Source organism: Cupriavidus sp. YAF13, from assembly GCF_052113425.1.
In the GTDB taxonomy this organism is placed as follows: domain Bacteria; phylum Pseudomonadota; class Gammaproteobacteria; order Burkholderiales; family Burkholderiaceae; genus Cupriavidus.
This window is the reverse complement of sequence record NZ_JBFRDD010000029.1, coordinates 1-112,936: the sequence shown is the minus strand read 5'-3', so window position 1 is coordinate 112,936 and position 112,936 is coordinate 1. Positions and strand designations below refer to the sequence as shown.

The window sequence follows — 112,936 nt, the reverse complement described above, 5'->3', positions numbered from 1 at the left end:
CCAGCGAAGTCCGCTTCTCGTAGGTGATCGGCATGCACTCCTTGCGGCCCAGCACGGTATCGATCATCTGGCGCTTGCCCACGTGGCGGGATCCGACGCTGATCGAGGCATATAGCGCCCGCATGCTTCCCACGACCTCGTCCGCGCCCACCGGATAGATCTGCAGCGAGACGCTGGATTCGAACGCCTCGCCGTCAAGGGTGCCGCCCTCGTGGATATCCATGCCCGCGTAGCTGAACACGCCCTGGCCCCTGAAGGCGGCTTCGCCGTACATGCGGGCATAGCGCCCTTGTGCATTGATGACGGCATGCTCGCTCTCGATACTGCTCTTGGCACTGTCGGAGCGGCGGTCGATATTGACCATGTGGACCTGGTCCATGATGACCGGCGGCCCCATCAGGGCAGACAGCGCCGACTTGGAGCGCACCTCGAGCTGCGCCCGGCATCCGGTCTGGTTCTTGGTCGCCCGGCGCAAGGTCATGGTGATCGACATGGGCATGGCCCCGTCGCCTTCCATCTGCACCCGCGAGCCGGAGCGGAACCATGGCGCGTCGCACAGCGGGGCAAGAGGCCGCGCCGGCGCCTCCTCGGGCGCGGCGGCGGCCACCGCCACCGTCTGAGCCTGCGCAAGGCTGCCCACGGCCAGCAGCATTGCGCTGGCAATGGAAGCAGCCCTAAGCCATTGCGCCTTTGTCCTCACATGAATCCTGTCTAGAATGATTTCACGCCCCCCGCTCGCTCCGACCAGGCGTCCCACGCGCAGGGCCAGCCAGCCGTTGTGGCTCGCGCTGGCTAGAAGCTAGCGCGTTTTTGCCCGCGCGTGTTGTCGATCTTAGCCGGTCGCCGTCGCTGCCGGCCCGTGCGGGCAGCTTGCCAGGGAGTTCCTATGCTTCAGTATTACGCCAAGCTATGGTGGGTCGTGGCCTTGCGCGGCATTCTCGCCGTTCTTTTCGGGTTTTGTGCTTTTTTCGCCCCCATTGCCACGCTGGCTGCGCTCGTGCTCCTGTTTGGCGCCTTTGCCGCCGCCGACGGCATTAGCGCGCTGCTGATGGCCATCTCGGGCAACCAGCGCGAGGCTAGCGACCGCGGCATCCTTGCACTGCAGGGCGTGCTTGGCCTGGGCGTGGGCCTGCTGACCTGGTTCAGTCCCGTGGTCACCGCGTTTTCCCTGCTGTTATATATCGCGGCCTGGACGCTTGCCACAGGGGTGCTGCAAATTGTCGCCGCGATCCGCCTGCGCAAGGACATTCCCAATGAATGGTCGCTGATCCTGGCCGGGCTGGCGAGCATCGTGCTCGCCTTCGTGCTGCTGTGGCACCCCCTTGCCGGTGCGCTGGCGGCGCTGTGGATGATCGGAGCCTGGGCGGTGGTTTGCGGCGTTCTGCTGATCGGCGTCTCGCTGCGCTTGCGCCGCGCCAGAAACATGCCGATTACTGCACTTTCCAGCTAAACCACGCGCGCAGCCCGGGCCGCCCCGCGTGCGCCGACCTCGCGCGCGACGGCGGGTTGCGGCGGTCGTGCTAACATTGCGCGCCGCGCCACTTGGCAACCACGGTTGGCCATGGGGTAACGGCTAGAAAGACTGACAAAGCAGAAGGCGCGTGGCAACGGGCACGATTGCCTACCTTCAATTTTTGTCTACCAAAGCCGTCGCTGCCGCGTTGTGATGTTTTCGCCGGGTGCCCGGGCAGCCCGAAACCGTCAAACAGCCTGGCCGCGCGCTGCGGCAACAGCCTGACGCCGCTTTTTTTCGCCTAGGCTGTATGACCAAGCTTTAATCATCATGCAAGTGGCCGCGGCATCGCGAGCCAATGCAATGAATGTGTGGCAGCAGGCGGGACAAGCCATCCGGTCGGCCCGCGCGCGGATCGCCACACCCCGCAAGCCCGAGAACCGGTCGTCATGTGCGCAAGCCATGGCGGTCACCCGATCCCTTTCCAGGAGACGTATGCGTAGTTCCGTGACCTCGCGAGACACCTCGCGAAGCACCGCACAAGGTGTTTCGCAATCTGCCGGCTTGCCCACGACCACCATCGTCCTGGTTTGCCTGTTTATTCTCCTGGTCTGGTTCGGCACGCTCGACGCTCGCCACCTGCTGCGCTCCGATGAAGGCCGCTATGCCGAGATCGCGCGCGAGATGTTCGCCAGCGGGGACTGGGTAACGATCCGCTACAACGCACTCAAGTACTTCGAGAAGCCGCCCTTCCATATGTGGGTGACGGCGCTGTCCTACACCGTATTCGGCGTAGGCGACTGGCAGGCCCGGCTATGCGTGGCGCTGTCCGGCATGGTCGGCCTCGTGGTCTCGATGCTCGCCGCCCACCGCTGGTATGGCTTCCGGGCCGCCTTCCTGACCGGGCTGGTGCTTGCCGCAGCGCCGATGTGGAGCGTGGCCTCGCACTTCAACTCGCTGGACATGACGCTGTCCGGCGCCATGGCCTGCGTGCTGGCCTTCATGCTGCTCGCGCAGCACCCGGCGGCTACGCCGGCCGCCCGGCGCTACTGGATGTGGGCCTGCTGGATAGCGATGGGCGTGGCGATTCTGACCAAGGGGCTGGTAGGCATTGCCCTGCCCGGCCTCGTGCTGGTCATCTACACCCTGATCTCGCGGGATTTCGGCCTGTGGCGCCGCCTGCACCTGATCACCGGCATCGCGCTGATGCTGATCGTCACGGTGCCCTGGTTCTGGCTGGTGTCGGAGCGCAACCCCGAATTCCTGAATTTCTTCTTTATCCACGAGCACTGGCAGCGCTATACCTCGACGGTACACTCGCGCAAGGGTCCGCTGTGGTACTTCGTGCCGTTGCTGGTGGCGGGCTTCATCCCCTGGCTGGGCCTGGCGCCGCGCATGTGGCAAGTGGTCCGTGGCGAAGGCGCGGCGGCACGCGTGGCGTCGGCACGGCCATTCCAGCCGGCGCTGTTGCTGGCCGTGTGGGCCATTGCCATCTTTGTCTTCTTCAGCCTGTCCGGCTCGAAGCTGCCCGGCTACATCGTGCCGATCTTCCCGGCGCTTGGCATGCTGGCAGCCGTGGCGCTGCAGCACATCGATGAGCGCAGCTGGAAGCGGCAGCTCAACGGCATGCTGGTCATTGCGGCAATCGGCTTGCTGGCCAGCCCGGTGGTGGCCACGCTGAATTCCGACAATACGCCCAACGAGCTGTACCGCTTGTTCGCGGTCTGGGTCGGCGCCGCCTTCGTGCTGATGCTCGGCGCCGTGTTCCTTGCGCGCAAGCTGCTGGCAAGCAAGGGCCTGATGGTCAGCATCACCGTTTACTCGCTCGGCTTGTTCACCAGCTTCACAGTGGCGCTGCTGGGCCACGAGGTCATGGGACGGCAGACTTCGGGCGTGGACATGGTGCCCGCCATCAACGCCGTGCTGACGGATGACATGCCGATTTACGGCGTGCGCATGCTGGACCACACGCTGCCGTACTACCTGCGCCGCACCACCATCATGGTGGAATGGCCGGACGAACTGGAGTTCGGCACCAAGCAGGAGCCGCAGAAATGGCTCCCCACGCTGGATGCCTTTATTGCAAAATGGCAGGATGGCCAGCACGCCGTTGGCATCATGTCGGCTGCCACCTACAAGCTGCTGCAAGAGAGCAAGGTGCCGATGTACAAGATCGGGCAGGACAAGCGCCGCGTCGCGGTCACCAACTTCCCGCCTCCCGGCCAGGCGCCGGCAGCCCCGCAGCAAGAACCGAACCGCGCGCCATGACGCTCTCTACCTTCGCTTTCATCTTCACCGGCGTGCTGCTCAATGCGTGCGCGCAGCTGCTGCTCAAAGCCGGCACCAACGCCGTGGGCGCCATCACCATCGAGCGCGCGACACTGTTTGCCACGGCGTTTCGCGTGCTGACGCAGTGGCCGGTGCTGGCTGGCCTGACGCTGTACGTAGTCAGCGTCGGCGTGTGGATCGTCGGGCTGTCGCGGGTCGACGTATCGATCGCTTACCCGATGCTGTCGCTCGGTTATGTGGTGAACGCCCTGGCAGCGTGGTGGCTGTTCGGTGAAATGATCGGCCCGCTGCGCGTTGCCGGCATTCTGCTGATCCTCGCCGGCGTGTTTCTCATCGCTCGTTCCTGATCACCGCACCTTCGCACCATCGCCACAAGAGCCTGATTGCCATGACCGCTTCCGCTGCGCAAGCCTTCCTGCCCTTCGTCAAGCCGAATATTGACGCCGCTGCCATCGCCGAGGTGGGCAAGGTGCTGGCCTCGGGCTGGATCACCTCCGGCCCCAAGATGCACGCCTTCGAGGCCGCCCTGTCCGAGCTGTTCGGGGGCCGCCCGGTGCGCACCTTCGCCAATGGCTCGGCGACGATGGAGATCGCGCTGCGCGTGGCCAATATCGGCCCCGGCGACGAAGTCATCACCACCCCGATTACCTGGGTTGCCACGGCTAATGTCGTGATCACGGTGGGCGCCAGGCCCATCTTCGTCGACATCGACCCGCGCACGCGCAATATCGATCTCGACGCCGTGGAAGCCGCTATCACGCCCCGTACCCGCGCCATCATGCCGGTCTACCTGTCGGGCCTGCCGGTGGATATGGACCGCCTCTACGCCATCGCGAAGAAGCACAACCTGCGCGTGATCGAGGATGCCGCGCAGGCCATCGACTCGCGCTGGCGCGGCCAGCGCATCGGTGCCTTCGGCGACCTGGTCAGCTTCAGCTTCCAGGCCAACAAGAACATCACCAGCGTCGAAGGCGGCTGCCTGGTGATGAACTCGCCCGAAGAAGCCGAACGTGCCGAACGCCTGCGCCTGCAAGGCGTGATTCGTACCGGCATGGACGGCATGGATGTGGAAGAGCCCGGCGGCAAATTCAACCTGACCGATGTCAACGCCGCCATCGGCCTGTCGCAACTGACGCAACTTGACGCCATCACGGCACGCCGTGCCGAACTGGCCGAGGCGTACTACCGCTGCGCCGCCGACAGCGGCCTGGCCGAACTCGGCATCGAGCTGCCGCTGCCGCGTGACGCAGAGCTGGCCACCACCAACTGGCATATGTTCCAGGTGGTGCTGCCGGCCGAACGCATCGAAGGCGGGCGCACCGCGGTGATGGAGGCCATGCGCGAGCAAGGCGTCGGCACCGGCGTGCATTATCCCGCCGTGCACCTGTTTTCTTATTACCGCTCCCTGGGCTGGCGCGAAGGCATGCTGCCGCACGCCGAGCGCATCGGAAGGGGCATCGTCACGCTGCCGATGTTCCCTGCCATGCAAGCCGCCGACGTGGAGCGGGTATGCGCAACTCTTAGTGAAACATGCAAACGCCTCTTCAAATGAGCCCTGTCGAAGTCTCCGTCGTCATTCCCGTCTATAACGAGGAAGATGGCCTGCAAGCCCTGTTCGACCGGCTCTACCCGGCGATGGACGGGCTCGGCTGCAACTACGAGATCATCTTCGTCAACGACGGCAGTCGCGACCGTTCGGCACAGATCCTGGCCAGCCAGTTTCACAAGCGCCCGGACACGACGCGCGTCGTGCTGTTCAACGGCAACTTTGGCCAGCATATGGCCATCCTGGCCGGCTTCGAGCACACCCGCGGCCAGATCGTGATCACGCTGGACGCCGACCTGCAAAACCCGCCGGAGGAAATCCCGCGGCTGGTGGCAACCATGCGCGAAGGCCATGACTACGTTGGCACCATCCGCCGCGAGCGCAACGACACGGCGTTCCGCCGCATTGCGTCCCGGGCCATGAACCAGCTGCGCGAGCGCATCACGCGCATCAAGATGACCGACCAGGGCTGCATGCTGCGCGCCTACGACCGCAATGTCGTCGACACCATCAATGCCTGCCGTGAGGTCAATACCTTCATCCCCGCGCTGGCCTATACCTTCTCCTCCAATCCGGTGGAGATCGTGGTCGAGCACGAAGAACGCCACGCCGGCGAATCCAAGTATTCGCTGTTCCAGCTCATCCGGCTGAACTTCGACCTGGTCACGGGCTTCTCCATCGTGCCGCTGCAGTGGTTCTCCGCCATCGGCACCTTGTTATCGCTGGCATCGGCGGGCCTGGTGGCGGTGCTGCTGGTTCGGCGCTTCGTGCTTGGCGCGGAAGTGCAGGGTGTGTTCACCCTGCTCGCCTTCAACTTCTTCCTGGTTGGCATCATGCTGTTCGGCATCGGCCTGCTGGGCGAGTACATTGGCCGCATCTACCAGGAAGTGCGCAACCGTCCGCGCTACCGCATCCAGGCGGTGCTTGAAGGCACGCCGGAACAGCAAAAAGCGATGGAGGTCCCGTGCGCGCAGTAGTCTTCGCTTATCACAACGTCGGCGACCGCTGCCTGCGCGTGCTGCACGCGCGTGGCGTGGAAGTGGCGCTGGTGGTGACGCACCGCGACCGCCCGGATGAGAACATCTGGTTCCGCCGCGTTGCCGATACCGCCGCCGAACTCGGCCTGCCTGTCACCTACGGCGAAGACCCCGCCGATCCGGCGCTGGCCGCCGCAGTGGCCGCGGCGCGCCCCGACGTGATCTTCTCTTTCTACTACCGCGCGATGATTCCCGCGGCAGTGCTGGCGCTGGCGCCGCAAGGCGCGTTCAATATGCACGGCTCGCTGCTGCCCAAGTATCGCGGCCGCGTGCCGGTGAACTGGGCGGTGCTGCACGGCGAGACAGAGACTGGCGCCACGCTGCATGCGATGGAAGCCAAGCCGGATGCCGGCTTCATCGTCGACCAGACGTCAGTGCCGATCCTGCCCGACGACACCGCCGGCGAGGTCTTCGAGAAAGTAACCGTGGCCGCCGAGCAAACGCTGTGGCGCGCCCTGCCCGCCATGATGGCCGGCAACATCACGCCGCTGCCCAACCGCCTGGCCGAAGGCAGCTACTTCTCCGGGCGCAAGCCGGAGGACGGCCGCATCGACTGGCAGCAGCCGGCCGCGCAGGTCTACAACCTGATCCGCGCCGTCGCACCGCCCTATCCCGGCGCCTTCACCGATGCCGGCTCGCGCCGCTTCGTGGTGGCGCAGGCGCGCCTGCCGCATGCCGGCAGCGCAGACGGAGCAGCCCAATTGCAGTCCACCAGCGCCGCCCGCCCGGGCTTGCACGTGATCGACGGGCAGATCGTCGGCGTGTGCGGCGATGGCGGCCTGATCCTTGTACGCGAACTGCTGGACGATGGCGCCCAACCCGCGCCCGTCTCGCCTGCCGCGCTTTCCACATTTCTTACCGCATTGTCCAAAGAGGAAAACCGATGAAAAAGGTCCTGATTCTTGGCGTCAACGGCTTCATCGGCCACCACCTGACGCGCCGCATTCTCGAAACCACGTCGTGGGAAGTCTACGGCATGGACATGTCCAGCGATCGCCTTGGCGACCTGATCGACCATCCGCGCATGCACTTCTTTGAAGGTGACATCACCATCAACAAGGAGTGGATCGAGTACAACATCCGCAAGTGCGACGTGGTGCTGCCGCTGGTGGCCATCGCCACGCCCGCTACCTACGTGCGCCAGCCGCTGCGCGTGTTCGAACTCGACTTCGAGGCCAACCTGCCGATCGTGCGCGCCGCCGTGAAGTACGGCAAGCACCTGGTGTTCCCGTCCACCTCCGAGGTGTACGGCATGTGCCATGACGACGAGTTCGATCCCGAAACGTCCGAGCTGATCTGCGGCCCGATCAACAAGCCGCGCTGGATCTATGCCTGCTCCAAGCAGCTGATGGACCGAGTGATCCACGCCTACGGCATGGAGCAAGGCCTGAACTACACCCTGTTCCGTCCGTTCAACTGGATCGGCGCCGGCCTGGACTCGATCTTCGAATCGAAGGAAGGTTCTTCGCGCGTGGTCACCCAGTTCCTCGGCCACATCGTGCGCGGCGAGCCGATCAAGCTGGTGGACGGCGGCGCGCAAAAGCGTGCCTTTGCCGACGTCACCGACGGCATCAGCGCACTGATGCGCATCATCGAGAACCCGAACGGCATCGCCACCGGCAAGATCTACAACATCGGCAACCCGCGCAACATCCACTCCGTGCGCGAGCTGGCCGAGATGATGCTGAAGATGGCCGGCGACTACGCCGAGTACGCGGAAGAAGCCAAGAAGACCCAGATCGTGGAAACCTCCTCGGGCGACTTCTACGGCAAGGGCTACCAGGACGTGCAAAACCGCGTGCCGAAGATCGACAACACCGTGGAAGAGCTCGGCTGGAAGCCCGAGGTCAGCATGGAAGACGCGCTGCGCGCCATCTTCGAGGCTTACCGCAGCAAGGTGATCGAGGCGCGCACCCTGGTCGATTCGGCCAACTGAGCGCACGCACCCGATGGCCCGTATCGCCCTGAAGGTCGACGTCGACACGCTGCGCGGCACCCGCGAAGGCGTGCCGGCGCTGCTCGCCATGCTGGCCCGCGTGCGGGCCGAGGCCACCTTTCTGTTCAGTCTCGGCCCCGACCATACCGGCTGGGCGCTGCGGCGCGTGTTCCGTCCCGGCTTCCTGAAGAAGGTGTCGCGTACCTCGGTGGTGTCGAACTATGGCTTGCGCACGCTGATGTACGGCGTGCTGCTGCCCGGTCCCGATATCGGCCGCAAGGGCGCGGCCGAGATGCGCGCGGCGCGTGCGGCAGGACACGAGTGCGGCATCCACACCTGGGATCACGTCTACTGGCAGGACAACGTGCGCGAGCGCGATGCGGCCTGGACCCGGCGCCAGATGCAGAGTGCGTTCGAGCGCTACGTCGAGATTTTCGGCGAAGCGCCGCCCACCCATGGCGCGGCCGGTTGGCAAATGAACGATGAGGCCTTCCGCCAGATCGACGACTGGGGCATGGTGTACGCGTCCGACGGACGCGGCACCGGTCCGTATATCCCCACGGTCAACGGTGTGGCATGCCGCCACGTGCAAATGCCAACCACGCTGCCGACGCTGGACGAACTGATCGGCGTGGGCGACCTGACGGAAGACAACGTCCACCAGGCCGTGCTGCGCCTGAGCGAAGATGGGCGCGACCACGTGTTCACCCTGCACACCGAACTCGAGGGCGGCAAGCTTGCGCCGGTGTTCAACCGCCTGCTGGATGGCTGGCGCGCGCAGGGGCATGAACTGGTGTCGATGGCCACGCTCTACCGGCATATCGATCGCAGCGCCCTGCCGCAACTGCCGGTGACGTGGGGCGCGATCGAGGGAAGAAGCGGCGAGCTGATCCTGCAGCCGTAGGCATCTGGCCGGCGTAAGCGTCGCTCAACCGCTGCATGGCACCGGCGTCGCAGACGTCGAGCCGGACCGCGGTGACATTGGGAATGCCMTCGAACGGCATTGCCGCGTTGTCGAAGGTCCTGGCGGACCCTCGACAACGTTCAGCTACGGTCCCTCCCCGCCAGCCTCAATCCGTTGAAAACCACTAGCAAGCTCGCCCCCATATCGGCGAACACCGCCATCCACATGGTGCCCAGGCCCATGACCGTGAGTGCCAGGAAAATTGCCTTGATGCCAAGCGCCAGGGCAATGTTCTGCTTCAGGATCGTCGAAGTCTGCCGCGACAGCCGGATAAAGGCGGGGATCTTGCGCAGGTCGTCATCCATCAGCGCCACGTCGGCGGTCTCGATCGCCGTATCGGTCCCGGCCGCGCCCATGGCGAAACCGATATCGGCACGGGCCAGCGCGGGCGCATCATTGACGCCGTCACCCACCATGCCCACCACGACGCGCTTGCTGCCATTGCCGCCACTGCTGCCACTGCGGCCATTACCCGGCGCCCCTTCTGCCCCCTTCACGCTCAGCGCAGCGATGGCGTCTGCCTTGTCCTGCGGCAACTGATTGCCGCGTGCCTCGTCGATCTGCACCTGCGCTGCGATCGCTTGCGCGGTATGCGGATTGTCGCCCGACAGCATCAGCGTCTTGACGCCCAGCGCGTGCAGCTCAGCCACCGCCTCGCGGCTGCTGTCCTTGACCGTGTCCGCCACGCCGAACAGCGCCTCGACGCCGTGATCCGCGCCCAGCAGCACAACCGTCTTCCCCTGCCGCTCCAGCGCTTCCAGCGTAGCTTCCAGTTCCGGCGAGCACAGCCCGCGGTCGTGGATCAGGCGATGGTTCCCCAGGTAATAGCTGCGCCCGTTCACGCTGCCGCTGACACCGTACCCGGGCAGCGCCGCAAAGTCCTGCACTTCCAGCGCAACGATGCCGTGCGCACGCGCGGCATTGGCCACGGCCATCGACACCGGATGGTCGGACCGGGCTGCCAGGCTGGCCGCCATCACGCGCGCCGCATCGCTAGCCGCCGCACCTGCCGCGGCGGTTGCGCCCAGGGGCTGGAAATCGGTCTGGGCCGGCTTGCCGTGGGTGATGGTGCCGGTCTTGTCCAGCGCCAGCCACTTCAGATCCTTGCCTTGCTCCAGGTAGACACCACCCTTGATCAGGATGCCGCGCCGCGCCGCGGCCGCAAGGCCGCTCACGATCGTTACCGGCGTGGAGATCACCAGCGCGCACGGGCAGGCAATCACCAGCAGCACCAGCGCCTTGTAGATCCATGCGCTCCAGTCGCCGTCGATCACCAGCGGCGGCACCACGGCCACCAGCACCGCGCCAAGGAAGACCAGCGGCGTGTAGATGCGGGCAAAGCGGTCGACAAAGCGCTGCGTGGGCGCGCGGCTGCCCTGCGCCGCCTCTACCGCGTGGATGATGCGCGCCAGCGTGGAGCCGCTGGCCGGCGCGGTGACTTCGTACTCCAGTTCGCCAGCCTGGTTGATGGTGCCGGCGAAAAGTGCATCGCCGACGGTCTTGTCGACTGGAACGCTCTCGCCAGTGATCGGTGCCTGGTCCAGCGTGGACTGGCCACGCAACACCCGCCCGTCGAGCGCCACGCGTTCGCCAGGGCGCAGGCGCACCAAGGCGCCGATGGCCACCGCGCTAGCCTCCACGGGCAGCCAGCTGCCGTCGGGCTGCCGCACCGTGGCCTGCTCCGGCGCCATTGCCATCAGGCCGCGCACGGCATTGCGGGCACGGTCCAGCGACGCCGCTTCGATGCGCTCGGCCAGCGCGAACAGCACCATCACCATGGCCGCCTCTGGCCACTGCCGGATGAGCATGGCGCCGGTGACAGCGATGCTCATCAATGCGTTGATGTTCAGGTTGCCATTGGACAGCGCAATCCAGCCCTTTTTGTAGACGCCCAGCCCGGCTATTGCCACAGCCGCCAACGCCAGCAGGGGCGCCAGCCAGTCCTGGCCGGGCACTTGCAGCCACTGCACAGCCTCCGCGCCGAGCGCTGCCACGCCAGCGAGCGCCAGCGGCCACCACGGCTTGGCGGCTTGCGCCGGCAGCGCCGCGGCTTGCTCCGACAGCGGCTCGGCCTTCATGCCGAGGCTCTCGATGGCCCGCACCACCGGCTCCAGGGAGTCCAGCGTATGGTGCACCGTCAGCACGCGCTGCATCAGGTTGAACTGCAGCGCGGCCACGCCGGCCATGCTGCCCAGCTTGTTGCGGATCAGGGTCTCTTCCGTGGGGCAATCCATCGCGTCGATGCGATAGCTGGCCTCGGCGGCGCCGGCAGGCACGGCCACGGCGATTGGAGGCGCCATGCTCGCGCTGCCACAGCAAGCGGCGCCGGCCGCCTGAGCGTGCTGGTGGCCGTGGCCGTGATCATCGCCGTGCTGGTGGCCGTGATCGTGGCCATGGTTGTGCTGGTGTGCTTGATCGTGCTTATGCGCGTGTTCGTGTGCATCAGAATGCTCATGACCGCAGCAAGATGGGTCACGGAGCGAAGCTTGGTCTGGCGTTGCGCTAGGCATGGCGGTTTTCCCTGCTTGTTTTTGCTTACCGTCCATTTAAGACCCTGAAGCGACTACAGGGTCAAGTGCTGTCCGCAACATTGGCCGGTGCGGGCGCCTAAGGTCACCATTGCGCCACGGTTTAAGCCATTGTCGCGCAAGGGTCATGCTTGCTGCCTATATAATCCGCCGCATGCGCCGTCTCCTGATCCTGCTTTTCGCCATCATGCTGCCCCTCCAGTTCGCCTGGGCCGGGGCTGCGGCGTATTGCAATCACGAGAGCACGCAGCAGGGCAACGGCACCGCCACGGCCAGCGCCAGCTGGCACTTCGGCCACCATAGCCACGCCCATCAGGGCAAGCTCAGCCAGCACGGCAGCAACGACAGCAACGACAGCAAGAACGGCGAGGACAACATCAAGCTGCCCGACCTGGACTGCGCCGTGTGCCACTTTGCCAGCGCTCAGCTGGTCTTGCCGGACATGGCCACGAGCGCCTCGCACCACGGCGTGGCCATCAGCTACCGGGCGCTAGCCGCGTCCTACCTGTCGGCGCCCGGCGCCACCCCCGACCGCCCGCAGTGGCCGCTCGCCGCCTAAACGGCGAGACGACTCCCTTTACCTCCAGACTCTCGTCTCGCCGAACTTCCCTGGCTTTTTTCCGGTGAAATTCGATGAGAACACTTGTGATGCCGCTCGGGCTGGCGGCAGCTTTGCTCAGCCCTGCCGCGTTCGCCCAGTACGCGGCGACGACCCCATTGCCCGCCGCGCAAGCGGCGCAACCGATCCCCGAGCCCGCCGGCACGCTCACGCTGGACGATGCGCTCGCGCTCGCGGCCGAACGCAGCTTCACGCTCTCGGCCGCCGGCCATGAGCTCGATGCCGCCGAAGGCGGCATCATGCAGGCCCGCACCATCCCCAACCCGGAAGTCGCGGTGCAATTCGAGGACAACCGCCGCGACACCCGCACCACCACGACCCAGGTCAACCTGCCAATCGAGCTTGGCGGCAAGCGCGCCGCGCGCATCGGCGCCGCGCAGAAGGCGCGTGAGCTCGCCCAATCGCAACTGGGCGCGACGCGCACCGACCTGCGCGCGGCCGTGGTTGGCGGCTTCTTCGCGGTGGTCATCGCGCAGGAGCGCGTCAAGCTGGCGCGTGGCTCGGCCGAGATCGCCGCCAAGGGCGCGCAGGCGGCAATCCGCCGCGTAGCCGCCGGCAAGATCGCGCCGCTCGAAGAGAGCAAGGCGCGCGTGGAGCAGGCCAATGCGGAACTCGAGGTCGCCGACGCCGAGGCGGCACTAGCAATGGCACGCCAGTCGCTGGCCGGCCTTTGGGGCAGCAGCGAAGCCCGCTTCCAGGAAGCCGCCGGCAACCTGGACACCCTGCCCGCGCGGCCTGACGGCGCCAGCCTCGCGCAAGCGCTGGACAGCGCGCCGGAACTGGCAAGCCAGCGGCTGGAACTGGAGCGCAGGCAGGCCATCATCGGCGTGGAGCGCAGCCGCCAGTATCCCGACCTGACCGTCAGCCTGGGCAGCAAGCGCGACAACGGCTCAGACCGCGGCACCATGCCCGTGCTGGGCGTGTCGCTGCCGCTGCCGCTGTTCGACCGCAACCAGGGCAATCTCTACGCCGCGCTGCGCCAGGCGGATAAAGCGGCCGACGAGTACCGCGCCACGCAGGTGCGCCTCGCCAATGCGCTGCAGCAGGCCACGCGGCAATTGAGCGTATCGCGGACCTCGGCCGACTCGCTCAAGGGCACCGTGCTACCGGCTGCCCAGCAGGCCTATGAGGCCGCCACGCGCGGCTTCGAAGCCGGCAAGTTCAACTTCCTCGACGTGCTCGATGCGCAGCGCACCTGGTTCCAGGCGCGCGTCCGCTATCTCGGCGTGGTCGCCAATGCCTACCAGGCAGCCACCACCATCGACCGCATTCTTGGCCGCTAGCGCCAAAGGAACCCCATCATGGCAATCAGCAACAAGCAGAAAACGAGCATCGCCATCATCCTGGCGGGCGGCGCCATCGCAGCCGCGGGACTGATCTTCGCCGGGCGCGGCAGCGCCGACGCCACGACCGAGGCTGCCCACGCAGCAGGCGCGCATAGCGAAGACGCGGCCCACGGCGACGGCGAGCATCACGGCAGCCCGGCCAGCGCGGCGCACGGCGACGCCGCCCGGCACACCGACGGGGAGCATCACGAAACGCAAGAGAAAGAAGGCCACATCGAGATGACCCCGGCGCAGGTCCAGGCGGCCGGGCTCACGCTGCGCACCGCAGGACCCGCGCACATCGAGGGCACGGCATCCTTCCCCGGCGAGATCCGCTTCAACGAGGACCGCACGGCCCACGTGGTGCCGCGCGTAGCCGGCGTGGTGGAAGCCGTGTCCGCCAACCTGGGGCAGCAGGTGAAGAAAGGCGATTTGCTGGCGGTGCTGGCCAGCACCGCGCTGTCCGACCAGCGCAGCGAACTGCTGGCCGCGCAAAAACGCCAGGAACTGGCCGAATCCACCTTCCAGCGCGAGAAGAAGCTGTGGGAGGACAAGATCTCCGCCGAGCAGGACTACCTGGCCGCGCGCGCCGCGCTGCAGGAAGCCCGCATCGCCACGCAGAACGCCACGCAGAAGCTGACCGCCATCGGCGCCAGCGGCAACGCAGGCAGCGCCAAGTCGCTCAACCGCTTCGAGCTGCGCGCGCCCTTCGACGGCACCGTGGTCGAGAAGCACCTGGCGTTGGGTGAAGCCGTGGCGGCCGACGCCAACGTGTTCGTCATCTCCGACCTCAGCACGGTATGGGCCGAGTTCGTGATCGCGCCCAAGGACCTGGATCGCGTGCGGGTTGGCGAGAAGGTGAAGATCGCCTCCACCGCCTTCGACGGCAAGGCCGAAGGCACGGTCTCGTATGTCGGCTCGCTGCTGGGCCAGCAAACGCGCACCGCCACCGCCCGCGTCACGCTGCCCAACCCCAAGGCGGCCTGGCGTCCCGGCCTGTTCGTCACCGTAGGCGTGACCGACTCCAGCGCCGAGGTCCCGGTGGCGATCGAGGCCGAAGCCCTGCAAAGCAATGGCGATCAGCAGGTGGTGTTCGCTGTCGTTCCGGGCGGCTTCCAGGCGCAGCCGGTCAAGACCGGCCGCAGCGACGGCAAGCTGGTGGAGATCACCGAAGGCCTGAAAGCCGGCATGCAATACGTGGCGGGCAACAGCTTCGTGATCAAGGCCGAGCTTGGCAAAGCCGGCGCCGAACATAGCCACTAAGCGGAGAATCCCTCATGTTTGAAAGACTGATCCGCTTTGCCATCGAGCAGCGGTGGCTGGTGCTGCTGGTGGTGGCCGCCATGGCGGCGCTCGGCATCTACAACTACAACCGGCTGCCCATCGACGCCGTGCCCGACATCACCAACGTGCAGGTGCAGGTCAACACCTCCGCGCCGGGCTACTCGCCGCTGGAAACCGAGCAGCGCGTCACCTACCCGATCGAGACCGCGATGTCCGGCCTGCCGGGCCTGGAGCAAACCCGCTCGCTGTCGCGCTATGGTTTGTCGCAGGTAACGGTGATCTTCAAGGACGGCACCGATATCTACTTCGCGCGCCAGCTGGTCAACCAGCGCATCCAGGAGGCCGCGCAGAACCTGCCCACAGGCGTTGCGCCACAGATGGGCCCGATCTCCACCGGGCTCGGCGAGATCTACCTGTGGACGGTGGAAGCCGAGGACGGCGCCAGGAAGGCGGATGGCACGCCCTACACGCCCACCGACCTGCGCGAGATCCAGGACTGGGTCATCAAGCCGCAGCTGCGCACGGTGCCCGGCGTCACCGAGATCAACTCCATCGGCGGCTTCGCCAAGGAGTACCTGGTGGCGCCCAGCCCGGAACGGATGGCCTCCTACGGCCTGAGCCTGCAGGACGTGGTGGTGGCGCTGGAGAAGAACAACGCCAACGTGGGCGCCGGCTATATCGAGCGGCGCGGCGAGCAATACCTGGTGCGCGCGCCGGGGCAGGTCAGGTCCGTCGACGATATCCGCGAGATCATCGTGGGTAGCGCGCAGGGCCAGCCCATCCGCATCCGCGACCTGGCGGACGTGGGCATCGGCCGCGAACTGCGTACCGGCGCGGCCACCGACAACGGGCGCGAAGTGGTGCTGGGCACCGTCTTCATGCTGATCGGCGAGAACAGCCGTGCCGTGTCGCAAGCGGTGGACCAGCGCATGGCCGCCATCAACCGCTCGCTGCCGGCCGGCGTCAAGGCCGTCACCGTGTATGACCGCACCGTGCTGGTGGACCGCGCCATCGCCACCGTCAAGAAGAACCTGGTCGAGGGCGCGATCCTGGTGATCGTGATCCTCTTCCTGTTCCTCGGCAACCTGCGCGCCGCCATCATCACCGCGCTGGTCATCCCGCTGTCCATGCTGTTTACGTTCACCGGCATGGTGACGTACAAGATCAGCGCCAACCTGATGAGCCTGGGCGCGCTGGACTTCGGCATCATCATCGACGGCGCGGTGGTGATCGTGGAGAACTGCGTGCGGCGCCTCGCCCATGCCCAGCAACAGCACGGCCGCCCGCTCACCCGCGGCGAGCGCTTCCACGAAGTTTTTGCGGCCTCGCGGGAAGCGCGCCGCCCGCTGATCTTCGGCCAGCTCATCATCATGATCGTGTACATCCCCATCTTTGCGCTGACCGGCGTGGAGGGCAAGATGTTCCACCCCATGGCAATGACCGTGGTGCTGGCGCTGTTCGGCGCAATGATCCTGTCGGTGACCTTCGTGCCGGCGGCCGTGGCGCTGTTCATCGGCGACAAGGTCGGCGAGAAGGAAAACCGCCTGATGCTGTGGGCCAAGCGCGCCTACGCGCCCATGCTCGGCAAGACCATCGCCAACACACCGGTGGTGCTGACCCTTGCCGCAGTCGCGGTGCTGTTGAGCGGCCTGGTGGCGACGCGGCTGGGCAGCGAGTTCATCCCCAACCTGAACGAAGGGGATTTCGCCGTGCAGGCGCTGCGCATTCCCGGCACCAGCCTCACCCAGTCGCTCGCCATGCAGCAGCAGATCGAGACGCGCCTCAAGGAGAAATTCCCCGAAATCGAGCGCGTCTTCGCCCGCACCGGCACCGCCGAGATCGCCTCGGACCCGATGCCGCCCAACGCCTCGGATGGCTACATCATGCTCAGGCCACGGACAAAGTGGCCCGACCCATCAAAAACGCGCGAGCAACTGCTGGCGGAGATGGAGGCCGAACTGGCAACCATCCCCGGCAACAAGTACGAGTTCTCGCAGCCGATCCAGCTGCGCTTCAACGAGCTGATCTCCGGGGTGCGCAGCGACGTGGCCGTCAAGATCTTCGGTGACGACAACGCCGTGCTGGAGGACACCGCGCAAAAGGTCGCCACCGTGCTGCGGGCCGTCCCCGGCGCAACCGAGGTCAAGGTCGAGCAGACCAGCGGCCTGCCGATGCTGACGGTAGACGTGGACCGCGCCCGCGCAGCCCGCTACGGCCTCAACATGATCGACGTGCAGGACACCGTGGCCATTGCCGTGGGCGGCAGGGACGCCGGCATCTTCTTCCAGGGCGACCGCCGCTTCAATATCGGCGTACGCCTGCCGGAAGGCATCCGTGGCGATGTGGAGGCGCTGCGCCGGCTGCCGATTCCCTTGCCGAAGGGAAGTACGGCAACCGCCAGCTATATCCCGCTGGGCGAAGTGGCCACGCTCACGCTGGCCCCCGGCCCCAACCAGGTCTCGCGCGAGAACGGCAAGCGCCGCATCGTGGTCAGCGCCAATGTGCGCGGGCGCGACGTGGGCACCTTCGTGCCCGAGGCGATGGCGTCGCTGGATCGTCAGGTCAAGATCCCGGCGGGCTACTGGGTCACCTGGGGTGGCACCTTCGAGCAATTGCAATCGGCCACCACGCGGCTGCAGATCGTGGTGCCGGTGGCACTGCTGATGGTGTTCGTGCTGCTGTTCGCCATGTTCGGCAACGCGCGCGATGGCCTGCTGGTCTTTACCGGCATCCCCTTTGCGCTCACTGGCGGCATCCTGGCGCTGTGGCTGCGGGGCATTCCGCTGTCGATCTCGGCGGCGGTGGGCTTTATCGCGTTGTCCGGCGTGGCGGTGCTCAACGGACTGGTGATGCTGTCCTTCATCCGCAGCCTGCGCGAAGAAGGCAAGCTGCTCGATGAAGCCATCCACACCGGCGCGCTGACCCGGCTGCGCCCGGTGCTGATGACCGCGCTGGTGGCATCGCTGGGCTTTATCCCGATGGCGATCGCCACCGGGACCGGGGCCGAGGTACAGCGTCCGCTGGCCACGGTGGTGATTGGGGGCATCCTGTCTTCCACCGCGCTGACCTTGCTGGTGCTGCCAGTGCTGTACCGGCTGGCGCATCGGCGCGACAAGGAGGAGGCTGGCGTTGAAGATGACGCAGGTAGCGGACGCCTGGCTGGCGGCTTGACGGTGCCACCGGCATTGCCCAACGGCTAACCCTGGCGACAGCAGGAGCGGCACGCCGCTCCTGCCATCAAGCACCGCTGCGCATCAGTGCAACCCGATGCCCGGCGGCGCCAGCACGATTTCCATCTTGCGGTTCATTGCACGCCCGGCCGCGGTGGCATTGTCGCCAAGCGACTGCACATCGCCACGGCCAGCGTGCGCGCCTCTGAAAATGCGATATGCGAGAGCCGGGGTTCGCGGGCCAACGGCGTGGCAAAATGAAAATCTGAATTTTCCGAATCCTGCCGGCGCTTGGAATCTATATTCTTTGCCGGGCACCGATTCTTGCCGAGCTTGCGACGCCAACGCGCTTGATGCGCAAGGGCTTGGTGCGCCGGCTTGAACCACCCGCGCTCATCGACCGCGGGCTTGGCCTGACAAGCGGATCATACAAATCGATTGCCAATCGTGCACGGTTCGGTAATATTCAAATTCCACACATTTTAGGAGATATTATGAATATCGATAAATTTGATTTGATTAAGTTCTCCTCAGAAGTCCGTGACTTACTGAAGAGTGAATTAGGAATCTCGGTAGGGAATATGGAAGTTGTTCCGTTCGGGGAGAAATTGTACAAACTGGTGCGATCCCATGCGTACAATGAAGGTGTACTAGATGCGCAGCGCTTGTTGGATCGAAAGCTGTCCGACATTTCGGAACAACTTGATTTGTTGTTACAGCATGAATAAAAGATATTTACTGAATCAAATAAGGGAGGTTTGGATTGATGCCTATCTAAACGGCGAGGTGGACTGGCTATCATATTTGGAGGCACCTACCTTTTTCATTAAAAGAGGTGACAAGCTTATCTCCAAATCCGAACAGGTATCATTTATCGAACGAAGTCGAGCCAAATATCCGACAAAGAAATCCAAAGGGGTAGAGTTTAGAGAATCAATTATCGATATTCAAGAGCGCAAGGGTTGGGCCACTGTCTTTGGCTCCGCCTCATTCAAGAGAAATGGAGAGATCGTTAGCCAATGTAATTTTTTTGAGCTGTGGCTAATTATCGATGAGCGGTGGCAGATCGCATCGTTGTGTATCGAAGATGCCGATCAGGCTGCGGAAGCGTACGGTTCTTAACCCCTGCTTGTCGAGTCTGCCGCGGACCGGGCATGTTGCATCGGAAACATCAGCTCCGCCACCGTCTCGCCGGCCCGGCTGCGCATGCTCACGCTGCCGCCATGCAGCCGCATGATCGTATCCACGATGGCCAGCCCTAGCCCGGTCGAGCCCGCCGAATTGCTGCGCGCGGGGTCGCCTCTGTAGAAACGCCCGAACACGTGCGGCAGCGCCTCGGCGGCAATGCCGGCGCCACCGTTGCTCACCTGGATCCGGGTAGCGGCGGCGTCCGCCACGACCCGGATGTCCACGGCGCTGCCGGCGGGCGCGTGGCGCAAGGCGTTGTCGACGAGGTTGGTCACCGCGCGCCGCAGCAGCGTCTGGTCAGCGCGCACGGCGCCCTGGCCGGCAAGTTGCACCTTGATGTCTCGGTCCGCCGCCACGGCCTCGTAGTACTCGGCAACCTTGTCCAGCTCCGCGCGCGCGTCCAGCTCTCGCACCTTCATGGCCACCTGGGCATGGTCCGCGCGTGCAAGGAACAGCATGTTCTCGATCATGCGGGCCAGCCGTTCGTATTCTTCCAGGTTGGATTCCAGCAGGCTCTCGTACTCCTGCACCGGGCGGCTATGGCCCAGCGTGACCTGGGTCTGGCCAATCAGGTTGCTGATGGGCGTGCGAAAATCGTGCGCCAGGTCGGCAGAGAATTCGGAGAGTCGATGAAAGCCGTCTTCCAGGCGTGCCAGCATGTCGTTCAGCGCGGCGACAAGCGCGCGCAGCTCGGTGGGCGCCTGGCCGGCATCGAGCCGCGTGGCGAGCCGGCTCATGGTAACGGCCGAAGCGTCCTGCGCCATGCGCCTGAGCGGGCGCAGGCCGCGCCTGGCCAGCAGGTATCCCAGCCCCGCAGCGACCGCCGCGCCGCATAGCGTTGCCCACAGCATCTGCGTCTGGTAGGCCTTCATCAGCGCCACGCGGTAGCCGGCATCACGCAGCACCACGATCTCGACCGCGCGCTCGGAATCCCCCAACTGCCCCAACGCGGAGATGCCGCGCGAGGCGACACCGTTGCGGGGATACCAGGTATGCAGTTGGGATTTGTCGGGTGGTGTGGCCGCGGGCAGCACTGGCAATGCCGGCACCGGCTCATGGCGCGGGTTCAGGGTGACCAGCGGCTCGCCGCCGCTGCCGCGCACCAGCAGGATCAATCCTTCATGGCCCAGCGCGAGATCGGCGAAGCGATGCGTGTCGGCGCGGATCTCTGCCTCCGAGCCCACTTCGCGCAGCAGATGGCGCACCAGCAGCACTTCGCTGACCAGTTCGCTCTCGTCGCGATCCTGCAACTGGGCAGCAAGCGCGCTTGCCAGGTAGGTGCCAACGGCCACCAGGATCGCCACGGTGGCGGCGCCGTAGGCCAGCGCCAGCCGTGCCGTAAGCGATGCCGGCAGGCGCAGTACGGCGCGGATCACGAGGCGGACCCTGACATGGCCCGGATCACCGGGCTTCCTCTTCCAGCACGTAGCCCATGCCCCGGCGCGTGTGGATCAGCTTGGCGGGAAAGGGGTCGTCGACCTTGGCGCGCAGCCGGCGGATGGAGACATCGACCACATTGGTATTGCTGTCGAAATTCATGTCCCAGACATGGGAGGCAATCAGCGAACGCGACAGTACTTCGCCGCTGCGGCGCGCCAGCAGTTGCAGCAGCGCGAACTCCTTGGAGGTCAGTTCCAGCTTCTGGCCGTTGCGCGTGACGCGGCGCTTGACGGTATCGATCTGCAGGTCCGCCACTTCGATCAGCTCGCTTTCGCGCAACGGGCCGCGCCGCAGGATGGTGCGGATGCGCATGACCAGCTCGGCGAAGGCGAAGGGCTTGACCATATAGTCATCGGCGCCCAACTCCAGGCCCTTGAGCCGGTCGGATAGCGCATCGCGCGCGGTGAGGAACAGGACCGGCGTATCGCGCTCGCGCCGCAGTTCCTGGAGCACCTGCCAGCCATCCATGCCAGGCAGCATCACATCCAGCACGATGAGGTCGTACTCCTGCCCGCGTGCGTGGGCCAGGCCGTCCACGCCATCGCGCGCCAGGTCCACCACGAAACCGGATTCGCTCAGGCCCTTGCGCAGGTAGTCGCCTGCCTTGGGTTCGTCTTCGACAATCAGTATGCGCATAGTTATTCACTCCGGGCCATCCACCGGCCCTGCAAGACCGACACGCTATACGAGGAAGCCCCGCCGCGGCCGAAGATGTCAGCATTGTCATGTTGGCGTCACGCTACCGCACCTTTCGATGCAGGTACAATGTCGGCTGCTGATTCCCCTGCCCCGATGAAACGCGTCCTTAGCTACTTCCTGTTGTGCCTTGCCATGATCGCGCTGCCCGCACAGGGTGTCGCGGCGGCGGTCATGATGGTCTGCAGCGCGGCGCAATCTGTGCAATCGGGGCATTCAGTGCAGGTGCCATCCGTCGTACTGCCGGCCGATTCGCCGGCCGTGGAATCGATGATGTTACGCCATGCGGCCATGAAGTCGCAGGCGGAAGCCGCGCTTGGCAGCCATGCCGGCGCACATTGCCATGACGCGGCGGACCCGGCCCAGCAGCGGGACGGGATGGCCAGTGTATCTGGCATGACCAGCATGACTGACCAGCCAGCCCATCAAGACCATCAGGATCACCACGCCAGCCATGGCGCCGGTGGCACCTGCAGCGCCTGCTCGGCCTGCGCGCTCGGGGCCGTCATGCCCACCATCCTGCCTGAGCTCGCCCTGGCCAGCCACGGCCATGCCGCACCGGTAGCCACGCTGGCCGCCTACGCCGGCTTCCTCCCCGCCCCCTCCGACCGCCCGCCCGCCGCGCGCTGCTGACACCCGAGGTGCGTCCAGCGCACGCTCGCCCGCCGTTCGTCTTACCCCGCGCCGTCCTTCGCGCATCCCACGAACACTGAGGTTGTCATGCATTTCGTCCGCATTCTTGCGGCGGCTTGTCTGGTGCTCGGGCCGACCTTGTCGTCGGCCCAGTCCAGCGCACCCGCTGCCGATCCACTCGATCCGCGCGCATCCGTGCCGCCGCTGCCGGCACCGAACGTGCTGGCCGGCTACGTGCCGTTCCAGGCGCAAGCCATCGCCCCGTGGCGCGAGTCCAACGCGCAGGTCACGCCGACGGCAGGCAAGGACGCAACGGGCGCCAATGCGCCCATGTCCATGCCCTCGCCGACACCGGCGGCCAAGCCCGCGGCCGCCGGCCACGGCCACCACCACTAAGGAGGCCGCATGTCTCACCCATTGCCAATCCGGCCGGGACTGGCCGCGGCGGCCTGTGCCCTGCTGCTGGCCGGCTGCGCCGGATTTACCGCCGATGGTGGCTTCGGCACCGCGTCCACCGCCGCGCGCGAGCGCCTCGGCAAGGATGCCATCTGGGTCCGCTCCGACCAGGACCGCGCCGCCGTCTACGAGCGCACCCAGGCCTTGCTGGCGCAGCCACTCGACGCCGACAGCGCCGTGCAGATCGCGCTGCTCAACAACGCTGGCCTGCAGGCAGCCTTTGCCGATCTGGGTATTTCCGAGGCTGAGTACGTCCAGGCAACGCGCCTGCCCAACCCGGGATTCTCCTTCAGCCGCAAGCGCCAGGGCGACGACCTCAAGATCGACCGCGCCATATCCGTCGGCCTGATGAACCTGCTGGTGCTGCCGCTGGCGGCCCGCATCGAGCAGGACCGCTTTACCCAAACCCGGCTCGCCGTGGCCGACACCTTGCTGCGGCAGGCGCTGGAAACGCGCAAGGCCTTTGTCAATGCCGTCGCCGCGGAACAAGCGGCGCGCTATGCCGAGCAGGTCAAGAACGCAGCCGAGACCGGCGCGCTGTTCGCCCGCGACCTGGCGCGCGCAGGCAACGTCAGCGCGCTCGATCACGCGCGCGAGCAGGCCTTTTACGCCGAGGCCGCAACCCAGCTGGCCCGCACCCGCCAACAGGCACTGGCCGCGCGCGAGCAGCTCACGCGCCGGCTTGGCTTGTGGGGCACCGGCGCGCAATACCGGCTCCCCGAACGCCTGCCGGACCTGCCGAAGGGGCGTCCCGCCATGGCGGACCTGGAGGGCTATGCCATTGCCAGCCGCCTCGATCTGCAAGCCGGCAAGCTGCAACTGGATAGCCTGGCGCGCTCGCTTGGACTGACCCGCGCTACGCGCTTTATCAGCGTGCTGGACGTGAGCTACCTGCACAACTCGGAAACCGGCAAGCCGCGCGAGACCGGCTACGGCATCGATATCGAGATCCCGCTGTTCGACTGGGGCGGCGCCCGCGTGGCGCGGGCCGAGGCGGTCTACATGCAGGCCGCCAGCCGGCTCGCCGAGAGTGCCATCAATGCCCGCTCGGAAGTGCGCGAGACCTACGCCGGCTACCAGGCGCGCTACGACATCGCCCGGCATTACCGCGACGAAGTCGTGCCGCTGCGCAAGCGCATCTCCGACGAAGGCATGCTGCGCTACAACGGCATGCTGGTCGGCGTGTTCGAGCTGCTGGCCGACGCGCGCGAGCAGGTCGGTGCCGTCAACGGCTATCTCGATGCGCTGCGCGAATACTGGGTGGCCGAAACCGAACTGCAGGGCGCGCTCGGCGGACGGCTGCCGGACGGCGGCGCATTGCCTCTGCCTGCATCCTCTTCCCAAGCCGCGCCCGCCTCGCCCAAAGGACAATGACCATGGTTACCCGAAGACAATTCCTGCATGGCTCCGGCGCCACCATGCTCGGCGCGGCGCTGGTGACGCGCGCCGGCGCCGCCGTGCTGCCCGAGGCCGCGCTGCAAGCCAGCCCCGCCACCCAGCCGCCGCTGGCGCCTGCCACTGGCCGCCCGTACAACCCGGTGGTGACGCTCAACGGCTGGACCCTGCCCTGGCGCATGCGCCAAGGCTGGAAAGAGTTCCACCTGGTGGCGGAGCCCGTCGAGCGCGAGTTCGCGCCCGGCATGAAGGCACACCTGTGGGGCTACAACGGCCAGAGCCCCGGCCCCACCATCGAGTGCGTGGAAGGCGACAAGGTGCGGATCTTCGTCACCAACAAGCTGCCGGAACACACCACCGTGCACTGGCACGGCATCATCCTGCCGGCTGGCATGGACGGCGTCGGCGGCCTTTCGCAGCCGCATATCCCGCCCGGCAAGACCTTTGTCTACGAGTTCGAGATGAAGCACGCCGGCACCTTCATGTACCACCCGCATTCCGACGAGATGGTGCAGATGGCGATGGGCATGATGGGGTTCCTCGTGGTGCATCCGAAAGACCCCGCGCAGATGCGGGTCGATCGCGATTTTGTGTTCCTGATCTCGGCCTACGACATCGACCCCGGCTCCTACACGCCGCGCGTGGCCGAGATGACGGATTTCAATATGTGGACGTGGAACAGCCGCGTGTTCCCGGGCATCGACAGCCTGCCGGTACGCCTGGGCGATCGCGTGCGGATCCGCTTTGGCAACCTGACCATGACCAACCATCCGATCCACCTGCACGGGCACCGCTTCGAGGTAAGCGGCACGGATGGTGGCTGGGTGCCCCCGTCCGCGCGCTGGCCGGAGGTGACCACCGACGTGGCGGTGGGACAGATGCGCGCCATCGAATTCATCGCCGACAACCCTGGCGACTGGGCTTTCCACTGCCACAAGTCCCACCACACCATGAACGCGATGGGCCATCAACTGCCGACCATGATCGGCGTCAAGCAAAAGGACCTGGCCAAGCGGATGAACGCGCTGGTGCCGGAGTACATGGCGATGGGCGAGGCGGGCATGGCGGACATGGGCGGCATGGAGATGCCATTGCCGGACAACACCTTGCCGATGATGACAGGACAGGGGCCATTCGGGCCCATCGAGATGGGCGGCATGTTCACGGTGCTCAAGGTGCGCGCCGGCCTTGGCCGCAACGACTACCGCGACCCCGGCTGGTATCGCCATCCCAAAGGGACTGTTGCCTTCGAATACGCCGGCGCGCCAGGCGCCGGCCAATGACCACACCAACCAGAAAAAGGAAAGACAACATGCGAAACAGGAAATCCCGCGCCGCTACCGCCTGGATGGCGGTGGCCAGTGCCGTTGCCCTAACCCTCCCGTTCGCCGGCGCCTTCGCCGCCGGCAACCACGGCGGCCATCATGCCAGCGAGGCAGCCGGCGCCACCAGCGCCATTGGCGAGCCTGGCAACGCGGCCAGCGTGAGCCGCACCATCCAGGTCAGCATGACCGACAACATGCGATTCACCCCGGCTGATATCCAGGTCAAAGCCGGCGAGACCGTCCGCTTCGTGGTGCGCAACGCCGGCGAGCTGCGGCATGAGATGGTGCTCGGCACCGAGGCCGACCTGAAGGCGCACTACGCCGAGATGCTGAAGATGCCGGAGATGGAACACGCCGACCCGAACGCGGTCACGCTCGAAGCCAGCCAGCGCGGCGAAATGGTGTGGCGCTTTACGCGCAGCGGCCGGGTGGACTTTGCCTGCCTGCAGCCCGGCCACTATGACGCCGGCATGCGCGGCAAAGTCAGCGTGCGCTAAGCGATTTAGCGACGCGGCGACACCGCCCCCTGTATTCAATACCAGCCAACCAGGAAGGAATGCAAATGAACCCCAGCAAGAACCTGCGCGCGTTGCTGCCGCTGCTGCCGCTACTGGCAGCCTTCGCCACCTTGCCGGCCCAGGCCGCCACCCATGCCGGCAATGCTCTCGCCCCGGCCAGCGCGGCGCAAGCCGAGGCTGTGCCAATGACCGATGGGGAAATCCGCAAGGTAGATGCCGCAGCCGGCAAGCTGACCATCAAACATGGCCCCATCGCCAACCTGGATATGGGCGCCATGACAATGATCTTCCGTGTGCAAGACCCGGCCCTGCTGGGTCAGGTCAAGGAAGGCGACCAGGTGAGATTCAGCGTGATCCGGGCCAACGGCGCGCTGACGATAACCGCGCTGGTGGTGCAGCCGCCGGAGAAGTGAGGGGATGTTGATCCGACGGTTATCCGACGGTTATCCGACCCGGAAGAAATCGACCGTCTGCCCCGCGTTGACCGCCCGCTGCAGCCACTCCGGACGCTCGCCGGTACCGTCCCAACTCTGGCCCATGGCGTTGCGATAAAGCGCCCGGGCTGGCTTTTCCGCCTCGGGGGCTGCTGCAGGCGCGGCAACCGGGGGCGCAACTGCCAGCGTGGCCCTTGGCACTGCCTGAGCCGGTGCCGGCGGCGCCGTGGGGGCAGCGAAACAGCCCGCTTCGAGTAAATCGTCGAGCGTGAGGCCGTGGCGGTCCATCTGCTCACGGACCCACGCCGCCGCGGCTAGTTTGGCTTCATCAGACTCTGACATGACTTTCGTAATTGACCTTGCCGGCGGACAAATGGCCGGCAAAGCGGAGGAAGGGGGGCAATCCAGCGGGTCAAGCCGCCTGTGAGGCACGATTTTACAGGGTCTTGCGTCTTTGCTGGCGCAGACATTTCCTAAGCGTTAATGCCAGTTGCCGCGCGGCGCCTGGCACGTCCACAGATCCCGCCAACGCACTGCAAGGTGCACACTCCGTCTCTCGGCGCCCGCCCACATGCCAAAGCAGCGGCGAAGCTAGGCCAGGCAGGCGGCATTGACGATGCCCGCCGCCAGCGATACCACCCCCATCAGCGCCCCCATGCCGCGATTATCCGCGGTGATTTCCTCGCTGACGCCGCGCAGCGCCCGTGCCACCAGCACATAGGCCAGCACCTGCACCACGAACGCACCAAAGCCCCACAGCACGAACATCGAGAAGGCGGCATTGTGCTGGATGCTGGCCGAGAGCGTCAGCGAAAACCCTAGCACCGCGCCGCCCAGCGACAAGGCCGCCGCCACATTGCCCTGGCGTATCAGCTCGAACTCGCGGTGCGGCGTGATCCGCGTGTAGACGAGCAGAAACAGCCCCAGCATGGCGAAGCTGGAGAGAATATAGATCAGGTAGGCATAGACCGGTTGTAGGGGCAATGTCATGTGGATTCCTGTGGATTCCTGGTTGGGTTGAACCGGATTTGGAGCGAATCTGAAAGGGTGCGATGCAGCCTTAACCACCGCCGGAGCGCCCGGACCCGCCAAAGCGACTGGTAAAGCCGCCGCGCGAGGACACTGCAGGCGCCCGGCTGACAGCGGCCGCGCGCATCGACATGCCGCCGCTCGCGCCACGCCCCAGACTGCCGCGGCTCAGCGTGGCCTCCTCGACCATCGTCGCATGCGGCGTGCCCGGCGCCTGGCTCACGCGGGTCAGGTTGCCGTTGCTGTCATAGACACCCATGGGCCGCGAGTTGCCGCTCGACATGTCGCGCCGGGTCTGCGTGCCGTCCGGGTGGTAGACCGTGCCGGACTCGGTGTAGTACGGCCCGTACCAGCGGGCCACGCCGCCGTGATACCCGCCATAGTAGCCACCGCCATGGCCACCGCTGCTCGTGCTGGCGCTGCTGCCATCGCTGCCGGCCGTATCCGCCAGGCTGGAGGCGTAGATGTTGTCGACCGGCACGCCTTCGCAATCCTCGGGCGCATTCCAGTCGGCCACGCAATCGGCTTGCGAGGCATAGCTGGCGCGCCGCACGGTCACGGCTTCGTCATCGCCATCGTCGCTGCATGAGCCGATCACCGCCACGCCAGCCGCCAGCGCGCAAGCGCCGATCAGCCACAGCGCCGGCGAGCGGGACTTGCGCCGGCCGCGGGCGGCGAGCGCGGGCTGGCCTGACCATGCGGACTGACTGGAGCCGCTTGCCCGCGGCTGGTAGGGGCTGTCGTACTTTGACGGCTGGCCGCCCTTCTTGCCTTTCTTCTTGGCCATTGCGCTGCGTTTCTCCTTTCTCCGGATCAGGCGTGCTGAAAATAATGCGGGACGAAGAAGCTGGTGTTCTTGGCGATCGGTCCCAGTTCCTCGCGCACGCACAGGCCGCTGGGCACGTCATCGACCAGCCATACGCCGAGCGTGGTGTAGCGATCGTCAAAGCGCTGCGCGGGCGCGTAAGCCTGATAGATAAAGCCTTCCTCGCCGTATTCGCCGGGATTCTCGAAACGCCCCTGTGGGGTCACCAGCGCCACGCTCTCGCCCTCGCGCGACAGGAACGGCTTCTTGGCGTAAGAGCGCCCGGCAAAGGTGGCTTCGCGAAACGAGGCCTCGAGCAGATTCGGATGGCCGGGGAACAGGTCCCACAGGATCGGCAGGATGGCCTTGTTGGCGAGCACGGCTTTCCAGGGTGGCTCCACCCATCGCACCGTGCTGCCCGCCAGCTCCGTGCGATAGTCGGAAGTGGCCATCCATTCCCACGGGTAGAGCYTGAAGACCAGCTCCATCGGCTGGTCGTCGCCATCGTAGAAGCCGCCGCGCCCATCGGAGCCAACCTGCTCCAGGTCGGCCAGCTTGACCGACCACCCTGCCTGCAGCGCCGTGTCCATCAGGTACTCGACATTGCAGACATCCTCCTGGCTGTCGAACATGCAGGCGAAATGCAGGACCTTGGCGTCGCGATAGTGGCGGCGCAGCCATCGCCAGCGCGACACCAGCGCTTCGTGCAGGCTGTTGAACTGATCGGCGTCCGGCCGCACCGCCTCCTTCCAGAACCATTGCGCCAGGCTCGATTCGATCAGCGAGGTGGGGGTATCAGCGTTGAACTCGTACATCTTGGGCACGCCAAGCGCATCCATGGTCATGTCGAAGCGGCCGAACAGCGTTGGCTCGTCGCGGTCCCAGGAGGTGCGGATCAGCTCGGCAAAATCCGGGGCAATGGCGAGCCGCGCAAACAGGTCGTGGTCGATCACGTGCTGCACGGCTTCCAGGCAGCGCTGGTTCAGATCGAGCGCGGCGGCATACAGCGCCTCGATCTCCTGCGCCTCGAACTCGTAGGCGACGTCTTCGCGCCAATAGAAGAACGTGTTGCGATCCACCTGGCGCGGCAGGTTTTGCTCGTCGAGCGAGTGGAAGTGAAAACCGATGCGCTCAAGCTGCTGCGGCCAGTCGGCACGCGGGGTCTGGGCAATGCGTTTCATGACAGGGCGATCTCCGCGGCACTCGGCGTTGGCGCCGGCGCGGATGCAGCAATGAGGAATTCGTCGAAGGCCAGCGAGCGACGACCCGGCCTGGGCGTCCAGTCGGTGAAGCGCGTGACGAGAGGCGCCCACCAGCCGGCTGCGTGCTCCAGCACCAAGTGGTGATCCATGGCATCGGACTCGGTCACGCCGCGCGCCGGATTGGCCTGCGCCCAGCGCATCGCGGCGACGATGCTGGAGGCCACCTGCAGGCTGGTGGCGGAGTTGTGCGGCGCCAGCGCACGTGCCCGGTGGATGTCGAGCTGCGAGCCGTGCCACACCGCGCCATGGCGCCCGCTCATCAGCAGCACGCCAAGCTCATCCACGCCATCGACGATCTCGTCCTTGAGGATGCGGTGGCTGGCAATGCGGCTGGCGTCGCGCTCGCCCAGCCACTGCATCGATGCCATCGTGGCGCAGGTGGGGCGGTAGGCGTAGTAGGCCGTGGGCCGGTAATGCGGCTCGCCGGGCGTGGCACAGCTAAGGTACTCGGTGATCGAGATCGATTCGTTGTGCGTGATCAGGTAGGCATCGAACGGACCGTGCAGCGCGGACCATGAGCGCACACGGGTGCGGTGCCCGGGCCGGTCCAGCACGATCGCCGCATCGCTGCCGTAGCCATGGCGCCGGCCACCGGCAGGCAGCGCGGGCTCGTGGCTGCCCCAGCCCAGTTCGGCGTCCTGCAGGCATTCCGTGATGAAGCCATCGGCCGACCAGGTATTGGCGAATTCGCCGTGCGCCGGATAGCCCGGCGCGCACTGGCTGTCGTGCTCCGCCACCTGGATCACGCGCACGTCGAGCCGGCGCGCGAGCCGGGCCCAGCCCGCCTGGTCCTGCGGTGGGGAGTCTGGCACGCCGGCGTGCCGCGCGAGTTTCAGCAAGGCGGCCTTGACCAGTAGCGAGACCAACCCGGGATTGGCGCCGTGGGCAACCAGCGCGGTGGACATCCGCTCGCGGCCGCGGGCAAACGCCAGCATCTCGCTGCGCAGGGCGTAGTTGTTCAGATGAGATGAGGCTACACCGTCTTCGTAGTCCCATGGCTCGATGCCGCTATCCAGGTAGAGCGCGTGGTGCGCCTGCGCCAGTGCGATCAGGTCGCGGCTGCACACGGCGGGCGCCAGGTTAAGCAGGCAGGTTTGCGCCCCCAGCAGCGGACTCAGCACCTGTGCAAAGTTGTCCGGCGCCACCGTGGCATGCAGCGGCGTGGCGCGGTATTGCCGGGCCAGCGCCAGGCGGTGGGCGTCCATGGCCCGGTCGACAACCGTAACCGCCGCTTCCGGGTGCGCCTGCGCCAGCAAAGGCAGGATGGCCTGGCCGATGCAGCCAAAACCGACAATGACGATATGCTCGATGCGCTTGCTAGACATGATGACAACGCGCCGGGCCAACGCGCGGGCTGGACCGGCAAAATTCAAGAAAAATAACGAGGAAGGCGATGGAGCCGCTCAGGGCACCCACCAGTACCGCGTGATGTGAAAGAAGATTGGCGCGGCGAACACCACCGAATCCAGCCGGTCCAGCATGCCGCCGTGGCCCTGGATCATCTGGCCCCAATCCTTGATATTGCGGTCGCGCTTGATGGCCGACATCACCAGCCCGCCCAGGAAACCCATCAAGGCAATCACCAGCGCGATCAGCCCCGCCTTCCAGGGCGAGCCATACGGCGTGATCCACCAAAGCGAGGCGCCCAGCGCGGTGGCGCTGGCCACGCCGCCGATAAAGCCTTCCACGGTCTTGGATGGCGACAGCAGCGGCGCGATCTTGGTCTTGCCTAGCAGCTTGCCCCACACGTACTGCAGCACGTCGCTGCCCTGCACCACGATCACCAGGAATGCGATCAGCAACAGGTTGCGATCCTCGAAGCCAGGAATCGGCAAGGTCAGCAACGCCGGCACATGCGACACGCAGAACACGCAGATCATCACCGCCCACTGCACCCCCGCGCAACGCTCGAGAAAGCGCGTGGTCTCCGCAGACAGCGCTGAGAGTATGGGCAGGATCAGGAAAGCGTAGACCGGGATGAAGATGGAAAACAGCCCGTACCAGCCGGTGTACACCAGCACGTATTGCAACGGCAGGAAGACAAAGAAGGCGGCGACGATGGCGCGATGGTCCCCCCGCCGCGTGGTGGTGATGGTGATGAACTCGCGCAAGGCGAAGAACGACAGCAGGTAGAACAGTACGATGATGGCGGTGCGCCCCATCGCGAACGCTACCCCTAGCACGCCGATCATCCACCACCATGCCGATACGCGCGCGGCAAGGTTGTCGATGACCGCGTGCGGGCCGCCCCGGGCCACGCGCCAGCGCAGCAGCGCGGTCACCGTGGAAGCCAGCACGAGTACGCCCAGCACGCCGCCGAACAGCAGCCAGGTCTCATGCATCATGGTCAGGTGAGGAAAGGTCATGGGTTCTTAGTCCAGCGCGGGCGCCAGTGTCAACAGGCCATCCCGGCAGCGCGCCAGGAAGTCATCCTTGGCTTCTTCCGCGCCCAGGGTCAGCGGCTTGCCGAAGGTCACGGTGCACAGCAGCGGCACCGGCACGATCTCGCCCTTGGGCATCACGCGGTTGAGGTTGTCGATCCACACGGGCACGAACTCGATCTGTCCGCAAACCTTCGCCAGGTGGTAGATGCCGCTCTTGAAGGGCAGGAGCCGTTCGTCGGTGGTATTGCGCGTGCCCTCGGGAAACAGGATCAGCGAATCGCCCTTGCGCACCGCCTGCTGCATCAGGGCCACGGGATCGCTGCCCGGCTCGGCGCGGGTGCGATCGATCAGCAGCGCGTTGAATACATCCTTGCCGATAAAGCGGCGCAACGCCGATTTGTTCCAGTAGTCCGCGCCGGCCACGGGCCGCGTTAGCGAGCGCAAGTCCGGTGGCAGGCAGCCCCAGATCAGCACGAAGTCGCCGTGGCTGCTGTGGTTGGCGAAATAGATACGCTGCGCCGCAGCGGGCATGCAGCCGTTCCAGCGCGCCTGCATGCCGGTCAGCAAGCGCGCGAACAGGATGATGGCGCGCGCCACCAGTTTGGAAATCCACATCGTGTGTTATCTCAGCAGCAGTAGCAGCAAGGCCACCAGCAATTGCAGGGCGGCGAGTCCCGCAGCCCAGTGGAGAAAGCGCAAGGCGCCGCGAGCGCGCTGCGCCAGGGATCGCCCGCCGGCCTCGGGAGCCGCCCATCCGAGCAGCACCAGCGCCTGGTCCAGCGAGGCCAGCGTCGAGACCGGATCGGCAATGCGCAAGGCGTCGGCAAGTGCCGCAAACAAGCGGCGGTCGATCGCCACGCGGATCAACAGCCACAGCTGGGCCGCGCCAAGCAGCGCCGCCACGATGCCAAGCACCAGATAGACCTGCCCCGCCGGCGACAAGGTACCGGCCAGCAGCAGGTTGATGAGTGCCAGCACCAGCCCGGCCCAGAGCACGCGGCCCGCGCCATCTAGGCCACCCACCGCGGCCTGCGCCATCCAGTGCCCGGCGGCGGCATCCAGGTGATGGTCGTCATGCATCGGAACCGACATGGCCTGCTCCCCCTGAAGCCTGTGCGGCCGCCTGCCGGCGGCGGATGAACTGCGACAGCGCCGCCACGCTATCCGGGCCCAGCACCACGGCCGGACGCCCCTTGCGCAGCAGGGCCAGCGCCTGCCCGGCGTCGCGCGCGCCGGCGTGGCCGGCGAGCCATGCGGCAGCCACCAGCGCGCTGCGCGAATAACCCAGCGCGCAGCACACAAGCACCTTGCGGCCATCGCGATGCCAGGCTTCAAGCACGGCCACCGCTTCGTCCAGCTGCGCCGGCGCGGGCACGGTCAGGTCCAGCACCGGCACGCAGCGGTACCAGGCGGCATTCGCCAGCCGCGGCAGCTCGGCGGTCAGGTCGAGCACGGCATCGGCCCCGAGGCGGCGCAGTTCGGCGCCGCCGGGGAAGCGGCCGACCCAGAGGCCGGGCACGATCTGGCTGGCGCCGGGCTGGCGGCGTGTCCACCAGCGTGAGTTGGCCAGCGCGCCCAGCAGGTAGGGCGCCAGCACCCAGCGCGCCGCCATCGGCATGGTGCCGTCGTGCCGCTTCTGGAACATGGCCGGAACGCCCCGCCGGTAGACCGCCGCGACGCAAGCCAGCGACAGGGCCAGCCAGCCCAGCAGCAACGCTGCGAGGGCCGAGGCGGGCAACAGCGCCAGCGCTAGCGCCCCAACGGCCAGTGCGCCCATGGCGTAACGCCCGGCCAGTTGCCGCGTGCGCACCCGGGCAGCGGGCACCGCATTGCCCTGCCCCGCCCCGAAGGGAAACAGGAAAACGCAGAACCAGCCCACCAGCCAGCCGGTGGGCACGTCGATGACATGGTGCTGGTAAGTGGTCAGCACCGACGCGCCGATCAGCGCAAACCAGCCGTGCAGCAGCCAGCGCCAGGCGCCGCGCGCGTGCATGGCATAGGCTACCCACAGGATCACCAGCAGGCTGATGTGTAGTGACGGCGCCTGGTTGAACGGCTTGTCGAAGCCGCCCAGCAGCGTGAAGAGGTGGCCGGGCACGCCGTCGGCCTGCGGGCGATCGAAGGCGAAACGCAGCGGAAAGGCAATGAAGCAGGCAACCGAGATCAGTTGCGCCGCCAGCAAGCGCTTGGCATGGACGAGCAGCTCGGCGCGCGCGCGCCAGAGGAAAAAGGACAGGCCGTAGAGCAGGTCGATCGACCAGTACGGCACGATGCTCCAGGGCACAAAGGGAATGTGCCGCTCCCATTCAAAGTAGAAGAACGGGACCTCGGCACGCTGGCTCGCCAGCCAGTTGGCCAGCCCATAGGACGAGAAAAACAAGGCGCCCATGCCGGCCAGCAGGACCAGGGCAAGGCCCCAGGGGCGAGCCTCGGCAACGCCCGGCTCCCCTGCGGCCATGTCTGCGGCCACGTGTGCGGCCCCGCCTTCGGCCTGCCGGCGCAGCATCACGCGACCCTGCGCGCCAGGCTGACCGTGAAGATGCCCCACGGGTCGATGCGCTGCGCGATCTTCTCGAAGCCGGCTTGCCGGACCAGCTCATCCATCTCCGCCTGCGAGCGGCGCCGCATCACCCAGGCCGAGCCTGCGCGATGGCTGGTGAGCGCACGCGCGATGAACTCGAGCTGCGGGTGCCAGGGCTGCCCGGTATAGACGAGGTAGCCGCCCGGCGCCACCGCCCGCGACAGGCCCCCAAGCGAACGAGACACCATGCCGTTGTCGCCGAACAGCTCATACAGGCCTGAGACGATAGCCAGCGTGGGGGCCGGATCGAGCGCGGCGAGATCGTCGCCGTCGAAGGCGTCGCCCTTCTCGAAGCGGGCAATGTCGGACAGGCCCTTGCTGCGGATCAGCGCGCGGCCCTGTTGCACGTTGATRTCGCTGTAGTCGCGCAGCAGGATGCTCTGCACCTGTTGCGCGGCTGCTCCGTTGATGCCCTTGGCTGCCAGCGCCTCCAGCACGTAGCGGCCATGGCCCGCGGCGATATCGACGATGCGCACCGGCACGCCGGCGGCGCGCAGGCTGCCGATGGCGACGCCAAGCAGTTCCTCGATGTTCACCTTGCGCTGGCGGATGCCCCGCCAGCCGATCGCGTCCAGGTAGTTGCGGTCGACCATCGAGCCGACGCCAAACCGCCCCTGCGCCTTGTTGCAGTAGACGTAGTCGAGCGTGGAGCCAGAATCGAAACCGGTCTTGTGCCCGAGCCGCACCCCGTCGGACAGCAAGCCGCCGAACTTCAGGCCAGCGCGCGTCAGGCCCCAGTAAATGCCTGCCGGGCTGGCCGGGGACAGTGGCTGCGCCAGCCGGTCGGACTCATCCTTGAAGGCGCCGCCGCGATCGGCGTTCAGCAAGGAGACCGGCGCCGATGGCGTCTCGAACTCGCGCACGATAAAGCGCCGCGCCGCCGCCACGGCCTGCGCGCGGTCGCGCTCGCCCAGGGTGTCGTGGTAGAAGCCGTCCAGCACGATGCGCTCCTTGACGCTGGAGCCCAGCCGCTCATAGAACGCATCCTGCGGGCCGCGATGCACCACCCAGTCCGCGCCGGAGATCAGCAACTGCGTGGGCACGGTGATGGCGGCTGCATCGGCCACGATGCGATCGGCCGTCTCGTAGAGATCCAGCAGGATATTGACGGCAATCGGGCGCGTAATCAGCGGATCTTGCTGGTAACTGGCGATACGGTCGGGATCGTGCGTGAGGAACCTGGCCTTGACGTAGCTGTTGACGAAGAACTTGCCCCGCAGCTTGTGCATGAGCTTGAGGCCCGGCCGCGCCAGCGGCACGTAGAGCTTGACCTTGAACGCCGGCGAAGCCAGCACAAGGGCGCGGATCCGCGGCGCGTAGTCGTGCACCCATGTTGATGCCAGGACAGCGCCCACGCTCTGCGCGACCACGGCGATGCGCTCTACCGGAATGCCGTGCTCGGTGGCGATGTGGTCGATGAACGTCTGGATATCGCGCACCGACGTGGCCAGGCTGGGGCTATAGCCGCGCTCGCCCGGCGAACGGCCGTGGCCGCGCGCGTCCCAGGCGAAAAAGGCGTGGCCGGGCAAGCCGAGTTCATCGACCAGGTGGGCGATGCGGCCCGAATGCTCGTGCCCGCGGTGAAACAGCACAACGGCGCCCTGCGGCGCCTGGCCGGTGGCAGGCGCCGCAGGCCAGTGGCGATAGAACAGCGACTGGCCATCGTGGGTTTCGAACTGTGACTCGACAGCGGTACGGCCGGTTTGACTATCCACGTAGTATCACTCCACGGGTTGGGAAGACGATTTGGCGTGCGGGGCTGCCTGGGCACGGGCCTGGCGTGCCTGCTCGCCCTCGGCCACGCCGCGGCGCACCCGGTTGGCGATGGTCAGCAACGACAGCAGCGACAACAGCACCCACAGCCAGTGAGCGGCGTGCGCCAGGCTCAGCCCGAGGCCGGTCCACAAGCCCAGCGCGCCCATCACCAGGGCCCGGTCGCTCTTGCCCAGGGGGCCATCGTAGCGGCGGCTGGCACCGGCTAGCGGCCCGATCAGGCCAGCGCACTCGACGATGACGGCCAGCAGCGCAAACACCATGGTCTCGCCGGCACCAAACGGTGCAACGAGGGCGAACGGCAGGATCAGCGCAATATCGGAGACGATGTCCCCAAGTTCATTGAGATAGGCGCCCAGCACGCTTTGCTGCCCGTGCTCGCGGGCCAGCATGCCGTCGATGGCGTTGAGCGCCATGCGCACGAACAGCCAGAGCGGCATCAGCAGGAAGACGCCCGGCAGCCAGGCCAGCGCGGCCACCAGCGCCCCCACCACCAATGACCCGCCAGCCGCCGCCAGCGTGACCTGGTTAGCGGTGACGCCGCGCGCGGCGAGGCGCTTCACCAAAGGCCGCAGAAGGGCCTGGAACTTCGGTTTGATTTGGTAAAGCGTCATGTTTCACGACCTTTTCAGGCCTTATGTCATTTTCGGCCATGGTATCCGCGCCCGCGRCCACTTGCCATGCCGGACCCGTTGCCCAGCCTCCCTGCAGCCGCCTTTGACGGCCGGATGGTGTGCTGCACGCCCGACAATCGGGCAAGCATAGCTTGATTGCGCGTTTTCGCCAATCATTAAGAAGTTATGAGATTTTTGGCACATTTTCGACACAGTTTGGGCGTGCCGAGCCAAGTTGCCCGCCAGGATTGGCGAGTCACGCCAGTTGGCAAAAGTTGGGGGGTCACGGGAAGAAGTTGCGCGAACTTCGAAGGCGTTGGGCCTTGCCGAAATCACGTGGCGGCGGACAAGGAATGCCGCCGAGGCAACGCATGCCGCATGACAGCATTGTCATGTGCCGGTCATGTTGTCGTGGGTGCCTGTTTCTTAGACTGCCAGCACGGTCGATCGAAAGAGATCGCCCGCCCCTCGAATCCTCGGAGAAAAACGATGCGTACTCTCAAGCAAGCCCTGCTCGCCACTGCGTTGGCGGCCACCCTTGGCGGTGTCGCCAGCCTCGCCAGCGCCGCCCCGCGCAGCGTGGACCCGTATCTCGATGGCGCGGCCACCGGCCAGGCGCGGGACGTCTACACCCAGGGCGCCAGCAAGCTCGGCCCGCGCGACCCGTTCACCGACGGCGCACGCACCGGCACGCGGGACCCGTTCACCGACGGCGCGCGCAACGGCACCCGCGACTCGTTCAGCGACGGCGCATGAGCACCGGCGCTGAGCGCCGCCGATCAGCGGATCTCGCTGTAGATTTGCCTGGCTTCGTTGGCCGAAGCTAGCGGGCGCCCAAGCGTGCGCGCACCTTCGGCCGCCTGCCCGACGAGTGCCGCGTTGCCTGGCGCGGTGCTGCCGTCGCGCAGCTTCAGGTTGTTCTCGAAGCCCACCCGCACGTGCCCGCCAAACGCAGCGGCCGTGGTCACGCAGGCATTCTCCTCGCGCCCGAAGGCGCAGATTGCCCACGGCAGCGCGCCCTCGTAGACCTGCAGGAACGGCAGCAGGTCGCGCGGCGACGATACCTGCCCCGCCGAATACCGGCCCAGCACAAACAGCACCGACCATGCGCCCGGCGGCACCAGCCCGCGGGCGCGCAGCGCTTGCCAGCGCGCCACGTCGGCCGCGTCGTACAGGATGATCTGCGTCATCACCCGCTCGCGCGCCAGCCAGGCCAGGAAATCGGCCAGCTCGGCCTCGGGAATGTCCGGCACGGCGATCTCGCGCAGTCCGATGGAAACTGCCTCCGGGCGCAGCTCGCGCACCATGGCGATCTGCTCGGCCGCGCGGTAGATGCCGGCGGCTTCGCTGGTCACCTGGACCAGCAAGGCGTCGCCCACTTCCTGCTTCACCACGGCAAGCGCTTCGCGATAAATCTGCGGATCCAGAGAATGGCGGCCGTCGGGCTGGCGCACGTGCATGTGCATCATGGCCGCGCCGGCTTCCAGGCAGGCCCGCGCGTCGGCCGCCAGCGCGGCAGCGGTCAGCGGCACGGCCTGGTGGTCCTTGGCGGTCTTGTAGGCGCCGTTGGGGGCGACGGTAATGATCAGTGGCGAATCCGCCAGCAAGGTGTGTTCACTCATAGTGCGCTTCTCATGAATCTTGTGGATCTGGTGAGGTTCAGGGTTCGATCTTGGGCAGCTCCGGCGCGATCAGGTCGAGCCCCGCGCGCAGCAGCCGATCATAGCGCTCGCGTTCCGCGGCGATGGTCTGCGGCGTCCACTGGTAAAAGCCTTCGCCGCTCTTCATGCCGTGGCGGCCGTCCGACGCGCGCTCGGTCAGGCACCGGGCCGGCTCCGCCGCGTTGTTGAACGTGGGATACATGGTAGCCCCGGCCGCCGCGTGCACGTCGATGCCAGCGTGGTCGCGTTGCATGACCGGCCCAGCGGCCAGGAAACGAAAGCCGAAGCCAAAGCGCACCGCCGCATCCACATCCTCGGGCGAGGCGATGCCGCGGTCGATCAGGTCGAAGGCTTCGCGCGACAGCGCGTGCTGCAGGCGGTTGGCGAGAAATCCCGGCAGGTCCTTCTTCACCTTGACCGGCACCATGCCGCAACGGCGCATGAAAGCGATCAAGGCGTCGGCGCCGGCCTCGGCGCTGCCCTCGCCCAGCACCACCTCCACCAGCGGCACCAGGTGCGCGGGCATGAAGAAATGCAGGCCGAGCATGCGCTCGCGGGTGGACAGGCCCGCGCCGATGGCGCTGATCGGGAAACTCGAGCTATTGCTGGCGAGGATGGCATCCGGGCGGGCGCGCTGGGCCAGGTCGGCGAACAGCGCGCGCTTGATGTCGAGCCGCTCGGGGATGCACTCGATCACCAGGTCGACCGTGCTCCAGTCAACCGCGTCGAGCCCTGCGGCTACCGACAATCCCGCGAGGCCAACCTCGGCCGCCGGGCCGATCGCGGCGAGATTGGCGGCCACCCTTGCGGCGACTGCCTCCGCGCGCTGCGTATCCGGCTCCACGACGGTGGTGCGGCAGTGCGCACGGGTGAGCACCACGGCCACGTCGGCGCCCATGGTGCCGCCGCCTACCACCACGGCGTGTGCGGTGCCAGGCGTGACTAGCGAAAAATGGGCGGCGTCGGGCATGGCGTTCCTTTGAACTATCTGGTGTTGTCGTTGGGCGGTTGAACCCGTGTTTGCCATGAAAACATGGCGAAAACATCGCCTGCGCCGCGTCATGGCCCGGGTTCAGCGGGATTGACCATGAGTGTAGACAAGCCGCTTTGATTGATGAATCAGATTTTCTGGATAAAATGATCGACAATCAAGATCAATCCGCCATCCGTGCCGTGAAAATCAACCTGTCGATGCGCGATGTCGAGACCACCCTGGTGCTTGGCCGCACCCTGAACTTCCGCCAGGCAGCGGGGCAGTTGCACCTGTCCCAATCGGCGCTGTCCACCCAGATCCTGCGCATCGAGGAATCCCTCGGCGTGCGGCTGTTCGATCGCACCACCCGCACCGTGCGGCTAACCGCGGCAGGCGAAGTCTTCATGCAGCAGGCTGCGATCCTGCAGGCCGCCTTCCGGGACGCCATCGACGCCGTGAGCGGCATTGCCAGCGCCGAGCGCGGCCATGTTGCGGTGGCCGCCCTGCCCTCGCTGGCCGCCCGCCTGCTGCCGCGCGTGCTGATGGCCTACCGGCGGGAGCATCCCAAGGTCACGCTCAAGGTCTTCGACACGCTCTCCGGCCCGGCCTTCGACCTGGTGCGTGCGGGCGAGGTGGACTTCGCGCTGACCGCAGCCGACCCGCAGCAGGCGGACCTGCACTACGACCCCATGATGTCCGACCGCTTCGTGCTGCTGATTCCCAGCGAGCACCCGCTGGCCCACGGCAAGGGGCCGGTGCGCTGGGCCGATACGGTGGACGCCGCCCATGTTTCCATGACGCACCCCAGCAGCGTGCGCCAGTACGCCGAATGGGCCTTCCTGCAGAACCGTATCCGCTTCCAGCCGGTGTTCGAGGCCGAGCACCTGGCCACCATCGCGGCCATGGTCGAATGTGGCTTCGGCGTGGCGGCGCTGCCTGAGATTGCGGCCGGCACGGTACGCCAGGCCGGCATTGTCGAGCGCTTGCTCACCGCGCCGGTGACGGAGCGCTCGATCGGGCTGGTGACGGCACGCAACCGCAGCCTGTCGCCCGCGGCGGCGGCGCTGGTCGGCGTGCTGCGCGCCCACCTGGCCCAAGCCGGCGGCGGCGTGGCCGATCCGGCATGAGCGAGCGGGAACGGGATCGCGCGAAGCGGTGGGCAATGCGGTGGGTAAAGCGCACGAGGCTTGAAAGCGCGCGCGATATCGCGGTATGTTCGGAGCCGGCAGCCATAGCCATAGCCATAGCCAACTAAGCCTAAGGATCCCCGAGTGACACAGTCGTCGCCCACAGTACAACCCGGGCCGGCCCGCGCCCGGCAATGGAGGCGCGCTTGAATATCGTCGTCGACGTGCTCATCCTGGCGGGCGCGCTGCTGGCCATCGTGGCCGTGGTGCAGGTCGCCGCTGCCAAGCTGGCATTGCCTGAATCCACTCTGCTCTCGGCCATCGGCATCGCCATCGGCGCGGGCTATGTGGCCATCGACGCCGCCTACCCGCAGTTCGCCTTGCATTTCCTCCATCCCCTGATCGACCCGGCGCTCCCGCCCGAGGCCTATCTGTGGATCTTCCTGCCGCCTTTGCTGTTCCACGCCGCGCTGACCGCCGATGTGCGCAGCATGCTGCCGGACGCCGCGCCGATCCTGCTGCTGGCCATCGTCGCCGTGATCGTGGCCACGGGCGTGATCGGGCTGGTCACCACGCTGGTCAGCGGCGCCAGCCTGGTAGTGTGCCTGCTGCTGGGCGCGGTGGTCGCCACCACCGACCCGGCCGCGGTGATCGCCATCTTCCGCGATGTCGGCGCACCCGGCCGGCTGATCCGGCTGGTCGAAGGCGAGAGCCTGCTCAACGATGCCGCCGCCATTGCCATTGCCGGCGTGCTGGTGGCCATGCTGACAGGCCATGGCGCCGAGGCCACGCTGGCCGCTGGCGCGCGGGAACTGGCCTGGTCGTTCGTGGGCGGCGTACTGTGCGGCGCGATCGCCGGACGCCTGCTGGCCGACCTGCTGCCGCGCCTGGCCGGGCTGGCCATGGCCGAGGGCGCGCTGACGCTGGCGCTGCCCTATCCGCTCTACCTGCTCGCCGACCAGCTGCTCGGCGTGTCCGGGGTGGTGGCCGTGGTTTGCGCCGGCCTTGTGGTGAGCGCGCTCGGGCCCACCCGGCTGAGCCCGCGCAACTGGAACCACATGCGCATGATCTGGGAGCAGTACGCCGGCATCACGGGGGCCGTCGTGTTCTTGCTGGCGGCGGTGCGCGTGCCTTCCTTGCTGGCCGGGGTGACCGTGCATCACGGCTTGCTGCTGCTGGCACTGGTAGTGGCCGCGCTGGGGGCGCGCCTGCTCACGCTGTTCGGCCTGCTGCCACTGCTTTCCTGGCTGAAGGTCAGCGCGCCGATCAGCAATGCCTACAAGCTGGCCATTGCGTGGGGCGGCCTGCGCGGCGCGGTGACGCTGGTGCTGGCGCTGGGCATTGCCGAAAACGAGGCGCTGCCGTACGAGGCACGGCACTTCATCGCCATCCTGGCCACCGGATTCGTGCTGGTCAGCCTGCTGCTGAACGGCACCACCCTGCGCGGGCTGATCCACCGGCTCGGGCTGGACCAGCTCACCGCCCAGGACCGGGCATTGCAGCAGCAAGCCATCCAGCTCTCCACCGAGGAGGTCGAAACCACGCTCGACCACATCGCGCAGACCTTCGACCTGCCTCCCGCGGCAGCGCGCGAAGTGGCGCAGCGCTACCGGCGCGAGATCGAGCTGGGCGCGCTGGAGTTCGATTTCGACACCGCGCTATCCGAGCGCGACCGCGTCACCATTGGCCTGGTCACGCTGGCCACGCGCGAGCGCGAACTGATCCCGGAGTACGGCAACGGCGTGATTTCGGTCGCCAATCTCGACGCCATGATGCGCAACACCACGCTGATGATTGACGCCGCGCGCGAGCATGGCCGCCTGGGCTACAACCGCGCCGCCCGGCATATCCTGGATTACCAGCGCGGCTACCGCGTGGCGCTCTTCCTGCACCGGCGCCTGTCGATCGACCGGCCGCTGGCCCATGCGCTGGCCGACCGCTTCGAGCTGCTGGTCTGCCGCCAGACGGTGCTGGAGCGGCTGCGCCAGTACAACCGCTCGCTGCTCACGCCGGTGTTCGGCGCGCGCATGGCGACCCTGCTGGACGGCGTGCTGGAGGAGCGCGTCAAATCGGCCGGCGGTGGCCTGGATGAGATGCGCGCGCAGTTCGGCGGCTACACGGTGGCGCTGGAAAAGCGCCTGCTGATGCTGTTTGCCCTGCGCAAGGGCCAGCGTTCGCTGGAGGCCATGCGCGAGGAGAAAGTCATCTCCAGCCAGGCCTACAACCAGATCGCGCAAGTGATCCAGCGCGCGTGGCGGGCCAATCTGGCGCGTCCGCCGCTGCGCAGCGCGATGTCTGCGCACCCGATGCCAGCAACGGAGTCGTCGTCCCGCGAATGAGGGGCGCCTTGCTTCGCGCAAGTTATCTCGCAAGTTATCTCGCCAGGCGCCGCTACCAGCGCGATCAGGGTGTATCCGCCTGGACGGCCGGCTCCGGCTGGTACCGGACCGTGTTGTTGCGTCCGTTGCGCTTGGCCTGATAGAGCGCGATATCCGACTTTTTCAGCACCTCGCCAACCTCCTCCGCCGACGAAGGAAAATGCGCGATGCCAAGTGAAACCGTCACGACCCCACCGGTGGGGTTCGGCGTCTTTTGCACAGCCTCGCGCAAACGCTCCGCAATCAGGAACGCGTTGTCCACGGTCGTGCCCGGCAGCAAGATAACGAACTCCTCCCCGCCGTTGCGGCATGTCATGTCGCCGCCCCGGGAACCGGCCCGCATCAGGCTAGCGATATGCACCAGCACCTCGTCGCCGACATCGTGCCCGTAGCGGTCATTGATCGACTTGAAGTGGTCCACATCGAGCGTGATGACGGCAAAGGACTGCCCGCCAAGCTCGTACAGGCTAAGCGCGTTGCCCAGCCCGCGGCGATTACGCAAACCCGTCAGTGCGTCGGTGATGGATTCATGGTTAAGCCGGTCCAGCTTGCTGCTGGTCAGGCTCATGCCCCGCAGCAGCGCTTTCTTGAGACGATCGGCTTCGACATACCTGGCCTGGATCCGCTCGATCCGCTCCATCCCGTCGGGCGTGGTCCCCATCCGGGCGTCATCGGCCAACTGCCCCAGCGGCCGCGAGATCCAGCGGGAAAACCACCAGATAAAGACCAGCGACAGGAGCAGGAAGGGAATGCTGTTGCCGAACGTCACCAGCACCAGGTCATTCAGATCGGCCAGCGTGGCTTGCGTGGATCTCTGCGCCACGATGCCCCACCCGGTGGACGCGACCGGCGCATAGCCTGCAAGCATCTCGACACCGTACTGGTTCATTATCTGCTGCGCGCCCGCTGCGCCGCTGGTTACCGCCAGCACAACTGAATTCTTGAAGATCGACTTGCCAACATGGGAGTCGTCCGGATGAAAAATCACGGTGCCTTTACGGTCCACCACATAGACATAAGAGCTGTCCCGATAATAATGGTTATCGAGAATCTCATGCAGCAGGTTCTTGGCATTCAGGTAAATCGTGCCCCCGACATAACCAAGCAGCCGCCCCTCCGCATTAATGATGGGATGGGAAATAAAGATAATCAGCCGCCCGCCGGAGGTCTTAAAGGGCTCGCTGATCGCCGGGGTGCGGGTGGTCAGGAGCGCGCGCCCCCAATCGGTCTTCACGCTCTGTCCGGCCCGGTGCAAGGCCGCTGGCGACACGGATAGCACCATGCCGTCCCGGCGGACGATGGCCACCGAGTTCAGGCTCCTGGTCTGCAAGCGCAAGCGCTCGGCCTCCTCGTCCACACGAGTCGGATCATCCATGGCCGCAGCCAGCAAACTGGCGCTGTATGCCAGTTGCTGCATGGTGCTTTCAAGATGGGCTCCCGTGGACTGTGCCAGCTTGGCCGCATAGACACGGTTGGCTTCCAGCGTATTCCGGATCAGCAGGTCACGCTGCACGCGGTAACTGGAGTACAGCGCATTGGCCATGGTCAGCAGGACCGATCCCAAGGCCAGGAGCAGGATCAGACCACCTAGCCCTATTTTGGGCGAGCGCCCCGGAAGCGGCTTACACGGTTGCGCTGACATCTCTTTTGCAGGCCGACGATCTTCAGAATCTTCAGAGGGGGACCGATTTTAGCACGGTCCACTGGCTAATATTCCTGCCGCAACGCGCAAATGCCAGCCCGCGCGGTTAAGGATTGGGAAAGGGATTTCAAGTTTCCCCTCGACTGGCGTATTGATTTTCCCAATATTTCCATTAACCATGCCCGGGAGACAAATAATGTAATGTACTAAGCAGGTCCTCCGGCACGCTCCCGCTCTGCCGCGAGGTAAGCGTCACGCGAGGGCAGCAGATGGCTACGGCATAGTGCGACAAGATCCTCGCGCCGGCCCTCGCGCAAGGCCTCGATCATGGCCCAGTGTTCCTGCCTGGCACGCTCGCGATAGCCCGCTGCAGCCAGCGACCCAAAGCGGATCGGATGGGCGCGGCGCGCGTATTCCTCGATGGCCTGGCGCAGCACCGCATTGTCGACCAGGGCGAACAACTCCCGGTGAAAGCGCTGGTTGATGCGGAACACCGCGCGCGCATCGCCTGCGGCCACCGCAACATCGTGCTCCTGCTGCACGGCCACCAGCGCCTGTAGCCGCGCGGCGGGCACCGGCAGCGCGATCAGGCTGGCGGCGTGCGTTTCCAGCACTTCGCGCAGTGCGTACAGCTCCATCACCTCGCGTGCCGGAAAGGCGCGCACCACCGCGCCGACGTTGCGCTTGCGCTCGACCACGCCCATGCCTTCGAGCGTGGCGAGCAACTGGCGCACCACATGGCGCTTCAGGTTGAAGCGCGCCATCAGGTCGTCTTCGACCAGCCGCTCGCGCGGACTCAGCAAGCCAAAGACGATGTCTTCCTCAAGGACCGCGGCGGCGGCCAGCATGGCTTGGGCGCCGCCGGGGGCATCGTCCTGCATGCTATGCGCCGCTTGTGCGCGCGTTCCTGCACGGGTTGGCCGATCCATGACAGGACGCTCAGGACTTGCGCGGCACGGTTTCGCTGGTCCGCGCGGCGCGCAGAAAATCGAAGTCCACGCCCTGGTCGGCCTGCGTCACCGTGGCCAGGAACAACTTGCGATAGCCGCGCTCGGCGGCAGGCCGCACCACTTCGTGCTCGGCCGCGCGGCGGGCCAGCTCCGCGTCGTCGATCAGCAGGGAAATTTCGCGCCGCGCCACCGACAGGCGGATGCGGTCGCCGTTGCGCACGTGCGCCAGCGGGCCACCGATGGCGGCTTCCGGCGTCACGTGCAGCACGATGGTGCCGGCCGCGGTCCCGCTCATGCGGCCATCCGAGATGCGCACCATATCCTTCACGCCGGCACGCGCCAGCTTCCTGGGAATCGGCATATAGCCGGCCTCGGGCATGCCGGGCGCGCCGGTCGGACCGATGCGCTTGAGCACGAGGATGTCGTCGGCTTTCACATCCAGCGCGTCGTCGTCGATGCACAGCGCCATGTCTTCGGCATCTTCGAACACCACGGCGCGTCCTTCATGCTCCATCAGCACAGGATCGGCGGCGGATTGCTTGATGATGGCGCCGCCCGGAGCCAGGTTGCCGCGCAGCACGGCCAGGCCACCCACCGGATAGATCGGCGCGTCGAACGGGCGAATCACATCCTGCGCGAACGGCGCGGGCGCAGCGTCGAGCTCCTCGCCCAGCGTGCGGCCTGAAACCGTCAGCGTGTCCAGGTGCAGCAGCGGGCGCAGCTCGCGCAGCAGCGCGGGCATCCCGCCGGCCGCGTGGAAGTCCTCCATGTAATGCTGGCCGGAGGGCTTCAGGTCCACCAGCACGGGGGTCTCGCGGCTCATGCGGTCCAGCCCGGCCAGGTCGATGTCGATGCCCAGGCGCCCGGCGATGGCGGTCAGGTGCACGATGCCGTTGGTGGAGCCGCCGATGGCCAGCAGCACACGGATGGCATTCTCGATCGCGCGGCCGGTGAGGATGCGGTCCGGCGTCAGGCCGGAGCGGGCCATGGCCACGGCAGTGGTGCCGGTGCGCTCGGCCACCCGCACGCGGTCGGCGGTAACCGCAGGGGCCGATGCGCCACCGGCCACCATCATGCCGAGCGCTTCGGTCAGGCAGGCCATGGTGCTGGCCGTGCCCATCACCGAGCAGGTGCCCACGCTGGCTACCAGCTGGTTGTTCACGTCGGCAATCTCGGGCGCATCGATCTCCTCGGCGCGGTAGCGGCCCCAGTAGCGGCGGCAATCGGTGCAGGCACCCACGCGCTCCCCGCGATGCGAGCCAGTCAGCATGGCGCCGGTGACCAGCTGGATCGCCGGCACCCCGGCCGAGGCTGCGCCCATCAGCTGCGCGGGCACGGTCTTGTCGCAGCCTCCGATCAGCACCACGGCGTCCATGGGCTGCGCGCGGATCATTTCCTCGGTGTCCATCGACATGAGGTTGCGCAGGTACATGCTGGTGGGCGCCGAGAAGCTCTCATGCACGGAGATGGTGGGAAAGTCCACCGGCAGGCCGCCCGCCAGCATGACGCCGCGCTTGACGGCTTCCACCAGTTGCGGCGCGTTGCCGTGGCAAGGGTTGTAGCTGCTGTTGGTGTTGACGATGCCGATCACCGGCCGCGACAGCGCGTCGTCGGTATAGCCCGCGCCCTTGATAAAGGCCTTGCGCAGGAACAGCGAGAAGCCTTTGTCGCCATAGTTGGTCAGGCCCTTGCCCAGGCCGCTCTCGGCATCCTGCGCCGGTTCGAAGGGGTCTTGGCCGGCTTGTGCCGAGGCGGAAGGGTCCTTGGGGGAATCGTGGGTGCCGGCCATGTGCATCTCCAATAATATTATTGATAATCGAGGCAGGCATCATATCTGGCCTTGCCGCTGCGCCGCAATGGAAAATTCAGCCCTGCCCCTTTAATTGAAAATTCAGATCAGTCGATAGAAAACTTCTGATTCTTCAATCAAGAGACGCCCCCTACACTCTGCCGTAGCGACGAGCCGGGCGTCCCGCGCTGCACAGCCTTGCTGTGCCTTCCCATCCATACCAACCCGGCGCAGGAGATTCCCCTATGACCGGCATTCGACGCCACGCGCGGACGCGCGTTTCCGCACCCAGGCGCCATCTGATCCTCTCCGCGCTCGCCGGCGCCATGCTGGCAGCCACGGCCGCCTTCCCCGGCCTGGCCGCTGCCGCCGACTATCCGACCAAGCCGATCCGCCTGGTTGTGCCCTACCCGCCGGGTGGCGCCACCGACGTCATCGGCCGCACCCTGGCGCAGCACCTGTCCACCGCGTTGGGCCAGCAGGTCGTGGTCGACAACCGGGCCGGCGCCGCCGGCAATATCGGCGCGGAGCTGGTCGCCAAGTCGCCCGCCGACGGCTATACCCTGCTGATGGGTGCGCTGACCAGCCACGCGATCAACGCGGCGCTGTACAAGAACCGCGTCTCCTACGACATCGAGAAGAGCTTTGCGCCGGTGGCCATCGTGGGTACCGTGCCGCTTGTGTTCGTGGTCAATCCCAGCGTCAAGGCCAACAGCCTGCCGCAGTTGATCGCGCTGGCAAAGGCCACCCCTGGCGCGATCACCTTTGCCTCCGCCGGCAATGGCTCGCCCCAGCATCTGGCAGGCGAGATGTTCAAGCGCATGGCCGGCGTGGACATGCTGCACGTGCCTTACAAAGGCAGCGGCCCCGCCATGACCGACCTGATCGGCGGGCAAGTGCTCAGCATGGTCGAGACCGTGCCGGCAGCGCAGTCCTACGTAAAGGGCGGCAAGATCCGCGCGCTGGCCGTTACCACCAGCGAGCGCGTGGCGGCGCTGCCCGACGTGCCAACCGCCAATGAAGCGGGCCTGAAGGACTTCGAGGTCAACTCCATGTTCGGCATCGTGGCCCCGGCCGGCACCCCGGCGCCGGTGGTGGACCGGCTCAACGCCGAGCTCAAGAAGATCCTGGCCGAGCCCGACGTGAAAGCCTCCCTGCTCAAGCAAGGCGCCATCGCCACCTGGACCACGCCGGCGCAGACCCAGGCCCGCATCAAATCCGAGCTGGCGAAGTGGACCGCGGTGATCCGGGAAGCGGGCGTCAAGCCCGAGTAAGCCGCCCCGCCGCCCCTGGGATCCCGGATCCCGGATTGCAGGTTGCCCGCCCCGCCCTGATGTGACGGGGTGGGCGCCTGTCGTCGCGCGCCTTGACACCCTGACGATTGCGCCTATGATGACTAGCGCAATGCTGCGGCGCAGCAAGTGACGATTGCCACCGACGAAATCCCTTCGGACGCGTTGCCTCGTCATGAACTATCGGAGACGCTATGGCTACCCTCTCTCACGCTGAACACGTCGAGGCGCCTCTGCCTTACCCCGTTATCGATTTTGGCCTGGCAAGCCCCTGGGCGCAGGTGGCGCAGAAGATCGGTGCGCTGAACCTGCAAACGGCAAAGACGCTCATTGCCGAAGGTACCGACTACTTGCGCGAGGCGGCCGCGCAACCGTTCAGCTTCACCACGTTCCGGCCCGAGCTGGCCGACGTGATGGCGCAGCACATTGCCGCCTACACCCACAGCCTGATCGAGATCGTGTTTGGCGCGAACGCGGATTTTTCCGACAACGTCCAACGCCATTTCGCCACGATCGGCGGCCAGGACCCGTTTCAATGGTGCCTGATGGGCCGGGATTTCCTGCCGGAGTACGGCAACGGGCTGCCCGCCATGGGCGCGGCGATGACAGGCTGGGTTGCGGCCTACCTGCCGGGCGGCAAGCCGCTGCCGGAAGCAAACGCCGAAGCCGCGCCGCGCAAGACCGCGCTGCTGGCGGCACCAGCCGACGTCGTGGAGCCGGTCGTGGAGCCGGTCGCGGAGCCGATTGTGGAGCCAGCCGTGGCGCCGGCCAAGCCAGCCGAATAAACCCGGCTCAGGTGGCCCTTGCCGGTCACATCCGCCAGCAGCAACCGCGGTGCCCGCCTTGAGCGGGTGGCGCGAACTGGTGTGGCGAAGTGTCAATGGCAACCGGCCTGAAGTGGGACTCCCCGGCCGCGTCGTCCTACGCGCGTAGCAAGAAAGCGCTGATCCGATGCGTCTGAATCAGCGCTTGCACAGCGCGCTTGGCCAGGTCATTGGCAGGCAGTGCCGGGCACAGGCTTGCCCGAGTTGGTCATGCCCTGGCAGGCGTCGCCGACAATGGTGTCGGAGTCGAAGGCGGCGTTGTTATATGGCTTGAGCCTGCCCGCTACCGTGCAGCAAAAGCGCGGCTCGCCCGGGACGGGCGTTGCTGGCGGCGCGCTCTTCGCCATGCGGGAGGAGGACGCAGGCATCTGACTGGCGGGCGTTGGCGCGGGAGCAATACGGGAGACTGGCGGCTTGGCGGGCTGGTCGACGCTCTGGTCGTCGTCATCCGGAGACATGCACCGGCCATTCTGGCAGATCCGCTCACCTTTGCACTGCATGTCATATTGACAACCCGCTGCGACTGCGTGCAGCGGCGACGCCATCGCCAACGTGGTGGCGAACAGCAAGCCCAGCGTTCTCATGTTTCCTCCTACTCGACTGCCAGCGCAAATCGTACGAACCGCCCGCGCCGGATCGTATGTTCCGGCACTGGCGAGCGCCGGGCATCGTGCTGTTTTGCACGGGACACCCGACTACAGCGCCGACCGCCACGTCAGCCGAAGCGATACACCGCTACCTCTAGCATAGGCATCGGGACCCGACACAGGGAACCCCGCCATGCAAGCGTGTGAGCGTCGCACCACCAAGCGCGGCGACGGCAAAAAAGCGCTGCGCGCAGTGCCCGGCCAGGGCGTCCAAACGCCCGTGTGAAACCGCTTGCGCCCGGCGCCCGCACGCTTCTAGTCCTTGTATGATTGCCGCTGGATTCATTGCACTGCCCTGCCCGCCGCTGAGCCCCAGGGCGTTTTTCGGCGTCATCGCGCTGGCCTGGGTCCTCCTCTTTCCCATGATGGCGCCGCAAGACCTGCTGGAACTCAAGGGCATCCTGGTCGTCTGCTACGCGCTCTATTTCACGGGCATCACGGTGTACACATTCATCACGCTGCGGCGCGCGAAGCTGCAGAACTTCGTCATGGCCAAGACCTTGCTGCAGCAGGCTTATGTGGACGCGCTGACTGAGATTCCCAACCGCCGGGCCTTCATGCTCAACGTGGGCAGCCTGGTGCCGCGCGCCACCGCGGAGCAAGACCACTACCTGGCGATGGTGGACATCGACGACTTCAAGAAGGTCAATGACCGCTACGGCCACGACATTGGCGACGCAGTGTTCAAGCACGTGGCCGCGGGGATCAAGCTGGAGATGGGGGACTGCCAGTATGCGCGCCTGGGCGGAGAGGAGTTCGGCATTTATCTCAAAGGGATGACGCGCGCCGAGGCGGAAATCCGCATCGGCATGCTGTGCCGCAGCATCCGGGATGCGCCATCGGAGCCCCCCGTGACCATCAGCATTGGCGTCACCCACATGGTCAGCGGCGACACGCTCACCAAGGCGCTCATCAAAGCCGATGAAGCGCTCTATGATTCAAAGAGGACCGGCAAGGACAAGTATACGTTCCACCAGGAGCCCCGCCAGCCCGAAGGATCGCCATGACCCATATCAACCTGCTTTGCGCTGCCTGCCTGGCATCCACCTGCCTTGCCGGCATGGCGCTGGCTCAGTCAAGCACCGTGGTTATCAACCAGAGCGGCATTTCCGCCTCGGGCACGTCCGGGAGCAGCGTCGTCATTGTCAATGGCCAGGTGGTGACTTCCCATGACGCCACCAAGGGAGGCGGCCCCGAGAAGACCGAGCAGCGCATGGTTGGCGCGTTCTCCGGCGTGCAGCTCAATGCCCCGGCCGATGTGGTGTTCTCGGTTGCGCGCGCGTACTCCGTTTCCATCACCGGCCCCGCGGACATCCCGCCGCTGGTGCTCACCAGCCTGGACAACGGCAGGCTGACGATTGGCCTGAGCGCACCAGTCGTGCTCGCGGCGCCGCTCCGGGTGGCCATTACCGGGCCCTCGCTCCAGGCGGTCAGCATTCCCGGCGCCGGCACCCTGCGTGCGTCCGGCCTGCACGAGGCATCCATCGACCTGCGCCTGTCCGGCTCCGGCTCGATCGTTGCCGAGGGCACCGTGGGCAGCGTGCGCGCCGCGATCTCCGGCTCCGGCGAGGTCGATGCCAGCGCCTTGCGCGCGCAGAGGCTGGACGCGCAGGTCAGCGGCTCGGGCCGCATCCTCGGCTACGCGTCGGATACGGCCAGCGTGGCGCTGACGGGATCCGGCGACATCATCGTTGCCGGCAAGCCGCACCAGCGCGCCGTCAGCCGGACGGGTTCCGGCCAGGTATCGTTCGAATAGCCGGTCGCGCCGGACCTAACAGGCGGCCAGCCCGTCCACCGCCTGCTGGGTGATGGCGACGCCATGCCGTACCGTGGCGTCGCGCCACGGCTGGGCGCGTAGAAATCCGTGAAATCCATCGTTAAACCGTCCGCGCTTATTCCGTAAAGGCAAGGGTGACGCCCGCCGCCTCGGCAGGTGGCACCACCAGCAGGCCGTCAATCTCCTCGACGCCGCGGATCTCGCCTGCCGCCAGCGCGGCGCGCGCCGTTGCCAGCGCTGTGGTGCGCAGCACCAGCGCCACCATGCGGTCGCGGCCATCAATCAGCGGCGGCACGCTCGCGCCAAAGCGCCGCGCCGCCGCCTCCGGCGTCAGCACCACCACCGACGCACCGCCGGCGCGCAGCAGCTCGCCGTGCGCACCCTTGCCCACGTGCTCGGCGCCGAACAAGCGCGACAGCAGGCCGATGGTGCGCGCCGGGTCTGCGGCCGCGATCACGTATTGCGCCACGCCGGTCACGCCGTTGGGATGGGCCTGCCAGTGCCCGCGCCAGACCAGTTCCGGCGTGAAGTGGTGGCAGAAGTAGAGGCGTCCGTTTGGCACCAGGTGCGCGGCCAGCCGCACCGTGCGAAAGCGCGCTTCGCCGGTGGCGCCGGGCAGCTCGACCGGGCGCGTGAACTCACGCGGCGGCCCTTCCACTTCCAGCCCGCGCGCCAGGATCTCGCGGTGCAGGCCGGTGGAGTCGGCGCTCTTGAAGACGAGTCCGGTCAGGCCAGCCGGCTCGGCCAGCAGGTCCGCGCGGCCGGTCGCCGCCTTGCCGGCTTCAAAGCCGAGCAGCTCCAGGTAGTCCGTATCGAAGATCGCGAGGTGGTTGCTAGACCCGAGCGAATGATGGCCGCGCGGCGTCAGCTGGAAACCCAGGCGGCGATAGCGGCTGGCGGCGCCGTCCAGGCCTTCATGGACATTGACGACCACGTGGTCGAGCAGCGGGATCAGGTTTGGCATGAGAGGGGTTCCGTTGGAATAAACGAGCAGTTGGCGAGCGTACGCGAGCACGGCGCGATCCCCAACTGCGCGTTTCGTCTTTGCATATGCGCGCCGCGCGCGCCCGCCGGGTGCGCAGCGCGCCGCGCAGCCAACGTCTTTGCTTAGACGAAAAGCGCGTTTCCCTCGCGCAGCGGCGCCCCCTACACTCGCTGGCTGTCCAGCCTTCGTGCTCCCTGCTTCCTGCATTCCTTCGGTTATTGTGGAACCCCTGCCATGCCCCTGACGCGACGCGACTTCCTGATTCAATCCGGTGCCCTTGCCGCTGGCGCCTCCCTCCCGGGCACGCTGCTGGCACAGGCTGCCGACACGCCGCGCAAGGGCGGCGTGCTGACGGTCCTGCTGGGCGGCGAGCAGCGCATCCTCAACCCCGCGCTGCGCGCGTCCACCGGCGTCTACGTGGTGTCCAGCAAGATCATCGAGTCGCTGGTGGACCTGGACGCCAGCGGCAAGCCCGCTCCCGTGCTGGCCACCAGCTGGAGTAGCTCACCGGACGGCAAGACCATCACCTTCAAGCTGCGCGAGGGCGTGACCTGGCACGACGGCAAGCCCTTCACCTCGGCCGACGTGCAGTACAACGCGATGGAGCTGTGGAAGAAGCACCTGAACTACGGCACCGCGCTGCACCTGTACCTCGATGCTGTCGATACCCCTAACGCACAGACCGCGGTATTCCGCTATTCGCGCCCGATGCCCATCGAGCTGCTGCTGCGCGCGCTGTGCGACCTTGGCTACGTGGTGCCGCGCCACAAGTTCGAAGGCACCAGCGTGCTGGAGAACCCCGCCAATACCGCGCCGGTCGGCACGGGGCCGTTCCGCTTCACCCAGTACGAACGGGGCCAGTTCGTGATCGCCGAGCGCAATGCCGCATATTGGCGCAAGACCGCGCCGTACCTTGACCGCGTGGTGTGGCGCATCATCACCGACAAGTCCGCCGCGGCTGCCGCGCTCGAAACCGGCGAGGCGCAGCTAACCACCTATTCGCATGTCGGCCTGGCGGATCTTGAGCGATTCAAGAAGGATGGGCGCTTCAAGGTGTCCACCAAGGGACTGGAAGCCAATTCCTACAACAACACGCTGGAGTTCAACGTGCGCCGCAAGGAGCTGTCGGACGTGCGCGTGCGCCGCGCCATCGCGCATGCCATCGATGTCGACTTCTTCATCAAGAACTTCCTGTACGGCACCGCCAAGCCGGCCACCGGCCCGATTCCCTCGACCTCGTCGTTCTATCCGGGCGGCAAGCAGCCCTATCCGTTCGACCGCAAGCGCGCCGAAGCCCTGCTCGACGAAGCCGGCTTCAAGCGCGGCGCCGACGGCAACCGCTTCACGCTCAAGCTGGTGCCGATCCAGAACGGCGAAGACGTGCCACTGTTCGCCACCTACGTACAGCAGTCGCTGGCGCAGGTGGGCATCAAGGTCACCGTGCAGCAACTCGACATCGCCGGCGCGTTGTCGACCGTGTACCGCGACTGGAATTTCGACCTTGCCACCGGCTGGCACCAGTACCGCGGCGACCCCGCGGTCTCGACCACCGTCTGGTACCGCTCAGGCAGCCCCAAGGGCGCGCCCTGGACCAACCAGTACGGTTGGCAGTCCGCCAAGGTCGACAAGCTGATCGACGACGCCGGCTCGGAGATCAACCCGGCCAAGCGCAAGGCGCTCTATGCCGAGTGGGTCAAGGAGGTCAATGACGAGCTGCCGGTCTGGATGGTGACGGAGCGCGAGTTCTACTCGATCACCAGCAAGCGCGTGCACAACGACCACAACACGCCGCGCTGGCCGTCCAGCAGTTGGTACGACACCTGGCTGTCGGCCTGAGCCGGCCATGCGCATCTTGTCACTCGCCCTGCGCAGGCTGGCAGCCAGCCTGCCCTCGCTGCTGCTGATCCTGTGCGGCCTGTTCCTGCTGCTGCAATTCGCCCCGGGAGACACCGTCGATGCCCTGGTCGCCGAAATGGGCGGCGCGGATGCCGCCGTCATCGGCCAGCTGCGGCAGTTCTACGGGCTTGACGCCTCCACCACGGTGCAGCTTGGCCGCTACCTGTGGCGTCTGGTGCATCTGGACCTGGGCTACTCCGCCATCTACGGCAAGCCGGTGGCCGCCGTCATCCTGGAGCGCCTGCCCGTCACACTGCTGCTGATGGGCTGCGCGCAGGTGCTGGCCGCCGTGTGCGGCATTGCGCTGGGCGTAGCCGCGGCGCACCGGGCCGACCGCTGGCCGGATACGCTGGCATCCATGCTTGGGCTGGTGTTCTACGCCACGCCATCGTTCTGGTTCGGCCTGATGGGCATCGTGGTGTTCGCCATCCACCTGGGGTGGCTGCCGCCCGGTGGCTACCAGGACGTCGCTGCGGGCTACACGGGCCTGGCACGCCTGGCCGACATCGCCTGGCACCTGGTGCTGCCCACCGTGACCCTGGCGCTGATCTACCTGGCCATCTACCTGCGCATCATGCGCGCGTCGATGCTGGAGGTGCTGACGCTGGATTTCGTACGCAGCGCGCGCGCCAAGGGCCTGTCCGAGTACGCCGTGCTGGTGCGCCATGTGCTGCGCAACGCGCTGCTGCCGCTGCTCACGCTGGCCGGGCTGCAGTTCGGCACCATGCTGGGGGGCTCGGTGGTGATCGAAAGCGTGTTCGCGTTGCCGGGGCTGGGCCGGCTGGCCTATGACTCGGTGGTCCAGCGCGACCTGAACACCCTGCTGGGCATCGTCTTCATCAGCGCGCTGCTGGTGATCGCCATCAATTTCATCGTCGACATGCTGTATGCGCTGCTCGACCCCCGCATCCTTCACGAACGCAAGGCATGAAGCTGCTCCGACGTTACCTGCGCAACCCGGCCGCAGCCTTTGGCCTGCTGGTGTTGCTGGCGGTCATTGCCATGGCCGCGTGCGCCTCGGCCGTGTTTCCCGCCGATCCCCTTTCCCTTGCCGGCCGTCCGTTGCAGTGGCCGCTGGAGGATCCGCATTTCTGGCTAGGCACTGACCAGACCGGGCGCGACATCGCCGCCCAGATCTTTCACGGCGCGCGCGTCTCGCTGCTGATCGGCTTCGTGGCCACGCTGATTGCCGTGTCCATCGGCATCCTGATCGGCGCGTTCGCGGGATACTACGGCGGCTGGGCCGACAACCTGCTGATGCGGCTGACCGAAGGCTTTCAGACGCTGCCCAGCTTCTTGCTACTGCTGGTGCTGGTGTCAGTGTTCGGCTCCGGCATCACCAATGTGACGCTGGCCATCGGCGTGGTGTCCTGGCCCGCCACCGCGCGGCTGACGCGCGCCGAGTTCCTGACCCTGCGCAACCGCGACTTCGTCCACTCCTGCCGCGCGCTGGGCATGCGCGACCTGCAGATCATCTTTCGCGAGATCCTGCCTAACGCGCTGCCGCCGGTGGTGGTGTACGCCAGCGTAGTGATGGCGCTGGCCATCCTGCTGGAAAGCGCGCTGGCCTTTCTCAACCTGTCAGACCCGAACGTGGCCTCCTGGGGCAACCTGATCGGCGGCGGGCGCAGCGTGCTGCGTTCGCAGTGGTATGTCTCGGCCATTCCCGGCATCGCCATCCTGCTCACCGTGCTGGCTGTGTCGCTGGTGGGACAAGGCCTGAACGACGCACTCAACCCCAGGCTGAAACGCGCATGAGCGGCCCCTTGCCCTTCCTTCTCAGCATCGACGCGCTCAGCGTCGCCTTGCCCGCTGGTGCCGACCGCCCGCTCGCGCTGGACGGCGTCTGCCTGGCGCTGGCGCCAGGTGAAATCCTGTGCGTGGTTGGCGAAAGCGGCTCCGGCAAATCCATGACCGCCGGCGCCGTGCTTGGGCTGCTGCCCGATGGCGTGCGCCGCAGCGCCGGGCGCATCCTGTTTGAAGGCCGCGAGCTGACGGCGCTGTCCGAGGCGGATCTGCGGCGCATACGTGGCGCCCGCATCGGCATGATCTTCCAGGAGCCGATGACGGCGCTCAATCCGCTGCGCACCATCGGCGACCAGATCGGCGAGGTGTTCCGCACCCACACCCGGTTACCCAAGGCGGAAATCGCACGCAAAGTACAGAACCTGCTGGAAGACGTGCAGATCCCGCAGCCGCTTGCCGCCGCTGACGCCTATCCGCATGCGCTGTCCGGCGGGCAGCGCCAGCGCGCCATGATTGCCATGGCGCTGGCGCTCGAGCCCAGCTTGCTGATTGCCGATGAACCCACCACCGCGCTCGACGTCACCACCCAGGCCCAGATCCTGCGGCTGATCCGCGAATTGCAGCAACGCAAGGGCACGGCGGTGCTGTTCATCACGCACGACTTCGGCGTGGTGGCGGAGATTGCCGACCGCATCGCGGTCATGCGCCGAGGCAAGGTGGTGGAGACCGGGCCAGCCGCCGAGATCCTGGCGCGGCCACAGCACCCCTACACCCAAGCGCTTCTGGCCGCCGTGCCCGCGCTGGAGCCGCCGCCACCGCGCGTGCAAACGGGTGGCACGCTGCTCGCCATCGACGGCATCGGCAAAACCTACCGCGGCGGCGGCTGGCTCGGCCGGGGACGGCGCCAGGTGCAGGCGCTCGACCAGGTATCGCTCGCGCTGCCGCGCGGCGGCGCGCTCGGCATCGTGGGCGAGAGCGGCTCCGGCAAGAGCACGCTTGCGCGTTGCCTCGTGGGCCTGCTCGACCCGGATCGCGGCAGCTTGCGGCTCGATGGCGCCGATTTGCTGGCAGCCGGTGCTGGGCAGCGCCGACAGCGCGCCCGGCGCATCCAGATGGTGTTCCAGGACCCGTTTGGTTCGCTCAACCCACGCCGCCGCGTGGGCGAGCTGGTCGCGCAGGGCCCGCTGATCCATGGGGAACATCCGCTGCGGGCTCGCCTTCGCGCCGCCGAGCTGTTCGAACTGGTAGGGCTGGATCCCAGCGCGCTCGACCGTTATCCGCACGAGTTCTCCGGCGGCCAGCGCCAGCGCATCGGCCTGGCCCGTGCGCTGGCCCTGTCGCCCGACGTGCTGGTGGCGGACGAGCCGGTATCCGCGCTGGATGTCTCCGTGCAGGCACAGGTGCTGGCGCTGCTTGACGACCTGCGCGCGCGCACCGGCTTGTCGCTGATCCTGATCACGCACGATTTGCGCGTGGCGGCCCAGGTCTGCGACCGGGTGGCGGTCATGAAGGACGGGCGCGTGGTGGAAGAAGCGGATACCGCCACGCTGTTCGGCGCCCCCCGCCATCCCTACACCCAGGCCTTGCTGGCAGCCGTGCCGGGCAGGCGGGCGGTGGGCCGGGCAGGCGCAGCGGTCAGCGAACGCAGCGTGCGCTGACGCTTGTTGACCGCCTCGCTGCCCCCGACATGCGCGTGCGCACAACAATTTCGCGCGGCAACGCTTGTTGACGTTGCAGTGCAAGAATGGCAGCATTCCCGGCTTCGGTGGGCTGCCCACCTGCCCATACACTCGCCCGCCGCCAACGCGGGCTTCGGAGTATTCAAGTCATGCGCGTTGCATTTATCGGCCTGGGTGTCATGGGCTATCACATGGCGGGCCATCTCGCCGCCAAGGGCCATCAGGTCACCGTCTACAACCGCACGGCTGCCAAGGCCGAGCAGTGGGTCGCCGCGTTCGGCGGCAAGTCGGCCGCCACCCCGGCGCTGGCCGCGCAAGACGCCGAAGTGGTGTGCTCCTGCGTGGGCAACGACGATGACCTGCGCTCGGTCCTCACTGGCAAGGACGGCGCCTACAGCAACGCACCGGCAGGCTGCGTGTTCGTGGACCACACCACCGCCAGCGCCAATGTGGCGCGCGAGTTGTATGCCGCGGCTAGTGAGCGGGGCCTGCACTTTGTCGACGCGCCCGTCTCGGGCGGCGAAGTCGGCGCGCAAAAGGGCATCCTGACCATCATGTGCGGCGCCGACGAGGCCGTGTTCGGTCGGATCGAGGCAGTGCTGGGCGCCTATGGGCGCGCCGTCACCCGCATTGGTGGCTCCGGCGCGGGCCAGCTGGCCAAGATGGTCAACCAGATCTGCATCGCCGGCCTGCTGCAGGGCCTGTCCGAAGCCATTGCCTTTGGCGAGCGCGCGGGGCTGGACATGAAGGTAGTGCTGGACGTAATCAGCAAGGGCGCCGCTGGCTCCTGGCAGCTGGAAAACCGCGGCCCCACCATGATCGAAGGCAAGTTCGATTTCGGCTTCGCGGTGGACTGGATGCGCAAGGATCTGGGCCTGTGCCTGGACGAGGCGCGCCGCAACGGCGCCAGCCTGCCGGTCACCGCCGTGGTGGACCAGTTCTACGCGGACCTCCAGCAAGACGGCTGCGGCCGTGCCGATACCTCCTCGCTGATCAAGCGCCTGCGTTGATCCTGCGCTGACCGGCGGCTGCCGGGCACGTGCGCTACCCGCACCGCCGGCTGTTCTGTCGCCCATTTCCCGGTTGCCCCCCTTCCTGACGCCGCAATCGCAGCGTCATCCAATTCCTACATCCATATCAGAGGCCGTCTGGCTGGGCCGGACGGCGCGCCCAGCTATCTTGTCAGCATGGCAGGCGCGCCTGTTAGCGCCGTGCAGCATCATTCACGTAGGAGACCACTATGTTGAGACTGGCAAGCGCGCTCATCGCGAGCGCAGCGCTTCTGTTCGGATTGAACGGTTGTACCGCTACCGGCGCCGTGGCTGGCGGTGTGGCAGGCCATGAACTGTCGCACGGCAGCACCGCGGGCACCATCGGCGGCGCGGTGGCAGGCGGCATCATCGGTCACGAACTCGGCAAGTAAGCAGTAGTCAATTCCTCAGATTAAAAAAGCGCGCCGCATGAAGATGTGGCGCGTTTTTTATTATTTTCATCGCTGAAAGAATGACAGCGCCGCCGCACGGATTGGCGGGCAATGCATCAAGAGCGAGCTCAATACGACTTCGGCAAACCCAGCACGCGCTCGGCGATATGGCACATGATGAGCTGCGCGCTGACCGGGGCAATGCGCGGGATATACGACTCGCGCAGGTAACGCTCCACCTGGTACTCACGCGCATAGCCCATGCCGCCCAACGTCAGGACCGCGGTCTGGCAGGCCTGGTGCGCGGCCTCCGCCGCGAGGTACTTGGCGGTATTGGCTTCGGCCCCGCAGGGCTTGCCGTTGTCATACAGCCAGGCCGCTTTCCACACCATCATGTCGGCGGCCTCCAGCGCCATCCACGCTTGCGCCAGCGGATGCTGGATGCCCTGGTTCTGGCCAATCGGACGCCCGAACACGGTGCGCTCCTTCGCATAGCGCGTTGCCGCTTCCAGTGCCACGCGGCCAAGGCCGACGGCTTCGGCGGCAATCAGGATGCGCTCGGGGTTGAGGCCGTGCAGGATGTATTCGAAGCCGCGCCCTTCTTCCCCGATGCGGTCGGCCACCGGCACCGTCAGCCCGTCGATAAAGAGCATGTTCGAGTCCACCGCGGCGCGCCCCATCTTGTGGATCTCGCGCACCTCGATGCGCTTGCGGTCCAGCGCCGTGTAGAACAGGCTCAGGCCCTGCGTCGGCTTGGCCACCTTGTCCAGCGGCGTGGTGCGGGCCAGCAGCAGCATGCGGTCGGCCACCTGCGCGGTGGAGATCCAGATCTTGCGGCCGTCCACGCGATAGCTCGCCCCATCCGCCGACAACACAGCCTGGGTCTTGAGATGGGTGGTATCCAGCCCCGCGTCGGGCTCCGTCACAGCAAAACAGGCCTTCTCGGTCCCGGCGATCAGCGGCGCCAGCGCCGCCTCCTTCTGGCGATCGTTGCCGAACACCACCACCGGGTTGAGGCCAAACACATTCATATGGATGGCCGACGCGCCGGAGAAACCCGCGCCGGACGCCGACACCGTCTGCATGATCAGCGCCGCCTCGGTAATGCCCAGGCCGGCGCCGCCGTACGCTTCCGGCATCGCGATGCCGAGCCAGCCCGCCTGCGCCATGGCCTGGTGGAAGGCATGGGGAAACTTGCCTTCGTCGTCCAGCCCCGACCAGTAGTCGGCGCCGAAGTCGCTGCATAGTTGCGTCACCGCTTCGACGATGGCGCGCTGCTCGGGGGTTCTTTCAAAGTTCATGCCTACCTCATTCCGGCTGGATGCCAGCGTCCTTGACCAGCTTGGTCCACTTGACCAGCTCGCCGGCCACAAAGCCGGAGAACTGCTTGGGCGATTGCCCGAATGCCTCAAAGCCCAGCGCCTCGAAGCGCGGCGCGACGTCCTTGCTGGCGGCGATGCGCGACAGCTCGCGGTTGAGCCGCTCGACCACCTCCGCGGGCGCCTTCGCCGGCGCGAACACGCCATTCCAGGACGTAATGTCGAAGCCTTTCAGCTCAGGCGTGTCGGCCAGCGGCGGCAGTTCCGGCAGCAGCCGGCTGCGCTGCGCGGTGGTCACCGCCAGCGCGTGCAGCTTGCCCGCCTTCACGTTGGCAATGCCGGCCGCAACGTCGACAAACATCATCGGCACCTGTCCCGCGATCACATCGGTCATGGCCGGCGGCGTGCTCTTGTATGGCACGTGCAGCAAGTCCAGCCCGGCCATGCGCCCGAGCGTGGCGCCCGACACGATGCCGGTGCTGTTGCCGCTGGCGTAAGACATGCCCGGATGCGTGCGCGCATAGGCGATCAGCTCCGCCACGGTCTTGACCGGCAGCTTCGGGTTGACCACCAGCATGAACGGCAGGTTGCCCATGCGCGCCACCGGCGTGAAGTCGCGGATCGGGTCGTACGGCAGCTTCTTCATCAGCGAAGGGTTGGCCGAATGGGTCGTGTTGGTGGTCATGAACAGCGTGTAGCCGTCCGGCGCGGCCTGCGCGACGATCTCGGCGGCAATCGCGCCGTTTGCCCCGGGGCGGTTGTCCACCACCACATTGGTCTTGAGCGCATCGCCGAGCTCCTTGGCGGTGATGCGGGCCACCGCGTCGGTGCCGCTGCCGGCGGCGAACGGCACCACCATGCGGATCGGCTTGCTGGGATAAGCGTCGGCCGCCGCCGCGAACGGCGCCGTGGCGAGGCTCAGCAATGGCAGCGCCGCGCGCAGCAGCGTGGTGAGGCTTGGCATAGTGTTGTCTCCTGTTTTTTTGGCTAGCTATCTCGTTGTCGTGGATTAGCTTTGTTAGCTTTGTTTTTGCGATGCCCTCGGGCACCACGCCGCCTCACCGCGCGGTCTTCTCTTTGTAGTTCGTGTCCTTGACCAGCTTGGCCCAGCGCGCGGCGTCGTCGGCAATGATGGCGGCGAACTGCTCGGGCGTGCYGCCCACGGCCTCATAGTCGATGGCGGCAAGGCGCTCCTTGATATCCGGCATCGCGACGATCCGCACGATTTCCTGGTTCAGCCGGGTGACGATTTCCTTGGGCGTGCCTGCCGGTGCCAGCAGCCCGGCCCAGGAATTGAAGTTCATGCCCTGGATCCCCGCCTCCTGCATGGTCGGCACATCGGGCAGCGCCGGCGAGCGCTTGGGCGACAGCACGGCCAGCGGGCGCAGCCTGCCGGCCCGGATCATCGCCATCGAATTGAAGGGATCGATGGTCATGTCGACCTCACCCGCCACCACGGCCTGCATCTGCGGGCCGGTGCCCCGGTACGACACACTGACTACGTCCGGCGTGCCGGCGGTGGATTTGAATGTCTCCCCGATCAACTCGATCATGCTGCTGCCGGCCGACAGGCTCAGCGGACGGCTCTTGGCGCGGGCCAGCCCGACGAACTCCTGCACGGTCTTGGCCGGCACCGAGGGGTGGACCACCATCACAAAGCCGATGCTGCTGATCAGGCTGATGGGCGCAAAGCTCTTCAGCGGCTCGTAACCTGCCTTGTACAGCACGGGGCTGAGCGTCTGCGCGCCAGCGGTGTTGAGCAGCAGCGTATAGCCATCGGGGGCGGCACGCGCGACCATATCGGTACCGATGATGCCATTGGCGCCGGGGCGGTTCTCCACCACCACCGGCTGCTTCAAGGCCTCCGCCAGCCTCTGCGACACCAGCCGCGCCACCACGTCGGAGGCGCCGCCCGGCGCGAAAGGCACCACCATGCGGATCGGCTTGGCGGGATAGGTGCTGCTCCACGCCAATGCGGGCACGACGCTCCAGATAGCGGCGCAAGCGAGCAAACGGCGTCGGGAAGACAGTGTCATCGGAATCTCCTACCAGGCTTGAACAACAAACGTCGTATCGGGTGCGGGCACCCAGGCGGAATGGCGGCGCTCGGCAGCGTTCCTCAGGCGGGACGGATCACGCGCTCCGGGGATTCCTCGTAAGGCGGGGCGTAGATCACCAGCAGCTTCACGGGCTCGTCGCTGATCACCGTGAACACATGCATGGCCTCGGCCGGGAAGAAGCAGCAATCGCCGGGACCAAGCTCGCGCGATTGCCCGTTCACCTCGGCGCGCGCCCTGCCCTCCAGCACATAGCAGACCTGCTCGATGCCGGGATGCGCGTGAGGCAAGGCACCTTTGCCGCGCTCGATGGTGCCGTGGATGACTTCTAGCTGGGTGGCGCCGACGTTGTCGCGGCCGATGATGCGGCGGTTCAGCGTGCCGACATGATTGGCCGGGTGGTAGCCGGGCACGTCTTCGGCACGGACAAAGTAGATCGGTGAGGACGACGAGGGGGTCATTGCAGTCTCCATGCCGGCTTCGCCGCGACCCCATGAGGGCAGCTGTGATGCCCGGCTTTTTTCATGTTTGTGAAAGTTATTTTATCCCTATGAAAAAACTAGTCAACTGTTTCAGCCAGCCCGCGACGCCTCAACCGCCTCGGCAATGGATTCTGAGTGACTTTTTACGCACAAAACAGAAATTTCCTGGCAGCCCCGGCAAATTCTGCAATCTCGCGCATCAGGGATGCAGAGACGCTGCAGCCTTTGCGGCATCTGTCCAAACGCATTTTTCCTAACGCATCCCTCCTGACTTGACCCGCCCTCGGAAAGGTAAACCGCACCTTGGCTTCCCGCCTGCCCCCCGGACGCTGGACTGTGGCTGATCAAGCTGTTTACCACCTACCGCATTGCCGCCGTGGGCAACGGCCTGATGGTGGGCTGCACGGTCGGCCACGGGGGCCATGGGACGATCGACTATGATGAGTGCTTCTCTTCCGGCCAATCCCGGCCTGCCCCACTCATGACCGCCAACGACAACAAAGCGCCGCCGATGAACGTGAAGACGGCGTTGCGCGTGCTCGAGATCATCGAAACCTTCGCGCGCGAGCGGCGCGCGCTGTCGCTATCGGAGCTGGCCCGGTTGCTGGCGGTGCCGGCATCGAGCTGCCTGGCGCTGATCCGGACCCTGACCTCGCTGGGTTACCTGTACGAGACCGGCCGCCGCCAAGGCTATTACCCCACAGGCCGCCTGCTGGCCATGGCGCAGCAGATCGCGCGGCACGACCCGGTGCTGGACCGGGTGCACGGCACCATGAACGAGCTGCGTGCCGCCACCGGCGAGACCGTGGTGATCGGCAAGCTGCATGAAGGCCGGTGGGTGGTGTACCTGGACGTGCTCGAATCCCCGCACGCGATCCGCTATATCGCCACCGCAGGCGAGCGGCGTGAGCTCCATGCAAACTCGATCGGCAAGGCCTTGCTGTCCGTCATGCCCGAGGACGAGCGCAGCGCGCTGATCGCTCAGCTCAGCTTCGAGCGCTTCACGCCACGCACGGTAGCCAACGCGGCGCAGCTGGAAGCCGAGCTGAAGAAGTCCGCCGAGCAAGGCTGCTTCATCAACCTGGGCGAGTCGCTGCCCGATGTTGGCGCGCTGGCCTGGCCCGTGCGGCTGTCGGGAGAATGCTACGGGATTTCCATTGCCGGGCCGGCGTACCGCATCGAGCCCGCGCTGACGCGGTTCTCGGCCATCCTCAGGACGGCCTGCTCCGCGCTCGAGCGCGACGAGCGCAGCCGGTTCTCGCAATAGCTATATCAGCCTATCCGCCTATCCGCCGTCAACTCCCGGCCGACGCTTCCGGCATGCCGCATTCGCGCAGCAGATCGCGCAGTTCGTTGATGACCGGAAACACCTCCTGGTTCCAGTCGGCGCCCTGCTCGTCGTGCGCCGCCTGCTCGCTCTCGACGATCCAGCGGTCCTCTTTGAAGATCCGCTCGGTAAACCACACCAGCAGCGGCCAGGCCAGATCCAGTATGCCGGGAATGCCGGGCTTCTTGATCGACAGCAGCCCGAACGTGCGGTTGGTGCGCTGCTCGGCGTCGAGCGGCACGTAGACGATCCACAGGTCCATCACCAGTGTGGCATCCGAGGTGCGGATCTGCAGGGTCTGGTAGGGATACAGGGTGCGGACCGTCATCACGTCCTTGCCGCCTTGCCCGCCCTTGCTGCCCTTGTTGCCGCCGCCAAACACCAGCGCTTCGCCCACCGGCTGCTTGCCTTGCTCGCGAGCGAAGGTGTAGTCCACCTCGACCCATCCGTCGCCGCGCCGGCGGCCCAGCGAGCTGGCGCGCATCTGCCCCATCTGCCGCCGGTGCAGGAACTGATGGTTCATGTCCATCAGGTTCTCGTGCATGAACGAGTAATGGCATTTGACCTCGCGGCCAAAACGCCGCGTCTTGTAGGCCTTGTTGGCCACCGAGCCCAGGCTGGGCAACGGGGTTTCGTCGGCCAGCACCGCGCTGCCGGGGAACACGAAGATCAGCCCTTCCACCTCGCGGCAGGGGTAGGAGCGCACGCCGTTGGGCAAGCGCTCGCGGCCCAGGTAAGGCACATCGATGCAGCGGCCGGTGCAGTCATAGGTCCAGCCGTGATAGCAGCAACGGATCGATTCGCCTTCGACCACGCCCGCATGCAACGGCACCTGCCGGTGCGCGCAACGATCCTCGAGCGCGAACACCGCGCCGGACGCCGTGCGCACCAGCACGATCGGCTCTCCGGCAAAGCGCACGCCATGCGCCTTGCCGCGCTTGACCTCGCGCGACCAGGCCAGGGGATACCAGTGATCGGGATGAATGGTGACGCGGCGCAGGTCGCGCAGCGGAACTTCGGTAGGGCTATCGCTATCGTTGGCACTGCTACTGCTATCTAGCAACGGAACTGCATGCATGGGGGACTTCTCCTTGCAAGACTGGTATCTCGATTAGCCGGCTGCATGGGCGGGAGGACGAATCCAAGGGCTAAGTCTAACCGAAGGCGTGCCAAGAGATGTGTTGCCCGCCGCGGGGTAATGACGGGTATCCGGGCTTACCCCGACACCGGCCGAACGTACCGGTGGTGGCGCGGATAGCGCCCTTGATGACGTGATGCTCAGGGCGCATCCGCCGCTGGCGCCAGGCACCAGTAGCGCAGGCCCGCAGGCACGGTATCCGACAACGAGATAGCAGGCACGGCGTGGATCGCCAGCACAGCGTCGCCGTGGCGCCAGCTGCAAGCATTGGCGGTGGCCGGGCTGGCCGCCGGCGACACCGCCACCGCCACCGCCTGCCCGAGCATGGTCTGGAACAGGCCCCCGCCGCCGCGCTTGAGCCAGGCTTCCTTCAAGGTCCAGAGCTGGAAGAAGGCCTCGCGTTGCGCCGTCGGATCGCCGCCCGGGCGCAATGCCGGCAAGGCGGCGCGCTCGGCTTCGCTGCTGACCGCAAGCACCAGCGCGTCCAGCCCCTTGCGCGGCAGCACGCGCTCGATGTCCAACCCGAGCGGTTCCAGCCCGACGGCACAGGCAACGTGGTCGCCGGAATGGGAGAGGGAGAGAAAAGCGGACACAGGCCCGATGGCCCGCGGCGGGCCGTCCGGCGCGGCGCTCAGCGTCCAGTCCTGCCAGCCGCCGCCGTAAGCTTGCGCCAGCAATTGGCGCGCAATCCAGCGCCCGGCCACGAACTGGGCGGCGCGCTGGCCGGCCTGCAGGGCGTCCAGGCGCCGCGCTTCGTCCGCGCCCAGCCATTGCCTGGCGGGCGGGACCTGTCCCGCCAGGCCAGCTACCGACGCAACGCGAACGTGAATCGGGGCGGCCGGCATGGCGTCGTGTGGCGCTCGGCCTTACTTGCCCGCCACCTTGGCGTACGTGCCCTTGAGCGCCACACCGGCCACCACGGCGCCGGCGTGGCATTCGTACTCGGTCGGGCTAGCGACCGAGTCCTTCTTGTAGTAGCTCACCACGTCGACCACGGCATTGGCGCCGAGCGTCTTGGCCTTGTCCTGGAACGCGATCAGCGCGGACAGCGCGGCCCAGCGGCAGGCCTCTTCATCGCTCTTGCCGAAGCTGTTGGTCTTGCGGTTGGACACATCGCTCTCCTTGGTCTCCAGGACCTTGGGCTTCTTCTGCCCGGCCAGGAAGAACTTGACCGAGCCGTCGAGCTTTTCCTGGGCTTCCGGCATATCCAGTACTTCCTGGAACGGCAGCATGTACTTGGTATCGCGCGCCGCGGCGGGCGTGGACAACAGCATGGCGGCCGAGGCGGTTGCGGCCAGGATGGAGAGAGCGTGCTTCATTGACCTTCCTTTCTTGATGTTGTTGATGTTGTTGGCGTTGTTGATTTTATCGATGAGGAAAAGGCACGGTAGTACTGGCAGATCAACGCCAGCGGCGGAACACCAGCGATGTGTTGATGCCGCCAAAGGCAAAATTGTTGCTCATCGCATGCTCGATGTCGAGCCGCCTGCCCTCGCCCATGATGTAATCAAGGGAGGCGCAGCGCGGGTCCGGGTTGGCCAGGTTGATGGTGGGCGCAAACCAGCCGTCGCGCATCATCTCCACCGTCATCCACGCCTCGAGTGCGCCGCAGGCGCCTAGCGTATGGCCCATATAGCTCTTCAACGAACTCACCGGCACCGCGTCGCCCAGCACCTCGCGAGTGGCATGGGACTCGGCGATATCGCCCTGGTCGGTGGCGGTGCCGTGGGCATTGACGTAGCCGATCGCCGAGGCCGGCAGGCCGGCATCCTCCAGCGCCAGGCGCATGGCCTGCGCCATGGTGTCCGCCTTGGGCTGGGTCACGTGGGCGCCGTCGCTGTTGGTGCCAAAGCCGACAATCTCGGCCAGGATGCGCGCGCCGCGCGCCAGCGCGTGCTCCAGCTCCTCCAGCACCAGCGTGCCCGCGCCCTCGCCCAGCACCAGGCCGTCGCGCTTGCCGTCGAACGGGCGCGGCGTGCTATGCGGCGCATCGTTGCAGGTGCTGGTGGCAAACAGCGTATCGAACACGGCGGCCTCGGTGGGATCCAGCTCCTCGGCGCCGCCCGCCAGCATGGCCACCTGCCGGCCGCTGCGGATGGTTTCGTAAGCGTAGCCGATACCCTGGCTGCCCGAGGTGCAGGCGCTGGAGGTGGTGAGGATGCGCCCGGTAATGCCGAAGAACACGCCGATGTTCACCGCCGTGGTATGCGGCATCATGCGGATGTAGGTGGTCGCGCTGACGTCCTCGGTGGTGCGGTCCATCATCATGCGGCCAAAATCGGCCACGGCCGACGGTGTGCCGGTGGACGAGCCGTAGGCAATGCCGAGCTTGCCGCTTGCGACCAGCGGATCGCCAAGCAGCCCYGCATCGCGCAAGGCGGCCTCGCTGGCCAGCACCGACATCACGGCCACGCGGCCCATGGCCCGCGTGACCTTGCGGGTGTAATGCGCCGGCAGCGCGAACGGCGGCACAGGTGCCGCAAGCTGCGTGTTGAGCCCCTTGTAGACGGCCCACTCCGGCATCCGCACGACCGCGTTGCGGCCGCTGGCCAGGCGCTCGCGCACGCTCGCCCAGTCGTTGCCCAGCGAGCAGACTGCGCCGGCTCCGGTAATGACGACTCGCTTCATCCGAACATCCCCCCGTTGACCGAAATCACCTGCCGGGTGATATAGCCCGCATCGGCGGACATCAGGAACGCCACGGTGGCAGCCACCTCGTCCGGCGTGCCCATGCGGCGTGCCGGGATCATGCGCAAGGCTTCCTCCAGCACGTGTTCGTCGACCATCTCCGTATCGATCAGGCCAGGGGCCACGCAATTGACGGTAATGGCGCGCTTGGCCAGCTCGATGGCCAGCGCCTTGGTGGCGCCGATCACGCCGGCCTTGGCCGCGCTGTAGTTGGTCTGGCCCCGGTTGCCCACCAGCCCCGACACCGAAGACAGCGTGACGATGCGGCCCGGCTTGCGCCGCTGCACCATGGGCATCACCAACGGGTTGAGCACGTTGTAGAAGGCGTCCAGGTTGGTGTGGATCACCTCGTCCCACTCTGCCCCGGTCATGGCCGGGAACGCCGCATCGCGCGCAATGCCCGCATTGCAGACCACGCCGTAGTAGCAGCCATGGGTTTCGATATCGGCCAGCAGCGCGGCCGCGGCCTGCTCCCGCTGGCTGACGTCGAAACAAAGCACGCGCGCGGTGCGGCCCAGGGCGCGGATCGCATCGGCCACCGATTCGGCTTCATCGCGCCGGGAGCGGCAATGCACCACCACATCGTAGCCCTCGCGCGCCATGCGCAGCGCGATGGCGCGGCCGATGCCGCGCGAAGACCCTGTGACGAGCACGGTTCGGTTCGTCATGGTTGTTGTCCTTGCAAGAAAGCCTGCGCGTCGGCAGGCTGGAAAACGGAAACGTTGGCGCGCGCCACTTCGCGCTCGCCCAGCGACAGCGAGCAGGCAAACATGCCGAGCCCGTTGTCGCCGACCAGCTCGGCGCGCACTTGTATGGTCAGCACGCTGCCCACCGGGAACGCCGGCACATCGCATTCGTAGCGCCGCGAGCCGAGCAGGAAACCGATGCCCGGCGCCCGCCCGGCACGCCAGTCCTGCGCGCCGGCCCAGGCGGCGATGGTCTGCGCCATGTACTCGATGCCGACCCAGCCCGGCATGCCGGACTCATCGACAAACAGCTGGGTGGCGCGCACCGTGGTGCGCGCTGCCGCGTGTTCCTCATCGGCGCGCAACAGCTCATCCAGCAAGCGCATCCCGCCGGCGTGCGGCAGCACCTCGGCGATTGCCGGCAACGCGGCAATGGACGTCGTGGTCATGGTCAGCCGGCTCCCAGTATCACGGCGCTGTTGCTGCCGCCGAAGGCGAASGARTTGCTCATCACGTAGCGCGGCGCGCGGCCCAGCGCTTCGCCGGGGGCCACCACGCGCAGCGCCGGCAAGGCGGGATCGGGCACGCCATCCCACCAGTGCGGGGGCAGGCGGCCGTCTGGGTTGTCGACCAGCGTCAGCCACATCAGCGCGGCCTCGATCGCACCGGCCGCGCCGAGCGCGTGCCCGGTCATCGGCTTGGTCGAGCTGAGCGGCAGATCTGCGCCGAACACCGCGGCGCATGCCAGCGCTTCCATGGCGTCGTTCTGCGGCGTGGCGGTGCCGTGCAGGTTAAGGTAATCGATGTCCGCGGGCGCAAGCCCGGCGCGCTCCAGCGCCTGCAGCATGGCGGCCCGGGCACCAGCGCCGCTGGGGTCCGGCGCCGACATGTGATGCGCGTCGGAGGTCTCGCCGCAACCGGCAAGGCGCACCGGCCCCGGCTCGGCGGACAGCAGGAACAAGCCGGCGCCTTCGCCCAGGTTGATGCCGCAACGGTTGGCCGACAGCGGGTTGCAGCGCGACGCCGAGACGGAATCCAGCGCGCTGAAGCCGGCCACGGTGAAGGAGCACAGGGTATCCGCGCCGCCCGCGATCACCACGTCCGCCATGCCGCTGCGCAGCAGGCGCGCGGCAGCCCCGAGCGCCTTGGCGCTCGACGAGCAGGCGGTGGACAGCGTGTAGGCCACGCCGGTCACGCCCAGCACGCCGGCCAGGAACTGCGCCGGCGAGCCCAGCTCCTGCTGCCCGTAGTGGAAACCCTCCGGCCACGCACCGGTGGCAGCGCGCGCGCGCACGGCCACGCCGCCCTCGGCAATGCCGGAGGTGCTGGTGCCCAGCACCACGGCCACCCGTGCCGGGCCAACCCGGGCGATGGCGGCCTGCGCCTGCGGCATGAACTGGAGCGCGGCGTGATACAGCAGCGCATTGTTGCGGGTACGGTGCACCTGTGGCGTGTCGTCCGGCAGGCTGAGCGCGGCGTTGACCGTGCCGAGCTGCAGCGGGCGGCCCGGACTGTACAGCTCAGTCACCTCGCCGCCATGCGGGGCGTCGCCGCGCCAGAGTGCCGCGCGCACGGCATCCGCGCCGTCGCCTAGCGCGCAGGTCATGCCCAGTGCATTAATAAAGACATTCATTTCGTGCCTCCTTGCCCTGCCGGCGGCAGGGTGCGGATGGTCAGCCGATAGCCATCGCGGTATTGCTCGAACTCGATCGTCTGCGGGTCCGGATAGCGCACCTCCGCCACCACCTCGCCAGCCGCGCGCAGCACGCGCCGGCCGGCCTCGGCCTCCAGGCGCCAGCCCGCCGGCAAGGCCGCGGCAATCGCCTCGACCGGCCACAACGACAACTGCATTTCACTCAGGATACGCTCCGGCATCAGCTCGGCCGGCGCCCAGGGCGAGCGCACCACCCGCAGTTCCCGCCCATCCCAGTCCAGCCGTGCCAGCACCTGCCCGCCGGCCAGCGCGGCCAGCCGCGTGTGGGTGGCGTCGGCTTCCAGCAAGGCCTGGATCTCGCGGCGCTCCTCGCCGCGCGGGGTGCGGTACACCACGGTGATCTGCTGCTGCAGCGCCAGCTCGCGGCCCAGCGATGCCGGCGGCAGGCGCAGCAACGGCACGGCCTGCTGCCCGGCCGGCACGGTGGGCGCGGCAGGCAGCGAAGCGGAACCTGCCGCCGGCCGCGCGCCCGGGCCGGCGCAGCCCGCCAGCAGCAACGCACACGCGGCAACACCCAGCAGCATCCGCGCCGGCGCGGCGCCCATGGCCGGATGCCCGGCAATCAGGCTTCGCAAAGTTGCTCCAGCACGCCAAGGCGGCGCCGCGACTCGGTGACGAACGGGTTGGTGCGGTCCCAGGCATAGCCCGCCAGGATGGCCGAAATCATGCGGCGGATTTCCGGCGTGGCATTGGGATGGAAAATCAGCTTCTGGAAGCGGCCTTCGTACCACGCTTCCACAAAGGTGCGGAAGCAGTCCACGCCGTCCTTGAGCGGGCGGCCGTAATCGGCCTGCCAGTCCACCGCCTCGCCATTCAACTGGCGCGCCAGGCAGGCCGTGGCCAGGCTGGCGGACTTGAAGGCAATGGTCACGCCAGACGAGAACACCGGGTCGAGAAATTCGCCCGCATTGCCCAGCAACGCATAGCCTTTGCCCCACAGCGATTTCACGTTGGCCGAGTAACCGGCGATCTGCCGGGCCGGGGTATCCCAGCTGGCGTTGGCCAGCAGCTTGGCAAGGCCGGGCTCCTCGCCCACCAGCGCCCGCAGCCGCTCGGTCTCGGTCCCTGTGTACTGGTCGAGGAAACGCTTTTCCGCCACCACGCCCTGCGAGCAGCGGCCGTCCGAGAACGGAATGGTCCAGTACCAGACATCGACATGCTCCGGATGCACGCTGACGCGGATCTTGTTGCGATCGAAGGTGCCCAGCGGGATGCGGTCTTCCACGTGGGTGAAGATGGCGCTGCGCACGGGGAAGTGCGACGGCGACTCCAGGTCCAGCAGGCGCGGCAGCACGCGGCCGAAACCCGAGGCATCCAGCAGGAAGCGCGCCTGCACCTGGTACACCTTGCCATCGGGGTCGCGCACGGTGACGCAAGGCTGCTCGCCTTCCAGGTCGACGGCGCTCACCTGATGCTGGAAACGGACCTCGGCACCCTGCTTCTGCGCCTCGCGGATCAGCACGTCGTCGAAGCGCGCGCGCTGGACCTGGTAGGTGGTGCCCCAGCCGGCGGAGAACTTGTCGCGGAAATCGAAATCCGTATAGCGGTCGCCACGCACGAAGGCAGCGCCGTTCTTGTACTGGAAGCCGGCTTCGACCACCGCCTGCAGCATGCCCGCCTCTTCGATGTAGGCCATGCTCTGCGGCAGCAGGCTTTCCCCGATCGAGAAGCGCGGAAAGGTCTCTTTCTCGATCACCAGCACATCAATGCCGCGCTTGCGCAAAAGGCCCGCCGCCACGGAGCCCGCCGGGCCCGCGCCGATGATAAGGACATCCACCTGTTCGGTATTCATTAGCAACCCTGTTTGACTCGTTGATCTTGTTGGTTTTATTTGTCTTGCTATTTGTCTTGCTGCTACTTCACATGAAACTAGTGCGCTTGCCCATGCGCCGCGTGCGGCCGGAACCATGGCGACAGCACCCATACCGCCCCCACGCCGGACAGCATGGTCATGCCAAAGGCATGCAGCGCCGGCGTGGACGACAGCGCCAGCAGGCCGAAGGCCAGCAGCGTGCTGGCCGCGCCAAGCACGATCGCCGTCCATGACTCGCCATCGCCGGGATGCTCCAGCAGGAAGATGCCGTAGTCCACGCCCACGCCAAGCAGCAACGCCAGCGCAAGCACGGAGAACAATTGCAGCGGCACATGCAGCCAGCCCAGCAGCGCCACGCTGAATACCCCCGCCAGCAAGGTCGGCACCAGCGCCCGCCACGAGGCCCTGCCATAGCGCCATGCCAGCAACAGCGCCACGCCCAGCGCGCCGGCGCCCAGCAGCCAGGTCATCAGCACGCGGTAATGCTTGAGCAGCGAGGACAGGTCGGCCACGCGGTCCACCCACTCGACGCCCGGCACCTTGGCCGCCGCCGCCTCGATCAGCGCAATGGTGGTGGGCTTGTCCAGCCCGCGCAGCAGCATGACGCTGGCGTAGCCCTGGCCCTCGCGATCCAGCCAGAGGTGACGCAACGTCTCGGAAACCGGGTTCGCCAGCCACGCCGGCAACGTCAGCACGCGGTCCGGCGCGGCGGCATTGGGCGCGCCCACGGGGCCGCCCACCGCGCGCGCCACGCGCTCGCGCACGGCAGCCTCCAGGCCGTCCGTCAGCTTGGCATCGGCATGCTGGCGGGACGCCGATGGCACCCAATCGGAGATGGCCAGGAAACCCTCCAGCTCGCCGCGCGCCACCACGCCTGCCAGCGCCGCCTTGACCGCTTCCTCGCGCGCCAGCACCTGATCCGGCGAGTCGCCGCGCACCAGCAGGAACTGGGCGGGGCTAGGTGTGCCCAGCAAGCGCCCGGCGGTGCGCTGCGCCTCGATCAGCGCCGGCGGCGAGCTTTGCAGCTGGCGCACGTCATCCGCCACCTTGACCTGCCACAGCCCCGGCACGATGAACAGGGCCAGGGCACCCAGCAGCAGCATCGAAGCGCGATCCATGCCCACGCGCGGCCAGCGGGCCAGGCTGGCGGTCAGCCAACTCGACAGGCGCGTCTGGCGCAGCTGGCCGCGGTCAAGCAGCGGGAACCAGAACACCACGGTCAGGAAAGCCGCCACCAGCCCCACGGCCGAGAACAGCGCCATTTGCCGCAGCCCCGGGAACGGCGCGATGCCCAGCGCCAGGTAGGCCACCACGCTGGTCGACAGCGCCAGCGCCATGCCCGGCAGCAGCCTGCGCATCACCTGCGGCGGCGACAGGCCAGGGCTGGCCTGCCGCGACACGAAATAGTGAATGCCGAAGTCCTCGGCCACGCCCACCAGGCTGGCTCCGAACACCAGCGTGATCAGGTGGACGCGGTCAAACACCAGCGCGGTGGCCGATACCGCGGCAGCCGTGCCGATCAGCAGCGACAGCCCCACCAAGATGATCCGCGCGGCCATCACGCTCATGCMCGCGCGTGATGGCCGCGCGCGACAGCCACCAGTCCTGCCAGAGCCCGATCGGGTCAGCGGCCCAGTCGGTCAGGCGCGGGCCGGTGGAAAGCTGGTAGAGCCGGGTGAGCGCCTGCTGGGACAATACATCGGGATCAGCCTGGCGCAGCATGGCGCGCTGGCTATCGGTAAGCAGGCGATCGCGGTAAGGCCGGTAGAAGGCCAGCGCCGCGTCGAGGTCGAAACTGGCGATGCGGTCCACTGGCTGCAGCAAGCTCGCCTGCGGCTTCGCGGCCGTGCTGAAGCGATCGGCGGCGGCGCGGGCGCGGGCCCAGTCGGGCGCGCCGACCAGCACCACGATCTCGCGCGAGACGCCATCGGCCAGCCGGCGCAGCACGCGGTCGGCGGTGGCGGTGCGCTGGCTGGTGGGCAACAAGGCCATCACATCGGTGTCGAGCCGCGAGGCGCGCCAGAACTGCAACTGGTGCACCGTCAGCGCGATCACCAGCAGCAGCCACGCCACGGCCAGCACCCGCTCCAGGGTGCTGAGCCCGTGCGCGGGCTTGCCAGTGACCGGGGCGGCCCTAGCCACCTTTGCCGCCTTACTCAAAGCGCTTCTCCTCATCCGCACCGAGTTTGGCGGCCGCGCTCGGGTCGATCATCTTGACGGTGGTGCTGTCGCCGCTGCCTTCTTCCAGGCGCACGTTGCGCACAAAGCGGTCCCCGGCCAGCTCGATGCGGGTGAATACGCGCCGCATGCCGGCATCGGTCGGCGTCAGCGTCAGCGTCCAGCCGCTCTTGCCAACCAGTTGGCCGGCCACCTCGAAGCGTGTGGACAACGCGCGCAGGTCGCCGCGCAGCACGGCAATCACCGATTCGCCCACGACCCGCATGGCGGGCTGGGCGTCTGCCTGCAACTGTTGCTGCACGCGGCCATCGGCACCGCGCATGACCAGCCGGTCCGGCGTGACCAGAAGGCTGGACGCAAACGGCTCACGCGTGCTCCACACCACGCCACGCTCGCGCGCGAGCACGAAGTCGCCACGTGAGACCAGCGGATTGGCAAAGCCGGACAGGCGGCGGACCTGCTCGAAGCGTCCGTGGATTACCGGGGCATCGGACAAGCGCGCAGCCACCGAGGCCAGCAAATCCGGCGCGGCCGCGGCGGCGAGGCCCGGGCCAGCCAGCACGGCGCAGCAAAGCGCCTGCAACAAGCGGCGGCGCGTCATTCCTGGCACTCCGGCTGCGCCCCGTCTTGCACGCCAAGGCACGCCAGCAGGACCGGCGGGCAGACGTACTGCATCTCGCCATTGGCCAGGTCCACCGCCACCTGGATGGTGTAGCCCTTGGTCAGGCGCCGGCCGCTGGCGGCATCGCGGACCACGTACTCGATCTTGAGCCGGTTCTCCCACTCGACGATGGTAGCGCGCACGATGAACGACTGGCCATAGGTAAGCGGCCCGACATACTTGACGCGCATGTCCACCACGGGCCACGCATAGCCCGAGTCCCGCATGGCTGGGTAGTCGTAGTGGTAGCGCGCCAGCAGCGCGCAGCGTGCCTGCTCGAAATAGCGCACGTAGTTGCCGTGCCAGACCACGTTCATCGGGTCGAGGTCGTGGAAGGCCGCGCTGAGCGTGATCTCAAAGCTGAAGTCCTGGGAGGCTTGGGGCATAAGGTTGGGTATCGCGATGTCCGGATTCAGGTCAGCTTTCAATGGGTGCGGCGCTGGCGCGCGCGGCGTCCGGCACGGCGCCGCCCTGGCCCCAGAAATCGTAGAAGTTGAACCAGTCGTAGGGCGACTCCACCAGCAGTTGCGACAGCCATTGCGCATAGCCGGCCGCGTGCTCGGTCAGGATCGCGTCGCGCCGCGCGCGCGGCAAGCGCACTTCGCGGGCCAGCTCGGTAAAGCGCAGCAGATGGCCTTTGCCCGAACGCACGCAGCCCATGGCGAACAACGGGCATTCCAACAACGCCGCCAGCACATAAGGCCCCACGGGAAAGCGCGCGGGCGCGCCCAGGAACGGCACCGTCACGGCGCGGCCCCCATGCACCGGGACCCGGTCGCCCGCAATCGCCACGAACTCGCCCGCGCGGACCTTCTCGGCCAACAGCAAGGCGGTGGCCGGCGAAATATCGTCGACCTGGAACAGCTGCAGCCCGGAGCGCGGGTCCAGCCGCGACAGGATGCGGTTGAACTGCGCCGCGTGCGCGGTATGCACCAGCACCGTCAGGCGCAGGCCAGCGCGCTGGTTGGCCAGCACCCGGCACAGCTCCAGGCAGCCCATGTGGGCGGTCACGATGATGCCGCCCTGCCCGCTGGCGATCTGCGCCAGCATCACCTCGGCGCCCTCACGCCGCACCGCGCCATAGCGGTAGCCGCCGCCGATGGCCAGCAGCTTGTCGAGCAACGTGTCGGCAAACGAGAACAGGTGGCGCAGGCTATGGCGCAGCCCCGGCATCATGCCCGCCGGGCCGACCGCGCCCGTAGCGGCCTGGATGCGGCGCAGATAGTCGAGCGACGCATGGCGCGCCAGCGGCTTGGCAAGCCAGTAGTAGGTCACCACCGGGTACAGCACCGCGCGGAACAGCACACGGCCGCACAGGCGATACAGCCAGTACAGGCTCCACACGCCCCATACGCAAGTGGATTCGCGGATCTGGCTCCAGTGACGGGCCATGCGCCCGGGTTGCGTCGCTTGGGCAGCTTGGGGGCCTTGGCTGGCTTGGGGCGTGCTCATGCCGGCCGCACCTTGCGCCACAGCAGTACCGGCAAGCGCTTGAGCATGCCGAAGAAGAGCCGCGTATGCATGGAAGATATCAGCACGTTGTCGCGCCAGACCTGGAAATGGGAAACGCCGTCGGTGGGATACGTCACACGCGTGGGTACGTTGACGACGCGCACGCCGCGCCAGACCAGGTGCACCAGCACCTCGGTATCGAACTGCATGCGCCGGCCCAGCTTGACCTGGCGCACCAGCGGGAGCACGTGCGCGAGGGGATAGACGCGCAGGCCGCACATCGAATCGCGCACGGCGAACGACAGCGTGTTGATCCAGACCCAGACGTGGGTCAGGTAGCGCGCCAGCAGCCGCACGCGCGGCACCGACTCGTCGTAGACCGGGCAGCCGCAGATCATGGCGTCCGGGCTGGCCTGTGCCAGGGCCAGGAACTGGGGGATGCAGCCGGCATCATGCTGCCCGTCGGCATCGATCTGCAGCGCATGCGTAAATCCCATGCGCGCGGCCTCCTCGAAGCCCGCCATGATGGCCCCGCCCTTGCCCTGGTTCTGCGGCAGGCGGATCAGGTGGACCCGGTCGGCATGGTTTGCGGCAAGCTCGCGCAGCACACGCTCGCAGGCCGGGCTGCTGCCGTCGTCCACCAGCAGGCACGGCACAGGGTGCGCGAGAATGGCTTGCACCATCGCACCGATGGCACGTTCGTGGTCGTAGACCGGGACGAGCGCCACGGGCTTAAACATCCGCCTCTCCAAAAATGATGCGCCCGCTGGCGTGCGGGCCGCGCGCCGAACTCAGGCGAAAGGCCAGCGCGCTGCGCTCGGGCTGCCAGGCCAGCGTCATGTGCACCAGGGTGCCGGGCGTGATCACGGCCTGGAACTTGAGTATCTCGAGCCGGCGAAAACGCGCGCGCGGCGGCACCGGCAGGCGCTCGGGTGCCAGCGCCATCACCCAGTCGACCTGTGCCACGCCTGGCACGATGGGGCTGCCCGGGAAATGGCCGTCGAACACGGCCAGGTCCTCGCTGACCTCCAGCTCGGCGGCGGCGGACAGCGCATCCTCCGCGGCCTGCCAGCGCACGGCCGGCAGCACGCGGCGGAACACGTCGCGCAGCATGGCTTGCGTGGTCTTGCCCTGCGCGTTGCAGGGCAACGCCTCGGCAAAGCTCCAGCGCCGCGGCAACGCCACCGCGTCCACGGCATCCGCAAGGCGGGCGCGCAACGCGGCAAGCAGCGCCACGCGGCCCTGCCCGGCCAGCATGGCCGCGCCGCTCTCGCTGGGCACCAGCACGGCGCCAAGGCGCGTGCCGACATCCAGCTCCAGCAGTACCACACGCGCCTCCCGCACCAGCGGCGACGCGGCCAGCGCCTGCTCGACCTGGGTCAGCGATACGCGCTTTTCCTCGATCTTGACGATGCGGTCGGCCCGGCCCGCCAGGGTGAAGCCACCATCCGCGGCGGGCAGCACATGGTCCGCGCACAGAAACCAGCCGTCGTCCGGAAGGTGCGCGGAGCGCACCGCCAGGAAGCCGTCCTGCAAGCGCCATTGCACGCCCGGCAGCGGAGTCCAGCGGTCTTCGTGGCGGGCACGCTGCCGCCAGGCGATGCCGCCGGTTTCCGAGCTGCCGAACACTTCAATGGGGGCTTGTCCCAGGTGGCGCAGCGCGTCGGCCGCGGCCTCCGGCGGCAAAGGCCCGCCCGATGAAAACACGGCGCGCAGCACGCCGCGGGCGGCAGACCAGTCGAGCGCTTGCGGCATGCGCCGCAGGTGCGCCGGRCTGGTGACCAGCAGCACCGGGGCATCCCCGCACGCGCGCACGATTTCCTCATGGAACGCGAGCCGGTCCGCCGGCATGGCGCGCGCTGCCGCGAGCGGCCACAACACGCAGAACAACAGGCCGTAGATATGCTGGTGCGACACCGTTGCGAGCACTCTCAGCTGCGCCGGCAGCCCCGCGCCGAACGCGGCCTGCAACGCCTGCACTTCCGCGTCGAGCTGCGACAGGTGCTTGACGATGGCGCCGGGCGCGCCGGTGGAGCCTGAGGTGAACATCGTCACCAGCGTGTCGCTTGGCGCCAGCGCAGGCCAGTCCATGCTGCCGTTGGCCGGCTCGATCGATGCTTGCGGCCACAGGCCATCGGGCAACTCGCCGGCGCAGCCATCGGCGCGCTCGCGCAATGCCGCCAGCGTTTCGGCGCGCGTGTCGCCGGGCAGCACCACGTGCTTGCCCGCGTGCCAGGCGCCGAACAGCGCCGCCGCGAACTCGGCGGTCGATTCGATGTAGAGCGCCCAGGATTTCCCCGGCGCGGCAGCAAACGCTTGCCGCCAGGCGGCCACGCGCCGCACAAACTCCGGTGCGGTGGTAGCGCCGGCCGCGCCATGCGCGACCACGTGCGAGCGCTGGGCCAGCGCCGCCATCAACCCGCTTACGCCCAGCCACTCAGCCATGCCGCCCCCTTGCCATCACACGCTGGCGCACCAGCCATTCGCCGGCGAACATGGCGCCGATCAACCCGTAGGCGATACCGCCGTTATAGAGTGCCCAGATGCGGTCGCTGGCCAGCACGGCGGTCAGCGCGGCTACCGTGCCGTTGCACACGAAGAACACGCACCAGGCTTGCGTCACGCGGCGCGTGTACGCCACGCCCGAGGGCGGCAGGTCCGGCTCGCGCAGCCGCGCCAGCCGCTCCACCAGGCTGGGCGGGTGCCGCAGGCTCCAGCCAAACAAGCCCAGCATCGCGGCATTGACCAGCACGGGATACAGCTTGAGGGGCAATGCGTGGTTGGACGCGGCCACGATCGCGGCCAGCACGGCGGCGGCCACGGCAAGCAGGCGCCAGCCGGCCTGGCGGCTGGTCAGGGCGCGCAGCAGCGCCAATGCCACCAGCGCCAGCGCCATCACGCGCGGCGACCAATGCTGCAGGCCGAAGTAGATCGCCACCGGATAGCACAGCGTCAACACGCCGAGCAGCAATTTACGCACGGGCATGGGCGCTCAGGCCGTGGCGGGCGAGTCGATCAGCAAGGCCAGCGCCTGCACCACGTCCTGCACGGTGCGCACGGCCTTGAACTGCTCCGGCTTGATCGGCTTGTTCAGCATCGGCTTGAGCTTCACCAGCAGGTCGACCGCGTCGATGCTGTCGATGTCCAGGTCGTCGTAGAGACGGGCTTCGGGACGAATGCGGGCCGGGTCGATCTCGAAGGTTTCCTCGAGCACCGCGGCCACCCGCGCAAAGATTTCGTCATGGGTCATGATGGGCTTCCCCCTGTTCGGCTATGACCGGCTGTGGTTGCCGGCCTGGCAAGTGGTATGTGGATCCTTGGTGTGTCGCGCACGGGTTCAGGCAGAAGCCTGGCCAGCGCGCTGAGATGCGACGAACGTTGCCAGCGCTGTCACGCTGGCAAAGCGCGCGCGCATGTCTTCCTTGTCGCCGTTCATGGTGACGCCGTAGCGCTTTTGCAGCGCCAGCCCGAGTTCGAGCGCATCGATCGAATCCAGGCCCAGCCCTTCGATGAACAGCGGTGCGTCGGCGTCGATATCGTCCACGCCGATATCCTCCAGCGACAACGATGAAATGATCAGTTCCTTGATTTCTTGCTCAAGCGCCGTCACGGCGGACCTCCCAGGAAAAAAACTCAGATAGCGATTGGGTCAGGTGCCGTACCGCAAGCGCGTCGTCCAGTCCGGACGGCACCATCTGGGCGACACTGACATCCTCTCGCACGTCAATGATGAAACGAGGCCTGCGGGCCGGCACGCGATACCACTTCTCACCCTTGGTGAGCGTGGGCGGCTCGCACCGGATCACCACAGGCGTAAGCGCAAAGCCGCCGCGCACCGCGACATTGGCCGCACCCCGTTGCAGGCGCAGCGGGCCTTGCAGCGGCGTGCGCGTGCCCTCGGGGAAGATGACGAGATTATTACCCGCGCGCAGCGAGGCAATGCAGTCATCCACCATGCCTGCACCGGAGTCATTGCAGACGTAGCCGGTGGCGCGCACCGGGCCACGGGTAAACGGGTTGTGGGCCAGGCCGGAGCGCACCACGCAATCGGCCTGGCGCGTCAGCGCGATCAGAAAGACGACATCGATCAGCGACGGATGGTTGGCCACGATCAGCAAGCCCTGGCGACGCAGCCGCTCGGGATGCAGCACCTCGTAGCGGATCACCCCGACCGAGCGCATCAGCCACAGGAAAAGCCGGAACGCGTAATGCACCACGTTCTTGCAGACCCGCTGCCGGCGCGCCGAAGACCACAGCAAGACGGCAAGCAACGGGAACACCAGCACCCGCAGCACAAGCCCGCCGACGCCGAAGCTGGAGAAGCACAGCCCGGTCGCGCAGACGCGCCAGGCCCGGTCCAGGCGCTCAACCATGTCGCTGCCACCTCCAGCCGGCACGCTCCCCGGCGTGGCGCAACTCGGCGTCGCCCGACAGCATGAAGCGCAGCACCTCCAGCCCATGCGGCAGCGTCGCGCCGGCGGCGGCCGGCAGGGCCTCCCCCATCACCTCAAGGCTGAACACCGGTTGCCCCGCCCGCGGCATGCCGACCCGCCACGCCCAGCCGAACAGGCACTCCGGTTCGTCCGCGAAGACGGCATAGGCCTCGGGCAGCGGCGCCTCGTAGTGCACCAGCAAGACTTCCGGGGCGCCGTCGGCCAGCAGGCCGCACGCTTCCACCACTGCGGCCTCTACCGTATCGCGGCCCGCGGCCAGGGCTTGCAGGTTGCCCGGATCGCCCCGGTCGATCGAATACAGCGCGCCGATGGCGTTATGCACGGACAGGCCGAAGGCCGTGGGCGACAAGGGCTCGCCGCCGGCAAGGTCGCCAAGCATTTGCAGCGGGCGCAGGGTGTCGCCGTGGCGCGATGCAAAGATGACGGGAATGCCATCCACGCCCGGCTGGCAGGCATAGGCGGGGTGCAGGGCCGCGCGGCCCAGCGCGGTGATCCTGCGGCGCAGCATCGGAGCCATGGCGGCCAGCGTGGGCAATGCGTCGCCTTTAGGCAGCCAGGGCGCGCGGCTCCAGGCCTGCCAGGCTTGCTGCGTTTCTAGTTGTGCTGCACATGCCGCCCATGCGCGAATACCAAATTCCATTGCCGTGCCGTTCGCGTAGGGTGGATGAAAAGGCGGGTCGCCGCCGGCGCGCGGGTGATGCACACCGGCGCCAGCAGACACGCAGGCGTTTCGCACACATCACGAATCACACCCGTTGCCGAATTTTGTGGGCAGATACCGCCTGTTTGCCCGGGTTTTCCGCTTGATTGCTACTCGAATACTTGTCTTGCATTGACTCCGGGGCCGCTGCCGTGGCGGACATGGCTGCCTGCCGGCAAATGACGTTGCCCGTCTGCGAGTCGGGATTAAGTTGGTATTAAATCGGTGTTAACGACCGAAAACCCGCAAAACTGACCCCAGGCGACCCATCGGCGTCAGCCGTGGGACAATCAAAACATCATTTTTGGCAGGAATGCCGAACTTTGACTCGCCCATTTTGTCAGGGCCGAATTCTCGCACAAAGGCGCGGCAACAGGGGATGCAAGAAGGTTAAGAAGGTTGTCAATTGTAACGGCGCGCGCCAGCCGGCCATGCGGTGGCATAGCCATGCCTGTCAAGGCCGGGAGGGAAACGGGGGGATGAGAGTGAGGGGGCGTGCGAGCGGACTATCCCCCGCCTGGCGTAGCGGGCGGGGGTCCTTGGCAAAACGAGCCTGATGCGGCTTACAGCGCGGGCAGGATCTTTCCTCCCACCTCGCCAAAGCCGACGCGATAGCCGTCGCCCTGGCACCAGCCAGCCATGACCACTTCGTCGCCGTCCTCCAGGAAGCCGCGCTTGCCGCCGTCCGCCAGCGTCAAAGGTTCGGCACCGTTACGGGTCAGTTCCAGCAGGCTGCCATAGGAATCCGGCGTGGTGCCGCTGATGGTGCCGGAGCCCATCAGGTCGCCCACACGGACATTGCAGCCGGACACGGTGTGGTGCGCCAGTTGCTGGACCATGGTCCAGTACATGGCCTTGAAGTTGGTGCGGCAGACGGTGGTGGCCTGCGCCGCGCCTTCGGGGCGTAGCGAGACTTCCAGTGCGATGTCATAGGCATTGCGCTCGGGCTGCTGCAGATACGCCAGCGGCTCGGGCGATTGCACCGGATTGTCGCGGCGGAACGGCTCGAGCGCGTCCATGGTGACCACCCACGGGGAGATCGAGGTGCCGAAGCCCTTGCTGTTGAACGGGCCCAGCGGCACGTACTCCCACTGCTGGATATCGCGCGCGCTCCAGTCGTTGAGGATCACCATGCCGAACATGTGCCCGGCCGCCGCAGCGGTGCTGACCGGCTCGCCCAGGGTCGACGGCTTGCCGACGATGAAGGCCATTTCCAGTTCGTAGTCGAGCTTCTGGCAAGCCGTAAAGACCGGGCGCGGCGCGTTCGGCAGCTTGATCTGCCCCTTTGGGCGACGCAGTTCCGTGCCGCTCACCACCACCGAGCTGGCGCGGCCGTTGTAGCCGATGGGAATCTCCAGCCAGTTGGGCAGCAGCGCATTGTCCGGATCGCGGAACATGCGGCCGACGTTGGTGGCGTGCTCGCGCGAGGAGTAGAAATCGGTGTAGCCGGGGATGTCCACCGGCAGGTGCATGGTAGCCCAGGCCATCGGCACCAGGGCCTGCTCATGCAGGGCCGACTTGGGATGCAAGGTGGTGTCGTCCGCTGCCAGCAAGGACGTCAGGCGCTGGCGGGTTTCGGTCCATGCCGGCTTGCCGAGCGCGATGAAGGCATTGAGCGTGGCGCCGCCAAACACGCCTTTGACGGAAGCAGGCAGCAGGCCGGCCTCGTCCAGCACGGACAGGTCGAGAATGAAGTCGCCGATGGCGACGCCTACGCGCGGGCCCTGCCCGTTCGGGGAAAAGATGCCATAGGGCAGGTTCTGCAGCGGGAAATGCGTAACGCCATCATTGGCGGATTCGATCCAACTCTGCTGGACAGTGGTCATCGGGGGCTCCGGAGGGGAATGACAAGGGTGCCGGCGACATGCGCCGCGCGCGCACCCTGGAATCATGATGGTTGGCCGGACGAAGCCGGCCCTGGGACTTGAGGATCAGCGCTCGTTGGGGTTGAAATGCTTCTTCAAGCCTTGCCAGCACCTGTAGTAGTCGTCCTGCAACTGCGCCGACTCTGCTGCATACGGTGTCGGCCGGATCACGGCCGGCGTCTCGAACATGAACGCCATGGTATCGCTGATGCGGTGCGGCTGCGAGGTATCCGCGGCGGTGGCCTTGGCGAACGTCTCGGCATCCGGGCCGTGGCCGCTCATGCAGTTGTGCAGGCTGGCGCCGCCAGGCGAGAAGCCATCGGCCTTGGCATCGTAGACTCCGTCGATCAGACCCATGAACTCGCTGGCGATATTGCGGTGGAACCAGGGCGGGCGGAAGGAGTTCTGCATCGCCAGCCAGCGCGGGCCAAAGATGACGAAATCGATGCTGTCCACGCCCGGGGTGTCGGACGGGCTTTGCAGCACCAGGAAAATCGAGGGGTCCGGGTGATCGAAGCTGATCGAGCCGATGGTATTGAAGCGGCGCAGGTCGTACTTGTACGGCGCGTAATTGCCATGCCAGGCCACCACATCCAGCGGTGAGTGCCCGATCGCGGCACGCCACAGGTTGCCCTGGAACTTCGCCACCAGCTCGAAATCGCCCTCGCGATCCTCGTACCATGCATGCGGCGTGAGGAAGTCACGCGGATTGGCCAGGCCATTGGAGCCGATGACGCCCAGGTCGGGCAAGCGGAACAAGGCGCCGTAGTTTTCGCAGATATAGCCGCGCGCCTCGCCATCCGGCAGCTCCACGCGAAAACGCACGCCGCGCGGGATCACCACGATCTCCTGCGGCTCGACGTCCAGCAGGCCCATCTCGGTCGCCACGCGCAGCCTGCCCTGCTGCGGCACGATCAGCATCTCGCCGTCGGCGTTGTAGAAGAAGCGGTCCGTCATCGACCGGTTGGCCAGGTACAGGTGAATGCCGCAGCCCGACATGGCTTCCGGGCCGCCGTTGCCGGCCATGGTGACGATGCCGTCGACAAAGTCGGTGGGCTCCTTGGGCATCGCCGGCGGGCTCCAGCGCATCTGGTTGGGCGATGGCGGCACCGCATCGAAATGGCTGACGATGCGCGACTGCTCGACCCGCGTGAACGGCTCATGCATCGCCGCCGGGCGAATGCGATAGCACCAGCTGCGCCGGTTGTGCGCGCGCGGCGCGGTAAACGCCGTACCGGAAATCTGCTCGGCATACAGGCCATACGGCGCGCGCTGGGGCGAGTTCTGCCCCACCGGCAACGCACCGGGCAGTGCCTCGGTGGCGAACTCGTTGGCAAAACCGGATTGGTAGCCTGGCGTGCCGTGGTCGGGCGCCTGCCCTTGCACGTTCACAACGTTCAATTGCGTCTGCGTCATATCTTGGGTCTTCCTCTTACGCTTGCGATTTCGCTTTCGATGAATCGAGCACGCCCGCGCGGGCTAGCTCCATGGCTTCCTGCAGAACAGCAAGATCGCCGATGTGATTGGCCAGCAGCAGGATCAGTTGCGCGTTGGCGGCCTGGCTCTGCGCGTCGGAGAGATCGCGATGCATGTCGATCAGCGCCTCGTAGAAGTCGTCCGGACGGGCAAGGTTGGGTTCGGTACTCAGCGGCATTGGCTTGTCTCCCTACGCCTCGGGCCACTGCCGCAGCGGGCATAGTGGCCGAGTGATCACACTAGCGGTGTCTTTTTGAACGCTGGATCGTGAATTTCCCAATCCGTAATTGATTTACCATATCGTAATCTCAGGTCTCGGACGTGTCAAACCCGTATCGGCCCTTATTTCGCCGTGGACGGCGAAAACCGGTGGACACTACGTTTGTAGGTTTGTAGGTTAGGCGCGAAGGACAGGCTGAGACAAAGACGTGACGCCAGACGGCACACAAGCGCAGGCAGCCCGAGCAAAGTCAGGCAGACAAGAGAGGCAAGACGAACTGGGAGAAAGCGACAGGCTCGACAGGCAAACGAACGACCCGGCCTCGGCACGGGGCCGAGGCCGTCAAAGACAGGCGCATGCCGCTAGGCGCGGCATCCGGCCATCCATGTAAAGCAGGCAAAACCCCAGCAGCAGGCACGTGGGGGCGTGCCCGCTGCCGGTATGACAAGCGCGCGCCAGTCCGGCCGCAGACCCGGCCGGAACCAGCACGAGTGCTCAGGCTGGCTTGTGACCTTCGCCCGGGCTCGACGCGAAGCCTGTGCCGACCGGGGTGGCCGGTGCAGGGCTTGCGGCGGTAGGCGTTGCGGCAGGCGGCTGCCCGGCCATGGAAGCGGCCGTGACGCCGCCATTGCGGCTGGCAATAAACGCGTTGACGTCGGCAGCAAGATGCTGGGGTGCCAGCACCACTTCCAGGCCTAGCGCCTCGCAAGCCGCTAGGAAAGTCGACATGCGGGGGTCGGCTTGACCCGATTCTGCCCGCAAGTAAGCTTCCCGGGAGATCCCGGCCTTACGGGCGACGTCTTCCTGCTTGAGCTTTCGCGCTCGGCGCAACGCCCGCAGTTGCCGGAACGGTTCGCTAGCGCCTCTAGGCACGGCTGTACTGTTCATGTCGGTCTCCAGTCACCAATGAAAAAAAAGTGCGCGGACGTGCATTCGAGTATAGAGCACGCAAAGCGTTCCGTATGTAATCAGGGCAACACTTTGTGCAGATTTCTTGTTGGCACCCTGCGCAGGCTAATCCTAGCCTGTCAATAGGTCCGATACAGCACAATTATCTGCCTCCGTGGTGACATAACGGGCGGCAGTGAAATAGGTTGACGAAAACGCACAAGCGCGAAGTTGACAATACGACCGGTCGTGCTATTCTTTCGACATGCAGAAAGGACAACTTACCCGCGCAGCCATCATCGAGCAGGCCCTGGACACCGCCGCCCAGGTCGGGTTCGAGCAATTGTCGCTCGCCACCTTGGCCGCCGACACCAGCATGTCCAAGAGCGGGCTCTACGCGCACTTCAAGTCAAAAGAAGCCTTGCAGCAAGCCGTTTTGGCGCTCGCCCTGGAACGCTTTTCGGACATCGTCTTCAGGCCGGCCATGCGCCTGCCGCGCGGCACGCGCCGGGTGCAAGCTCTCTTCGATGGGTACATGCTCTGGCTCGGTGGGTCCGTCAATAAAGGCCGCTGCCTGTTCATGGCGCTAGGCCAGGAATACCGCGACCGCCCTGGCGCCGTCAGGGATCAGGTGGTGCAATCGCTGAAAGACTGGCATAGCCTCATCGCCAGGGCCGTGACCGACGCGATCGAAGAAGGCGATCTTTCGCCGGCACAAGACGCGCGGCAGTTCGCCTTCGAGATGGTTGGCATCGGTATGTCCTTTCAACAGTCTTACAAGCTGCTGGGCCGTGAAGATGCCGAGACCATGGCCCGCCGGGCGTTCGAGGCACTGCTCCGCCGCGCCGAGCTTGCGCAGCCCGTGCGCAAGTAGCCAAGGATGAGGAGGCACCTGCGCGAGACGCCTCCCGCGAGACAGATCGGGCTGAATTTCAAGACGGCAGGATGTTGTCTTTTTTTGAAATAAAAAATAGCACGACTGGTCGGTCTTACCGGAGGGGTATCGCCCCTCCCCGAGGCCCCGGCCTGGAATGCCAGAAGTCTTCGCTAGAGGTGACCGCCGTGACGCAAGCGATTTACTCATCCACCAGAACCCGCCAGGCCGCGCCGGAATCCAGGGCGCCAATGCGCTTGGGGCGCCTTGGCTGGCAATTGGCCGAGCTGTTTTATCCGGCCGGCGTAGCGCGCGCGCTCGAGCACGCATGGTTCCGTCCACCCCATGGCAACGGCCCGGATGGCGCTGGCCGCGATCTGCTTGACCGTGCGCGCGCGGACTGGGCGCTCGTGACCGGCCAGGGAGCAAGCCGGCGTGTGCGCGTCTATCGTTGGGGCAATACCGGGCCGGCCGTCTTGCTGGCCCACGGTTGGGGTGGCCATGCCGCCCAGTGGCAGCCACTGGTTGCACCGCTGCTGGCGGCTGGCATGCGCGTGGTCGCGTTTGATGCACTCTCGCACGGCGGCTCCGACGCAGGTGCGCGCGGCGCGGGCCAGACTTCTGTTGTGGAAATGTCACATTCGCTGTTGGCCACGGCGTGGCACGCCGGCCCGGTCCACGCGGTGATTGCGCATTCGCTCGGCAGCGCCGCCCTGGCGCTGGCCGTGCGCGAAGGCTTGCATCTGCAGGCTGCCGTGATGATCGGCCCGCCGGCCGACATGCACACTGCCGCCGCTGCATTGGCCTGGCGGCTCGGCATTGGCCCCGGCGTACTGGYCCGCATGCAGCGCAACAGCGAGCGCTGGCTGGGCATGCCGTGGTCTGCCTTCAACGTCCCGGCCATCGGGCGCGCCCGCCCGGTGCCGCCCACGCTGGTGATCCACGACCGGCAAGACAAGGAAGTGGGCTGGGAGAGCGGCGCGGCCATTGCTGGTGCATGGCCTGGCGCGCAGTTGATGGCCACGGACGGGCTGGGCCATCGCCGTGTCCTGTACGACGCACAGGTCATTGCACGGACGGTATCGTTCATCCGCAGCGCTGCGGACGCACCCGGGCTTGCCGAGGCCACTCGCAGGATGCAAGCCCAGGCCAATGCCTGAGTCACGCCCAAACCCTGCTTGCGGCAGCGATGTTGTGGCATGCCACAACATCGCCGCTGGCGGTTGGGGTCGGGTCTTGGCGGTTAATTGCTGATTAAACGAGAAAGGAAGGCCGGCTGGCACCTCACCCGCCGGCCTCCTCCTTGGAGACGCGTCAGAACGCTGCGTTAGAACCCTTCCAGCACCAGCTTGCCGATGGTCCGCCCGCTCTCCAGCATGGCATGGGCGCGGCGCAGGTTGGCCGCGTCGATCCGCCCGAGGTTCTCGCCCAGCGTGGTCCGCAGCCGGCCGGCATCGACCAGCCGTGCCACCTCGTTGAGCAAGAGATACTGCTCGATCATGTCCGGCGTGCCGAACATCGAGCGGGTGAACATGAACTCCCACACAAAGGTGGCGCTCTTGCTCTTCAGGTCGCCCACGGCCAGCGGGCCGCTGTTCTCCACGATCGAGCAGATCTTGCCTTGCGGCGCAATCACGCTCGCCATGGCAGCAAAGTGGCGGTCCGTGTCGTTAAAACACAGGATGTAGTCGACCTCGGCAAACCCGAGCTTGCGCAACTGGGCCGGCATGTCGCCACGGTGATCGATGGTGTGGTCAGCGCCCAGCTCGCGGCACCAGGCAGCCGACTCCGGCCGTGACGCGGTGGCGATGACCGTCAGCCCCGCCAGCGTCTTGGCCAGCTGGATGCCGATGGAGCCCACGCCCCCTGCCCCGCCGATGACCAGCACGGAGCGCCCGGCATGCTCGCCCTGCGGCGAGACGCCCAGGCGATCGAACAAGGCTTCCCACGCCGTAATGGCGGTCAGCGGCAACGCAGCCGCCTGGGCAAAATCGAGCAATGCGGGCTTATGGCCGACAATGCGCTCATCCACCAGGTGGAACTCGCTATTGGCCCCAGGCCGGGTAATGCTGCCAGCGTAGAAGACCGGGTCGCCCACCTTGAACAGGGTGACATCCGGGCCCACCGCGGCCACGGTGCCTGCCGCATCCCATCCGAGCACGCGCGTGGCAGGCTCGACCTTGTCCTTGGGCGCGCGCACCTTGGCATCCACGGGGTTGACCGAGATGGCCGCCACCTTGACCAGCAGGTCGCGGCCTTCAGGCACAGGGGTGGCGATGTCCACGTCGACCAGCGATTGCGGGTCGTCGATCGGCAGGTAACGGGTCAGGCCAACGGCTTTCATTGCGGGTTCCACCAAGTCAATCAAGCAGGTTCTGCGGCACGGGATTGCGCCATGGCCACAGCGTAGTCCCGTTGCCGTACATTGATTAGCCGGAAAATCCAACAATCAATTTCCTGATTTTCCGGAAGATCTAGCCGTCTGCTTGTTTGCTGCCTGACGCAAGGATCTGTCCGCCGCCAAAACTAGACTGCCGCGGCACCTCGCCACCCAGCGCGATGCGGATCGCGCAGTACTTGAACTCCGGAATCTTGCCGAAGGGGTCCAGCGCCGCGTTCGTCAGCTTGTTGATGGCGGCCTCGTAGTAGCAGAACGGCACGAACACCGCGCCGCGCGGCGTGCCGTCGTCCACCCGGGCAAACAGCGATACCTGGCCCCGGCGCGATGCGAGCGTTACCACGTCGCCCGGCTGGCCGCCGATGGCGGCAAGGTCGAGCGGATGCACCAGCGCCACCGGCTCCGGTTCGATGGCATCCAGCACGCCCGCGCGCCGGGTCATGCTGCCGGTATGCCAGTGCTCGAGCTGCCGGCCGGTGATGAGCACGACCGGGTACTCCTGGTCGGGGCGCTCGGCCGCGGGAATGATGTCGGCCGGGACGAAGCGGGCCCGGCCAGAAGCCGTCGGAAACACATCCGTAAAGATGACCGGCTCCCCCGGGTCGCCTTCAGCGCGGCAGGGATAGGTCACCGCGTCCTCCCGCTGCAAGCGCTCCCAGGTAATGCCGGCGATGCTGGGCATGGCATGGCGCATTTCGTCGAACACGTCGGCCACGCTTGCGTATGACCAGTCCAGCCCCAGCCTGGCGGCCATCTGCTGGATAATCCACAGGTCCTGCCGCGCCTGCCCGGGCGGATCGATCGCCTGGCGGCCAAGCTGCACCGTGCGGTCCGTGTTGGTAAAGGTGCCCGTCTTCTCAGGGAACGCCGAAGCCGGCAGCACCACATCGGCGAGGTAGGCGGTCTCCGTCAGGAAGATATCCTGCACCACCAGGTGGTCCAGCGCCGCCAGCGCCTCGCGCGCATGCTGGGCATCGGGATCCGACATGGCGGGGTTCTCGCCCATGATGTACATCCCGCGCACTTCGCCCCGCTCGATGGCCTGCATCACTTCGACCACGGTCAGCCCCGGCTGGCGATCCAGCGGCATGCCCCACAACGACTCGAAGCGCGCAACAGCCTCGGGATCGTCGACACGATGGTAGTCCGGATACATCATCGGGATCAGTCCGGCGTCGGAGGCGCCCTGCACGTTGTTCTGGCCGCGCAGCGGGTGCAGCCCCGTGCCCGGCCGGCCGATCTGCCCCGTCATCAGCGCCAGGGCGATCAGGCAGCGGGCATTGTCGGTGCCGTGGATATGCTGGGAGATCCCCATGCCCCAGAGGATCATCGAAGCTTTGGAACTGGCATACAGCCGGGCCACATAGCGGATGGTGTCGGCATCGATGCCGCAAACCGGCGCCATCAACTCCGGGCTGTAGGCCGCCACATTGCGCTGCAGTTCCTCATAGCCGATGGTGCGGCTGGCGATGAAATCCTGATCGACCAGTCCTTCGGCCACGATCACATGCATCATGGCGTTGAGCAGCGCCACGTCGGTATCGGGCTCGAACTGCAGGAAGCGATGGGCGAAGCGCGCCAGGTCGGAGCGGCGTGGATCGGCCACGATCAGCTTGGTGCCATTTTTTACCGCGTTCTTGATCCAGGTTGCCGCCACCGGATGGTTCACCGTTGGATTGGCGCCGATCACGATCACCACCTGCGCGCGCGCCACATCCATTACCGGGTTGGAAACCGCGCCCGAGCCGATGCCTTCGAGCAGCGCCGCTACCGACGACGCGTGGCAAAGCCGCGTGCAATGGTCCACGTTATTGCTGCCGAAGCCGGTGCGCACGAGCTTTTGAAACAGGTAGGCCTCTTCGTTGCTCCCCTTGGCGGAGCCAAAGCCGGCCAGCGCGCGCTTGCCGTACGTGTCGCGGATGGCCGACAGGCTGGTGCCCGCCAGCGCAAGGGCCTCATCCCAGCTGGCTTCGCGGAACACGTCCATCACGCGCGCGGGATCCATCACGAAATCGCCACGCTTGGGGGCGCCTTCGCGCCGCACCAGCGGCACCGTCAGGCGGTGCGGATGCTGGGCGTAATCGAAGCCATAGCGGCCTTTCACGCACAGGCGCATCTGGTTGGCCGGCCCATCACGCCCTTCGACAAACAGGATGCGGTTGTCCTTGACGTTGTAGGTGAGCTGGCAGCCCACCCCGCAGTATGGGCAGACCGATTGCACCTGGCGATCCGGCACCGGCAACGCGGCGTCGCGGGCCGGCATCAGCGCGCCGGTCGGGCAGGCCTGCACGCACTCGCCGCAGGCTACGCAGGTGGAGGCGCCCATCGGGTCGCCCATGTCGAACACGATCGCGGCCTGGTCGCCACGAAAGGCCAGCCCGATCACATCGTTGACCTGCTCCTCGCGGCAAGCGCGCACGCAGCGGGTGCACTGGATGCAGGCATCGAGATTGACGGCGATGGCCGGATGGGACAAATCGGCTGGCACGGCGGCGCGCGGCGCAAAGCGCGGCTTGCCGACGCCCAGCCGGGCGGACCACTGGTCCAGCGCATTGTTGCGCGTGTAATGCGCCTCGGGCATATCGGACTGCAGCAGCGCCAGCACCATGCGCTGCGAGCGCAGCGCGCGCTCGGAGCCGGTCTGCACCTCCATGCCCTGCGCAGGGTAGCGGCAGCACGACGGCGCCAGCACGCGCTCGCCCTTGATCTCCACCATGCAGGCGCGGCAGTTGCCGGCGGTGTCCAGGCTGTCCTTGTAGCACAGGTGCGGGATGTCGAACCCCTCGCGCTGGGCCACCTTGAGCAAGCTCTCGCCCGGCCCGGCGCACACGTCCCGGCCATTCAGGCGGAACGTCACCGTGGTATCCGAGGAGGCCTCCACTTGCGCGCGCTCGGCGCGGGTCAGTGCACTCATATCGTCCTCGCGGCGCAGGCCAGTTCCTGGGGAAAGTACTTGATCACGCAATCCACCGGGTTGGGCGCGGCCTGCCCCAGCCCGCAGATCGACGCATCCCGCATCACCGCAGACAAGTCCGCCAGCGCGGCCAGGTCCCATGCCGGCTGCGCGATCACATCCAGCGCCTTGGCCGTGCCCACGCGGCACGGTGTGCACTGCCCGCAGGACTCATGCTTGAAGAAGTGCATCAGGTTGCGCGCCACGGCCACCGCACTGTCCTGCTCCGAAAACACCACGATGGCGGCTGACCCGATAAAGCAACCGTAGGGCTGCAGCGTATCGAAATCCAACGGAACATCGCCCAGGGACGCCGGCAGGATGCCACCCGAAGCGCCGCCCGGCAGGTAGCCATAGAAGCGATGGCCGTCCTGCATGCCGCCGCAGTATTCCTCGATCAGCTCACTCACGGTGATCCCCGCTGGCGCCACGTGCACGCCGGGCAGCTTCACGCGCCCCGACACCGAGAACGAGCGCAGCCCATGCCGGCCGTGGCGTCCCTGCGCGGCGAACCAGCTCGCGCCCTTTTCAAGGATCTCGCGGACCCAGTAAAGCGTCTCGAAGTTGTGCTCCAGCGTGGGCCGGCCGAACAAGCCGACCTGCGCCACATAGGGCGGGCGCAGCCTGGGCATGCCGCGCTTGCCTTCAATCGATTCGATCATGGCGGACTCTTCGCCGCAGATATACGCGCCGGCGCCACGCCGCAACTGGATCTGCGGCATGCCCGGGATCGGCGGGTCGGCCTGCAGGCGGCGCAGCGCTTCACCCAGCACGGCGCGGCAGCCTGCGTATTCGTCGCGCAGGTAGATGTAGATGGCGCTGACCTGGGTCACCGCGGCGGCGATCAACATGCCTTCGAGGAAGCGATGTGGATCGCGCTCCAGGTAGACGCGATCCTTGAAGGTTCCTGGCTCGCCCTCATCCAGGTTGACGGCCATCAGGCGCGGCGCCGGCTCGGCCATCACGATCCGCCATTTGCGCCCGGTGGGAAAACCCGCGCCACCCAGCCCGCGCAAGCCGGAATCCTCCATCGTGCGCAGCAAGGATTCTGAATCGCGCTCACCCGAGGCCACTGCGCGCAGCAAGCGATAGCCCCCTTGCGCGCGATAGTCGTCATAGCCCAGATGGGCTTCGGGCGCGTGGTGCACGGCACCCGAAGCCACCGTATCCGCAATGGTTTGCGCGCTCGCAAAATCCACCGGGTTCTGCCCGACCAGCGCGGCGGGCGCGCGCTCGCAGCGGCCGATACAGGGCGCTGCCACCACCTTGACTTCGCTGCCCAGCAGGGCCGGCAGCCGGGCGAGCAGGTCGCGCGCCCCGCCCAGCTCGCAGGCGATGCCTTCGCACACGCGCACCGTCACGCCGGCCGGCGGCCGAATGCCGCCATCCGCATCCTCGCGTACCACATCGAAATGATGATAGAACGTGGCGACCTCATAGACCTCCACCATCGACAACCCCATCTCCTGCGCCAGCGCCACCAGGTGCGGGATCGCCAGCTGGCCGTAGTGGTCGTTGATGGCATGAAGGTGCTCGATCAGGAGATCGCGCCGGCGCGGCGCATCGCCCAGCACGGCCTGGACTTCGGCCAAGGCTGCCGGGTCAGGCTGCCGCCCCTTCGGCTGGCGGCGCTTGCGCGCTTTGCCGATATCCTGGACCGCGATAGGAATGACGACCTGGTTCATGGCAATCTCGAAAGCTGTCTCTTGCGGGGGCCGAATGGCAACGGGGCAAGCGCTACAAGTGCTTGCCCGCCGCTCTGGTCTTATCTTGCACTGCACGCGGCCTCGCTACATGCAGCGGGAGTCGCGGGAGGGTTTTCGTGTTCGCTTCCGTGTTCGTGTTCGTGTTCGTGTTCGCTTCCGCCTTCGATGATATCCCTATTCCCGCGGCGCATTGACCGCGCCGGTCCACGCCGGCAAGCCCCTCAGGTCAGGTCCTCCGGCACCGCGCGATATCCCATCGGCGCGGTGGTGTTGGCATGCACATATTTTTTGGCATGGGCTTCGCGCATTGGCTTGAGCACGAACAGGGCCAGGAAGGCGGAAAGCGCAGCCATGCCCGAGGCAAGCATGAAGACCGCGTGCCAGTCGCCGGTGGCGGCGGTGATGACGCTGGAGAACGGCACCAGCAGCGCTGCCGTGCCCTTGGCGGTGTACAGCAGGCCAGCATTGGTGGCGGCGAACCTGGGCCCGAAGGTGTCGCCGCAGGTTGCCGGGAACAGGCTGTAGATCTCCCCCCAGGCAAAGAACACGACACCGGTCAGCACCACGAATGCGATGGGATCCTGCCCGTACTTTGCCAGCAGCAGAATGCCCACCGCCTCGATCGCAAAGGCCAGGAACATGGTGTTCTCGCGGCCGATGTTGTCCGAGATCCAGCCAAAGAAGGGACGCGTCAGCCCATTGAGCACGCGGTCGATGGTGAGCGCGAAGGTCAGCGCGGGCAACGTCAGGCCTAGCAGCGAAACCGGCACGCCATCGAGGCCGAAATCCTTGGCGATCGGGCCCAGCTGGGCGGTCGCCATCAGGCCGCCGGCCGCCATCATCACGAACATGGCGTACATCACCCAGAAAATCGGCGAGGACAGGACCTGGCGCGGCGAGGCGTTGTAGGCAGCGCTCTTGACCGCGGACGTGACCTGGTTCAGCACCTTGGCCGAAGGCGGATAGAGCGCCATGCCCAGGAAGAAGACGATCAGGCCCTGGCCCAGGCCGAACCACAGGAACGTGGCCTCGTAGCCGCTGGTCTTGATCATGTTGGCAATCGGCACCACGGTCAGCGCCGAGCCCGCGCCAAAGCCGGCGGCGGTGATCCCCGCCGCCAGCCCGCGCCGGTTGGGGAACCACTTCAACGCATTGCCCACGCAGGTGCCATACACCGCGCCCGCCCCCACCCCGCCCACCGCTGCCGCGAAGTAGAGCATCGGCAGCGACGCGGCCACCGAATTCAAGGCCCAGGCAATCGCACACAGCAGGCCACCACCCACCACGACCGGACGCGGGCCGTATTTGTCCACGAGGTAGCCCTCGATCGGCACCAGCCAGGTTTCCGTAACGACGAAGATGGTGAACGCCACCTGGATCGCCGTGCGGCCCCAGTGGTACTTGTCGTCAATCGGGTTGACGAACAGCGTCCAGCCGTATTGCATGTTGGCGATCATCGCCATGCAGATCACGCCAAAGGCGAGCTGAACCCAGGGTGAGGCAAAGCGTGAATCGGGCGCGTTTTGCTGATGTTCCATGGTGTCTCCTTATGGCGGGCGGGGCCGCCTCATGTGGAAAGGGCGTCTTCGGACACCTCTTTTGGGACGGCACTGCTTGTGCTGTATCCCAGATGTTGTGGTCGTTTCAGTGCTATACAGTATGTGATATATCAATATAGTCAAGATGCTTTTAGCCCACTTGGCGGACCCCGAAACGGACTGGAAACAGCGGTGGCAATGCACCGGAAAGCAGCACGGAGGCTACTCGTGCGCCACGCGCATCAAAGCGGGCGAGCAGCGCAAGCCGGCTTGCTGATGGATCAATGACTTAGGGTGTTCCGCCGCATCAATGGCGCGCGCGGACAAGCGGCTATCGGGCAGTACAAATGGGTCCGGGGAACCGGCCGGCGCAGCGCCGCAAAGACGATCCTCGGGAAAGTCCCTAGATAAAGTCAGGTGGACTGGGGCATCAATGTACTAAATGTCTGTCCCTTCAGGACAGAAGAGCGGAGGGCGCGGAGGGCGCGGAGGGCGCGGAGGGCGCGAACAAGGAACTTGCGATCCGCAGAACAGCGAAAAGGTGTCCGGGGCGGCTTTGTGCAAGCGGACCCTGCGATCAAACCAAGGGGGGTCTGGCGGGGGGATGGCCCCTACTCCAGCGCAGCGGCAGCGATTGGTGGCCGGGCGGCCCGCCAATCGCACCACGCGAGCATCAGGCGCGGGCCAGGTTGGTTTGCGCGCTCACGCCGGGTGAAGCCGGGCTGGCGCGGCCAATGCCGGCGGTTTCCTGCGAGGCGCCAAGGCCGGCAAAGCGGCCATGTTCCTGGGCACGGACGAGCACAGGAGTCGGCACACGGGTAGCAATCAGGAAGGTAACGCCAACGCCGAGGGCAATCAGACCAAAGGCAAGACCGAGAAGAAGAGCGCTGTCCATCAGAAAACTCCGGTAGGGATGGTAGGTAGGAGTTTTCATTATATGCTGCGGCGCACTATGTGTAAATATCCTGTATGTAATATATCATGAGATTTTTTGCGCTGACGCAACAACCGTTCCCAGCGCCCTTCCCCTACCCCACGCGCGCCAGCAACGCCTGCTCATGCTCCATGCCGCGCAGCGCATCCCAGATGGCAGCGGCATTGGGCTTGAGCGACCGGCTCTTGCGCCGCACCAGCATCACCGAGGACGTGACCTGTGGCCGCAATGGCCGCATCACGGCAGCGTGGCTCAGCCCGGCCGCCTGGGCGCGCGATGGCACGATGCCAATGCCCAGCCCCAGCGCCACCATGCCGAAGATCGCGGCAAAGTGGCCAAGCAGCTGCAGCGAGCCGGCGCGCACGTGATACACGCCAAAGGCCTGCTCCACGGCCGGCTGGATGCCTGAGTATTGGTCCAGCATCAGCACGTTGGCGTCGTTCAGGTCGCCCCACCCTACCGTCTCGCGCGTAGCCAGTGGATGCTGCGACGGCAGCACCGCATGGAACGGATCGACGCACAGGGTTTCGCAGTAGAGATCGTCACCGGATTGCGGGTTCGTGGCGATGCCGAAGTCCACCTCGCCGCTGCGCACGCACTGCAGCACGGCGTCATGCGAGCGGTCTTTCAGGCTGATGCCGATGCCGGGCCAGGCCGCACGGCAACCCGCGAGCCAGCCCGGCAGGGATATCGAAGACAGCACCGGATCGGACGCGATCTGCACCGCGCCCTGGCACGGCCTGGCCGCGCCGTGGCTCTCGCGCAGCGTCTGCTCGACTTCCTCGATCAGGTGGCAGATGCGCTGCGACAGATGCTCGCCGGCGTCGGTGAGCTCGACCTGGCGCGTGGTGCGGTCAAACAGCCGCTGGTCGATCTCGTCCTCCAGCTCGCGCACGCTGCGGCTGATGGCGGACTGCGTCAGCCCGAGCTCAGCCGCGGCGCGGGTAAAGCTCCTCTGTCGCGCGACAGCCGCGAAGGCCTTGAGCTGGGGAAGCGAAATATTCATGATCACCTCTTCTGTATGCATTGGGCGCGCAGAGCGGCTTCGCCGTTCCCCGCGCTGTGCATCGTGATAGACGGCGGGCCCGGATTCGCGTCACGCGAGTCCGGGCCCGGCTGGTGATTCAGTCGCTCTTGCGCGCGGAGAGTCCCGCCAGGTACGCCGCGTGATCGGTCGCCGGCACCAGGGCCTCGGCATGCCCGGTGATAAACCGTCGTCGCATCGGGGCCAGCACGAACTTGGCGGACAAACCAGCCGCGATGGTCACGATCGCCGCCACCGTAAAGACGGCGTCCCACCCGCCACGCGCCGACAGGATCGAGGCCAGTGGCACCAGCATCGCCGCCGTGCCCTTGGCCGTGTACAGCGTGCCGGCATTGGCCGCGGCGAACTTGCTGCCGAAGGTATCGGCGCACAGTGCGGGAAAGATCGAGAAAATCTCGCCCCAGAACAAGAACGTCAGCGCCGCGAACGTCATGAACAAATAGGGGTTATGGCCGAACTCCATCAGGCCTAGCAGTGACAGTCCCTCGCCAATGAAGATAAAGAACATGGCGTTTTCCCGACCGATGCGGTCCGAGATAAAACCGCACAGCGGCCGCGTAAAGCCATTGCACAGGTTGTCGATCGACAGCGTCATGGTGAGCAGCGGCAGCGTGAACCCCAGCATCGTTACCGGCATCGACGCGAAGCCGAAGTCCCGTGCAATCGGACCCAGTTGCGCAGTGGCCATGATGCCGCCCGCCGCGACCGCCACGAACGAGGCGTAGATGACCCAGAAGACTGGCGTCTTCACCATCCGGCCCGGCGTGAACTCGATGGGATTGGTCAGCACCGCCTTGGCCGCCACCGCGCCCACAGGCGGACGCGGCTTGACCAGCAGCAAGGCCATCAGCAGGATGCAAACGCCTTGCAGGATGCCGAAGGTGATAAAGGCTTGCTCGTAACCCGAGCGCTGGATCATGTTGGCGATGGGGATCACGGTCAGCGCCGAGCCCGCGCCGAAACCAGCGGCGGTCAGCCCGGCAGCCAGGCCACGCTTGTCCGGAAACCACTTGAGCGCATTGCCAACGCAAGTCCCATACACGCCGCCAGCGCCGATGCCGGCGATCACCGCCGCCAGATAGAGCTGCGGCAGGCTGGTCGCGTATGCATTGATGACCCAGGCCAGCCCCGCGCACACCGCGCCGCATGCCACTACCGGGCGCGGCCCGATCTTGTCGACCAGCCAGCCTTCAAGCGGCACCAGCCAGGTCTCGGTCACGATGAAAATGGAGAAAGCGACCTGGATGGCCGACTCGCCCCAGTGGTGCTTGGCATTTATCGGAGTCACGAATAATGTCCAGCCGTATTGCAGATTGGCTACCAGCCCCATGCAGACCACACCGATCGCCAGTTGGAACCAGCGGTTGTGAAGCCAGCCCAGACGGCTTGCGGCCATCGCCGCTGAATTGTCGTGCGCCATGTCGTGTCTCCTGCATAGTGCGTGTCGCGCTCTGTGGCGCGACGGGTAGGCTTCTCGGGAAGGGGAGCCCTTGGTCACTACTTGATTGAGCGCGCCTGACATTGCGGCACGTGCATCCGTGGACTGATGCTAGTTCAAACTAAGTTCGGCACAGCTTAAAGTTTTTTATTATGATCATTCACGATCCTCTATACATGGGACGGACGAGTGCATGAAGAACGCCACGCTGCGCCAGTTGAAGGTCTTCGAGACGGTTGCCCGGCACCTGAGCTTCTCCCGCGCTGCGGAGGAGCTACACCTGACGCAGCCCGCCGTCTCGACGCAGGTGCGCCAGCTCGAGGGCCATGTTGGCCTGCCGCTGTTCGAGCAGCTTGGCAAGAAGATCTACCTCACCCCGGCCGGCATCGAGATGCTGCACTACAGCCGCAGCATCATGCAGCAATTCCGCGAAGCGGAAGACGCGATGTCGCAGCTCAAAGGCATCTCCGGCGGACGGCTCAATGTGGCCGTGATCAGTGCAGGCGACTACTTCTTCCCGCGGCTGCTCGCGGAATTCATGCAGCGCCATGACGGCGTGACGCTCAACCTCGCAGTGCACAATCGCGAGGAATTGCTGCACCAGCTCGCGGGCAACCTGACCGACCTGGCGGTGATGGTGCGCCCCCCCGAAGGCATGGACACCGTCAGCGAATCCTTCGCGCCCCACCCTTATGTGATCGTTGCCGCGCCCAACCACCGGCTGGTGGGCGAGCGCAACATCCCGCTGGCGGCGCTGGCCGACGAAGCCTTCGTCGCGCGCGAGAAAGGCTCCGACACCTGGAACTCCATGCAGGAAGGCTTTGCCGGGCGCTTGTCCAACCTGCGCATCGCCATGGAGATCAAGAGCACCGAGACCATCAAGCAGGCCGTCATCGCCAACATGGGCATCGCGTTCCTGTCGGCACACACCGTCGGGCTGGAACTGCAGACGGGCAATCTCGCCGTGCTCGATATCGAGGGCTTCCCGGTCATGCTCAACTGGTACGTGGTGCATCGCAAGAACAAGCGCCTGCCACCGGTGGCGCTGGCCTTCAAGCATTTCCTGATGGAAGAAGGCGCCACCCTGATCCAGCGCATCACCGGCGTGGACAACCTGATAAAACATAAACGATAAGTTATGGTTATTCAGTCAAACTTTAATTATCGTTAATTGATCGGCAAACCTATCCTCGTCTCAGGCCCAACCTTTTCAGGCCCAACCCTTCACTGAGAGCCCGAGGAGTCCGATCATGAACCAGGTCCAGTTCGAAACCCGCACCCGTTCCCATGCCGACACCGCTGCCAGCACACCGCGCGGGGTCGATGAATCGCAACTCGCCGCCTACAACGCCGCGTTCAGCGAGCTTGGCCTGCGCTTTCGCTGGGACAGCGAGATGTACGCCTGGCTATGCGGCATCGAATGCGAGCACAGCCGCATCGCGCGCTACATCGAGCAGTATCACGCGCACTTGCTCAAGGCTTACGATGCCGGCTTCCTCAGCCGGCTGATCCTTGACAAGAAGGCCGACTACCTGCGTGCCATGGCGCTTCAGGCTAACTGAGCAACTGAGCAATTGCGCAACTGCGTAACGGCTCCTCTTTCCCCGGCGGGCCTGCGCCATGCACCAAAATCGCGCCGAAGGTGCGTTACCGCACATTTCAGGGATGCCAGGCTCGCTAATGTCTGCCTACCAATCAAAGGCAAGGAGGCAGCCATGGGGTCACAGACGATGTTCGGCGCCGGCGCGCCGGCCGGCACGCTCGCGCAACAGCGCGAAGGGGCGTTCGCCAGCACCGGCGATCTGCCGATGCAGAATTGCCCGATCGAACCCACCTGGATCCGCACCGGGGCCCCGCAATCACGCGCCGCACAGCATTCCCGCGCGATCGACGGCCTGGCGTCCACCAATGTGTGGGAATGCACGGGTGGCACGTTCGAGTGGTACTACGGCTGGGAGGAGACCGTGCTGATCCTGGAAGGCCAGGTCAAGGTCACCAGCGCCACCGGGCGCGTGCATGTGCTGCGGGCCGGCGACATCGGCTATTTCCCCGCCAACACGACCTGGTTCTGGGAGGTCGATGGCTATGTGCGCAAGGTGGCGTTCTGCCGCAAGCAGGTTCCGGTCACGCTGCGCTTTGCCACCCGCGTGCTGGCACGGCTGAACTTCACCAACCGCGCTGGCGAGGCCTGCGGTGCCGCCACGGCTGCCCTGCGCCGCGCGATGGCGCGGATCGGCCTGCGCGATACGTCCGCCCTCACCTTGTTGATGACGCTGCCGCTCTGACCCGCAGAAGAGTTAGTGCAAAGGCAACAGCAAGCACCGGCGAGCACAGGCGAGAACCGGCGCTTGCCTTGTCCGTTGCTGGATGCCAGCGCCCGGACTATCGACTAGCCGCGCATGTGGTTGACCAGCGATCCGATGCCCTCGATCGTGATCTCCACCACGGCGCCATCCTTCATCGAGCCGACGCCGATCGACGTGCCGCAGGCGATCACATCACCGGGCATCAGCGTGAGATCCTGCGAAATCAGGCTGACCTGCTGCTCGGGCGAGAAGATCAGGTCGGACAGCGGATAGTTCTGCCGCTGCGCGCCGTCGAGCCGCGTCACCACGCTGGCGGCGCGCCAGTCGAACTCCGTGACGATCACGGGGCCCAGGCAGCCGAACGTGTCGAAGCCCTTGGCACGGCACCACTGCGGGAAATTCGGGTCTTCCGCGATCAGCTCGCCGGCGGTGACGTCGTTGACCACGGTGTAGCCGAAGATATGCGCCGCGGCATCGTCCGGCGCCACGTTGCGGCATCGGCGGCCGATCACGATGCCAAGCTCGCCCTCGTAGACGACCTTGCCGCTGTAGCTGCGGGGCCGCAGGATGGCATCCCCTGGCCCCGCCAGCGAACTTGCCGGCTTGATCAGGAATAGCGGATGCGCCGGCACCGGCTTTTCCAGCTTGCGCGCCAGCGCATGGAAGTTGTTCCATAGCGCAACGATCTTGCCCGGCTCGCACGGGCTCAGCAACCGCAGGCCCTCGCGCGGCAAGGTCGCGCCGGTGGGCTCCGGCCACGCGTGGCCCGGTCCGTCGTACTCGATGACATGATCGCCCTCGATCCGGCCGAAGCCGACCTCGCCGTCACCGGTCTGGAAGCGAATCCACGTTTGCATCGCAAACTCCTCTGGCACGCCTCTGGCGGGCGCGCCAAGGTGCCCGCGTCCGCGCTTGTGCCGCATTGTCGAGAAACTGGCCCGCGCATGCGTGCATGGCGGGCCCGGTTTTACCGCATGGCGTTCAGACCAGATCAAATCAGATCTTGCCGGCGCCGCGAGCCCACTTGTACTTGGCCCCCAGCACCGCGACCGGGATCTCGGTCGAGTACGCGTAGGACGGCACGCCGTGCTCGTACAGGTATTCGGCAGCCTCCTCCACCTGTACGTCGCCCGCCAGCGAGGCCACGATCGGCTTCTCGATGCCGCGCGCCGCCATCTCCTCTTTCACCTCCACCACCAGCTTGGCGAACACCATCGGCGGCGTGATGATGGTGTGCCAGTAGCCCAGGATGATGGCGTGGATACGCGGGTCCTCCATGCCCAGGCGCAAGGTGTTCTTGTACGTGGCGGGCGGCTCGCCGCCGGTGATGTCGACCGGATTGCCCGCCGCGCCAAAGGGCGGGATGAACTTGCGGAATGCCGCGTCGAGATCGTCCGGCATGGTCATCAGCGACAGGTTGTTGTCCACGCAAGCGTCCGACAGCAACACGCCCGAGCCTCCGGCGCCGGTGATGATCACGACGTTCTCCCCCTTGGGCGTGGGCAGCTTGGGGATGCCGCGCGCGAACTCCAGCAGGTCGCGCAGCGAGCGTGCACGGATCACGCCGCACTGCTTGAACACGTCCTCGTAGATCTTGTCGTTGCCGGCCAGCGCGCCCGTGTGCGAACTGGCGGCGCGTGCGCCCATGCTGGTGCGTCCGGCCTTGAGCACAACCACCGGCTTCTTCTTCGAAACCCGTTTCGCCGCTTCGGCAAAAGCGCGCCCGTCCTTCAGATCCTCGCAGTGCTGCGCGATGATCTCAGTGTTGTCGTCCTGCTCGAAGAACGTCAGTAGATCGTCTTCATCGATATCCGACTTGTTGCCCAGCCCGACGATGGCCGACACGCCCATCTTGGCCGAGCGCGAGAAGCCGATGATGGCCATGCCGATGCCGCCGGACTGCGACGACAGCGCGGCCTTGCCCTTGACGTCATACGGCGTGCAGAAGGTCGCGCACAGGTTCTTGGGTGTGTAGTAGAAGCCGTAGATATTCGGCCCCATCAAGCGGATATCGTGCTTGCGCGCGATGGCGACGATCTCCTCCTGCCCTTGCACGTTGCCGGTCTCGGCAAATCCGGACGGAATCAGCACCGCACCCGGGATGTGCTTCTTGCCCACCTCTTCCAGCGCCCCGGCCACCAGCTTGGCGGGAATGGCGAACACCGCCACATCCACCTCGCCCGGCACATCGAGCACGCTCTTGTAGGCGGTCCTGCCCATGATCTCGCCGCCCTTGGGATGGATCGGGTAGATCTTGCCCTGGTAGCCGCCGTTGATCAGGTTCTTCATCACCGAGTTGCCGATCTTGCCGTCCTCGTTCGAGGCGCCGATCACGGCCACCGAATCGGGACGCATGATGCGGTTCATCTGCCTGACGATGTCTTCCTGGCTGGGGCGATAGCGCTCAGGCTGCGGCGCGAAATCCACCACGATGCGCACGTCCGCGGCGATGGCGCCGTCCTTGCTGGCAAACACCGGGTTGAGGTCAAGCTCCGAGATTTCCGGGAAATCGCTCGCCAGCTCGGAGACCCGCTGGATCATGCTGGCCAGCGCTTCGCGATTGGCAGGATCGGCGCCGCGCACGCCCTTGAGCACTTCGGCTGCGGCGATGCCATCGAGCATCGACAGCGCAACTTCCTGGCTGGCCGGGGCCATGCGGAAGGTGATGTCCTTGAGCACTTCCACCAGCACGCCGCCGAGGCCAAAGGCCACCAGCTTGCCGAACGACGGATCGGTGACCGCGCCGATGATCACCTCCTGCCCGCCGGCAATCATCTGCTGCACCTGCACGCCGACGATATTGGCCTTGGCGTCGTACTTCTTCGCGTTCTCGATGATGGCCAGGTAACCGCTCTCCACATCCGCCGCGCTCTTCAGGCCCACCAGTACCCCACCCGCCTCGGTCTTGTGCAGGATGTCGGGCGACACGATCTTGAGCACCACCGGGTAGCCCATCTTGTCCGCCAGCTCGACCGCACCGGTGGGTGACTTCGCCACGCCCTCGCCCGGCACCGGGATGCCATAGGCGTCGCAAACCAGCTTGCCCTCGGGCGCCGTCAGTGCGTTGCGGCCTTCTTCCTTCACGGCGGCGAGGATCTTCCGCACCGCGTCCTTGTTGTATGCCATGTCAGGTCTCCATCTTCCATCTGTTCATGGATTGCGTAGGGATGAGCCGGTCCGCGCCCTCGCGTGAAACGCGAGGGCGGGCGGCTTGTGAACTCAGTTCGGGAGGTGCTTGAAGTCATGCAGGGACGCCCAGGGCGTCAGACCGCCCCGGCGGCGCGCAAGGCTGCGATCTGCGAGGGTGTGCGGCCCAGCCAGTCGAGGATTTCCTCGGTATGCTCGCCCAGCAGCGGCGAGCGCTCCACCTCCACCGGCGACGCCGACAAGGTGATCGGGCATCCCAGCTGCACGTACTGGCCGCGCTCCGGGTGATCCAGCTCCACCAGGTAGCCGCGCTCGTACATCGACTTGTCCTCGATCAGGTCTTTCATCGACAGGATCGGGCCGCATGGCACGTCGACCTCGTTGAGCGCTTCCATCACCTCGAACTTGGTGCGCGTGCGCGTCCATTTCTCGATGATGGAGAAGCACTCTTCCAGGCATTTGAGGCGGGCTTCCGGCGTCGCGAACTGCGCATGCGTGATCAGGTCTTCCCTGCCGCACAGGCGCATCAGCGGCTCCCAGCCTTGCGGCTGGACGATGACGTAGACGTAGTCGTTGGCCCCGCCCGGGGCACAGCGCAGCGCAGCGCCGGGCTGGCCACCGCCCGAGGCATTGCCGGCGCGCGGCACGAAGTCGTCGAACGCCTGGCTGGGATACTCGCGCATCGGGCCGGCGGCCAGGCGCTGCTGGTCGCGCAGCTTGACCCGGCACAGGTTCAGCACCGAATCCTGCATCGCCACTTCCACGCGCTGCCCGCGCCCGGAATGTTCACGCTGCAGCAACGCGGCAAGGATGCCCACCACACAGTGGATGCCAGTGCCGGAGTCGCCGATCTGCGCGCCGGTGACGGTCGGCGGGCCCTCGCTGGAACCGGTGGTGCTGGCCGAGCCGCCCATGCACTGGGCCACGTTCTCATACGCCTTGCAATCCGCGTACGGCCCCGGACCGAAGCCCTTGATCGACGCGTAGATCAGCCGCGGGTTCAGCGTCTGCAGGCGGTCCCAGTCGAAACCGGCGCGGTCCAGCACGCCGGGGCCGAAGTTCTCCACCAGCACGTCGCAGCGCTGCACCAGGTCCTCCAGCAGCGCCTTGCCTTCCGGCGTCTTCATATTGAGCGTCAGGCTGCGCTTGTTGGAGTTGAGCATCGTGAAGTAAAGGCTGTCGGCGTTGGGCACGTCGCGCAGCTGGCTGCGCGTGATGTCGCCGCGCCCCGGCAACTCCACCTTGATCACATCGGCCCCCAGCCATGCCATCAGCTGGGTGGCCGAAGGGCCGGCCTGCACATGGGTCATGTCCAGGATCCGCACACCTTCGAGTGCCTTGTTCATGGTCTTGTCTCCTCGCACCGGGGTTACTTGTACATGGTCTGGTTCTTGGTGCCCGGCGCGTACTCGCGCGGATCCACCCAGATATTGATCACGGCCGATTTGCCGGTACGCTGGACCGCCTCGCGCCCGCGCTGCAGCGCGCCGGCGATCTTGCCCGGGTCGCGCACTTCCTCGCCGTAGCCGCCGAGCATTTCGGCGAACTTGGAGAACGGCACGTCTGACAGCAGGTTGCCCACGTTGCCGCGCGCCTCGCCGTACTTGGCAAGCTGGCCGTAGCGGATCTGGTTCATCGCCGAGTTGTTGCCGATCACCGCCAGGTACGGCACGCCGAAACGGTTGGCGGTTTCCATGTCGAAGGCCGTCATGCCGAAGGAGCCATCGCCGTAGTAGCAGAGGATCTCCTTGTTCGGGTTGGCGAGGCCAGCGGCAATGGCAAAGCCGGTGCCGACGCCCAGCGAGCCCAGCGCGCCCGGGTCCATCCACTGCCCGGGACGGCGCGGGCGCACCGCTTGCGCGGAGATGGTCACCACGTCGCCGCCGTCGCCGATGTACACCGTGTCGTCCGAGAGAAACTCGTTGAGTTCATAGGCCACGCGGTACGGATGGATCGGCGTGTTTTCCGATCGGAACAGCGGCATCAGCTTCTCGGCCGCCACGGCCTCGGCTTCGGTCAGCTGGCCCATCCATTTCTGGCGCGCCTGGCGCTTGTCGCTCTTGATGCGCCCGCTGGCAGCCTGCAGCACCGCGCCGAGGATGGCGCCGGGGTCGCCCACCAGGCCAAGATCGATCTCACGGTTCTTGCCGACTGTGCGGTAGTCCATATCGATCTGCACCAGCGTCAGCTCCTTGCTGATGCGCTTGCCGTAGCCCATGCGGAAGTCGAACGGCGTGCCCACGATGACCAGCACGTCGGCATTGGCAAAGGCCTGGGTACGGGTGCGGTCGAAGTGATGCGGATCGCCCGGCGGCAGCAGGCCGCGGCTGGCGCCGTTGAAATAGCCGGGAATATCCAGGCCCTTGAGCAACGCGATGGCCTCTTCATGGCCACGCGCGGTCCAGACCTGCTGACCGTAGAGGATGGCCGGGCGCTCGGCATTGACCAGGATGTCGGCCAGGCGCTCGATATCCCTCGGGTCGCCGATGGATTTGGTGGAGGCGCGATAGTGGCCGGGGCGCGGAATCACCGCGCGCGACACATCGACTTCGCGGTCGAGCACGTCACGCGGGATCTCCAGGTAGGCCGGGCCGGGTGCACCGTTGAAGCATTCGCGCGCCGCCATCGAGATCATGTCCGCCACCCGCTCGGTACTCGGGATGGTGGCGGCGAACTTGGTGATGGCCGACATCATGTCCACGTGCGGCAGGTCTTGCAGCGAGCCCATCTTGTGCTGGGACAGCGCGCCCTGTCCGCCGATATGGATGATCGGGCTTTCCGAGCGGAAAGCCGTCGCCACACCGGTCACGGCATTGGTGCAGCCCGGGCCGGCGGTGGTCACCACACAGCCCAGCTTGCCGGTCTGGCGGGCGTAGCCGTCCGCCGCGTGCGCGGCAACCTGCTCATGGCGCACGTCGATGATGCGGATGCCCTCGTCCACGCAGCCGTCGTAGATGTCGATGATGTGGCCGCCGCATAGCGTGAAGATAGTGTCGACGCCTTCGTTCTTCAGGGCCCGCGCTACCAGGTGGCCGCCGGAAATCACGCCGGCATCGCGGGTTTTCTGCTTCAGGGTGTCTTCGGCCGTGGTGGATTCAGGCCGCGTGGGTGCGACTGCAGACATGTCTTGGTCTCCTCGTTGACTGGGTTGCGACAGGCTGTGACGCGGACCTGGCCCGTTGTCACGACATCCTTTCGCCCTTTGCTGCTTGGCTGCCTGGCCGATGCCTGCCCTGCTTGTCACCTGGCCCTGCGATGCTATCGATCCTTTTCGCGGGATCTTGATGACATACGGTATGTGATATATCAACGAAGCTCAAGGGAAATTTCGCTCTTGGGAGAGGTGTTTCAACGACGCGATGCAGCAATTCAGCTAGAAAAAGACGATGGATAAGCGGAATTACTGAGTCGATGTGCATTCATTCCAATTCCTCACGGGTCGGATCGGCTCGCCGCTTCATTCTGCCTCTGCAGGGAAAAGGACCTTGTTTATCGTTGATATATTACATACCATATTTCACAGCGCACCTTGCCGGACCTTCCGGTTCCGCGGCACGCCGGCACGCGCATTACCGAGAGCGAGGAGACTGTGAACATTCACGAATATCAGGCCAAGGAATTGCTCAGGCGCTTCGACGTGGCCGTGCCACGCGGCGCGGTCGCCTTCACCCCCGAGGAAGCCGTCAGCGCGGCGCGCAAGATCGGCGGATCCACATGGGTGGTGAAGTCCCAGATCCATGCCGGCGGCCGCGGCGCCGGCCGCTTTGCCGGCGACCCCGACGGCAAGGGCGGCGTACGCGTGGTGAAGTCCGTCGACGCGCTGCGTGCGCAGGCCGAGCAGATGCTCGGCAAAGTCCTGGTCACCAAGCAGACCGGAGAGGCCGGGCGCGAGGTAAGGCGCCTATATGTGGAGGAAGGCTGCGAGATTGCCCGCGAGCTTTACCTGGGCATGCTGATCGACCGCGCCACCTCCCGCATCACGCTGATGGCCTCGACCGAAGGCGGCATGGAGATCGAGGAAGTGGCGGCCCGCACGCCGGAGAAGATCCTGAAGGTTGCGATCGACCCGGCCAGCGGCATCCAGCCCTTCCATGCGCGCCGCCTGGCCTTTGGGCTGGGGCTCGCCGGCAAGCAGGTGAGCGCGGCCTCGCGCTTCATCTTGTCCGCCTATCGCGCCTTTACCGAACTGGACGCGTCGGTCGTGGAAATCAACCCGCTGGTCGTCACGCGCGCGGGCGACGTGATCGCGCTCGACGCCAAGTTCAATTTTGACGACAACGCGCTGTACCGCCATCCGGATATCGAATCCCTGCGCGACGAGACCGAGGAAGATCCCGCCGAAGCGGCAGCCGCCCGCCACGGGCTGAACTACGTCAAGCTCGACGGCAGCATCGGCTGCATGGTCAACGGTGCCGGGCTGGCGATGGCTACCATGGACATCATCAAGCTCTACGGCGGCGACCCGGCCAATTTCCTCGATGTGGGTGGCGGCGCCACCAAGGAGCGCGTGACGGCAGCCTTCCGCCTGATCCTGGACGACCCCAAGGTCAACGGCATCCTGGTGAACATCTTCGGCGGCATCATGCGCTGCGACGTGATCGCCGAAGGCGTGGTGGCCGCCGCGCGCGAGATCGACCTCACGGTGCCGCTGGTGGTCCGGCTCGAAGGCACCAACGTGGAACTTGGCAAGGCCATCCTGCGCGACTCGGGCCTGCCGATCCTGTCGGCCGATCATCTTGCCGACGCCGCCGAAAAAGTGGTCAACGCGGTCAAGGCCGCGCAAGGTCACGTTCAAATACAGGGGGGGCACTGACATGGCCGTACTGATCCATCAAGACACCAAGGTGATCTGCCAGGGCTTTACCGGCGCGCAAGGCACCTTTCACTCCGGGCAAGCGATGGCCTATGGCACGTGCATGGTTGGCGGGGTGACGCCCGGCAAGGGTGGCGAGACGCATCTGGGGCTGCCGGTGTTCGACACCGTGGCCGCGGCGGTAGCGCGCACCGGCGCCGACGCCTCGGTCATCTATGTGCCGCCACCCTTCGCCGCCGACGCCATCCTGGAAGCCGTGGATGCCGGCATCGGCCTGATCGTGTGCATTACCGAAGGCATCCCGGTGATCGACATGGTGCGGGTCAAGCGCGCGCTCTGCGGTTCGGGCAGCCGCCTGGTCGGGCCCAACTGCCCAGGCGTGATCACGCCGGGCCAGTGCAAGATCGGCATCATGCCAGGCCATATCCACCGCCCCGGCAAGATCGGCGTGGTGTCCCGCTCCGGCACCCTCACCTATGAGGCCGTGGCGCAAACCACGGCCGCGGGACTCGGGCAAAGCACCTGCATTGGCATTGGCGGCGATCCGGTCAATGGCACCAGCTTCATCGATTGCCTGGAAATGTTCCTGGCCGATGACGACACCGAAGGCATCATCATGATTGGCGAAATCGGCGGCTCGGCGGAAGAGGAAGCGGCGCAGTTCCTGCAGGACGCGCGCAGCGGCGGGCGCGTCAAACCCGTGGTGGGCTTTATTGCCGGCACTACCGCCCCGCCTGGGCGGCGCATGGGACATGCCGGCGCGATCATCTCAGGCGGCATGGGTACGGCCGAGGCCAAGATCGACGCCATGCGCGCTGCCGGGATCCGCATCGCGCGCTCTCCGGCCGAGCTGGGCAAGACGATGGCGGAGGCGATGGGGGTGTAGCGGGTGGCTGCCTGATAAAGAACGGCGGACGATGTCCTAGCCGCTAACAAAATCTGTTGAAACGCAAAACGGGTCCGGTCTTTCAGATGGGGCCCGTTTTTTTGCCTGTAAGCAAGCGGTTCCGCGCTGGAGAAAGCCACCCCTTCCTCGCATGAGGTGCAAGACCGAAACGTGGCGTTTGCTGCACACGCGCTTTGCGGCTTGCGCAGTTGCCTTCGTATGAGGTCTGAGCGTCGCTGAACGGACCCACTGCGGACCTTCGACCTGCTCCGAAGGAGACATTAACCAAGAAATTGGCACTCAACAGCAGTCTTGGACAGGGCGCGCGAACAATCTCACTCTGTGCAGTTCAGCATCCACTGAACGCCGAAACGATCGGTCAACTTGCCGTAGTAGTCCCCCCAAGGCTGTATGCCCAAGGGAGTTGTGATTGTCCCGCCAGCAGCCAAGGCTTGAAAGAGCTTGTTCGTGGAATGTCGATCGTCCATCGCCAGTAAGTGCGCTGAGCCCCGCATGGGCTCAGCGTCATCGTTGTCTGAGGCATAGAAGATCAGGCCTGGCCCCTCGAATTTGGCGTGCATGACTCGTCCGCGCATGGCCTCGTTCTTTGCAGGCATGCCATCAACACCGTAGCGCAGCACCTCAACGACACGGCCGAGACCGCATCGCGTATAGAAAGCCAGTGCTTGATCACAGGTCGTGGTGAAGAATAGATAGTTCGATAGTTGCATGATGGTGTACCTAGAAGGAACCAGGCTGCGACACTGTCGTCCTCGCTCCGAGAGATCGCCTTGCTATCCCGGCTATGTCAGGTCGCAGCAGCAACGTCGCCAAGCTGCGCATTGGTAAGGGCCATCCCAGCAATGCCCCAGGTCCCATCGACAGCGTGCACCACATTGACCCAAATGCGTTCCTTCGGGTGCTGCGCACCTGACAGCTCATGGATGATGCGCGTGGCTTCGTCGATGTACCCGACTTGAACCTCGCGGTCGGCAAATACAAAGGACGGAACCTTCCATTCGACGAAGGCGACGGAGGCCTCCTTCGATCCGGAGTACGTATGTTCTTTCGGCAATACGTGGATCGAACCTACGATGTTGGGCGTCATCGACTCATTTCCCGATAGTCCGTGCCACTTGAGCATGGCATCGGACAGGCGGCGGAACGCGACTCTTTCTTGGCCTTTGGGAAGAACGCCCTCGGTGAGGGTGAGCGTTAGCGGCATGGGCTACTCCAGGTAAAGGAATGGGCGTCGCACTCGCGCGCTGCCTGCGGCAGGGCTATTTCAAGTAACGATCGTTATCCTATAATAAATAACGATCGTGTTCTGAGCAACTACAATCGTCAGCTTCTCAAGTTGGAGGAGTGCCTCATGGTGTCAAGATCCGAGCAAAAAGTTCAAACGCGGCAGCGCATCCTTGAGGCGGCAGGGCGCGTGTTCCGAAAGGGTGGATTCGACGGGGTCGGGGTAGACGGCTTGGCAAAGGAAGCAGGCGTGACGTCGGGAGCGTTCTATGCCCACTTCGACTCCAAGGCGGAAGCGTTCCGGGAATCGGTGGCGCTGGGCATGGCTGAATTGCGCGGCGGCGTGCAGTACTTCCAAGCGCGGCATGGACGCACTTGGTGGACAGAGTTCGTGCGGTTCTATCTGAGCGCCAAGCGTACGTGCGATTTGACGGAGAGTTGCACGCTGCAGACCATGCCGACTGAATTGGCGCGATCGGATGAATCCTCTCGTGCATCGTTTGAGACGGCTTTGCGTGACGTTGCACAGGCGATCGCCGATGGTCCCACCTCACCGGGTGCACCGCGCGACATTGGAGCGGCTTGTGCAGCACTCGCTTCGCTTGTCGGTGCCGTCACGCTGGCGCGTGCTGTGGGGAGTGAAGCCTTCGCTGATCAGATCGCTCTAGGCGCAGAACACGCATTGCTCCGGGGGGGCGGCAGGAAGCGATCAATCAAGGTCGCCTAAGCGAGGACTCGAAGACGCACGTTCGGGGTACATCGAGACCCGGCCGAACGTTGCTTTGTGGGCGAACTCCGCCGTCGGCTCAGCGTTCGAGGACCGACTGCGGTCATCGGCGGGTGCCGACCCAGTGGTGCCCCTCAAATGAGTTTTACGACCGTCAGGTTCCGGCGCGACATGAGACGGTCGCGGATGAGACCACGTTGCCGACTTGCGAAATTGGGGTTCTGGATGACAGGCTGCTAGCCGCACAAGCTCGGCGCAGCCTACGGAAAGTCTTCACGGCGCTCCGCCCATGTCAGGATCGCATCCAGTGCCGGGCACAACGCCTGGCCCCAATC

106 protein-coding genes (1 of these 106 cut by a window edge) are annotated in these 112,936 nt (G+C 66.3%); 42 read left to right on the top strand and 64 right to left on the bottom strand.

Annotation, left to right across the window (positions count from 1 at the left end; all coding sequences use genetic code 11):
• Nucleotides 1–652: the 5' portion of a hypothetical protein gene (locus AB4061_RS22715; RefSeq protein WP_441637742.1), read on the bottom strand. Its footprint begins 170 nt before the window's first position; 652 of the gene's 822 nt are visible here — the first part of the coding sequence; it begins with the start codon at nt 650–652; its stop codon lies off the left edge, out of view.
• Between the two features lie 234 nt (nt 653–886).
• Here AB4061_RS22715 and AB4061_RS22710 point away from each other — a divergent pair, with 234 nt between their 5' ends.
• The 8 genes from AB4061_RS22710 to AB4061_RS22675 all read left to right on the top strand — a co-directional run bounded on the left by AB4061_RS22710 (nt 887) and on the right by AB4061_RS22675 (nt 9,165).
• Nucleotides 887–1,450, top strand: a complete 564-nt coding sequence (locus AB4061_RS22710; protein ID WP_441637740.1) for an HdeD family acid-resistance protein — start codon at nt 887–889, stop codon at nt 1,448–1,450.
• A 498-nt stretch (nt 1,451–1,948) separates the two neighbouring features.
• Nucleotides 1,949–3,721 (top strand): glycosyltransferase family 39 protein, encoded by a 1,773-nt coding sequence (locus tag AB4061_RS22705; RefSeq protein WP_441637738.1) that lies wholly within the window; start codon nt 1,949–1,951, stop codon nt 3,719–3,721.
• Nucleotides 3,718–4,089: a DMT family transporter gene (locus AB4061_RS22700; RefSeq protein WP_043355625.1), complete on the top strand. Its 372-nt coding sequence runs from the start codon at nt 3,718–3,720 to the stop codon at nt 4,087–4,089. The genes AB4061_RS22705 and AB4061_RS22700 overlap by 4 nt, the downstream gene beginning before the upstream one ends.
• Before the next feature lie 41 nt (nt 4,090–4,130).
• Nucleotides 4,131–5,294, top strand: a complete 1,164-nt coding sequence (locus tag AB4061_RS22695; RefSeq protein ID WP_441637735.1) for a DegT/DnrJ/EryC1/StrS family aminotransferase — start codon at nt 4,131–4,133, stop codon at nt 5,292–5,294.
• Complete coding sequence (locus AB4061_RS22690; protein ID WP_441637733.1) at nt 5,273–6,265, top strand: glycosyltransferase; 993 nt, start codon at nt 5,273–5,275, stop codon at nt 6,263–6,265. Before AB4061_RS22695 ends, AB4061_RS22690 begins: the two co-directional genes overlap by 22 nt.
• Nucleotides 6,253–7,212, top strand: coding sequence for a formyltransferase (locus AB4061_RS22685; RefSeq protein ID WP_441637731.1), 960 nt, complete (start codon nt 6,253–6,255; stop codon nt 7,210–7,212). Before AB4061_RS22690 ends, AB4061_RS22685 begins: the two co-directional genes overlap by 13 nt.
• Nucleotides 7,209–8,261 carry a bifunctional UDP-4-keto-pentose/UDP-xylose synthase gene (locus AB4061_RS22680; protein ID WP_052495092.1) on the top strand — a complete coding sequence of 351 codons (1,053 nt, stop codon included), beginning with the start codon at nt 7,209–7,211 and terminating at the stop codon, nt 8,259–8,261. The genes AB4061_RS22685 and AB4061_RS22680 overlap by 4 nt, the downstream gene beginning before the upstream one ends.
• 13 nt (nt 8,262–8,274) lie before the next feature.
• A complete protein-coding gene (locus AB4061_RS22675; RefSeq protein WP_441637729.1) occupies nt 8,275–9,165 on the top strand; it encodes a polysaccharide deacetylase family protein in 891 nt (296 codons plus the stop codon).
• Between the two features lie 140 nt (nt 9,166–9,305).
• Here AB4061_RS22675 and AB4061_RS22670 read toward each other — a convergent pair whose 3' ends face one another.
• On the bottom strand, nt 9,306–11,735 hold the full coding sequence (locus tag AB4061_RS22670) for a heavy metal translocating P-type ATPase (protein ID WP_441637727.1): 2,430 nt from the start codon (nt 11,733–11,735) through the stop codon (nt 9,306–9,308).
• A gap of 172 nt (nt 11,736–11,907) precedes the next feature.
• Here AB4061_RS22670 and czcI point away from each other — a divergent pair, with 172 nt between their 5' ends.
• The 6 genes from czcI (at nt 11,908) to AB4061_RS22640 (ending at nt 19,273) form a co-directional block, all read left to right on the top strand.
• Complete coding sequence (czcI, locus tag AB4061_RS22665) at nt 11,908–12,312, top strand: cation efflux protein, CzcI family (protein WP_441637725.1); 405 nt, start codon at nt 11,908–11,910, stop codon at nt 12,310–12,312.
• A gap of 74 nt (nt 12,313–12,386) precedes the next feature.
• Nucleotides 12,387–13,655, top strand: a complete 1,269-nt coding sequence (locus tag AB4061_RS22660; RefSeq protein WP_441637723.1) for a TolC family protein — start codon at nt 12,387–12,389, stop codon at nt 13,653–13,655.
• An 18-nt stretch (nt 13,656–13,673) separates the two neighbouring features.
• Nucleotides 13,674–14,960: an efflux RND transporter periplasmic adaptor subunit gene (locus tag AB4061_RS22655; protein WP_441637721.1), complete on the top strand. Its 1,287-nt coding sequence runs from the start codon at nt 13,674–13,676 to the stop codon at nt 14,958–14,960.
• 14 nt (nt 14,961–14,974) lie between these two features.
• A complete protein-coding gene (locus AB4061_RS22650; RefSeq protein WP_441637719.1) occupies nt 14,975–18,181 on the top strand; it encodes a CusA/CzcA family heavy metal efflux RND transporter in 3,207 nt (1,068 codons plus the stop codon).
• 323 nt (nt 18,182–18,504) lie between these two features.
• Complete coding sequence (locus tag AB4061_RS22645; protein WP_441637717.1) at nt 18,505–18,879, top strand: DUF2164 family protein; 375 nt, start codon at nt 18,505–18,507, stop codon at nt 18,877–18,879.
• Complete coding sequence (locus AB4061_RS22640; protein WP_441637715.1) at nt 18,872–19,273, top strand: hypothetical protein; 402 nt, start codon at nt 18,872–18,874, stop codon at nt 19,271–19,273. The genes AB4061_RS22645 and AB4061_RS22640 overlap by 8 nt, the downstream gene beginning before the upstream one ends.
• Here AB4061_RS22640 and AB4061_RS22635 read toward each other — a convergent pair.
• Nucleotides 19,270–20,715, bottom strand: coding sequence for a heavy metal sensor histidine kinase (locus tag AB4061_RS22635; protein WP_441637714.1), 1,446 nt, complete (start codon nt 20,713–20,715; stop codon nt 19,270–19,272). The genes AB4061_RS22640 and AB4061_RS22635 overlap by 4 nt on opposite strands.
• Nucleotides 20,716–20,740: 25 nt before the next feature.
• Nucleotides 20,741–21,415: a heavy metal response regulator transcription factor gene (locus tag AB4061_RS22630; protein WP_441637712.1), complete on the bottom strand. Its 675-nt coding sequence runs from the start codon at nt 21,413–21,415 to the stop codon at nt 20,741–20,743.
• A 156-nt stretch (nt 21,416–21,571) separates the two neighbouring features.
• On the opposite strand from AB4061_RS22630, the gene AB4061_RS22625 reads away from it, so the two are divergent.
• The 6 genes from AB4061_RS22625 (at nt 21,572) to AB4061_RS22600 (ending at nt 26,215) form a co-directional block, all read left to right on the top strand.
• The gene (locus tag AB4061_RS22625; protein ID WP_441637710.1) at nt 21,572–22,108 is read left to right on the top strand and encodes a hypothetical protein; all 537 of its coding nucleotides are present in this window, start codon (nt 21,572–21,574) and stop codon (nt 22,106–22,108) included.
• 87 nt (nt 22,109–22,195) lie between these two features.
• Nucleotides 22,196–22,504, top strand: a complete 309-nt coding sequence (locus tag AB4061_RS22620; protein WP_441637708.1) for a hypothetical protein — start codon at nt 22,196–22,198, stop codon at nt 22,502–22,504.
• 9 nt (nt 22,505–22,513) lie between these two features.
• Nucleotides 22,514–23,938 carry a TolC family protein gene (locus AB4061_RS22615; protein WP_441637706.1) on the top strand — a complete coding sequence of 475 codons (1,425 nt, stop codon included), beginning with the start codon at nt 22,514–22,516 and terminating at the stop codon, nt 23,936–23,938.
• 2 nt (nt 23,939–23,940) lie between these two features.
• Entirely contained in the window at nt 23,941–25,242 is a 1,302-nt protein-coding gene (locus tag AB4061_RS22610; protein ID WP_441637704.1) for a multicopper oxidase family protein, read from the top strand.
• Nucleotides 25,243–25,271: 29 nt separating this feature from the next.
• Nucleotides 25,272–25,781 (top strand): cupredoxin domain-containing protein, encoded by a 510-nt coding sequence (locus AB4061_RS22605; RefSeq protein WP_441637702.1) that lies wholly within the window; start codon nt 25,272–25,274, stop codon nt 25,779–25,781.
• 65 nt (nt 25,782–25,846) lie between these two features.
• Nucleotides 25,847–26,215, top strand: coding sequence for a copper-binding protein (locus AB4061_RS22600; RefSeq protein ID WP_441637700.1), 369 nt, complete (start codon nt 25,847–25,849; stop codon nt 26,213–26,215).
• A 30-nt stretch (nt 26,216–26,245) separates the two neighbouring features.
• On the opposite strand, the gene AB4061_RS22595 is transcribed toward AB4061_RS22600, so the two are convergent.
• The 11 genes from AB4061_RS22595 to AB4061_RS22545 all read right to left on the bottom strand — a co-directional run bounded on the left by AB4061_RS22595 (nt 26,246) and on the right by AB4061_RS22545 (nt 36,684).
• Complete coding sequence (locus AB4061_RS22595) at nt 26,246–26,578, bottom strand: H-NS family nucleoid-associated regulatory protein (protein ID WP_441637698.1); 333 nt, start codon at nt 26,576–26,578, stop codon at nt 26,246–26,248.
• A 249-nt stretch (nt 26,579–26,827) separates the two neighbouring features.
• Nucleotides 26,828–27,226 carry a DUF350 domain-containing protein gene (locus tag AB4061_RS22590; RefSeq protein WP_441637696.1) on the bottom strand — a complete coding sequence of 133 codons (399 nt, stop codon included), beginning with the start codon at nt 27,224–27,226 and terminating at the stop codon, nt 26,828–26,830.
• A 70-nt stretch (nt 27,227–27,296) separates the two neighbouring features.
• Nucleotides 27,297–28,052, bottom strand: coding sequence for a hypothetical protein (locus tag AB4061_RS22585; protein ID WP_441637694.1), 756 nt, complete (start codon nt 28,050–28,052; stop codon nt 27,297–27,299).
• A gap of 26 nt (nt 28,053–28,078) precedes the next feature.
• Entirely contained in the window at nt 28,079–29,251 is a 1,173-nt protein-coding gene (locus AB4061_RS22580) for a glutathionylspermidine synthase family protein (protein WP_441637692.1), read from the bottom strand.
• Nucleotides 29,248–30,657 carry a saccharopine dehydrogenase C-terminal domain-containing protein gene (locus AB4061_RS22575; protein WP_441637690.1) on the bottom strand — a complete coding sequence of 470 codons (1,410 nt, stop codon included), beginning with the start codon at nt 30,655–30,657 and terminating at the stop codon, nt 29,248–29,250. The genes AB4061_RS22580 and AB4061_RS22575 overlap by 4 nt, the downstream gene beginning before the upstream one ends.
• Before the next feature lie 78 nt (nt 30,658–30,735).
• Entirely contained in the window at nt 30,736–31,698 is a 963-nt protein-coding gene (locus AB4061_RS22570; RefSeq protein WP_441637688.1) for a phosphatidate cytidylyltransferase, read from the bottom strand.
• Nucleotides 31,699–31,704: 6 nt separating this feature from the next.
• Nucleotides 31,705–32,331, bottom strand: coding sequence for a lysophospholipid acyltransferase family protein (locus AB4061_RS22565; RefSeq protein WP_441637686.1), 627 nt, complete (start codon nt 32,329–32,331; stop codon nt 31,705–31,707).
• A 6-nt stretch (nt 32,332–32,337) separates the two neighbouring features.
• Complete coding sequence (locus AB4061_RS22560) at nt 32,338–32,808, bottom strand: hypothetical protein (protein WP_441637684.1); 471 nt, start codon at nt 32,806–32,808, stop codon at nt 32,338–32,340.
• On the bottom strand, nt 32,789–34,222 hold the full coding sequence (locus AB4061_RS22555) for a phosphatase PAP2/dual specificity phosphatase family protein (RefSeq protein WP_441637786.1): 1,434 nt from the start codon (nt 34,220–34,222) through the stop codon (nt 32,789–32,791). Before AB4061_RS22555 ends, AB4061_RS22560 begins: the two co-directional genes overlap by 20 nt.
• Nucleotides 34,222–36,012 (bottom strand): bifunctional alpha/beta hydrolase/class I SAM-dependent methyltransferase, encoded by a 1,791-nt coding sequence (locus AB4061_RS22550; protein WP_441637682.1) that lies wholly within the window; start codon nt 36,010–36,012, stop codon nt 34,222–34,224. Before AB4061_RS22550 ends, AB4061_RS22555 begins: the two co-directional genes overlap by 1 nt.
• 6 nt (nt 36,013–36,018) lie before the next feature.
• Nucleotides 36,019–36,684 (bottom strand): CDP-alcohol phosphatidyltransferase family protein, encoded by a 666-nt coding sequence (locus AB4061_RS22545; protein WP_441637680.1) that lies wholly within the window; start codon nt 36,682–36,684, stop codon nt 36,019–36,021.
• Nucleotides 36,685–37,173: 489 nt separating this feature from the next.
• On the opposite strand from AB4061_RS22545, the gene AB4061_RS22540 reads away from it, so the two are divergent.
• Nucleotides 37,174–37,440, top strand: coding sequence for a hypothetical protein (locus AB4061_RS22540; protein ID WP_441637678.1), 267 nt, complete (start codon nt 37,174–37,176; stop codon nt 37,438–37,440).
• 23 nt (nt 37,441–37,463) lie between these two features.
• Here AB4061_RS22540 and AB4061_RS22535 read toward each other — a convergent pair whose 3' ends face one another.
• Together AB4061_RS22535 and AB4061_RS22530 are read right to left on the bottom strand one after the other, a co-directional pair.
• Nucleotides 37,464–38,306, bottom strand: a complete 843-nt coding sequence (locus AB4061_RS22535) for a 3-keto-5-aminohexanoate cleavage protein (RefSeq protein WP_441637676.1) — start codon at nt 38,304–38,306, stop codon at nt 37,464–37,466.
• 37 nt (nt 38,307–38,343) lie between these two features.
• Nucleotides 38,344–39,315: a 3-hydroxyacyl-CoA dehydrogenase family protein gene (locus AB4061_RS22530; protein ID WP_441637674.1), complete on the bottom strand. Its 972-nt coding sequence runs from the start codon at nt 39,313–39,315 to the stop codon at nt 38,344–38,346.
• A gap of 203 nt (nt 39,316–39,518) precedes the next feature.
• Here AB4061_RS22530 and AB4061_RS22525 point away from each other — a divergent pair, with 203 nt between their 5' ends.
• Both AB4061_RS22525 and AB4061_RS22520 read left to right on the top strand, forming a co-directional pair.
• Nucleotides 39,519–40,445 carry a LysR family transcriptional regulator gene (locus tag AB4061_RS22525; RefSeq protein ID WP_441637784.1) on the top strand — a complete coding sequence of 309 codons (927 nt, stop codon included), beginning with the start codon at nt 39,519–39,521 and terminating at the stop codon, nt 40,443–40,445.
• Nucleotides 40,446–40,651: 206 nt separating this feature from the next.
• A complete protein-coding gene (locus AB4061_RS22520; RefSeq protein WP_441637672.1) occupies nt 40,652–42,784 on the top strand; it encodes a cation:proton antiporter in 2,133 nt (710 codons plus the stop codon).
• Between the two features lie 64 nt (nt 42,785–42,848).
• On the opposite strand, the gene AB4061_RS22515 is transcribed toward AB4061_RS22520, so the two are convergent.
• From AB4061_RS22515 to AB4061_RS22505, 3 genes are all read right to left on the bottom strand, one after another.
• Nucleotides 42,849–44,420: a sensor domain-containing diguanylate cyclase gene (locus AB4061_RS22515; protein ID WP_441637782.1), complete on the bottom strand. Its 1,572-nt coding sequence runs from the start codon at nt 44,418–44,420 to the stop codon at nt 42,849–42,851.
• A 251-nt stretch (nt 44,421–44,671) separates the two neighbouring features.
• Nucleotides 44,672–45,346 carry a GntR family transcriptional regulator gene (locus tag AB4061_RS22510; RefSeq protein WP_441637670.1) on the bottom strand — a complete coding sequence of 225 codons (675 nt, stop codon included), beginning with the start codon at nt 45,344–45,346 and terminating at the stop codon, nt 44,672–44,674.
• A gap of 58 nt (nt 45,347–45,404) precedes the next feature.
• Nucleotides 45,405–47,204, bottom strand: a complete 1,800-nt coding sequence (locus AB4061_RS22505; RefSeq protein ID WP_441637668.1) for an IlvD/Edd family dehydratase — start codon at nt 47,202–47,204, stop codon at nt 45,405–45,407.
• A 245-nt stretch (nt 47,205–47,449) separates the two neighbouring features.
• On the opposite strand from AB4061_RS22505, the gene AB4061_RS22500 reads away from it, so the two are divergent.
• Together AB4061_RS22500 and AB4061_RS22495 are read left to right on the top strand one after the other, a co-directional pair.
• Nucleotides 47,450–48,478 (top strand): tripartite tricarboxylate transporter substrate binding protein, encoded by a 1,029-nt coding sequence (locus AB4061_RS22500; protein WP_441637667.1) that lies wholly within the window; start codon nt 47,450–47,452, stop codon nt 48,476–48,478.
• A 212-nt stretch (nt 48,479–48,690) separates the two neighbouring features.
• On the top strand, nt 48,691–49,281 hold the full coding sequence (locus AB4061_RS22495; RefSeq protein ID WP_441637665.1) for a hypothetical protein: 591 nt from the start codon (nt 48,691–48,693) through the stop codon (nt 49,279–49,281).
• A gap of 206 nt (nt 49,282–49,487) precedes the next feature.
• Here the strand turns inward: AB4061_RS22495 and AB4061_RS22490 are convergent, their stop codons facing one another.
• A complete protein-coding gene (locus AB4061_RS22490; RefSeq protein WP_441637663.1) occupies nt 49,488–49,904 on the bottom strand; it encodes a hypothetical protein in 417 nt (138 codons plus the stop codon).
• A gap of 329 nt (nt 49,905–50,233) precedes the next feature.
• Here AB4061_RS22490 and AB4061_RS22485 point away from each other — a divergent pair, with 329 nt between their 5' ends.
• Nucleotides 50,234–50,974 carry a GGDEF domain-containing protein gene (locus AB4061_RS22485; protein WP_441637661.1) on the top strand — a complete coding sequence of 247 codons (741 nt, stop codon included), beginning with the start codon at nt 50,234–50,236 and terminating at the stop codon, nt 50,972–50,974.
• Nucleotides 50,971–51,723, top strand: a complete 753-nt coding sequence (locus AB4061_RS22480) for a GIN domain-containing protein (RefSeq protein WP_441637659.1) — start codon at nt 50,971–50,973, stop codon at nt 51,721–51,723. Before AB4061_RS22485 ends, AB4061_RS22480 begins: the two co-directional genes overlap by 4 nt.
• 136 nt (nt 51,724–51,859) lie before the next feature.
• On the opposite strand, the gene AB4061_RS22475 is transcribed toward AB4061_RS22480, so the two are convergent.
• A complete protein-coding gene (locus AB4061_RS22475) occupies nt 51,860–52,708 on the bottom strand; it encodes a VOC family protein (RefSeq protein ID WP_441637657.1) in 849 nt (282 codons plus the stop codon).
• A 255-nt stretch (nt 52,709–52,963) separates the two neighbouring features.
• On the opposite strand from AB4061_RS22475, the gene AB4061_RS22470 reads away from it, so the two are divergent.
• The 6 genes from AB4061_RS22470 (at nt 52,964) to AB4061_RS22445 (ending at nt 59,473) form a co-directional block, all read left to right on the top strand.
• The gene (locus AB4061_RS22470; protein ID WP_441637655.1) at nt 52,964–54,565 is read left to right on the top strand and encodes an ABC transporter substrate-binding protein; all 1,602 of its coding nucleotides are present in this window, start codon (nt 52,964–52,966) and stop codon (nt 54,563–54,565) included.
• A 7-nt stretch (nt 54,566–54,572) separates the two neighbouring features.
• Complete coding sequence (locus AB4061_RS22465) at nt 54,573–55,556, top strand: ABC transporter permease (protein WP_441637653.1); 984 nt, start codon at nt 54,573–54,575, stop codon at nt 55,554–55,556.
• The gene (locus AB4061_RS22460; protein WP_441637651.1) at nt 55,553–56,383 is read left to right on the top strand and encodes an ABC transporter permease; all 831 of its coding nucleotides are present in this window, start codon (nt 55,553–55,555) and stop codon (nt 56,381–56,383) included. The genes AB4061_RS22465 and AB4061_RS22460 overlap by 4 nt, the downstream gene beginning before the upstream one ends.
• Entirely contained in the window at nt 56,380–58,029 is a 1,650-nt protein-coding gene (locus tag AB4061_RS22455; RefSeq protein WP_441637649.1) for an ABC transporter ATP-binding protein, read from the top strand. Before AB4061_RS22460 ends, AB4061_RS22455 begins: the two co-directional genes overlap by 4 nt.
• Before the next feature lie 86 nt (nt 58,030–58,115).
• Nucleotides 58,116–59,060: an NAD(P)-dependent oxidoreductase gene (locus AB4061_RS22450; RefSeq protein ID WP_441637647.1), complete on the top strand. Its 945-nt coding sequence runs from the start codon at nt 58,116–58,118 to the stop codon at nt 59,058–59,060.
• A gap of 230 nt (nt 59,061–59,290) precedes the next feature.
• Complete coding sequence (locus AB4061_RS22445) at nt 59,291–59,473, top strand: glycine zipper 2TM domain-containing protein (protein ID WP_441637645.1); 183 nt, start codon at nt 59,291–59,293, stop codon at nt 59,471–59,473.
• Between the two features lie 128 nt (nt 59,474–59,601).
• Here the strand turns inward: AB4061_RS22445 and AB4061_RS22440 are convergent, their stop codons facing one another.
• From AB4061_RS22440 to AB4061_RS22425, 4 genes are all read right to left on the bottom strand, one after another.
• The gene (locus tag AB4061_RS22440; protein ID WP_441637643.1) at nt 59,602–60,774 is read right to left on the bottom strand and encodes an acyl-CoA dehydrogenase family protein; all 1,173 of its coding nucleotides are present in this window, start codon (nt 60,772–60,774) and stop codon (nt 59,602–59,604) included.
• A gap of 7 nt (nt 60,775–60,781) precedes the next feature.
• The gene (locus tag AB4061_RS22435; RefSeq protein ID WP_441637641.1) at nt 60,782–61,756 is read right to left on the bottom strand and encodes a Bug family tripartite tricarboxylate transporter substrate binding protein; all 975 of its coding nucleotides are present in this window, start codon (nt 61,754–61,756) and stop codon (nt 60,782–60,784) included.
• A gap of 94 nt (nt 61,757–61,850) precedes the next feature.
• Entirely contained in the window at nt 61,851–62,828 is a 978-nt protein-coding gene (locus AB4061_RS22430; protein WP_441637639.1) for a Bug family tripartite tricarboxylate transporter substrate binding protein, read from the bottom strand.
• Nucleotides 62,829–62,911: 83 nt separating this feature from the next.
• Nucleotides 62,912–63,310, bottom strand: a complete 399-nt coding sequence (locus tag AB4061_RS22425; RefSeq protein WP_441637637.1) for a cupin domain-containing protein — start codon at nt 63,308–63,310, stop codon at nt 62,912–62,914.
• 532 nt (nt 63,311–63,842) lie between these two features.
• Here AB4061_RS22425 and AB4061_RS22420 point away from each other — a divergent pair.
• Nucleotides 63,843–64,598: an IclR family transcriptional regulator gene (locus tag AB4061_RS22420; RefSeq protein WP_043358260.1), complete on the top strand. Its 756-nt coding sequence runs from the start codon at nt 63,843–63,845 to the stop codon at nt 64,596–64,598.
• Nucleotides 64,599–64,626: 28 nt separating this feature from the next.
• Here AB4061_RS22420 and AB4061_RS22415 read toward each other — a convergent pair whose 3' ends face one another.
• The 25 genes from AB4061_RS22415 to AB4061_RS22295 form a co-directional block, all read right to left on the bottom strand.
• A complete protein-coding gene (locus AB4061_RS22415) occupies nt 64,627–65,736 on the bottom strand; it encodes a Rieske 2Fe-2S domain-containing protein (protein ID WP_441637635.1) in 1,110 nt (369 codons plus the stop codon).
• A 200-nt stretch (nt 65,737–65,936) separates the two neighbouring features.
• Entirely contained in the window at nt 65,937–66,641 is a 705-nt protein-coding gene (locus AB4061_RS22410; RefSeq protein ID WP_441637633.1) for a 4'-phosphopantetheinyl transferase family protein, read from the bottom strand.
• Between the two features lie 21 nt (nt 66,642–66,662).
• Entirely contained in the window at nt 66,663–67,115 is a 453-nt protein-coding gene (locus tag AB4061_RS22405) for an excinuclease ATPase subunit (protein WP_253929842.1), read from the bottom strand.
• 82 nt (nt 67,116–67,197) lie between these two features.
• The gene (locus AB4061_RS22400) at nt 67,198–68,424 is read right to left on the bottom strand and encodes a beta-ketoacyl-ACP synthase (protein ID WP_441637631.1); all 1,227 of its coding nucleotides are present in this window, start codon (nt 68,422–68,424) and stop codon (nt 67,198–67,200) included.
• The gene (gene fabG / locus AB4061_RS22395; RefSeq protein WP_441637629.1) at nt 68,421–69,152 is read right to left on the bottom strand and encodes a 3-oxoacyl-ACP reductase FabG; all 732 of its coding nucleotides are present in this window, start codon (nt 69,150–69,152) and stop codon (nt 68,421–68,423) included. Before fabG ends, AB4061_RS22400 begins: the two co-directional genes overlap by 4 nt.
• Nucleotides 69,149–69,619 (bottom strand): ApeP family dehydratase, encoded by a 471-nt coding sequence (locus tag AB4061_RS22390; RefSeq protein ID WP_441637627.1) that lies wholly within the window; start codon nt 69,617–69,619, stop codon nt 69,149–69,151. The genes fabG and AB4061_RS22390 overlap by 4 nt, the downstream gene beginning before the upstream one ends.
• Nucleotides 69,620–69,621: 2 nt before the next feature.
• Nucleotides 69,622–70,803 carry a beta-ketoacyl-ACP synthase gene (locus tag AB4061_RS22385; protein ID WP_441637625.1) on the bottom strand — a complete coding sequence of 394 codons (1,182 nt, stop codon included), beginning with the start codon at nt 70,801–70,803 and terminating at the stop codon, nt 69,622–69,624.
• Nucleotides 70,800–71,459 carry a DUF3261 domain-containing protein gene (locus AB4061_RS22380; protein WP_441637623.1) on the bottom strand — a complete coding sequence of 220 codons (660 nt, stop codon included), beginning with the start codon at nt 71,457–71,459 and terminating at the stop codon, nt 70,800–70,802. The genes AB4061_RS22385 and AB4061_RS22380 overlap by 4 nt, the downstream gene beginning before the upstream one ends.
• Nucleotides 71,447–72,676 (bottom strand): NAD(P)/FAD-dependent oxidoreductase, encoded by a 1,230-nt coding sequence (locus AB4061_RS22375; protein ID WP_441637621.1) that lies wholly within the window; start codon nt 72,674–72,676, stop codon nt 71,447–71,449. Before AB4061_RS22375 ends, AB4061_RS22380 begins: the two co-directional genes overlap by 13 nt.
• A gap of 77 nt (nt 72,677–72,753) precedes the next feature.
• Complete coding sequence (locus AB4061_RS22370; protein WP_441637619.1) at nt 72,754–74,265, bottom strand: MMPL family transporter; 1,512 nt, start codon at nt 74,263–74,265, stop codon at nt 72,754–72,756.
• On the bottom strand, nt 74,174–74,857 hold the full coding sequence (locus tag AB4061_RS22365) for a hypothetical protein (protein WP_441637617.1): 684 nt from the start codon (nt 74,855–74,857) through the stop codon (nt 74,174–74,176). The genes AB4061_RS22370 and AB4061_RS22365 overlap by 92 nt, the downstream gene beginning before the upstream one ends.
• The gene (locus AB4061_RS22360) at nt 74,850–75,476 is read right to left on the bottom strand and encodes an outer membrane lipoprotein carrier protein LolA (RefSeq protein ID WP_441637615.1); all 627 of its coding nucleotides are present in this window, start codon (nt 75,474–75,476) and stop codon (nt 74,850–74,852) included. Before AB4061_RS22360 ends, AB4061_RS22365 begins: the two co-directional genes overlap by 8 nt.
• A complete protein-coding gene (locus AB4061_RS22355; protein ID WP_441637613.1) occupies nt 75,473–75,922 on the bottom strand; it encodes an acyl-CoA thioesterase in 450 nt (149 codons plus the stop codon). The genes AB4061_RS22360 and AB4061_RS22355 overlap by 4 nt, the downstream gene beginning before the upstream one ends.
• Nucleotides 75,923–75,953: 31 nt before the next feature.
• Nucleotides 75,954–76,988, bottom strand: a complete 1,035-nt coding sequence (locus AB4061_RS22350; RefSeq protein ID WP_441637611.1) for an LpxL/LpxP family acyltransferase — start codon at nt 76,986–76,988, stop codon at nt 75,954–75,956.
• Nucleotides 76,985–77,728, bottom strand: a complete 744-nt coding sequence (locus tag AB4061_RS22345; protein ID WP_441637610.1) for a glycosyltransferase family 2 protein — start codon at nt 77,726–77,728, stop codon at nt 76,985–76,987. The genes AB4061_RS22350 and AB4061_RS22345 overlap by 4 nt, the downstream gene beginning before the upstream one ends.
• The gene (locus tag AB4061_RS22340) at nt 77,721–79,433 is read right to left on the bottom strand and encodes an AMP-binding protein (RefSeq protein ID WP_441637608.1); all 1,713 of its coding nucleotides are present in this window, start codon (nt 79,431–79,433) and stop codon (nt 77,721–77,723) included. The genes AB4061_RS22345 and AB4061_RS22340 overlap by 8 nt, the downstream gene beginning before the upstream one ends.
• On the bottom strand, nt 79,426–79,974 hold the full coding sequence (locus AB4061_RS22335) for a membrane protein (protein ID WP_043355718.1): 549 nt from the start codon (nt 79,972–79,974) through the stop codon (nt 79,426–79,428). The genes AB4061_RS22340 and AB4061_RS22335 overlap by 8 nt, the downstream gene beginning before the upstream one ends.
• 6 nt (nt 79,975–79,980) lie before the next feature.
• Nucleotides 79,981–80,238, bottom strand: a complete 258-nt coding sequence (locus AB4061_RS22330; protein WP_043355719.1) for an acyl carrier protein — start codon at nt 80,236–80,238, stop codon at nt 79,981–79,983.
• Nucleotides 80,239–80,325: 87 nt separating this feature from the next.
• Complete coding sequence (locus tag AB4061_RS22325) at nt 80,326–80,598, bottom strand: phosphopantetheine-binding protein (protein ID WP_441637605.1); 273 nt, start codon at nt 80,596–80,598, stop codon at nt 80,326–80,328.
• Complete coding sequence (locus tag AB4061_RS22320; protein WP_441637603.1) at nt 80,585–81,361, bottom strand: lysophospholipid acyltransferase family protein; 777 nt, start codon at nt 81,359–81,361, stop codon at nt 80,585–80,587. The genes AB4061_RS22325 and AB4061_RS22320 overlap by 14 nt, the downstream gene beginning before the upstream one ends.
• Nucleotides 81,354–82,082, bottom strand: a complete 729-nt coding sequence (locus tag AB4061_RS22315; protein ID WP_441637601.1) for a beta-ketoacyl synthase chain length factor — start codon at nt 82,080–82,082, stop codon at nt 81,354–81,356. The genes AB4061_RS22320 and AB4061_RS22315 overlap by 8 nt, the downstream gene beginning before the upstream one ends.
• Nucleotides 82,083–82,705: 623 nt before the next feature.
• Nucleotides 82,706–83,968 (bottom strand): fumarylacetoacetase, encoded by a 1,263-nt coding sequence (gene fahA, locus AB4061_RS22310; protein WP_441637599.1) that lies wholly within the window; start codon nt 83,966–83,968, stop codon nt 82,706–82,708.
• Between the two features lie 105 nt (nt 83,969–84,073).
• Nucleotides 84,074–85,423 carry a homogentisate 1,2-dioxygenase gene (gene hmgA, locus AB4061_RS22305; protein ID WP_441637597.1) on the bottom strand — a complete coding sequence of 450 codons (1,350 nt, stop codon included), beginning with the start codon at nt 85,421–85,423 and terminating at the stop codon, nt 84,074–84,076.
• Between the two features lie 16 nt (nt 85,424–85,439).
• Entirely contained in the window at nt 85,440–85,661 is a 222-nt protein-coding gene (locus AB4061_RS22300) for a DUF2783 domain-containing protein (RefSeq protein ID WP_441637595.1), read from the bottom strand.
• Nucleotides 85,662–86,198: 537 nt separating this feature from the next.
• Nucleotides 86,199–86,591, bottom strand: a complete 393-nt coding sequence (locus AB4061_RS22295; protein WP_441637593.1) for a helix-turn-helix domain-containing protein — start codon at nt 86,589–86,591, stop codon at nt 86,199–86,201.
• Between the two features lie 343 nt (nt 86,592–86,934).
• Here AB4061_RS22295 and AB4061_RS22290 point away from each other — a divergent pair, with 343 nt between their 5' ends.
• Both AB4061_RS22290 and AB4061_RS22285 read left to right on the top strand, forming a co-directional pair.
• On the top strand, nt 86,935–87,465 hold the full coding sequence (locus tag AB4061_RS22290; RefSeq protein ID WP_441637591.1) for a TetR/AcrR family transcriptional regulator: 531 nt from the start codon (nt 86,935–86,937) through the stop codon (nt 87,463–87,465).
• A 188-nt stretch (nt 87,466–87,653) separates the two neighbouring features.
• Nucleotides 87,654–88,625 carry an alpha/beta fold hydrolase gene (locus AB4061_RS22285; RefSeq protein ID WP_441637589.1) on the top strand — a complete coding sequence of 324 codons (972 nt, stop codon included), beginning with the start codon at nt 87,654–87,656 and terminating at the stop codon, nt 88,623–88,625.
• 167 nt (nt 88,626–88,792) lie between these two features.
• On the opposite strand, the gene AB4061_RS22280 is transcribed toward AB4061_RS22285, so the two are convergent.
• The 7 genes from AB4061_RS22280 to oxlT (AB4061_RS22250) all read right to left on the bottom strand — a co-directional run bounded on the left by AB4061_RS22280 (nt 88,793) and on the right by oxlT (AB4061_RS22250) (nt 99,459).
• Nucleotides 88,793–89,809: a zinc-binding alcohol dehydrogenase family protein gene (locus tag AB4061_RS22280; protein ID WP_441637587.1), complete on the bottom strand. Its 1,017-nt coding sequence runs from the start codon at nt 89,807–89,809 to the stop codon at nt 88,793–88,795.
• 130 nt (nt 89,810–89,939) lie between these two features.
• Nucleotides 89,940–92,777, bottom strand: coding sequence for a formate dehydrogenase subunit alpha (gene fdhF / locus AB4061_RS22275; RefSeq protein WP_441637585.1), 2,838 nt, complete (start codon nt 92,775–92,777; stop codon nt 89,940–89,942).
• Nucleotides 92,774–94,501, bottom strand: a complete 1,728-nt coding sequence (locus AB4061_RS22270; RefSeq protein WP_441637583.1) for an NADH-ubiquinone oxidoreductase-F iron-sulfur binding region domain-containing protein — start codon at nt 94,499–94,501, stop codon at nt 92,774–92,776. Before AB4061_RS22270 ends, fdhF begins: the two co-directional genes overlap by 4 nt.
• 242 nt (nt 94,502–94,743) lie before the next feature.
• Entirely contained in the window at nt 94,744–96,060 is a 1,317-nt protein-coding gene (gene oxlT / locus AB4061_RS22265; protein WP_441637581.1) for an oxalate/formate MFS antiporter, read from the bottom strand.
• A gap of 673 nt (nt 96,061–96,733) precedes the next feature.
• A complete protein-coding gene (locus AB4061_RS22260; protein ID WP_441637579.1) occupies nt 96,734–96,955 on the bottom strand; it encodes a hypothetical protein in 222 nt (73 codons plus the stop codon).
• A gap of 133 nt (nt 96,956–97,088) precedes the next feature.
• Nucleotides 97,089–98,000: a LysR family transcriptional regulator gene (locus AB4061_RS22255; RefSeq protein WP_441637577.1), complete on the bottom strand. Its 912-nt coding sequence runs from the start codon at nt 97,998–98,000 to the stop codon at nt 97,089–97,091.
• A 118-nt stretch (nt 98,001–98,118) separates the two neighbouring features.
• Nucleotides 98,119–99,459, bottom strand: coding sequence for an oxalate/formate MFS antiporter (gene oxlT, locus AB4061_RS22250; RefSeq protein WP_441637575.1), 1,341 nt, complete (start codon nt 99,457–99,459; stop codon nt 98,119–98,121).
• Between the two features lie 211 nt (nt 99,460–99,670).
• Between oxlT (AB4061_RS22250) and AB4061_RS22245 the strand changes: the two genes are divergently transcribed.
• The 3 genes from AB4061_RS22245 to AB4061_RS22235 all read left to right on the top strand — a co-directional run bounded on the left by AB4061_RS22245 (nt 99,671) and on the right by AB4061_RS22235 (nt 101,762).
• Nucleotides 99,671–100,612, top strand: coding sequence for a LysR substrate-binding domain-containing protein (locus tag AB4061_RS22245; protein WP_441637573.1), 942 nt, complete (start codon nt 99,671–99,673; stop codon nt 100,610–100,612).
• Nucleotides 100,613–100,727: 115 nt separating this feature from the next.
• Complete coding sequence (locus AB4061_RS22240; RefSeq protein WP_441637571.1) at nt 100,728–101,039, top strand: LysR family transcriptional regulator; 312 nt, start codon at nt 100,728–100,730, stop codon at nt 101,037–101,039.
• 153 nt (nt 101,040–101,192) lie between these two features.
• Nucleotides 101,193–101,762 carry a cupin domain-containing protein gene (locus AB4061_RS22235; protein WP_441637569.1) on the top strand — a complete coding sequence of 190 codons (570 nt, stop codon included), beginning with the start codon at nt 101,193–101,195 and terminating at the stop codon, nt 101,760–101,762.
• A gap of 104 nt (nt 101,763–101,866) precedes the next feature.
• Here AB4061_RS22235 and AB4061_RS22230 read toward each other — a convergent pair whose 3' ends face one another.
• The 4 genes from AB4061_RS22230 to AB4061_RS22215 form a co-directional block, all read right to left on the bottom strand.
• Nucleotides 101,867–102,640, bottom strand: coding sequence for a fumarylacetoacetate hydrolase family protein (locus AB4061_RS22230; RefSeq protein WP_441637567.1), 774 nt, complete (start codon nt 102,638–102,640; stop codon nt 101,867–101,869).
• A 139-nt stretch (nt 102,641–102,779) separates the two neighbouring features.
• Nucleotides 102,780–104,909: an acetate--CoA ligase family protein gene (locus AB4061_RS22225; protein WP_441637565.1), complete on the bottom strand. Its 2,130-nt coding sequence runs from the start codon at nt 104,907–104,909 to the stop codon at nt 102,780–102,782.
• A 137-nt stretch (nt 104,910–105,046) separates the two neighbouring features.
• Nucleotides 105,047–106,276, bottom strand: a complete 1,230-nt coding sequence (gene frc / locus AB4061_RS22220) for a formyl-CoA transferase (protein ID WP_441637563.1) — start codon at nt 106,274–106,276, stop codon at nt 105,047–105,049.
• A 23-nt stretch (nt 106,277–106,299) separates the two neighbouring features.
• Nucleotides 106,300–108,054 carry a thiamine pyrophosphate-binding protein gene (locus tag AB4061_RS22215; protein WP_441637561.1) on the bottom strand — a complete coding sequence of 585 codons (1,755 nt, stop codon included), beginning with the start codon at nt 108,052–108,054 and terminating at the stop codon, nt 106,300–106,302.
• A gap of 465 nt (nt 108,055–108,519) precedes the next feature.
• On the opposite strand from AB4061_RS22215, the gene sucC reads away from it, so the two are divergent.
• Both sucC and sucD read left to right on the top strand, forming a co-directional pair.
• Complete coding sequence (sucC, locus tag AB4061_RS22210; RefSeq protein ID WP_441637559.1) at nt 108,520–109,743, top strand: ADP-forming succinate--CoA ligase subunit beta; 1,224 nt, start codon at nt 108,520–108,522, stop codon at nt 109,741–109,743.
• Nucleotide 109,744: 1 nt separating this feature from the next.
• Complete coding sequence (gene sucD / locus AB4061_RS22205) at nt 109,745–110,629, top strand: succinate--CoA ligase subunit alpha (RefSeq protein WP_441637557.1); 885 nt, start codon at nt 109,745–109,747, stop codon at nt 110,627–110,629.
• A 335-nt stretch (nt 110,630–110,964) separates the two neighbouring features.
• Here the strand turns inward: sucD and AB4061_RS22200 are convergent, their stop codons facing one another.
• Together AB4061_RS22200 and AB4061_RS22195 are read right to left on the bottom strand one after the other, a co-directional pair.
• The gene (locus tag AB4061_RS22200; protein WP_416047008.1) at nt 110,965–111,360 is read right to left on the bottom strand and encodes a VOC family protein; all 396 of its coding nucleotides are present in this window, start codon (nt 111,358–111,360) and stop codon (nt 110,965–110,967) included.
• 77 nt (nt 111,361–111,437) lie between these two features.
• Complete coding sequence (locus tag AB4061_RS22195; RefSeq protein WP_441637556.1) at nt 111,438–111,854, bottom strand: 4-oxalocrotonate tautomerase; 417 nt, start codon at nt 111,852–111,854, stop codon at nt 111,438–111,440.
• A 147-nt stretch (nt 111,855–112,001) separates the two neighbouring features.
• Here AB4061_RS22195 and AB4061_RS22190 point away from each other — a divergent pair, with 147 nt between their 5' ends.
• Complete coding sequence (locus AB4061_RS22190; protein WP_441637554.1) at nt 112,002–112,601, top strand: TetR/AcrR family transcriptional regulator; 600 nt, start codon at nt 112,002–112,004, stop codon at nt 112,599–112,601.
• Nucleotides 112,602–112,936 lie beyond the last annotated feature (335 nt).

What these genes read in the sequence shown, in the direction of transcription:
- AB4061_RS22710 (WP_441637740.1), top strand. Translation starts at nt 887, where the DNA reads ATGCTTCAGTATTACGCCAAGCTATGGTGGGTCGTGGCCTTGCGCGGC.
- AB4061_RS22705 (WP_441637738.1), top strand. Translation starts at nt 1,949, where the DNA reads ATGCGTAGTTCCGTGACCTCGCGAGACACCTCGCGAAGCACCGCACAA.
- AB4061_RS22700 (WP_043355625.1), top strand. Translation starts at nt 3,718, where the DNA reads ATGACGCTCTCTACCTTCGCTTTCATCTTCACCGGCGTGCTGCTCAAT.
- AB4061_RS22695 (WP_441637735.1), top strand. Translation starts at nt 4,131, where the DNA reads ATGACCGCTTCCGCTGCGCAAGCCTTCCTGCCCTTCGTCAAGCCGAAT.
- AB4061_RS22690 (WP_441637733.1), top strand. Translation starts at nt 5,273, where the DNA reads ATGCAAACGCCTCTTCAAATGAGCCCTGTCGAAGTCTCCGTCGTCATT.
- AB4061_RS22680 (WP_052495092.1), top strand. Translation starts at nt 7,209, where the DNA reads ATGAAAAAGGTCCTGATTCTTGGCGTCAACGGCTTCATCGGCCACCAC.
- AB4061_RS22675 (WP_441637729.1), top strand. Translation starts at nt 8,275, where the DNA reads ATGGCCCGTATCGCCCTGAAGGTCGACGTCGACACGCTGCGCGGCACC.
- AB4061_RS22670 (WP_441637727.1), bottom strand. Translation starts at nt 11,735, where the DNA reads ATGCCTAGCGCAACGCCAGACCAAGCTTCGCTCCGTGACCCATCTTGC.
- czcI (WP_441637725.1), top strand. Translation starts at nt 11,908, where the DNA reads ATGCGCCGTCTCCTGATCCTGCTTTTCGCCATCATGCTGCCCCTCCAG.
- AB4061_RS22660 (WP_441637723.1), top strand. Translation starts at nt 12,387, where the DNA reads ATGAGAACACTTGTGATGCCGCTCGGGCTGGCGGCAGCTTTGCTCAGC.
- AB4061_RS22655 (WP_441637721.1), top strand. Translation starts at nt 13,674, where the DNA reads ATGGCAATCAGCAACAAGCAGAAAACGAGCATCGCCATCATCCTGGCG.
- AB4061_RS22650 (WP_441637719.1), top strand. Translation starts at nt 14,975, where the DNA reads ATGTTTGAAAGACTGATCCGCTTTGCCATCGAGCAGCGGTGGCTGGTG.
- AB4061_RS22645 (WP_441637717.1), top strand. Translation starts at nt 18,505, where the DNA reads ATGCGCAAGGGCTTGGTGCGCCGGCTTGAACCACCCGCGCTCATCGAC.
- AB4061_RS22640 (WP_441637715.1), top strand. Translation starts at nt 18,872, where the DNA reads ATGAATAAAAGATATTTACTGAATCAAATAAGGGAGGTTTGGATTGAT.
- AB4061_RS22630 (WP_441637712.1), bottom strand. Translation starts at nt 21,415, where the DNA reads ATGCGCATACTGATTGTCGAAGACGAACCCAAGGCAGGCGACTACCTG.
- AB4061_RS22625 (WP_441637710.1), top strand. Translation starts at nt 21,572, where the DNA reads ATGAAACGCGTCCTTAGCTACTTCCTGTTGTGCCTTGCCATGATCGCG.
- AB4061_RS22620 (WP_441637708.1), top strand. Translation starts at nt 22,196, where the DNA reads ATGCATTTCGTCCGCATTCTTGCGGCGGCTTGTCTGGTGCTCGGGCCG.
- AB4061_RS22615 (WP_441637706.1), top strand. Translation starts at nt 22,514, where the DNA reads ATGTCTCACCCATTGCCAATCCGGCCGGGACTGGCCGCGGCGGCCTGT.
- AB4061_RS22610 (WP_441637704.1), top strand. Translation starts at nt 23,941, where the DNA reads ATGGTTACCCGAAGACAATTCCTGCATGGCTCCGGCGCCACCATGCTC.
- AB4061_RS22605 (WP_441637702.1), top strand. Translation starts at nt 25,272, where the DNA reads ATGCGAAACAGGAAATCCCGCGCCGCTACCGCCTGGATGGCGGTGGCC.
- AB4061_RS22600 (WP_441637700.1), top strand. Translation starts at nt 25,847, where the DNA reads ATGAACCCCAGCAAGAACCTGCGCGCGTTGCTGCCGCTGCTGCCGCTA.
- AB4061_RS22595 (WP_441637698.1), bottom strand. Translation starts at nt 26,578, where the DNA reads ATGTCAGAGTCTGATGAAGCCAAACTAGCCGCGGCGGCGTGGGTCCGT.
- AB4061_RS22590 (WP_441637696.1), bottom strand. Translation starts at nt 27,226, where the DNA reads ATGACATTGCCCCTACAACCGGTCTATGCCTACCTGATCTATATTCTC.
- AB4061_RS22585 (WP_441637694.1), bottom strand. Translation starts at nt 28,052, where the DNA reads ATGGCCAAGAAGAAAGGCAAGAAGGGCGGCCAGCCGTCAAAGTACGAC.
- AB4061_RS22575 (WP_441637690.1), bottom strand. Translation starts at nt 30,657, where the DNA reads ATGTCTAGCAAGCGCATCGAGCATATCGTCATTGTCGGTTTTGGCTGC.
- AB4061_RS22570 (WP_441637688.1), bottom strand. Translation starts at nt 31,698, where the DNA reads ATGACCTTTCCTCACCTGACCATGATGCATGAGACCTGGCTGCTGTTC.
- AB4061_RS22565 (WP_441637686.1), bottom strand. Translation starts at nt 32,331, where the DNA reads ATGTGGATTTCCAAACTGGTGGCGCGCGCCATCATCCTGTTCGCGCGC.
- AB4061_RS22560 (WP_441637684.1), bottom strand. Translation starts at nt 32,808, where the DNA reads ATGTCGGTTCCGATGCATGACGACCATCACCTGGATGCCGCCGCCGGG.
- AB4061_RS22555 (WP_441637786.1), bottom strand. Translation starts at nt 34,222, where the DNA reads ATGCTGCGCCGGCAGGCCGAAGGCGGGGCCGCACACGTGGCCGCAGAC.
- AB4061_RS22545 (WP_441637680.1), bottom strand. Translation starts at nt 36,684, where the DNA reads ATGACGCTTTACCAAATCAAACCGAAGTTCCAGGCCCTTCTGCGGCCT.
- AB4061_RS22540 (WP_441637678.1), top strand. Translation starts at nt 37,174, where the DNA reads ATGCGTACTCTCAAGCAAGCCCTGCTCGCCACTGCGTTGGCGGCCACC.
- AB4061_RS22535 (WP_441637676.1), bottom strand. Translation starts at nt 38,306, where the DNA reads ATGAGTGAACACACCTTGCTGGCGGATTCGCCACTGATCATTACCGTC.
- AB4061_RS22530 (WP_441637674.1), bottom strand. Translation starts at nt 39,315, where the DNA reads ATGCCCGACGCCGCCCATTTTTCGCTAGTCACGCCTGGCACCGCACAC.
- AB4061_RS22510 (WP_441637670.1), bottom strand. Translation starts at nt 45,346, where the DNA reads ATGCAGGACGATGCCCCCGGCGGCGCCCAAGCCATGCTGGCCGCCGCC.
- AB4061_RS22505 (WP_441637668.1), bottom strand. Translation starts at nt 47,204, where the DNA reads ATGGCCGGCACCCACGATTCCCCCAAGGACCCTTCCGCCTCGGCACAA.
- AB4061_RS22500 (WP_441637667.1), top strand. Translation starts at nt 47,450, where the DNA reads ATGACCGGCATTCGACGCCACGCGCGGACGCGCGTTTCCGCACCCAGG.
- AB4061_RS22495 (WP_441637665.1), top strand. Translation starts at nt 48,691, where the DNA reads ATGGCTACCCTCTCTCACGCTGAACACGTCGAGGCGCCTCTGCCTTAC.
- AB4061_RS22490 (WP_441637663.1), bottom strand. Translation starts at nt 49,904, where the DNA reads ATGAGAACGCTGGGCTTGCTGTTCGCCACCACGTTGGCGATGGCGTCG.
- AB4061_RS22485 (WP_441637661.1), top strand. Translation starts at nt 50,234, where the DNA reads ATGATTGCCGCTGGATTCATTGCACTGCCCTGCCCGCCGCTGAGCCCC.
- AB4061_RS22480 (WP_441637659.1), top strand. Translation starts at nt 50,971, where the DNA reads ATGACCCATATCAACCTGCTTTGCGCTGCCTGCCTGGCATCCACCTGC.
- AB4061_RS22475 (WP_441637657.1), bottom strand. Translation starts at nt 52,708, where the DNA reads ATGCCAAACCTGATCCCGCTGCTCGACCACGTGGTCGTCAATGTCCAT.
- AB4061_RS22470 (WP_441637655.1), top strand. Translation starts at nt 52,964, where the DNA reads ATGCCCCTGACGCGACGCGACTTCCTGATTCAATCCGGTGCCCTTGCC.
- AB4061_RS22465 (WP_441637653.1), top strand. Translation starts at nt 54,573, where the DNA reads ATGCGCATCTTGTCACTCGCCCTGCGCAGGCTGGCAGCCAGCCTGCCC.
- AB4061_RS22460 (WP_441637651.1), top strand. Translation starts at nt 55,553, where the DNA reads ATGAAGCTGCTCCGACGTTACCTGCGCAACCCGGCCGCAGCCTTTGGC.
- AB4061_RS22455 (WP_441637649.1), top strand. Translation starts at nt 56,380, where the DNA reads ATGAGCGGCCCCTTGCCCTTCCTTCTCAGCATCGACGCGCTCAGCGTC.
- AB4061_RS22450 (WP_441637647.1), top strand. Translation starts at nt 58,116, where the DNA reads ATGGCAGCATTCCCGGCTTCGGTGGGCTGCCCACCTGCCCATACACTC.
- AB4061_RS22445 (WP_441637645.1), top strand. Translation starts at nt 59,291, where the DNA reads ATGTTGAGACTGGCAAGCGCGCTCATCGCGAGCGCAGCGCTTCTGTTC.
- AB4061_RS22440 (WP_441637643.1), bottom strand. Translation starts at nt 60,774, where the DNA reads ATGAACTTTGAAAGAACCCCCGAGCAGCGCGCCATCGTCGAAGCGGTG.
- AB4061_RS22435 (WP_441637641.1), bottom strand. Translation starts at nt 61,756, where the DNA reads ATGCCAAGCCTCACCACGCTGCTGCGCGCGGCGCTGCCATTGCTGAGC.
- AB4061_RS22425 (WP_441637637.1), bottom strand. Translation starts at nt 63,310, where the DNA reads ATGACCCCCTCGTCGTCCTCACCGATCTACTTTGTCCGTGCCGAAGAC.
- AB4061_RS22420 (WP_043358260.1), top strand. Translation starts at nt 63,843, where the DNA reads ATGAACGTGAAGACGGCGTTGCGCGTGCTCGAGATCATCGAAACCTTC.
- AB4061_RS22415 (WP_441637635.1), bottom strand. Translation starts at nt 65,736, where the DNA reads ATGCATGCAGTTCCGTTGCTAGATAGCAGTAGCAGTGCCAACGATAGC.
- AB4061_RS22410 (WP_441637633.1), bottom strand. Translation starts at nt 66,641, where the DNA reads ATGCCGGCCGCCCCGATTCACGTTCGCGTTGCGTCGGTAGCTGGCCTG.
- AB4061_RS22405 (WP_253929842.1), bottom strand. Translation starts at nt 67,115, where the DNA reads ATGAAGCACGCTCTCTCCATCCTGGCCGCAACCGCCTCGGCCGCCATG.
- fabG (WP_441637629.1), bottom strand. Translation starts at nt 69,152, where the DNA reads ATGACGAACCGAACCGTGCTCGTCACAGGGTCTTCGCGCGGCATCGGC.
- AB4061_RS22390 (WP_441637627.1), bottom strand. Translation starts at nt 69,619, where the DNA reads ATGACCACGACGTCCATTGCCGCGTTGCCGGCAATCGCCGAGGTGCTG.
- AB4061_RS22375 (WP_441637621.1), bottom strand. Translation starts at nt 72,676, where the DNA reads ATGAATACCGAACAGGTGGATGTCCTTATCATCGGCGCGGGCCCGGCG.
- AB4061_RS22370 (WP_441637619.1), bottom strand. Translation starts at nt 74,265, where the DNA reads ATGAGCGTGATGGCCGCGCGGATCATCTTGGTGGGGCTGTCGCTGCTG.
- AB4061_RS22360 (WP_441637615.1), bottom strand. Translation starts at nt 75,476, where the DNA reads ATGACGCGCCGCCGCTTGTTGCAGGCGCTTTGCTGCGCCGTGCTGGCT.
- AB4061_RS22355 (WP_441637613.1), bottom strand. Translation starts at nt 75,922, where the DNA reads ATGCCCCAAGCCTCCCAGGACTTCAGCTTTGAGATCACGCTCAGCGCG.
- AB4061_RS22350 (WP_441637611.1), bottom strand. Translation starts at nt 76,988, where the DNA reads ATGAGCACGCCCCAAGCCAGCCAAGGCCCCCAAGCTGCCCAAGCGACG.
- AB4061_RS22345 (WP_441637610.1), bottom strand. Translation starts at nt 77,728, where the DNA reads ATGTTTAAGCCCGTGGCGCTCGTCCCGGTCTACGACCACGAACGTGCC.
- AB4061_RS22335 (WP_043355718.1), bottom strand. Translation starts at nt 79,974, where the DNA reads ATGCCCGTGCGTAAATTGCTGCTCGGCGTGTTGACGCTGTGCTATCCG.
- AB4061_RS22330 (WP_043355719.1), bottom strand. Translation starts at nt 80,238, where the DNA reads ATGACCCATGACGAAATCTTTGCGCGGGTGGCCGCGGTGCTCGAGGAA.
- AB4061_RS22320 (WP_441637603.1), bottom strand. Translation starts at nt 81,361, where the DNA reads ATGGTTGAGCGCCTGGACCGGGCCTGGCGCGTCTGCGCGACCGGGCTG.
- AB4061_RS22315 (WP_441637601.1), bottom strand. Translation starts at nt 82,082, where the DNA reads ATGGAATTTGGTATTCGCGCATGGGCGGCATGTGCAGCACAACTAGAA.
- fahA (WP_441637599.1), bottom strand. Translation starts at nt 83,968, where the DNA reads ATGACCACTGTCCAGCAGAGTTGGATCGAATCCGCCAATGATGGCGTT.
- hmgA (WP_441637597.1), bottom strand. Translation starts at nt 85,423, where the DNA reads ATGACGCAGACGCAATTGAACGTTGTGAACGTGCAAGGGCAGGCGCCC.
- AB4061_RS22300 (WP_441637595.1), bottom strand. Translation starts at nt 85,661, where the DNA reads ATGCCGCTGAGTACCGAACCCAACCTTGCCCGTCCGGACGACTTCTAC.
- AB4061_RS22295 (WP_441637593.1), bottom strand. Translation starts at nt 86,591, where the DNA reads ATGAACAGTACAGCCGTGCCTAGAGGCGCTAGCGAACCGTTCCGGCAA.
- AB4061_RS22280 (WP_441637587.1), bottom strand. Translation starts at nt 89,809, where the DNA reads ATGAAAGCCGTTGGCCTGACCCGTTACCTGCCGATCGACGACCCGCAA.
- fdhF (WP_441637585.1), bottom strand. Translation starts at nt 92,777, where the DNA reads ATGAGTGCACTGACCCGCGCCGAGCGCGCGCAAGTGGAGGCCTCCTCG.
- AB4061_RS22270 (WP_441637583.1), bottom strand. Translation starts at nt 94,501, where the DNA reads ATGAACCAGGTCGTCATTCCTATCGCGGTCCAGGATATCGGCAAAGCG.
- oxlT (WP_441637581.1), bottom strand. Translation starts at nt 96,060, where the DNA reads ATGGAACATCAGCAAAACGCGCCCGATTCACGCTTTGCCTCACCCTGG.
- AB4061_RS22260 (WP_441637579.1), bottom strand. Translation starts at nt 96,955, where the DNA reads ATGGACAGCGCTCTTCTTCTCGGTCTTGCCTTTGGTCTGATTGCCCTC.
- AB4061_RS22255 (WP_441637577.1), bottom strand. Translation starts at nt 98,000, where the DNA reads ATGAATATTTCGCTTCCCCAGCTCAAGGCCTTCGCGGCTGTCGCGCGA.
- oxlT (WP_441637575.1), bottom strand. Translation starts at nt 99,459, where the DNA reads ATGGCGCACGACAATTCAGCGGCGATGGCCGCAAGCCGTCTGGGCTGG.
- AB4061_RS22245 (WP_441637573.1), top strand. Translation starts at nt 99,671, where the DNA reads ATGAAGAACGCCACGCTGCGCCAGTTGAAGGTCTTCGAGACGGTTGCC.
- AB4061_RS22240 (WP_441637571.1), top strand. Translation starts at nt 100,728, where the DNA reads ATGAACCAGGTCCAGTTCGAAACCCGCACCCGTTCCCATGCCGACACC.
- AB4061_RS22235 (WP_441637569.1), top strand. Translation starts at nt 101,193, where the DNA reads ATGGGGTCACAGACGATGTTCGGCGCCGGCGCGCCGGCCGGCACGCTC.
- AB4061_RS22230 (WP_441637567.1), bottom strand. Translation starts at nt 102,640, where the DNA reads ATGCAAACGTGGATTCGCTTCCAGACCGGTGACGGCGAGGTCGGCTTC.
- AB4061_RS22225 (WP_441637565.1), bottom strand. Translation starts at nt 104,909, where the DNA reads ATGGCATACAACAAGGACGCGGTGCGGAAGATCCTCGCCGCCGTGAAG.
- frc (WP_441637563.1), bottom strand. Translation starts at nt 106,276, where the DNA reads ATGAACAAGGCACTCGAAGGTGTGCGGATCCTGGACATGACCCATGTG.
- AB4061_RS22215 (WP_441637561.1), bottom strand. Translation starts at nt 108,054, where the DNA reads ATGTCTGCAGTCGCACCCACGCGGCCTGAATCCACCACGGCCGAAGAC.
- sucD (WP_441637557.1), top strand. Translation starts at nt 109,745, where the DNA reads ATGGCCGTACTGATCCATCAAGACACCAAGGTGATCTGCCAGGGCTTT.
- AB4061_RS22200 (WP_416047008.1), bottom strand. Translation starts at nt 111,360, where the DNA reads ATGCAACTATCGAACTATCTATTCTTCACCACGACCTGTGATCAAGCA.
- AB4061_RS22195 (WP_441637556.1), bottom strand. Translation starts at nt 111,854, where the DNA reads ATGCCGCTAACGCTCACCCTCACCGAGGGCGTTCTTCCCAAAGGCCAA.
- AB4061_RS22190 (WP_441637554.1), top strand. Translation starts at nt 112,002, where the DNA reads ATGGTGTCAAGATCCGAGCAAAAAGTTCAAACGCGGCAGCGCATCCTT.